The sequence below is a fragment of the Flagellimonas pelagia genome (assembly GCF_003584135.1).
Classification (GTDB): Bacteria; Bacteroidota; Bacteroidia; order Flavobacteriales; family Flavobacteriaceae; genus Flagellimonas; species Flagellimonas pelagia.
In genome coordinates, this window is record NZ_QXFI01000036.1 from 230,687 (window position 1) to 346,029 (window position 115,343).

At 43.5% G+C, this 115,343-nt stretch carries 112 protein-coding genes and 1 riboswitch (2 of these 113 running past the window's edge); of the genes, 54 read left to right on the forward strand and 58 right to left on the reverse strand.

Annotated elements, in window-relative coordinates; translation table 11 throughout:
* The 4 genes from D2V05_RS18035 to D2V05_RS18050 all read left to right on the forward strand — a co-directional run.
* A protein-coding gene (locus tag D2V05_RS18035; protein ID WP_119648900.1) for a gluconate:H+ symporter crosses the window boundary here: on the forward strand, positions 1–911 show its 3' portion. The gene continues 403 nt to the left of window position 1, outside the view; the window shows 911 of its 1,314 coding nt (coding positions 404–1,314); its start codon lies off the left edge, out of view; it ends in the stop codon at positions 909–911.
* 8 nt (positions 912–919) lie between these two features.
* On the forward strand, positions 920–1,387 hold the full coding sequence (locus tag D2V05_RS18040) for a RidA family protein (RefSeq protein ID WP_119648901.1): 468 nt from the start codon (positions 920–922) through the stop codon (positions 1,385–1,387).
* An 11-nt stretch (positions 1,388–1,398) separates the two neighbouring features.
* On the forward strand, positions 1,399–2,463 hold the full coding sequence (locus D2V05_RS18045) for a dipeptidase (protein WP_119648902.1): 1,065 nt from the start codon (positions 1,399–1,401) through the stop codon (positions 2,461–2,463).
* A 145-nt stretch (positions 2,464–2,608) separates the two neighbouring features.
* Entirely contained in the window at positions 2,609–3,205 is a 597-nt protein-coding gene (locus tag D2V05_RS18050; RefSeq protein ID WP_119648903.1) for a TetR/AcrR family transcriptional regulator, read from the forward strand.
* A gap of 7 nt (positions 3,206–3,212) precedes the next feature.
* Here D2V05_RS18050 and D2V05_RS18055 read toward each other — a convergent pair whose 3' ends face one another.
* Positions 3,213–4,586 (reverse strand): PorP/SprF family type IX secretion system membrane protein, encoded by a 1,374-nt coding sequence (locus tag D2V05_RS18055; protein WP_183114861.1) that lies wholly within the window; start codon positions 4,584–4,586, stop codon positions 3,213–3,215.
* Between the two features lie 112 nt (positions 4,587–4,698).
* On the opposite strand from D2V05_RS18055, the gene D2V05_RS18060 reads away from it, so the two are divergent.
* Positions 4,699–5,220 carry a SixA phosphatase family protein gene (locus D2V05_RS18060; RefSeq protein WP_119648905.1) on the forward strand — a complete coding sequence of 174 codons (522 nt, stop codon included), beginning with the start codon at positions 4,699–4,701 and terminating at the stop codon, positions 5,218–5,220.
* Positions 5,221–5,222: 2 nt separating this feature from the next.
* Here D2V05_RS18060 and D2V05_RS18065 read toward each other — a convergent pair whose 3' ends face one another.
* Positions 5,223–5,978 carry a DUF6503 family protein gene (locus D2V05_RS18065; RefSeq protein WP_235855493.1) on the reverse strand — a complete coding sequence of 252 codons (756 nt, stop codon included), beginning with the start codon at positions 5,976–5,978 and terminating at the stop codon, positions 5,223–5,225.
* A 62-nt stretch (positions 5,979–6,040) separates the two neighbouring features.
* Here D2V05_RS18065 and smpB point away from each other — a divergent pair, with 62 nt between their 5' ends.
* Positions 6,041–6,502: an SsrA-binding protein SmpB gene (gene smpB / locus D2V05_RS18070; protein WP_119641348.1), complete on the forward strand. Its 462-nt coding sequence runs from the start codon at positions 6,041–6,043 to the stop codon at positions 6,500–6,502.
* Here smpB and D2V05_RS18075 read toward each other — a convergent pair.
* On the reverse strand, positions 6,499–7,140 hold the full coding sequence (locus D2V05_RS18075; protein WP_119648906.1) for a protein-L-isoaspartate(D-aspartate) O-methyltransferase: 642 nt from the start codon (positions 7,138–7,140) through the stop codon (positions 6,499–6,501). The two genes, smpB and D2V05_RS18075, sit on opposite strands and share 4 nt — an antisense overlap.
* 114 nt (positions 7,141–7,254) lie before the next feature.
* On the opposite strand from D2V05_RS18075, the gene D2V05_RS18080 reads away from it, so the two are divergent.
* The 9 genes from D2V05_RS18080 (at position 7,255) to D2V05_RS18120 (ending at position 15,185) form a co-directional block, all read left to right on the forward strand.
* Positions 7,255–8,220, forward strand: a complete 966-nt coding sequence (locus D2V05_RS18080) for a Gfo/Idh/MocA family protein (RefSeq protein WP_119649391.1) — start codon at positions 7,255–7,257, stop codon at positions 8,218–8,220.
* A 53-nt stretch (positions 8,221–8,273) separates the two neighbouring features.
* Positions 8,274–9,161 carry a 3-hydroxybutyryl-CoA dehydrogenase gene (locus D2V05_RS18085; RefSeq protein WP_119648907.1) on the forward strand — a complete coding sequence of 296 codons (888 nt, stop codon included), beginning with the start codon at positions 8,274–8,276 and terminating at the stop codon, positions 9,159–9,161.
* Positions 9,162–9,367: 206 nt separating this feature from the next.
* Positions 9,368–10,603, forward strand: coding sequence for a DUF1015 domain-containing protein (locus D2V05_RS18090; protein WP_119648908.1), 1,236 nt, complete (start codon positions 9,368–9,370; stop codon positions 10,601–10,603).
* Positions 10,604–10,621: 18 nt separating this feature from the next.
* Positions 10,622–10,903, forward strand: coding sequence for a hypothetical protein (locus D2V05_RS18095; protein ID WP_119648909.1), 282 nt, complete (start codon positions 10,622–10,624; stop codon positions 10,901–10,903).
* A 12-nt stretch (positions 10,904–10,915) separates the two neighbouring features.
* Positions 10,916–11,575 carry a YggS family pyridoxal phosphate-dependent enzyme gene (locus D2V05_RS18100; protein WP_119648910.1) on the forward strand — a complete coding sequence of 220 codons (660 nt, stop codon included), beginning with the start codon at positions 10,916–10,918 and terminating at the stop codon, positions 11,573–11,575.
* Positions 11,576–11,592: 17 nt separating this feature from the next.
* Positions 11,593–12,933 (forward strand): exonuclease domain-containing protein, encoded by a 1,341-nt coding sequence (locus D2V05_RS18105; protein ID WP_119648911.1) that lies wholly within the window; start codon positions 11,593–11,595, stop codon positions 12,931–12,933.
* Complete coding sequence (locus D2V05_RS18110; protein ID WP_119648912.1) at positions 12,930–13,778, forward strand: ion transporter; 849 nt, start codon at positions 12,930–12,932, stop codon at positions 13,776–13,778. The genes D2V05_RS18105 and D2V05_RS18110 overlap by 4 nt, the downstream gene beginning before the upstream one ends.
* Positions 13,775–14,704, forward strand: coding sequence for a tRNA (adenosine(37)-N6)-dimethylallyltransferase MiaA (gene miaA, locus D2V05_RS18115; RefSeq protein ID WP_119648913.1), 930 nt, complete (start codon positions 13,775–13,777; stop codon positions 14,702–14,704). The genes D2V05_RS18110 and miaA overlap by 4 nt, the downstream gene beginning before the upstream one ends.
* Positions 14,691–15,185: a gluconokinase gene (locus D2V05_RS18120; RefSeq protein WP_119648914.1), complete on the forward strand. Its 495-nt coding sequence runs from the start codon at positions 14,691–14,693 to the stop codon at positions 15,183–15,185. The genes miaA and D2V05_RS18120 overlap by 14 nt, the downstream gene beginning before the upstream one ends.
* Positions 15,186–15,271: 86 nt before the next feature.
* Here the strand turns inward: D2V05_RS18120 and D2V05_RS18125 are convergent, their stop codons facing one another.
* The 13 genes from D2V05_RS18125 to D2V05_RS18185 all read right to left on the reverse strand — a co-directional run bounded on the left by D2V05_RS18125 (position 15,272) and on the right by D2V05_RS18185 (position 27,895).
* Positions 15,272–15,985 carry a response regulator transcription factor gene (locus tag D2V05_RS18125; RefSeq protein WP_119648915.1) on the reverse strand — a complete coding sequence of 238 codons (714 nt, stop codon included), beginning with the start codon at positions 15,983–15,985 and terminating at the stop codon, positions 15,272–15,274.
* A gap of 8 nt (positions 15,986–15,993) precedes the next feature.
* Positions 15,994–17,574 (reverse strand): sensor histidine kinase, encoded by a 1,581-nt coding sequence (locus D2V05_RS18130; protein ID WP_119648916.1) that lies wholly within the window; start codon positions 17,572–17,574, stop codon positions 15,994–15,996.
* 64 nt (positions 17,575–17,638) lie between these two features.
* Positions 17,639–18,235 carry a dephospho-CoA kinase gene (gene coaE, locus D2V05_RS18135; RefSeq protein WP_119648917.1) on the reverse strand — a complete coding sequence of 199 codons (597 nt, stop codon included), beginning with the start codon at positions 18,233–18,235 and terminating at the stop codon, positions 17,639–17,641.
* Positions 18,232–19,185, reverse strand: a complete 954-nt coding sequence (locus tag D2V05_RS18140; protein ID WP_119648918.1) for a CdaR family protein — start codon at positions 19,183–19,185, stop codon at positions 18,232–18,234. The genes coaE and D2V05_RS18140 overlap by 4 nt, the downstream gene beginning before the upstream one ends.
* A 2-nt stretch (positions 19,186–19,187) precedes the next feature.
* Complete coding sequence (locus D2V05_RS18145; protein ID WP_119648919.1) at positions 19,188–20,195, reverse strand: glycosyltransferase family 2 protein; 1,008 nt, start codon at positions 20,193–20,195, stop codon at positions 19,188–19,190.
* Positions 20,196–20,250: 55 nt separating this feature from the next.
* Positions 20,251–21,063, reverse strand: a complete 813-nt coding sequence (locus tag D2V05_RS18150) for an enoyl-ACP reductase FabI (protein ID WP_119648920.1) — start codon at positions 21,061–21,063, stop codon at positions 20,251–20,253.
* 334 nt (positions 21,064–21,397) lie between these two features.
* Positions 21,398–23,050: a DNA repair protein RecN gene (gene recN, locus D2V05_RS18155; protein ID WP_119648921.1), complete on the reverse strand. Its 1,653-nt coding sequence runs from the start codon at positions 23,048–23,050 to the stop codon at positions 21,398–21,400.
* Positions 23,051–23,096: 46 nt separating this feature from the next.
* Entirely contained in the window at positions 23,097–23,987 is an 891-nt protein-coding gene (gene porD / locus D2V05_RS18160; protein WP_119648922.1) for a type IX secretion system protein PorD, read from the reverse strand.
* Positions 23,980–25,185, reverse strand: coding sequence for a bifunctional phosphopantothenoylcysteine decarboxylase/phosphopantothenate--cysteine ligase CoaBC (coaBC, locus tag D2V05_RS18165; protein ID WP_119648923.1), 1,206 nt, complete (start codon positions 25,183–25,185; stop codon positions 23,980–23,982). Before coaBC ends, porD begins: the two co-directional genes overlap by 8 nt.
* Before the next feature lie 3 nt (positions 25,186–25,188).
* Positions 25,189–25,515, reverse strand: a complete 327-nt coding sequence (locus D2V05_RS18170; RefSeq protein ID WP_119648924.1) for a DNA-directed RNA polymerase subunit omega — start codon at positions 25,513–25,515, stop codon at positions 25,189–25,191.
* Positions 25,516–25,535: 20 nt separating this feature from the next.
* Entirely contained in the window at positions 25,536–26,363 is an 828-nt protein-coding gene (locus D2V05_RS18175) for an outer membrane protein assembly factor BamD (protein WP_119648925.1), read from the reverse strand.
* A gap of 108 nt (positions 26,364–26,471) precedes the next feature.
* Positions 26,472–27,362 carry a 4-hydroxy-tetrahydrodipicolinate synthase gene (dapA, locus tag D2V05_RS18180; protein ID WP_119649393.1) on the reverse strand — a complete coding sequence of 297 codons (891 nt, stop codon included), beginning with the start codon at positions 27,360–27,362 and terminating at the stop codon, positions 26,472–26,474.
* Entirely contained in the window at positions 27,362–27,895 is a 534-nt protein-coding gene (locus D2V05_RS18185) for a DUF6913 domain-containing protein (protein ID WP_119649395.1), read from the reverse strand. Before D2V05_RS18185 ends, dapA begins: the two co-directional genes overlap by 1 nt.
* 112 nt (positions 27,896–28,007) lie before the next feature.
* On the opposite strand from D2V05_RS18185, the gene D2V05_RS18190 reads away from it, so the two are divergent.
* Both D2V05_RS18190 and D2V05_RS18195 read left to right on the forward strand, forming a co-directional pair.
* Positions 28,008–28,727 (forward strand): 5'-nucleotidase C-terminal domain-containing protein, encoded by a 720-nt coding sequence (locus D2V05_RS18190; protein ID WP_235855495.1) that lies wholly within the window; start codon positions 28,008–28,010, stop codon positions 28,725–28,727.
* A complete protein-coding gene (locus D2V05_RS18195) occupies positions 28,724–29,635 on the forward strand; it encodes a metallophosphatase (RefSeq protein WP_119648927.1) in 912 nt (303 codons plus the stop codon). Before D2V05_RS18190 ends, D2V05_RS18195 begins: the two co-directional genes overlap by 4 nt.
* A 3-nt stretch (positions 29,636–29,638) precedes the next feature.
* Here the strand turns inward: D2V05_RS18195 and D2V05_RS18200 are convergent, their stop codons facing one another.
* From D2V05_RS18200 to D2V05_RS18215, 5 genes are read right to left on the reverse strand one after another with little or no spacing between them, the layout of a single operon-like run.
* A complete protein-coding gene (locus D2V05_RS18200) occupies positions 29,639–29,932 on the reverse strand; it encodes a hypothetical protein (RefSeq protein WP_119648928.1) in 294 nt (97 codons plus the stop codon).
* Positions 29,929–31,932 carry an NAD-dependent DNA ligase LigA gene (gene ligA / locus D2V05_RS18205; protein ID WP_119648929.1) on the reverse strand — a complete coding sequence of 668 codons (2,004 nt, stop codon included), beginning with the start codon at positions 31,930–31,932 and terminating at the stop codon, positions 29,929–29,931. Before ligA ends, D2V05_RS18200 begins: the two co-directional genes overlap by 4 nt.
* Positions 31,933–31,935: 3 nt before the next feature.
* Positions 31,936–32,517 (reverse strand): LOG family protein, encoded by a 582-nt coding sequence (locus tag D2V05_RS19845; RefSeq protein WP_235855496.1) that lies wholly within the window; start codon positions 32,515–32,517, stop codon positions 31,936–31,938.
* Positions 32,518–33,453: a peptide chain release factor N(5)-glutamine methyltransferase gene (gene prmC, locus D2V05_RS19850; RefSeq protein ID WP_235855497.1), complete on the reverse strand. Its 936-nt coding sequence runs from the start codon at positions 33,451–33,453 to the stop codon at positions 32,518–32,520.
* A complete protein-coding gene (locus tag D2V05_RS18215) occupies positions 33,453–33,938 on the reverse strand; it encodes a GNAT family N-acetyltransferase (protein WP_119648930.1) in 486 nt (161 codons plus the stop codon). Before D2V05_RS18215 ends, prmC begins: the two co-directional genes overlap by 1 nt.
* A 29-nt stretch (positions 33,939–33,967) precedes the next feature.
* Between D2V05_RS18215 and ribD the strand changes: the two genes are divergently transcribed.
* Genes ribD through D2V05_RS18235 form a run of 4 tightly spaced genes read left to right on the forward strand, consistent with a single transcriptional unit; the run spans position 33,968 to position 37,090 of the window.
* Positions 33,968–35,020, forward strand: a complete 1,053-nt coding sequence (gene ribD, locus D2V05_RS18220; RefSeq protein WP_119648932.1) for a bifunctional diaminohydroxyphosphoribosylaminopyrimidine deaminase/5-amino-6-(5-phosphoribosylamino)uracil reductase RibD — start codon at positions 33,968–33,970, stop codon at positions 35,018–35,020.
* A complete protein-coding gene (locus D2V05_RS18225; RefSeq protein WP_119648934.1) occupies positions 35,013–35,615 on the forward strand; it encodes an HAD family hydrolase in 603 nt (200 codons plus the stop codon). The genes ribD and D2V05_RS18225 overlap by 8 nt, the downstream gene beginning before the upstream one ends.
* The gene (locus D2V05_RS18230) at positions 35,616–36,479 is read left to right on the forward strand and encodes an EamA family transporter (protein ID WP_119648936.1); all 864 of its coding nucleotides are present in this window, start codon (positions 35,616–35,618) and stop codon (positions 36,477–36,479) included.
* A complete protein-coding gene (locus D2V05_RS18235) occupies positions 36,479–37,090 on the forward strand; it encodes an IMPACT family protein (RefSeq protein ID WP_119648938.1) in 612 nt (203 codons plus the stop codon). The genes D2V05_RS18230 and D2V05_RS18235 overlap by 1 nt, the downstream gene beginning before the upstream one ends.
* Here the strand turns inward: D2V05_RS18235 and D2V05_RS18240 are convergent.
* Positions 37,087–37,485, reverse strand: a complete 399-nt coding sequence (locus D2V05_RS18240) for an acyl-CoA thioesterase (protein ID WP_119648940.1) — start codon at positions 37,483–37,485, stop codon at positions 37,087–37,089. The two genes, D2V05_RS18235 and D2V05_RS18240, sit on opposite strands and share 4 nt — an antisense overlap.
* A 201-nt stretch (positions 37,486–37,686) precedes the next feature.
* Between D2V05_RS18240 and dnaA the strand changes: the two genes are divergently transcribed.
* From dnaA to D2V05_RS18255, 3 genes are read left to right on the forward strand one after another with little or no spacing between them, the layout of a single operon-like run.
* A complete protein-coding gene (gene dnaA / locus D2V05_RS18245; protein WP_119648943.1) occupies positions 37,687–39,111 on the forward strand; it encodes a chromosomal replication initiator protein DnaA in 1,425 nt (474 codons plus the stop codon).
* A gap of 20 nt (positions 39,112–39,131) precedes the next feature.
* Positions 39,132–39,584: a low molecular weight protein-tyrosine-phosphatase gene (locus D2V05_RS18250; RefSeq protein WP_119648945.1), complete on the forward strand. Its 453-nt coding sequence runs from the start codon at positions 39,132–39,134 to the stop codon at positions 39,582–39,584.
* Positions 39,585–39,588: 4 nt separating this feature from the next.
* Entirely contained in the window at positions 39,589–40,317 is a 729-nt protein-coding gene (locus D2V05_RS18255; RefSeq protein ID WP_119648947.1) for an SAM-dependent methyltransferase, read from the forward strand.
* A 51-nt stretch (positions 40,318–40,368) separates the two neighbouring features.
* On the opposite strand, the gene D2V05_RS18260 is transcribed toward D2V05_RS18255, so the two are convergent.
* From D2V05_RS18260 to dapF, 4 genes are all read right to left on the reverse strand, one after another.
* Positions 40,369–41,013, reverse strand: coding sequence for a lysozyme family protein (locus tag D2V05_RS18260; RefSeq protein WP_119649397.1), 645 nt, complete (start codon positions 41,011–41,013; stop codon positions 40,369–40,371).
* A 158-nt stretch (positions 41,014–41,171) separates the two neighbouring features.
* On the reverse strand, positions 41,172–42,215 hold the full coding sequence (gene mltG / locus D2V05_RS18265; protein ID WP_119648949.1) for an endolytic transglycosylase MltG: 1,044 nt from the start codon (positions 42,213–42,215) through the stop codon (positions 41,172–41,174).
* On the reverse strand, positions 42,205–42,738 hold the full coding sequence (locus D2V05_RS18270; RefSeq protein ID WP_119648951.1) for a GNAT family N-acetyltransferase: 534 nt from the start codon (positions 42,736–42,738) through the stop codon (positions 42,205–42,207). Before D2V05_RS18270 ends, mltG begins: the two co-directional genes overlap by 11 nt.
* Complete coding sequence (dapF, locus tag D2V05_RS18275) at positions 42,732–43,508, reverse strand: diaminopimelate epimerase (protein ID WP_119648954.1); 777 nt, start codon at positions 43,506–43,508, stop codon at positions 42,732–42,734. Before dapF ends, D2V05_RS18270 begins: the two co-directional genes overlap by 7 nt.
* Positions 43,509–43,642: 134 nt before the next feature.
* Between dapF and D2V05_RS18280 the strand changes: the two genes are divergently transcribed.
* The 8 genes from D2V05_RS18280 (at position 43,643) to D2V05_RS18315 (ending at position 54,903) form a co-directional block, all read left to right on the forward strand.
* A complete protein-coding gene (locus tag D2V05_RS18280) occupies positions 43,643–45,040 on the forward strand; it encodes a trypsin-like peptidase domain-containing protein (RefSeq protein WP_119648957.1) in 1,398 nt (465 codons plus the stop codon).
* Between the two features lie 128 nt (positions 45,041–45,168).
* Positions 45,169–46,617: a glyceraldehyde-3-phosphate dehydrogenase gene (locus tag D2V05_RS18285; RefSeq protein ID WP_119648959.1), complete on the forward strand. Its 1,449-nt coding sequence runs from the start codon at positions 45,169–45,171 to the stop codon at positions 46,615–46,617.
* Between the two features lie 115 nt (positions 46,618–46,732).
* Positions 46,733–47,344, forward strand: coding sequence for a tRNA (guanine-N1)-methyltransferase (locus D2V05_RS18290; RefSeq protein ID WP_119648962.1), 612 nt, complete (start codon positions 46,733–46,735; stop codon positions 47,342–47,344).
* A gap of 93 nt (positions 47,345–47,437) precedes the next feature.
* On the forward strand, positions 47,438–48,112 hold the full coding sequence (gene trmD, locus D2V05_RS18295; protein ID WP_119649399.1) for a tRNA (guanosine(37)-N1)-methyltransferase TrmD: 675 nt from the start codon (positions 47,438–47,440) through the stop codon (positions 48,110–48,112).
* Positions 48,113–48,238: 126 nt separating this feature from the next.
* Positions 48,239–48,589, forward strand: coding sequence for a 50S ribosomal protein L19 (rplS, locus tag D2V05_RS18300; RefSeq protein WP_119641308.1), 351 nt, complete (start codon positions 48,239–48,241; stop codon positions 48,587–48,589).
* Positions 48,590–49,221: 632 nt separating this feature from the next.
* On the forward strand, positions 49,222–51,447 hold the full coding sequence (locus tag D2V05_RS18305; RefSeq protein WP_119648964.1) for an NADP-dependent isocitrate dehydrogenase: 2,226 nt from the start codon (positions 49,222–49,224) through the stop codon (positions 51,445–51,447).
* 158 nt (positions 51,448–51,605) lie between these two features.
* Complete coding sequence (locus D2V05_RS18310) at positions 51,606–54,005, forward strand: TonB-dependent receptor (protein WP_119648966.1); 2,400 nt, start codon at positions 51,606–51,608, stop codon at positions 54,003–54,005.
* Positions 54,006–54,009: 4 nt separating this feature from the next.
* Positions 54,010–54,903, forward strand: coding sequence for a DUF4249 family protein (locus D2V05_RS18315; RefSeq protein WP_119648968.1), 894 nt, complete (start codon positions 54,010–54,012; stop codon positions 54,901–54,903).
* 1 nt (position 54,904) lies between these two features.
* On the opposite strand, the gene D2V05_RS18320 is transcribed toward D2V05_RS18315, so the two are convergent.
* Positions 54,905–56,227, reverse strand: a complete 1,323-nt coding sequence (locus D2V05_RS18320) for a GntP family permease (RefSeq protein WP_119648970.1) — start codon at positions 56,225–56,227, stop codon at positions 54,905–54,907.
* A gap of 56 nt (positions 56,228–56,283) precedes the next feature.
* On the opposite strand from D2V05_RS18320, the gene D2V05_RS18325 reads away from it, so the two are divergent.
* Positions 56,284–56,520, forward strand: a complete 237-nt coding sequence (locus D2V05_RS18325) for a DUF6095 family protein (protein ID WP_119648972.1) — start codon at positions 56,284–56,286, stop codon at positions 56,518–56,520.
* Here the strand turns inward: D2V05_RS18325 and D2V05_RS18330 are convergent.
* Positions 56,517–57,221, reverse strand: coding sequence for a DUF4294 domain-containing protein (locus tag D2V05_RS18330; protein ID WP_119649401.1), 705 nt, complete (start codon positions 57,219–57,221; stop codon positions 56,517–56,519). The genes D2V05_RS18325 and D2V05_RS18330 overlap by 4 nt on opposite strands.
* A gap of 102 nt (positions 57,222–57,323) precedes the next feature.
* Here D2V05_RS18330 and D2V05_RS18335 point away from each other — a divergent pair, with 102 nt between their 5' ends.
* Both D2V05_RS18335 and D2V05_RS18340 read left to right on the forward strand, forming a co-directional pair.
* Complete coding sequence (locus tag D2V05_RS18335; RefSeq protein ID WP_119648974.1) at positions 57,324–58,412, forward strand: M42 family metallopeptidase; 1,089 nt, start codon at positions 57,324–57,326, stop codon at positions 58,410–58,412.
* Between the two features lie 282 nt (positions 58,413–58,694).
* Complete coding sequence (locus D2V05_RS18340) at positions 58,695–59,243, forward strand: NUDIX hydrolase (RefSeq protein WP_119648976.1); 549 nt, start codon at positions 58,695–58,697, stop codon at positions 59,241–59,243.
* Here the strand turns inward: D2V05_RS18340 and hisS are convergent.
* The 12 genes from hisS to rpsF form a co-directional block, all read right to left on the reverse strand.
* A complete protein-coding gene (gene hisS, locus D2V05_RS18345) occupies positions 59,227–60,615 on the reverse strand; it encodes a histidine--tRNA ligase (protein ID WP_119648978.1) in 1,389 nt (462 codons plus the stop codon). The genes D2V05_RS18340 and hisS overlap by 17 nt on opposite strands.
* A 165-nt stretch (positions 60,616–60,780) precedes the next feature.
* The gene (locus tag D2V05_RS18350) at positions 60,781–61,251 is read right to left on the reverse strand and encodes a DUF6495 family protein (RefSeq protein WP_119648980.1); all 471 of its coding nucleotides are present in this window, start codon (positions 61,249–61,251) and stop codon (positions 60,781–60,783) included.
* Positions 61,252–61,314: 63 nt separating this feature from the next.
* Positions 61,315–64,494 carry a T9SS type A sorting domain-containing protein gene (locus D2V05_RS18355; protein ID WP_183114862.1) on the reverse strand — a complete coding sequence of 1,060 codons (3,180 nt, stop codon included), beginning with the start codon at positions 64,492–64,494 and terminating at the stop codon, positions 61,315–61,317.
* Positions 64,495–64,796: 302 nt separating this feature from the next.
* On the reverse strand, positions 64,797–66,905 hold the full coding sequence (locus tag D2V05_RS18360) for a fibronectin type III domain-containing protein (RefSeq protein ID WP_119648984.1): 2,109 nt from the start codon (positions 66,903–66,905) through the stop codon (positions 64,797–64,799).
* Positions 66,889–71,697: a hypothetical protein gene (locus D2V05_RS18365; RefSeq protein ID WP_147378310.1), complete on the reverse strand. Its 4,809-nt coding sequence runs from the start codon at positions 71,695–71,697 to the stop codon at positions 66,889–66,891. Before D2V05_RS18365 ends, D2V05_RS18360 begins: the two co-directional genes overlap by 17 nt.
* Before the next feature lie 405 nt (positions 71,698–72,102).
* On the reverse strand, positions 72,103–72,408 hold the full coding sequence (locus D2V05_RS18370; RefSeq protein ID WP_119648988.1) for a hypothetical protein: 306 nt from the start codon (positions 72,406–72,408) through the stop codon (positions 72,103–72,105).
* 73 nt (positions 72,409–72,481) lie between these two features.
* Positions 72,482–72,811: a hypothetical protein gene (locus D2V05_RS18375; RefSeq protein ID WP_119648990.1), complete on the reverse strand. Its 330-nt coding sequence runs from the start codon at positions 72,809–72,811 to the stop codon at positions 72,482–72,484.
* Between the two features lies 1 nt (position 72,812).
* Positions 72,813–76,214, reverse strand: coding sequence for a fibronectin type III domain-containing protein (locus tag D2V05_RS18380; RefSeq protein WP_119648992.1), 3,402 nt, complete (start codon positions 76,212–76,214; stop codon positions 72,813–72,815).
* Between the two features lie 114 nt (positions 76,215–76,328).
* The gene (locus D2V05_RS18385) at positions 76,329–78,536 is read right to left on the reverse strand and encodes a TonB-dependent receptor (RefSeq protein ID WP_147378311.1); all 2,208 of its coding nucleotides are present in this window, start codon (positions 78,534–78,536) and stop codon (positions 76,329–76,331) included.
* A 222-nt stretch (positions 78,537–78,758) separates the two neighbouring features.
* Positions 78,759–79,211 carry a 50S ribosomal protein L9 gene (gene rplI / locus D2V05_RS18390; RefSeq protein ID WP_119648995.1) on the reverse strand — a complete coding sequence of 151 codons (453 nt, stop codon included), beginning with the start codon at positions 79,209–79,211 and terminating at the stop codon, positions 78,759–78,761.
* A 13-nt stretch (positions 79,212–79,224) separates the two neighbouring features.
* A complete protein-coding gene (gene rpsR, locus D2V05_RS18395) occupies positions 79,225–79,521 on the reverse strand; it encodes a 30S ribosomal protein S18 (RefSeq protein WP_072882551.1) in 297 nt (98 codons plus the stop codon).
* 3 nt (positions 79,522–79,524) lie between these two features.
* Positions 79,525–79,863 (reverse strand): 30S ribosomal protein S6, encoded by a 339-nt coding sequence (rpsF, locus tag D2V05_RS18400; protein WP_119641296.1) that lies wholly within the window; start codon positions 79,861–79,863, stop codon positions 79,525–79,527.
* Between the two features lie 236 nt (positions 79,864–80,099).
* On the opposite strand from rpsF, the gene D2V05_RS18405 reads away from it, so the two are divergent.
* Positions 80,100–80,792 carry a LytR/AlgR family response regulator transcription factor gene (locus tag D2V05_RS18405; RefSeq protein ID WP_119648997.1) on the forward strand — a complete coding sequence of 231 codons (693 nt, stop codon included), beginning with the start codon at positions 80,100–80,102 and terminating at the stop codon, positions 80,790–80,792.
* On the opposite strand, the gene priA is transcribed toward D2V05_RS18405, so the two are convergent.
* Genes priA through nadC form a run of 3 tightly spaced genes read right to left on the reverse strand, consistent with a single transcriptional unit; the run spans position 80,793 to position 85,162 of the window.
* The gene (gene priA, locus D2V05_RS18410; protein ID WP_119648999.1) at positions 80,793–83,249 is read right to left on the reverse strand and encodes a replication restart helicase PriA; all 2,457 of its coding nucleotides are present in this window, start codon (positions 83,247–83,249) and stop codon (positions 80,793–80,795) included. It abuts the gene before it with no gap.
* Positions 83,250–83,281: 32 nt separating this feature from the next.
* Positions 83,282–84,304 (reverse strand): YihY/virulence factor BrkB family protein, encoded by a 1,023-nt coding sequence (locus tag D2V05_RS18415; RefSeq protein WP_119649001.1) that lies wholly within the window; start codon positions 84,302–84,304, stop codon positions 83,282–83,284.
* A complete protein-coding gene (nadC, locus tag D2V05_RS18420; protein ID WP_119649003.1) occupies positions 84,305–85,162 on the reverse strand; it encodes a carboxylating nicotinate-nucleotide diphosphorylase in 858 nt (285 codons plus the stop codon).
* 93 nt (positions 85,163–85,255) lie between these two features.
* Between nadC and rlmH the strand changes: the two genes are divergently transcribed.
* Positions 85,256–85,729: a 23S rRNA (pseudouridine(1915)-N(3))-methyltransferase RlmH gene (gene rlmH, locus D2V05_RS18425; protein ID WP_119649403.1), complete on the forward strand. Its 474-nt coding sequence runs from the start codon at positions 85,256–85,258 to the stop codon at positions 85,727–85,729.
* A gap of 105 nt (positions 85,730–85,834) precedes the next feature.
* Here rlmH and serA read toward each other — a convergent pair whose 3' ends face one another.
* Both serA and D2V05_RS18435 read right to left on the reverse strand, forming a co-directional pair.
* Positions 85,835–87,727: a phosphoglycerate dehydrogenase gene (gene serA / locus D2V05_RS18430; protein WP_119649004.1), complete on the reverse strand. Its 1,893-nt coding sequence runs from the start codon at positions 87,725–87,727 to the stop codon at positions 85,835–85,837.
* 158 nt (positions 87,728–87,885) lie between these two features.
* On the reverse strand, positions 87,886–88,338 hold the full coding sequence (locus D2V05_RS18435; protein ID WP_119649006.1) for a methyltransferase family protein: 453 nt from the start codon (positions 88,336–88,338) through the stop codon (positions 87,886–87,888).
* A gap of 59 nt (positions 88,339–88,397) precedes the next feature.
* Between D2V05_RS18435 and D2V05_RS18440 the strand changes: the two genes are divergently transcribed.
* The 4 genes from D2V05_RS18440 (at position 88,398) to D2V05_RS18455 (ending at position 93,530) form a co-directional block, all read left to right on the forward strand.
* A complete protein-coding gene (locus tag D2V05_RS18440; protein WP_119649008.1) occupies positions 88,398–88,979 on the forward strand; it encodes a non-canonical purine NTP diphosphatase in 582 nt (193 codons plus the stop codon).
* 140 nt (positions 88,980–89,119) lie between these two features.
* Positions 89,120–90,895: a DEAD/DEAH box helicase gene (locus D2V05_RS18445; protein ID WP_119649010.1), complete on the forward strand. Its 1,776-nt coding sequence runs from the start codon at positions 89,120–89,122 to the stop codon at positions 90,893–90,895.
* 75 nt (positions 90,896–90,970) lie between these two features.
* Positions 90,971–91,750, forward strand: a complete 780-nt coding sequence (locus D2V05_RS18450; RefSeq protein WP_119649012.1) for a carboxypeptidase-like regulatory domain-containing protein — start codon at positions 90,971–90,973, stop codon at positions 91,748–91,750.
* 94 nt (positions 91,751–91,844) lie between these two features.
* Positions 91,845–93,530 carry an alpha-amylase family glycosyl hydrolase gene (locus tag D2V05_RS18455; protein WP_119649013.1) on the forward strand — a complete coding sequence of 562 codons (1,686 nt, stop codon included), beginning with the start codon at positions 91,845–91,847 and terminating at the stop codon, positions 93,528–93,530.
* Between the two features lie 2 nt (positions 93,531–93,532).
* Here D2V05_RS18455 and D2V05_RS18460 read toward each other — a convergent pair whose 3' ends face one another.
* From D2V05_RS18460 to D2V05_RS18470, 3 genes are read right to left on the reverse strand one after another with little or no spacing between them, the layout of a single operon-like run.
* On the reverse strand, positions 93,533–93,871 hold the full coding sequence (locus tag D2V05_RS18460; protein WP_119649015.1) for a hypothetical protein: 339 nt from the start codon (positions 93,869–93,871) through the stop codon (positions 93,533–93,535).
* 24 nt (positions 93,872–93,895) lie between these two features.
* Positions 93,896–94,420 carry an SRPBCC family protein gene (locus tag D2V05_RS18465; RefSeq protein WP_119649017.1) on the reverse strand — a complete coding sequence of 175 codons (525 nt, stop codon included), beginning with the start codon at positions 94,418–94,420 and terminating at the stop codon, positions 93,896–93,898.
* 42 nt (positions 94,421–94,462) lie between these two features.
* Positions 94,463–95,116, reverse strand: coding sequence for a TrmH family RNA methyltransferase (locus D2V05_RS18470; protein WP_119649019.1), 654 nt, complete (start codon positions 95,114–95,116; stop codon positions 94,463–94,465).
* Between the two features lie 145 nt (positions 95,117–95,261).
* Here D2V05_RS18470 and D2V05_RS18475 point away from each other — a divergent pair, with 145 nt between their 5' ends.
* The 4 genes from D2V05_RS18475 to D2V05_RS18490 all read left to right on the forward strand — a co-directional run bounded on the left by D2V05_RS18475 (position 95,262) and on the right by D2V05_RS18490 (position 98,794).
* Entirely contained in the window at positions 95,262–95,873 is a 612-nt protein-coding gene (locus D2V05_RS18475) for a hypothetical protein (RefSeq protein ID WP_119649021.1), read from the forward strand.
* 188 nt (positions 95,874–96,061) lie between these two features.
* Positions 96,062–96,484 carry an EthD family reductase gene (locus D2V05_RS18480; RefSeq protein ID WP_119649023.1) on the forward strand — a complete coding sequence of 141 codons (423 nt, stop codon included), beginning with the start codon at positions 96,062–96,064 and terminating at the stop codon, positions 96,482–96,484.
* Positions 96,485–96,569: 85 nt separating this feature from the next.
* Entirely contained in the window at positions 96,570–98,072 is a 1,503-nt protein-coding gene (locus tag D2V05_RS18485) for a S10 family peptidase (RefSeq protein ID WP_119649026.1), read from the forward strand.
* Positions 98,073–98,095: 23 nt separating this feature from the next.
* Positions 98,096–98,794 (forward strand): SIR2 family NAD-dependent protein deacylase, encoded by a 699-nt coding sequence (locus tag D2V05_RS18490; RefSeq protein WP_119649404.1) that lies wholly within the window; start codon positions 98,096–98,098, stop codon positions 98,792–98,794.
* Here D2V05_RS18490 and D2V05_RS18495 read toward each other — a convergent pair.
* Positions 98,778–99,230: a heme-binding domain-containing protein gene (locus D2V05_RS18495; RefSeq protein ID WP_119649028.1), complete on the reverse strand. Its 453-nt coding sequence runs from the start codon at positions 99,228–99,230 to the stop codon at positions 98,778–98,780. The two genes, D2V05_RS18490 and D2V05_RS18495, sit on opposite strands and share 17 nt — an antisense overlap.
* 31 nt (positions 99,231–99,261) lie before the next feature.
* Between D2V05_RS18495 and D2V05_RS18500 the strand changes: the two genes are divergently transcribed.
* Both D2V05_RS18500 and purB read left to right on the forward strand, forming a co-directional pair.
* The gene (locus tag D2V05_RS18500) at positions 99,262–99,834 is read left to right on the forward strand and encodes a hypothetical protein (protein WP_147378312.1); all 573 of its coding nucleotides are present in this window, start codon (positions 99,262–99,264) and stop codon (positions 99,832–99,834) included.
* A gap of 46 nt (positions 99,835–99,880) precedes the next feature.
* The gene (purB, locus tag D2V05_RS18505; RefSeq protein WP_119649032.1) at positions 99,881–101,224 is read left to right on the forward strand and encodes an adenylosuccinate lyase; all 1,344 of its coding nucleotides are present in this window, start codon (positions 99,881–99,883) and stop codon (positions 101,222–101,224) included.
* A 225-nt stretch (positions 101,225–101,449) separates the two neighbouring features.
* On the opposite strand, the gene D2V05_RS18510 is transcribed toward purB, so the two are convergent.
* The 5 genes from D2V05_RS18510 to D2V05_RS18530 all read right to left on the reverse strand — a co-directional run bounded on the left by D2V05_RS18510 (position 101,450) and on the right by D2V05_RS18530 (position 104,528).
* Positions 101,450–102,265 carry a mechanosensitive ion channel family protein gene (locus D2V05_RS18510; RefSeq protein WP_119649034.1) on the reverse strand — a complete coding sequence of 272 codons (816 nt, stop codon included), beginning with the start codon at positions 102,263–102,265 and terminating at the stop codon, positions 101,450–101,452.
* Between the two features lie 142 nt (positions 102,266–102,407).
* Positions 102,408–102,947 (reverse strand): DUF4252 domain-containing protein, encoded by a 540-nt coding sequence (locus D2V05_RS18515; RefSeq protein WP_119649036.1) that lies wholly within the window; start codon positions 102,945–102,947, stop codon positions 102,408–102,410.
* A gap of 113 nt (positions 102,948–103,060) precedes the next feature.
* Positions 103,061–103,600, reverse strand: a complete 540-nt coding sequence (locus D2V05_RS18520) for a DUF4252 domain-containing protein (RefSeq protein WP_119649038.1) — start codon at positions 103,598–103,600, stop codon at positions 103,061–103,063.
* Between the two features lie 12 nt (positions 103,601–103,612).
* Entirely contained in the window at positions 103,613–104,032 is a 420-nt protein-coding gene (locus D2V05_RS18525; protein ID WP_119649040.1) for a hypothetical protein, read from the reverse strand.
* Positions 104,019–104,528: an RNA polymerase sigma factor gene (locus D2V05_RS18530; protein ID WP_119649042.1), complete on the reverse strand. Its 510-nt coding sequence runs from the start codon at positions 104,526–104,528 to the stop codon at positions 104,019–104,021. Before D2V05_RS18530 ends, D2V05_RS18525 begins: the two co-directional genes overlap by 14 nt.
* 213 nt (positions 104,529–104,741) lie before the next feature.
* Here D2V05_RS18530 and D2V05_RS18535 point away from each other — a divergent pair, with 213 nt between their 5' ends.
* On the forward strand, positions 104,742–106,214 hold the full coding sequence (locus D2V05_RS18535) for a S41 family peptidase (protein ID WP_119649044.1): 1,473 nt from the start codon (positions 104,742–104,744) through the stop codon (positions 106,212–106,214).
* A 30-nt stretch (positions 106,215–106,244) separates the two neighbouring features.
* On the opposite strand, the gene D2V05_RS18540 is transcribed toward D2V05_RS18535, so the two are convergent.
* Positions 106,245–108,107: a TonB-dependent receptor plug domain-containing protein gene (locus D2V05_RS18540; protein ID WP_119649045.1), complete on the reverse strand. Its 1,863-nt coding sequence runs from the start codon at positions 108,105–108,107 to the stop codon at positions 106,245–106,247.
* Positions 108,108–108,176: 69 nt separating this feature from the next.
* Positions 108,177–108,400: riboswitch (cobalamin riboswitch) on the reverse strand.
* A gap of 55 nt (positions 108,401–108,455) precedes the next feature.
* On the opposite strand from D2V05_RS18540, the gene D2V05_RS18545 reads away from it, so the two are divergent.
* The 5 genes from D2V05_RS18545 (at position 108,456) to D2V05_RS18565 (ending at position 113,261) form a co-directional block, all read left to right on the forward strand.
* Positions 108,456–109,613 (forward strand): ABC transporter substrate-binding protein, encoded by a 1,158-nt coding sequence (locus tag D2V05_RS18545; RefSeq protein WP_235855498.1) that lies wholly within the window; start codon positions 108,456–108,458, stop codon positions 109,611–109,613.
* A complete protein-coding gene (locus D2V05_RS18550) occupies positions 109,614–110,645 on the forward strand; it encodes a FecCD family ABC transporter permease (RefSeq protein WP_119649047.1) in 1,032 nt (343 codons plus the stop codon).
* Positions 110,645–111,424 carry an ABC transporter ATP-binding protein gene (locus D2V05_RS18555; RefSeq protein WP_119649049.1) on the forward strand — a complete coding sequence of 260 codons (780 nt, stop codon included), beginning with the start codon at positions 110,645–110,647 and terminating at the stop codon, positions 111,422–111,424. The genes D2V05_RS18550 and D2V05_RS18555 overlap by 1 nt, the downstream gene beginning before the upstream one ends.
* Positions 111,425–111,550: 126 nt before the next feature.
* The gene (locus D2V05_RS18560; RefSeq protein ID WP_119649051.1) at positions 111,551–112,888 is read left to right on the forward strand and encodes a DNA recombination protein RmuC; all 1,338 of its coding nucleotides are present in this window, start codon (positions 111,551–111,553) and stop codon (positions 112,886–112,888) included.
* A gap of 7 nt (positions 112,889–112,895) precedes the next feature.
* Positions 112,896–113,261 carry a 6-phosphogluconate dehydrogenase gene (locus D2V05_RS18565; RefSeq protein WP_119649053.1) on the forward strand — a complete coding sequence of 122 codons (366 nt, stop codon included), beginning with the start codon at positions 112,896–112,898 and terminating at the stop codon, positions 113,259–113,261.
* A 47-nt stretch (positions 113,262–113,308) separates the two neighbouring features.
* On the opposite strand, the gene D2V05_RS18570 is transcribed toward D2V05_RS18565, so the two are convergent.
* Complete coding sequence (locus tag D2V05_RS18570; RefSeq protein ID WP_119649055.1) at positions 113,309–113,698, reverse strand: endonuclease domain-containing protein; 390 nt, start codon at positions 113,696–113,698, stop codon at positions 113,309–113,311.
* A 48-nt stretch (positions 113,699–113,746) separates the two neighbouring features.
* Between D2V05_RS18570 and D2V05_RS18575 the strand changes: the two genes are divergently transcribed.
* Positions 113,747–114,292, forward strand: a complete 546-nt coding sequence (locus D2V05_RS18575; protein ID WP_119649057.1) for an acyl-CoA thioesterase — start codon at positions 113,747–113,749, stop codon at positions 114,290–114,292.
* On the opposite strand, the gene pgl is transcribed toward D2V05_RS18575, so the two are convergent.
* Positions 114,273–114,998: a 6-phosphogluconolactonase gene (pgl, locus tag D2V05_RS18580; protein ID WP_119649059.1), complete on the reverse strand. Its 726-nt coding sequence runs from the start codon at positions 114,996–114,998 to the stop codon at positions 114,273–114,275. The genes D2V05_RS18575 and pgl overlap by 20 nt on opposite strands.
* A gap of 87 nt (positions 114,999–115,085) precedes the next feature.
* On the reverse strand, positions 115,086–115,343 hold the 3' end of the coding sequence (zwf, locus tag D2V05_RS18585; protein ID WP_119649061.1) for a glucose-6-phosphate dehydrogenase. The gene runs 1,275 nt beyond the window's last position; the window shows 258 of its 1,533 coding nt (coding positions 1,276–1,533); the start codon falls outside the window, past its right edge; the stop codon is at positions 115,086–115,088.

Here is a 115,343-nt window from a genome sequence, read left to right on the forward strand (position 1 = left end):
CATTGCTCTATGTTGGTTTACCGATGCTTACTTCGCTTTCTGTAACGCATGGTTACCTTCCACCCCACCCCGCACCCACCGCCATTGCGGCCATGTTCAATGCGGATATCGGCAAAACCTTGTTATACGGTCTTTGTATTGCCATTCCTGCCATCATTGTGGCTGGACCTTTGTTTGCGCGTACTATCAAAAAGGTGGAGGCAAAACCACTCAAGGAGTTTTACAACCCTAATAGCGTTCCCGAGGAGGAACTACCATCCACCTTCATCAGTATTTTTACGGCCCTATCGCCTATTCTTCTAATTGGAATCGCTATAGCGGCGGAACATTTTATGAAGGAAAGTTTGCTTCGCAGCATCCTCACCTTCATTGGCAATCCTGTTATCGCTTTATTGATTTCAGTGCTTTTGGCCATTTACACCTTGGGAATTGCCAAGGGGAAGGAAATGTCCAAAATCATGGATTCCCTTACTTCTTCCGTTTCCAGCATTACCATGATCCTCTTGATTATAGCCGGTGCAGGAGCTTTGAAAGAAGTATTGATCGATAGCCATGTGAGCGATTATATTGCCGACAGTTTGAAAGGTTCTAGCATATCTCCGTTAATCTTGGCCTGGCTTATCGCCACTGCTATTCGGGTTAGCGTGGGTTCGGCTACCGTAGCCGGATTGACAGCCGCAGGGATTGTTTTACCCTTGGCCTCCAGTACTGGAGTGAGCCCAGAATTGATGGTTTTGGCCATCGGTTCCGGAAGTTTGATGCTCTCCCATGTCAACGATACCGGATTTTGGATGTTCAAGGAATACTTCAACCTTTCGGTAAAGGAAACCCTGTCTACTTGGACGGTCATGGAAACCCTTGTGGGCATCATGGGCCTCATTGGGGTTTTGGTTTTAAATACAATCATTTAATTAGATATATGCAAAGTTTGCCTACCAAACGATTAGAGGAATTGAATATTCAACTTCCTCCCGCTCCACCACCTGCAGGAGTGTACAAACCAATATTGGTTGTGGATAATTTTTTATACGTATCGGGCCAAGGGCCCATTAACATGGATGGCTCCAAGATGGTTGGCCGCGCCGGGGATGACCTGGACAAGGATCAAGCAAAATTGGCCGCCCGTCAAGTGGGTTTGACCATGTTATCTACCATTTCCACCCATTTTGGCAGCTTGGATAAAATCAAAAGAGTGGTTAAGGTGTTGGGTATGGTAAACTGTACCCCTGATTTTGGCAATCAGCCCTATGTCATCAATGGTTTTAGCGAATTGATGGCCGATGTCTTTGGGGAAGATAACGGTATCGGGGTTCGTAGTGCAGTAGGCATGATGCTCCCCGGTAACATTGCCGTGGAAATCGAGGCCATGTTCGAACTTCATCCTTAAGGCCCCCTATCATGTTCATTTTTGATGCCCATTTGGACCTTTCCATGAACGCTATGGAGTGGAATCGGGACTTAACCCTTTCAGTACCGGAAATAAGGGAACGTGAAGCAGGAAAAACCGACAAACCTGACCGTGGTAAAAACATGGTTTCTCTCCCGGCCATGCGAAAGGGCAACATCGGCCTCTGCGTGGCTACCCAGATTGCACGCTATGTAAAAAAAGGAAACACCTTGCCGGGTTGGCATTCCCAACATCAGGCTTGGGCACAGACCCAAGGACAATTGGCGTGGTACAAATCCATGGAAAAGGCCGGTGAAATGGTTCAGATTCGAAATTTGAACGACATGGAAAAACACTTGGCCTTATGGCAAACTGACCAACCCAACAAACCAATCGGTTTTATTTTAAGTCTGGAGGGCGCTGACTCCATTGTGGATATGGACTATTTGGAACAAGCCTATGAAAGTGGTTTGAGGGCCATCGGTCCTGCACATTATGGACCTGGTGTTTATGCCTATGGAACAGATTCTGTGGGCGGAATTGGAACCAAAGGAAAGGAACTTTTGAAAAAAATTGAGGAACTCAACCTGATTCTGGACGCCACCCATCTGTGCGACATGAGCTTTTGGGAAGCCATGAAAGTCTATAGCGGTCCTGTTTGGGCCAGTCATAACAATTGCCGGAAGTTTGTGGATCACAACAGGCAGTTTTCAGATGAGCAAATCAAGGAATTGATCCAAAGAAAAGCTGTTATAGGGGTAGTATTGGATGCTTGGATGATGGTTCCCAATTGGGTCCGTGGCAAATCCACACCACAGGACATGGGCGTTACCTTGGAAATCATGGTAGACAATATTGATCATATCTGTCAATTGGCCGGAAATACAGACCATGTGGGTATTGGTACCGACTTGGATGGTGGCTATGGATTGGAACAAAGCCCTGCGGACATGGACACCATAGCCGATCTTCAAAAAGTTCCGGATCTACTTAAAACTCGGGGATATAGTCCATCTGACATTGAAAAGATTATGAACCTAAATTTCATCAACTTTTTAAAAAGGGTTTGGGTGTAAACGTGGTCCAGTTCAGTGTCAAATCAAAACCAGGCTAGCGGCTTTAAGGGTAAACTCTGTTAAAAAAAAGGCATTTATTGGCTTACATACCAAACAGTATCTGTTTTTTTATATCTTAGTTTCACCCTAAACCAACCTTTTCCTCATGACCAAGAAAGCAGAGCGAACCACCGCTTACATCATTGAAACCGTTGCCCCTATTTTCAACAAGCACGGTTATGTGGGGACCAGTATGAGCGATTTGACCGAGGCCACTGGCCTTACCAAAGGCGCCATCTATGGTAATTTTGAGAATAAGGAGGCTCTTGCCCTTTCTGCCTTTGAGTACAATCGGAATCTCTTGTTGTCTGCCATCGATGCTAAATTGAGTGAAGATGACGGTGCTATGGACAAACTGTTCACCTTAATTCAATTTTATAAGCAATATGATGTGTTTACCCTGCCCATGGGTGGATGCCCCATCCTGAATGTGGGGGTGGATGCACAGGGGAACAATACCCTATTGTCCGCAGCTGTAAAGGAAACCATTAAAGATATTGAAGGGAAAATCGCCCTAGTTTTGGAGAATGGGGCCAAAAGTGATGAATTGCATTTATCCGTGCCACCACTGCAATTTGCAAAACAATTGTTCACCATGATACAAGGAGCCATTGCCATGAGTACCATAACCCGTGATCGGAAATATTTGATCAACACACTGACCTACTTGGAACATTTGGTAAAAAAGGAAATCAAAAAATAAAGGTCGATTAATTCCGCTTCACCCTGAAAATCCAAGTCTTTTCGGGGTATTTTCCATAAAACTTACTGTCCCTTGCCTTTCTGGCCTCGTCCATGGAATTGTACCGCTCCAAATACACATAGTTATATTTGTTGACCTTTCGGTAAAAGGATTTTGGCTCCAATCCCTTCTGGCGTAAGGTTTTCATGAAGTTATCGAAATACTTCTGTGTACCATAAACATTGGCAATCAAGTAAAAACCAGGTTCCAATCCTTCCTCATTTTCCACCTCTTCATACTTTTCATTGGGTCGAAGCTCCACTTTTTGGGATTGTAAGGTAGCAATACTGTCCTTTTCACCTTGGGCCTTTAATTGTAATGCCAATTGTTGTGCCTGGGCAATGGAATCTCGCTCCTTTTGAAGGGCCAATTTTCTCTCGCGTTCCTGCTCCTCTTGCCTTCGGGCCTCTTCATTCATCTGGTCTTCTGTAACCATTTTCTCTTCATCTTCCGGCTCCGGCTCCCTGACCCGTTTTTCTGTTTTTCCAAAGTTATAGGACGCGATCAGTTCCAGTGTCGGGTCTTTGGCGTCCAATTCGGCATCCGTACCAAATTCCACAAGCCCTCCAATAGAAAAAGACTTGGCAAAAGTAGCCCCGAGTCCTCCAGTGACCCCATAAAAACTATTGTAGCCTCCTTGCACCCAAAATTTTGGCGTAGAAAGCAGTCCATTGACCCCAAATTGGGTGTCCAAATAGGGTATTGATTTAACATACACTATGGGCCTAAAAAAGCTTTCACCCCAATCCTGGAAAATAGCCAATGGGAAATCGTTGCTCAAGGTTCCAGTAATTGTTTTGAAATTATTGGCAGTTGCACTTTCACTATCCGAAAGATTAAATCCGAAGGCATTTTCAAAGGCCAGACCAACCCCAAATCGATTTACCATCAAGCGCAGGGCAGGCGAGAATTTTACTCGAAACCCCTCAAAACTTTCCAGAGTCGCTTGGTCCAACCCTTCATTGGTCCCGTACTGTTCGTCTGCGACCGTTTGTTGAAATGCAAAAACATTGATGCCCGCCAACAGTTTTACATCCTCATTAATAGGGAAGGCATAAACAAAATTAGCATTGCCGCCTGTATTCAGAAAGGTTCCTGTATTGTGCTGTAAAAAACCAATACTCGCAGTTGACTTTGGTCCCAAGCTATGGGTATAATTGGCAAAAAGGGTGGATGGATCCCCATCAATGGTCTGCCATTGCCAGCGTGACCAAACGGAAAGGGAGTTGGGTAGGTTCCAATCATAAGCATAGGTGGCGTTCCAAAGACTTGCGTTGAATTGCGTTAAGGAGTGTTGCCTAAAGTCGGTAGGTAAAGCAGGCTCTTGGGCAGATAACCCCATCCAAATCAGTGCGCATGATAAAAAGACCAAGTACCTATGCATACGAGAAAATAAAAATTAAACGTTACTTTTAGATCAGCTAAAAATAACACGGGAACTTTAGATCTGTACTATGCGAACCATCAAACCGTTGATTGCCATTGCAATTTTAATCATTGGAAGTATCAGCTGCAAAAAAGATACGAAAAATGTAGAACCTGTAATCTCCACTTTCTATTTTATCCGTCATGCGGAAAAAGACAGGACAGATCCTGACAATCCCGATCCAGAGCTCAATCAAAATGGTTTAGACCGCGCCATAAGATGGGCCGAAGTATTCGATGCCATCCCCATGGATGCCATCTATTCCACCAATTACGAACGCACCTCGATGACGGCTGCCCCAACTTCGGTAAAACAAAATGTAGATGTGCAGTACTACGACCCCAAATCCGTAGATGTGGAGGAATTCAAACTAGTGAATGAAGGAAAAAATGTACTCGTGGTCGGGCACAGCAACACCATCCCTGATTTTGTGAACAAAATGATCGGTTTTGACAAATATGGGCAAATGGACGATGACGACAATAGCAGCCTTTTTATTGTTCGTATCATTGATGGAGTACCCACCGATTTCCGATTAAAAATGGATTGACCCTACTCTACCTGAATATCGATCAGTTCTATTTTGGATAACAACTCCAGTTCCCCTTTATCAAACAGTTGTCCAATTTCCAAGATATCCGAACCTTCGGATTTGGGCTTATAATTCTCGTAATCCACAAAACGGATACCGTTCACATACCGTTCGTTATAGGCTTTTCGGAAACGCTGTCCGCCTCCATTCACATGAAAGTCATAGGCTAGGTAATCGACCTTAAAGCTTTCTATATCAAACCAATACAGGTAGGTGTCATCAAAATCATCACCTCCGCCCTGTTGGTCAAAAGTTACTTTGATCTTATAATATTCCTTGCCACCAATGGTTTCTTTACCCAATAATTCCTTGTTCACGGCACCGTCGTTCAAACCATAGGGCAATCGGGCAAAATAGTGCACTGAATTTACCGAGTTGGCATATCGAACAGCCATGCTATCAGGAACGGTGACCAAAGAATCGTTCACATACCTTTCAAAATCATTGCCGTTTTTTACATCGCGAATGATTACAGAATCCAAATCAGAAACACGGTCCAAAACAATTTTTCCGTTTTCATTCTTGGAGTAATACGTTTTATCCCGAAACGCAAAGCCTGTGCTATGGGTTTTGTAAAGCTGCCCTCCACTCACTTCAATGGACTTGTCCACAATCTCTTGGGCAGTTAAAGGTTTTGGTGCATTCTCTTTGCACGAAACAAATAGGATAAGAAAAGTAGCCGTAAAAAGATATTTCATGGTTTTGGTTTTGTTCATAATCGTAAAATCTAGCGTAACATTACAATTTTCTTGACTAAGAGTTTATACTTTTGCACACGATGCAGCAAAATATCAACATAAAAAACAAAAGGGCCCGGTTTGATTACGAGATCCTCGACACCTACACGGCTGGCATCGTGTTGGGTGGAACGGAAATCAAATCGATTCGTTTGGGCAAGGCCAACCTGTCCCAAAGTTTTTGCGAATTTAACGATAAGGGAGAACTTTTTGTGGTGAACATGCAGGTAGATGAATACAGCCACGGAAGTTACTACAACCACAAACCCAAAGCCGAACGCAAATTGTTGCTCAACAAAAGGGAGTTGAAAAAACTTCGCAAAGAGGTGACCACTTCAGGACTTACCATCATTCCTTTGAACCTTTTCATCAACGATAGGGGTTTGGCAAAGGTGAACATTGGTCTGGCAAAGGGTAAAAAACTGTACGACAAAAGGGACACCATTAAAGATCGCGATACCAAACGGAATCTGGACCGCGTGAAAAAAAGTTTCAACAACTAGTTTTTGTCCTCCAATAACGGGACGAACCTAAAGGCACCCAATTCTCGTTTTTCAAATTCCTTTTCGGATTTACGCACGAACAAGGTCATCACCTGTTCATCTTCCCCAACGGGAATCACCAATCTACCTCCAACCTTTAGTTGGGACATCAAGGCTTTTGGGACCTCTGGGGCTCCGGCAGTGACAATGATACCATCGAACGGGGCATCTTCGGGCAATCCTTTATAGCCATCCCCAAATGTCATTTTTTTAGGTCGATAGCCCATTTTGGTGAAAAACAGCTTGGTCTTCTTGAAAAGTTCCTGTTGCCTTTCAATAGTATAGACCCTAGCCTTCAAATGAAGCAAAATAGCGGTTTGATAGCCGCTTCCCGTTCCAATTTCAAGGATTTTATCGTTGGGTTTCACCTGAAGGAGTTCGGTCTGGAAAGCGACGGTATAAGGCTGGGAAATGGTTTGATCTGCACCAATGGGGAAGGCCTTGTCCTGGTAGGCATGGTCCTCAAAACCACTGTCCAAGAACAAATGTCTTGGAATAGTCTTTATGGCCTCTAAAACTTTCTTGTCCGTTATCCCCTTGGCCTCAACAATTTCGGCCAATTTATTGCGCATTCCCCTATGCTTGAGCGTATCCTTCATGTTCGTTGGTCTGGTCTACGAATTTAACAAGTTCTCCAAAAAATACCTTTAGTTACTTTCTAATTTTTGAGGCAAAGTGCCATCATATCCGTATTTTTGACAAAATTGGATACTATGCTTAAAGTTGGTGTTCTGGGTGCAGGACATTTGGGAAAAATTCACCTTAGACTCTTAAACCAATCAGAAAAATATGAGCTTGTGGGGTTCTACGATCCCGATGAGATCAATGCAAAAAAGGTGGCGGCCGAATTCGGATATACCTATTTTGAAAACATCAATACCTTGATCGATGCCGTAGATGTGGTCGATATTGTGACCCCTACCCTTTCCCATTACGAATGTGCCAAAAAATCCATTCTGAATGGAAAACACATCTTTATAGAAAAACCCATCACCAATACGTTGGAAGAAGCCGAAGAGCTTTTAGATCTCTCTAAAAAACATGGGGTAAAAGGCCAAGTTGGACATGTGGAGCGCTTTAATCCGGCATTTTTGGCGGTGAAGGACAAGATTGAGAACCCCATGTTCATCGAGACCCACCGCTTGGCGGAATTCAACCCAAGGGGTACCGATGTTCCAGTGGTGCTCGACCTTATGATCCATGATATTGATGTGATCCTGAGCGTTGTTCCTTCTGAAGTAAAACAGATCAATGCCAGTGGGGTATCCGTAATCAGTAATTCCCCGGACATTGCCAATGCTAGAATCGAGTTTGAAAACGGTTGCGTGGCCAACCTCACCTCTAGCCGTATTTCCTTGAAAAACATGCGTAAATCGCGTTTCTTCCAGAAGGACGCCTATATTTCCGTTGATTTTTTGGAGAAAAAGGTGGAAGTAGTAAAAATGAAAGATGCACCTGAAAAACCAGGGGATTTTGATATGATCCTTCAAAATGCGGAAGGCGTGAAAAAACAGATCTATTTTGAAAATCCCGAAATTGACGTCAACAATGCCATTCTGGATGAGCTTGAAACCTTTGCCGATGCCATCAACAACGATAGAACCCCGGTTGTCACCCTACAACAAGGCACCAATGCGTTGCGAGTGGCCCTACAGATTATCGAATCTTTTAAAAAATAACTCTTAGTTCGTTCGAGCCTCGTCTCGAACGACAAAAACATAATAGCATTTCCATGAAAAAAATAGCGGTAATAGGTGCAGGGACCATGGGCAACGGTATTGCCCACGTTTTTGCGCAAAGTGGCTTCAATGTTAACCTTATCGATATTTCGCAGGCATCCTTGGAACGTGGATTGGCAACCATTGCCAAAAACTTGGATCGCATGGTGGCTAAGGAATCCATCAAAGAGTCTGACAAAACAGCCATATTGGCCAATATTTCAACCTTTACCCACATCATGGACGGCGTTTCGGAAGCAGACCTTGTGGTAGAGGCCGCCACCGAAAATCTGGACATCAAACTCAAGATTTTCAAGGATTTGGATGAAATGTGCCAGCCACAGACCCTATTGGCCAGCAACACTTCCTCCATTTCCATCACGCAGATTGCCTCCGTGACCCAACGTCCGGACAAGGTCATCGGTATGCACTTCATGAACCCGGTTCCCATCATGAAATTGGTGGAGATCATCCGTGGTTACAGCACTTCGGACGAAGTGACCAAAACCATCATGGAACTTTCGGAAAAATTGGGCAAAACCCCAACCGAGGTGAACGATTACCCTGGTTTTGTGGCCAATCGCATCTTGATGCCGATGATCAACGAAGCCATTGAAACGCTATACAACAGAGTGGCCGGCGTAGCTGAAATCGACACCGTGATGAAACTCGGCATGGCCCACCCCATGGGACCGTTACAATTGGCCGATTTTATCGGTTTAGATATTTGCCTTTCCATTTTGAATGTGATGTACGATGGTTTCAAAAATCCTAAATATGCCCCTTGCCCCTTGCTGGTGAACATGGTAATGGCCGGTAAATTGGGTGTGAAATCAGGGGAAGGTTTTTACGATTATTCCGAATCCAAGAAAGCGGAAAAGGTTTCGGCACAGTTTAAATAAACATCTAACAATTTAAATCTCTTGCATTTAAAAACTTCCATATTGAGTTTGGCCGTCATTCCGACAGAGCAATGCGACGAGGAATCTCAAGCCGAATAAATTGAAATGAGATTTCTCACTTTGTTCGAAATGACATGGGATTCTTATATGTTGAAAAATAACAGCACCAAATTGTTGGATGATTACCTAAACCAAATGAAAATTTCATGGCCATCGTAAAACCTTTCAAGGCCATACGCCCTACCAAGGACAAGGCCTTCTTTGTGGCATCCCGATCATATGAGGAATACGGTCCGGAGGAGTTGCAGGCGGTGCTGCAGTTCAATCCGTTTTCGTTTCTCCATATCATCAATCCCGGGTTTAAGTTTGAAAAGCATATCACGGGAAAAGAACGTTTTCACTTGGTCCGGAACCGTTATCTTGAATTTTTGGAGGAAAATGTCTTCCTGAAGGATAAAGAACCGAGTTTTTACCTTTACCAGATTGAAAAAGGTGACTTTAAAAGTCTTGGTTTTTTCTGTGCCTGTAGCGTGGAGGATTATCGGAACGATGTCATCAAAAAGCATGAGGATACCCTTCATCATCGGGAAGAATTGTTTGCGGATTATCTCTATTCCGTAGGATTTAATGCCGAACCTGTCTTGATGACGTATCCTGATAATCCCACTGTGGATGAAATCTTTCAGAAAAAAATCCAACGGGAACCCGAGTACGATTTTACCACCACGGACAAAGTCAACCACAAACTCTGGAAAATTTCTTACCCCGAAGGGATTGAAAAACTCCAAAACGCTTTTAATGGACTGGATGCCCTTTATATTGCGGACGGTCACCACCGTAGTGCCTCAAGCCATTTGCTGGCGGAACAACTTCAAAATGAAAATCCTAAACATACCGGAACCGAGCCATATAATTATTTCATGGCATATTTGATTCCTGAATCGCAGATCAAAATTTACGAGTTCAACCGTATGGTGAAGGATTTGAACGGGTTAAGCAAGGAAGAATTCTTAATCAGACTGGATGAGCATTTCAGGATAGAAAAACGGGAGGATGGACTGTACAAACCTTCCAAAAAGCATGAATTTAGTATGTATTTGGAAGGCGAGTTCTATTTACTTCATCTACGGATGACCAATTACAAATTCACAGATGCCCTGAGTCAATTGGACACACAAATCCTGTTCAAGACCATATTGGAGCCTATTTTGAATATTACGGATTTACGGAACGACAAGCGGATTGCCTATGGTTATGGAAAACACAACCTCATGCAAATGAAGGATCGTGTGGACCGTGGTGAATTTGTTGTCGGGTTCAGTTTGTCCCCCACAACGGTGGATGAAATCAAGGCGATTGCCAATGCAGGATTGACTATGCCTCCAAAAAGTACCTATATTGAGCCAAAATTGCGTAGCGGATTAACTATTTACGAATTGTAAGTTTTCAATCTATCTGACATGAAAAAGGAACTAATTCTTGGTATATTTTTTACAATTACCGGAGCTTTACTGTACTGGGGAACCATTGTGGATTTTAAGAAAAGAAAAGAGGAATGGCAAATTGACAATGCACCTTGGCATTTGCGACAACACGATAGTGGACAAATTTGGAAGTTGAGGATTCCTGCTATAGCATTTTTATTTGTCGGGCTTCAATTTTTGTACAATGAATTGGCCCTTATTCAAGGATGGAAAACTACCGGTGAACTCTTTAGCATGTTTGCAAATTGGGTTTATTAAATTTGAATTATAATGAGTATTGTCAATAATATTAAAAGTATCCTAGCCGAAATTCCAGAGGGGGTCGTTTTGGTTGCTGTTTCCAAAACCAAGCCCAAAGAAGCTCTTTTGGAAGCATACGAAGCGGGCCAACGGGTGTTCGGGGAGAACAAAGTCCAAGAAATGGTGGGGAAATGGGAACTCCTGCCCAAGGACATCGAATGGCACATGATCGGACACTTGCAGCGTAACAAAGTGAAATACATGGCCGAATTTGTGTCGTTGATCCATGGTGTGGATAGTCTTAAGCTTTTAATCGAAATTGATAAGCAGGCGCAGAAATACGGACGCGTGATTCCCTGTCTGCTGCAAATGCATATTGCCGAGGAGGACACCAAATTTGGGTTGGATGAGCAGGAATTGAATGAACTCATCGCCTCAGATGAATTTCAAACAATGGAAAATATAAAAGTTGTGGGGCTCATGGGCATGGCCACTTTCACTTCGGATGAGGTCCAAATTAGAAAGGAGTTTGCGCATCTCAAGTCCATTTTTGAAAATTTAAAACAAAAACTGCCCGGAATTTCCATTCTTTCCATGGGTATGAGCGGGGATTATCAACTCGCCATTGAAGAAGGCAGCACCATGGTGCGCATTGGAAGTAGTATATTTGGGTCTAGGAACTATTCGTAAAACAACCAAAGGATTTCATGTACGCCATACTGGATATTGAAAGCACGGGAGGAAAATACAATGAAGAAGGCATCATGGAAATTGCCATCCACCGTTTTGATGGCCATCAGGTAGTGGATCAATTTATCTGCTTGATCAATCCTGAGCGGGAAATCCAGCCTTTTGTGGCCAAACTAACGGGTATCAACAATAAAATGTTGCGCTCCGCCCCCAAGTTCCACGAAGTGGCCAAACGTATTGTGGAAATCACCGAAGGGACCGTTATTGTGGCGCACAACGCCCAATTTGATTACAGGATCCTAAGGACCGAATTCAGGCGATTGGGCTACGATTACCAAAGAAAAACACTTTGCACGGTCGATCTTTCCAAGCAATTGATCCCGGATGCGGAATCGCACAGTTTGGGCAAGCTGGCCCGATCTTTGGGAATTCCCATGAGCGATAGACATCGCGCCAACGGGGATGCCTTGGCTACGTTGAAATTGTTCAAATTGTTGCTGAACAAGGACACGGATAAAAAAATCATGACCGAGGTCATACGGGAAGAAACTCATGGGGAACTTTCACCCAACCAATTGGACATGGTGTTCAAACTTCCTTCGGAAACAGGTGTCTACTACATGCACGACAAGGACGGGGACATCATTTTCCTGGGTAAGACCAAGGACATCAAAAGTCGTGTGAACCAACATTTTACCAATATTGGCAAGTTGGCACGAAAGCTTCAAAAAGAGACCAAAAAGGTTTCTTATGAACCCACTGGAAGTGAGTTGATAGCCATTCTAAAGGCCTATTTGGAGCAAAAGAAAAATAATCCCAAGTACAACCAAGTCACCAAAAAGAAATTATTCTCGCACACTGTGGACTTTAGCCAGAACGGTACGGAGCACATCATTTTGGAGGTGGAGAGTAGCAGAATGATCAAAAATAAAGCCATTACTTTTAATGGAATCACTGCTGCCCGGAGTTTTTTAGGCAAAATCCAGACGGAGTTTGGACTATGTCCCTGCTCCCTGGATCTGGATGCTATTTGCATGCAACAGGACGATGCGGAAACCAATGTGGCCGATTGCAATGACAAAGTACTCACCGCTTATGAAAAGTACAGCATTCAAGGCAAAGATATTGCTCTTTTGGATCGAGGCAGGGTCACTGGGGAACGAAGTTTTATTCTGATCAAAAACGGTAAGCTTCAAGGATTTGGATATGTAGAACTCAACCATCAAATCAATAATATTCATATCTTGGAATCCATCATGACACCGATGCCGAGCGATGACAATACCACATTCATCATAGAATCCTATCTAAGAAAAAACAATAGATTAAAGACTATACCCCTAACCACTTCAATTTGACAAACCAAAAAGAACAGTCCAGATGGAAAAGCAAACTTCATGAAGTGATTTATGAAGCGGACACCCCTGCAGGCAAACTTTTTGACATCCTTCTCTTTGTGCTGATCGTTTTCAGCGTGATATTGGTCATGATGGAAAGTATCAAGGGATTTGATGACCAATATTATGACACGCTCTTAACCCTGGAATGGATCGTGACCATTCTATTCTCCCTGGAATACATCGCACGGTTGATCAGTATCAAAAAACCTTGGAGATATGCCCTAAGCTTTTATGGTATCATCGATTTTCTTTCTACCATACCACTATATCTTTCTTATATTTTTGCTGGCTCACAAGTATTGTTGGCGGTAAGGGCATTTCGATTGCTTAGGATTTTCAGGATTTTAAAATTGGTCAAATTCATTGGAGAAGCTTCGCAACTTCAGGCAGCATTAAAGGCCAGTCGAACCAAAATTGCCGTTTTTATCTATGTGGTGCTCATCCTTTCCGTTATCTTCGGAACCCTAATGTACATGGTGGAAGGTGAGGAATCTGGCTTTACAAGCATCCCCAGAAGCATCTATTGGACCATCGTGACCCTAACCACCGTCGGCTATGGGGACATTGCACCACAAACCAATTTGGGACAGTTTTTGGCTACCGTGATCATGATCTTGGGTTATGGTATCATCGCGGTACCGACCGGTATTGTTACTGCGGAATTTACTAGGAGCAAGAAAGATGGAGTAAAGAACGATGAAGGACATATGGTACATGTAAACACCCAAGCCTGTCCCAATTGTTCTGCGGAAGGCCATAGGGATGATGCCACCCACTGTTATAATTGCGGACATCCATTATGAGCTCAAAAGTCTTATTAACGGTTGTTGGGCCCACAGCCATTGGAAAAACCGCTTTGGGTATTTTGCTGGCCCAACATTATAAAACCGAAATTGTCTCCGCGGATTCGCGCCAGTTCTTCAAGGAAATGGAAATCGGGACCGCTGTGCCATCAAAAGAAGAACTTCAGGCCGTTCCCCATCATTTTATTCAACACAAAAGCATATTCGACCCTTACTCCGTTGGCGATTTCGAAAAAGAAGCTATTTCATTTTTGGAGGAACTTTTTAAAAACCAAGACATTGTCGTTATGGTAGGCGGCAGTGGGCTATATGTGGATGCAGTGGTCTCCGGTTTGGATGAATTCCCCGAGGTTGACCCGATAATCCGTGAAAACCTCAACCAACGTCTAGAGGAAGAGGGACTGGAATCCCTTCAAAACGAACTTAAAATCCATGACCCAGAATATTACAAAATTGTAGATCTGGAGAATCCCCATAGGCTCATTAGGGCACTTGAGGTCTCCATTGCCGCAAAAAAACCTTATTCCTCGTTTCTTGACCAACAGAAGCCCAAAAGATCGTTCAAGACCCTTTACATTGGCTTGGATGCCCCTCGGGAAGTGATTTATTCCCGAATAAATGCCCGTGTGGACCTGATGATGGAATACGGTCTATTGGAAGAAGCCAAAAAATTACATGCCCACAAACATCTGAATGCATTGCAAACGGTTGGCTACAAAGAACTTTTTGAATATCTTGACGGCCATTGTCCACTGGAACATGCCATTTCTGAAATCAAAAAGAACACCAGACGGTTTGCAAAACGCCAGCTGACCTGGTTGCGGAAGAATGAAAGCATTTTGTGGATACCCTATAATCTTGAACCTGATAAAATGATTGAACTGATCAACAACCGACTTAAATCCATGGACCATGCCCAACGGTAAGAATGTATTGGTCGTCATGGGGGTGAGTGGTTGCGGTAAAACCGAAATAGGAAAATTACTAGCCAAGGAACTGGGACGTCCTTTTTTTGATGGAGACAATTTCCATCCCAAGGAAAACATCAAAAAAATGAGTTCCGGCCAACCTTTGGACGATGAAGACCGAAGGGAATGGCTTATCAAACTGAACCAACTCGCCTTGGAACACCGACATACTGGTGCCATCATTGCTTGCTCGGCCCTCAAAAAGAATTATAGAAGCCTTTTGCGCGCAGGTATGGGCAACTGTATGGCCTTTGTATATTTAGAAGGGTCCTTTGATTTGATCCAATCGAGATTACAACAAAGAAAGGGGCATTTTATGCCGCCCAACTTGTTGCAATCCCAGTTCGACACCTTGGAGCCCCCCACAAAGGAAATCAAAGTTTCCGTGGAGGACAAGCCTGTTAAAATCGTGAAAGAGGTTCTAAAACAACTGAAATAACGGCCATTCCTAACGGAATTATTTCACTGAAGAACATAAAAAAGCCCCCTAAAGGTGGCTTTTTATTTTTATGATTCATGATATGATCATTGGTTTTCTGCCTTGACCACTAATCGGAATCCTTCCCCGTGAATGTTAAGGATTTCCACGGAATCGTCTCTTTTCAGATACTTTCTCAATTTGGCAATATACACATCCATACTTCTGGAAGTGAAGTAATTATCATCCCTCCAGATTTTGGTCAGCGCCAATTCCCTTGGCATCAAATCATTTTCGTGCAACGCCAACAAACGCAAAAGTTCATTCTCTTTTGGAGAAAGTTTTATAGGTTCCTCGTCATTGAACTTAAGGAAGCGTAGCTTGGAGTTCAAATGAAAATGACCGATTTGGAACTCAAACTGCTTGCTATCGGCCAAGGAACCGGTTGCCTTTCTTTGTAGGATGGCCTTCAATTTCATCAACAGCACTTCGGAATCAAAAGGTTTGTTGAGATAATCATCGGCACCTGCCTTATATCCTTTCAATACATCTTCTTTCATGGTCTTGGCGGTAAGGAAAATAATCGGAACGTTCTCGTTCTTCTCTCGGATTTCCTTTGCAAGGGTAAACCCATCCTTATAGGGCATCATGACATCCAAGATGCAGACATCGAAGTTGTCCTTCTTGAACTTTTCAAATCCTTCCATTCCGTTTTTGGCCAAAACCACATCAAAATCGTTCATGGCCAAATAATCCTTGAGCACAATCCCAAAATTGGGGTCGTCCTCCACCAGTAGTATCTTCTTTTTTTCTGTTTCCATAGTTTGTTTTAAATTAAAGGGAGCTTTATGAAGAAGGTACTTCCTTTACCTTTTTCGCTTTCCGCATAAACCTCTCCTTGATGATCATCAATAATTCGTTTTACGTAGGCCAATCCCAATCCGTGGCCCTTTACATTATGAACGTCTCCGGTATGTTCCCGGTAAAATTTTTCAAATACTTTTTTCAATACCGCCTTACTCATGCCGGCTCCTTGGTCCTGAATCTTTATAATGATGTTATTTTTCACCACTTCGGTGAACACGTCTATTTTTGGGGGTTCAGGTGAATATTTTATAGCATTGTCCAAAATGTTCACCACCACATTGGTCATGTGCATGTCATTTGCCAAAATTTCTGACCTTTCGGCATCCAAATGGGCATTCACATACCCCCCCCTGTCCTGTACGATCAACTCCACATGCGCAATGGCATCACTGATAATGTCATGCATGTCTACCCTATCCTTTCTGATATCCAATTGGTTTTTCTCCAGTTTCGATATCCTTAAAACATTTTCCACTTGGGCATGCATGCGTTTGTTCTCGTCCCGAATCATTCCCAGATACCTTAATACTTTTTCCTTATCCTCAATGGACTTCGGATTACGTATGGCCTCTACCGCCAGATTGATTGTGGCAATAGGCGTCTTGAACTCATGGGTCATGTTGTTGATAAAATCCGATTTGATTTCCGAAATCTGCTTTTGTCTTATCAACTGATAGATGGCACTGGAATAGGCCAACATGATGATCAAAATGAACATCAAGGACAAAAAGGCCATACCCATGATCGACCTGAATATGTATTTTTTCATGGTCGGGAAGGTCAACAACAATGAAAAATTGGTCTGGCCCTCACTATCCTTGAAGATTGGGGCTCTATACATTTTAGTACCCGTGAACTTGAACTTGTTAGACCTGATCTTGGTGGGATAGCCTTGGCTATATACTCCATATTCATAGTCAATATCAATGTTCCTGTTCTGGAGTTCCTGGCTCAACAACAGCTCCAATTCCTGTTTGGATACCCGCTTATGGATCGGAGTGGTTTTAGCATATTCCCTGAGCACATCTTCCATGGCGGCCCGTTCCACACTGTTCAGGTTTCCTATTTTCTTGTATTTCTGTAATGGAGTTAAACCATAGGTTTTTCCATCAAGACCGGTTTCTTTTTTGTATACGGCCTTGGTCCGCTTACTCGTATACTTTTTTAGCGTTGTGGTATCTTCCCCGTCCGTGTTATCAAAGATCGTTGATGTTATGTTGTAGTCTTCCTCAAATATTCCATGAGAATAAAAAAGAATCTCATCGGAGTTCAAATCCTGATCCACAAACAGAATTTGTCTATACTGACTACTTGTTGGCGGCCCAATGGAATCTAACTGAGAAGCAATAAGGTCGGACACCTCCTTCATCTCCATCATCTCCACCCTATTGGCCACCTTATCCAAAATGTCCGTGACCGTCCTTGAAAATTGTTCTTCTTTGTCGTTTATGGATGTCCTGATCCAGTAAACCTGAACGAAAATTATCCCGATCAGGGATAAGCTCATGAGAATGACTAGAAGAACGAATAGCTTCTTGTTCATTGCGTCAAAATTAAAAATTTAACATTTAGGCCTTTTACCGTTTAACCTAACCTTAACAAAAATGTTAAAATTTGGCGGCAAGGGCCAACAGTTTGGCGTGAAGTTGTTTAACCTTGTTCTTGGTAGTTTTCAAATCGATGTTCTCTATACGAAAATGGGCCAAACCCGCCTTTTCATCATCTGTCATTTGATTTCGCATGCGGTCCAAAACCGCTTCCCTATCCACACCATCCCTCTCCATTACACGATGGGCACGCGCCTCCATCGGGGCAGTCACCAAGATGGTTTGATCATATTTGTCCTGGGCATTGTTTTCAAAGATCAGTGCTGTCTCCTGGATTACGTATGGAGTAGAGTGACCAGCCGCCCATTCCAAAAAATGTTCCCTTACCGTAGGATGCACAATGGCATTCAGCTTTTGTAGCAATGCAGCATCCTTGAAAACTTTATCGGCAATAAACTTTCGGTTCAAATTCCCTTCATCGTCATAAATCTCTTCTCCAAAAAGCTTAATAAGACCATCTCTGACCTTCGGAGAAGTTACCATCAATACCTTGGCCTCGTGATCGGAATCATACACGGGCACCCCGAGTTTCCTGAACATTTTGGCCACTGTGCTTTTCCCGCTGCCAATACCTCCTGTGAGCCCCACGATCATCATTGCTGTTCCAAAACAAAGTTCACACTGTTTTCCTGCAACCGAACATCATACACATTTTCAGGACGTTTTGAAATGACCAAAAAAAGAGTGTTGTTGGATCCTTTGGATTTTGCATAATCGGCCTCAACATTAAAATCGGAAGCCGAAATATTCTTTAGACGGTCGATACTGGCCTTGCAGAGTACCGTTATGGAACTTGGGAATGTCTTCACTTGATATCCGTCCGGAATATTGAGCACCTGTACTGGGACATCGAACACCTTTTCTGAAAACTTGGCCACCTTTCCTGAGACCGATACCCTGGCATCGGAAAACACGCTATTCTCCAACCCTTTTGGAAAAACCAGCGATGCCTCCCTTTCAAAGCTATCCGAAACGTTGACCAAGCGAATAGGAGCTGTCATGATTTCCTTGATGGTATCTATTTCACTGCCGGGTCCCTTCACCGTCACCGAGTCCGGAACCATAATCACCTTTCCGTCCAAAATGTAGTTCTGTTCCAATTGCAGGTCCATATTCGGCACAATCGGTATTTTCTTGCTTGCTACTTGATAGAGATCCAATACCAATTGGTTTTGGTCCACGTCCAACAATGAAATGTTTTGGGACAGTTGCTGGTCTATCTGCCTTTTTAAATTGTCTTCCGATAGCACATACCTTCCATTCTGATAGTTGGCTTGGGATACATTGATGTCAATCCGTTTTTTAAAAAAATTGTAGTACAAAAATTGGAATCCACTGGTTCTGAGCTTCACTTCCAAGTGCTCGTCAGAGTTCTTGCCCAATAACAAGGTATCAGGTAAATTCCTGTAGTTCAGTACAAAATCGGACCTTGACTCGTAGGTTTCGGAAAGATTGCTGATGAACCAAGCTAAAAAAGAGCACAGCAAGAAGAGTGAAAATATTTTCACCTTTTTCTGGTTGAGACCTTGCAATACTTTTTTGAACACTTTTACCTTTTCTTGAAAAACAGTTTGGGAAACAGCTCTTCCGGATCCTTGTTACTAAAATTAAGCAACATTGTGGACTTGAAAAAACCAATTCCATATCCCATGAATTGGATGATAGTCGCATAAAGTGCCCATAACGCCACTTTTATGTTTCCTTCCCGAAGTAAAGCGTCCAAAAACAGTACCAGAAAATATATCCCGTACAGAACAATTGGGATTACAAATCCGAAAATGGACATCATCAAAGCAACTACCAGCCCTATCATAAAGAGGGTCGGGAACCAATAGGTCAACCTTGCGGTGCCCGGATGCCATTTGTTCAAGATGGGGCGTACCATCCCAAATTTGTTCACTTGGATGTAAAACTTGTTCCAGTCTATCCGCCGTTTGTGGTACACATAGGCCTTTGCGAACAATCTGGTCTCGAAACCGGCCTTCCAAATGCGAAAGGTAAGGTCGGGGTCTTCCCCTGGGTGGATTCTTCCATAACCACCCACTTTTTGAAAAGCTTCCTTGGAAATCCCCATATTGAAACTACGGGGTTGGAACTTGCCTACTGATTTTTTCCCACCACGTATCCCACCTGTAGTGAAAAAGGATGTCATCACATAGTTGATGGCCTTCTGTACTAATGTGAAGGAAGCATCTGCCGCATCAGGACCGCCAAAACAATGCACATAGTTCGCTTTCAGTTCTTTATCGACTTCAGAAAGGTATTGTTTTGGTAGGATGCAGTCGGAATCCAAAATGATGAAATAGTTGCCTTTGGCATTCTGCATCCCGAAATTTCGGGAATCACCGGGGCCGGAATTCTCCTTGAAATAATAGGATATCTGCAGTCCTCCTTTAAAGGTCTCAACTATGTCCTCAGAGCTCTCCGAAGAGCCATCCTCAACGATCACCACCTCAAAATCCTTTTCAAAATCCTGTTGTGCAAGACTTTGCAACAATTCCCGAACCTCTTCGGGCCTGTTGTACACCGGAACCACTATGGAAAAGAATACATCCATATGAAATAGAAAAGCCATCCCTAAAAAGGATGGCTTCCCAGACTATCTTTATTGTTTACTTTGAAAATTCATCGATTACCTCTTGGCTCACCCCAGTGTTGGAGAACCCACCATCGTGGAACAGGTTCTGCATGGTCACTTTTTTGGTCAGGTCCGAGAAAAGTGAAACTGTGTAATTGGCACAGTCATCAGCCGTGGCGTTGCCCAATGGCGACATTTTTTCGGCATAGTTGATGAACCCATCAAATCCCTTTACGCCTTGCCCGGCAGTGGTTGGGGTCGGTGATTGGGAGATGGTGTTCACCCGTACTTTTTTCTCCTTTCCGAAGAAATACCCAAAACTCCTGGCCACAGACTCCAAATACGCCTTGTTATCGGCCATATCATTGTAATCAGGAAAGGTCCTTTGTGCTGCCATATAAGTAAGGGCTACAATACTGCCCCATTCGCTCATGGCATCAGATTTATAAAGCGTCTGCATCACTTTATGGAAGGAAAGTGCAGACACATCCCAACCTTTTGCAGTAAAATCGTAATTCTCATCGGTGTAGGCCCTACCCTTTCTCACGTTTACGGACATTCCAATGGAATGAAGGACAAAGTCCAACTTCCCGCCTAAAATCTCCATGGATTGCTCCACTAGGTTCTTCAAATCTTCTTCGTTGGTGGCATCGGCAGGAATGATCTCTGAATTGGTCTTACTTGCCAAATCCTTGATCTGCCCCATACGCATGGCTATCGGAGCATTGGTCAGTACAAACGTACCACCTTCTTCATGAACGCGTTCTGCTGTTTTCCATGCGATGGAATTTTCATCCAAAGCCCCAAAAATGATTCCTTTTTTACCTTTTAAGAGATTGTATGCCATATTTTCTATCAATTGTTGATTGCAGGACAAAGATATTTAAACTATTTCGAATGTTAATCATCCCTAGCAGTATAGATTCAGAAGATATTGACCTGGTCTGCAGTCGGGTCATTCTGAGCGCAGCGAAGAATCTCTTTCCTACTTACCGACACGAATTGCACAAATTGGTTCGAATGTCACTATAAATTTGTATATCAATAAGTTATACCTAATTCCATAGAACAATTTATAAAGTAGCTGTTAGTCATTCTGAGCGCAGCGAAGAATCCAAAAACTCTCAATCAACGTTTTGTGTTTCATTTAGAAATGACCGCAACGCACGGAAGGTGAAGTATTACTGTAAAAGCTCACGGGCGTGGGCCAAAGCGGATTCAGAAAGGGATTTGCCGCCCAACATCTCCGCCAATTCCCTAATACGTTCTTCTGAACTGAGTTGTTTGATATGGGTGCTGGTTCCTGAAGCACTTTCTTCCTTGTAAACCTTGTATTGGTATTGTCCTTTGGAAGCCACTTGGGGCAAATGCGTAATGGAAAACACTTGCATGGTACTGCTCATTTGCTGCATGATTTCCCCCATTCGGTTCGATATCTCACCAGAAACCCCGGTATCGATCTCATCGAACATCATAGTGGGCAAGTTTTCGTATTGCGCCAATATAGATTTGATAATCAACATAATACGCGATAACTCTCCTCCTGACGCTACTTTTTTGAGTTCTCCATAGCTGGAACCCTTATTGGCGGCAAATAGAAATAGCAGATCATCCTTTCCATTGATTTTAAAGGAGTTGGATGGATTTACTTCAATCTTAAAACTAGCTGAAGGCATCCCCAATATAGCTAGATTTTCTTCCAACATTCCTTTCAATTTTGGAATGACCGCCTTGCGGGCCTTGTGGATTGTATTGGCACAAGCATCGACCTTGGTGGTCATTTGGGCAACCTCTTTTTTCTTTTGTTGGATTTTGGACTCGATGTTGGCCACGGCCTCAACCTTGACCGCAAGTTCCTCTCGTATAGCAATCAAATCCGCTACAGAGTCAGTATGATGTTTTTTCTGAAGGTCATACAATTGTTGTAGTTGCCCGTTTACCACTTCCAAGCGTTCCGGATTCGCTTCAACAGAATCCTTCATCTGCTCAATCTCGGAGGCTACATCATCCATTTCAATGAGTACCGACTGAATCCGATCACTCAAAGCCTTGTATGCGGGACCATATTCCGAAAGACTTTGAAAAGCACGTTTCAAGTCGCCGAGCCTACCCAGAAGGCCCAATTGTTCATCATTCATCAATTGATACCCAGCGGACAATTGCTCCATGATCTGCTCCACATTGCTCAATTGCTCGTATTCTGCCTCCAATGCTTCCTGCATGCCTTCCTTCAACTTGGCAGCTTCCAGTTCCTCCAATAAAAAACTGTTGTAATCATGTTCTTTATCGGCGTTGGACTGAAAAGTCTCCAACTCCTGAAGTTCTTTGGAGGCCTTCCGTAATTGGGATAACTGCTGCTGATACGCTTCAAGGTTTTCAGCATTATTGGCCAAGGCATCCACCACCTTCATCTGAAAATCGTTTTCGGTAAGCCTAAGGGTCTGGTGTTGCGAATGCACATCCACTAACTGCTCCCCCAATTCCTTCAATACATCCAAAGTTACAGGGGAATCGTTTACAAAAGCCCTGGATTTGCCGCTGGGCAGGATTTCCCTGCGTAGAATGGTCCTGTCCTCATAGTCCAGGTCGTTATCGATAAAGAACTGCTGTAACTGATATTTTGAAATGTCGAATTCCGCCTCGATCACGCATTTTTGTTCCTCATTTTTGAGGGATGAGAGATCGGCTCGTTTCCCCAAAACCAAGGAAAGACCACCTAAAAGGATGGATTTCCCCGCTCCAGTTTCACCTGTAATAGTAGTAAAACCGTTGGTGAATGCAACGCTCACATCATCAATCAGTGCATAATTTTGAATGGAAAGATTTGCCAGCAATTCTGAAGATTTTACCGTAAAGATAAATCTCTTTTGTAGAAATGCACTAGTAATTTATCTCATTCCACGTTGTGGAATAAAATGGGGCCACCTTGTTCAGGGTTTCCTTGAGTTTGACGATGTCTATCTTTGGACCATCGGAGAAGATATTCTGTATTTCCTCGGATTTGGCATCGAAAAAAGTCTGGATCAAGAAGGCATTGGGCCTACGCTTGATCAAGGTCTCGAACAAACGGAGACTCCCTGCAATGATCTGCTTCCCTGTGCTATTGTTGTCAGCCAGTAAATCCAACCCTTTTCGATGATAATTATACATAGCCACACGATATTCCCGAAACGAATTGCTCAAGAGGTTATCAATCAATTCAAATCGGCTACGCGTCCCAGTCTCTTGGCTCCAACCACTGTAGTTGGAACTTTGGGCTTGGGTAACAATACTCTGTGCCGTTCGGTAAAAATCGTTGCCACCTTCCAGAGAAAACGTATCCGCATCCAACCCCAAGATTACATACACATAATAGGAAACCACTGCAACCAAGTTGGAATCGAATGAATTGGGGTTGTATACCAAAGGTTGAAACTCTTGGTATTGAAAATTGAAGGCGTCATCCTTATAATTGAAAACAGGACTTTCGTAAGTGGTGTTGAAAACAGGACGTGTGGACTGTATTTGGATGTTGGCCTCAAACCGGTCGGATTCATACTGGGTCACTGTGATGAACATCCGCGCATTCACCTTTTCATTCTCCCGATAGACCCGATTGGTCCACTTATTCTTGTTGACAAAGTCATTTAACGAACGCTCCAAAGTCCTAAAAATCTGCTGATTGGTCTGCCCTACCTGATCAGAGTTCACGGTAATGGTACAATTCAGTTCCTGGGCGGGAACCACCGTTGTAATTGCAAGAAAAAAAATGAAAATCAGTACGTTACGCATGGATTCTGGAGATAATTTCTTCCCAAATATCCGAGGCCACTTCGGGCTTCGTCTTCAAACCAAACGTTTTAATCTCTAAATTCTTATCAATGAAGGTGATTTTATTGGTAGTACCGCCAAAACCTGCCCCATCATCTTTCAGTGAATTGAGTACAATGGCATCCAAATGCTTCCGTTCGAGCTTGTCTTTGGCGTTTTCCAGCTCGTTTTGGGTCTCCAAGGCAAATCCCACCAAAAACTGGTGTTTCTTGTGTTCTCCCAAGGATAAAAGGATGTCGGGATTGCGTTCCAGTTCTAAATGCATATCCCCTTCCTTCTTCTTGATTTTTTCACTGGCCACGTGCTTAGGCCGGTAATCTGCCACAGCTGCCGCACAAATGGCAACGTCCATATCTGGATATACCTTATGACAGGCTTCATACATTTCTTGGGCAGATGTCACCCGAACCAATTGAATGCCAGAATGTGTTATGGATAGATGGGTCGGGCCAGAAACCAATACAACTTCCGCTCCTATATCAGCCGCTTTTTGGGCCAATTCAAAACCCATGGCTCCTGTGGATTTGTTCCCTAAAAACCGAACAGGATCAATGGCTTCATGTGTTGGTCCTGCCGTAATGAGTACTTTTTTTCCACTTAAAGGAAGTCCTTCGGCCAAATGTTTTTCAATAAACTGAACGATATTTTCAGGCTCGGCCATACGCCCTTCCCCATGCAAGCCACTGGCAAGTTCCCCTGATTCAGCAGGAATCATCACATTACCGTACGATTGCAGTTTTTCAATGGAATTTTTGGTAGATGGGTGTTTGTACATGTCCAAATCCATTGCCGGGGCAAAGTAGACCGGGCATTTGGCAGACAAATAGGTGGCCAATAACAGATTATCACACACCCCGTTTGCCATTTTGGAGAGGGTGTTGGCAGTAGCGGGAGCGACCAGCATGATATCCGCCCAAAGCCCCAATTCCACATGATTGTTCCATGAAAGGGAGCCGTCCTCCTCGTTTACAAAATCCAACAAAACAGGATTTTTGGAGAGGGTGGACAATGTTAGGGGAGATACAAAAGAGCTGGCGCTCTGGGTCATCACTACTTTGACCTGAGCGCCAGCTTTTATCAATAACCTTACAAGAAATGTGGTCTTGTACGCGGCAATTCCCCCGGAAATACCCAAAAGGATTTTTTTACCGCCAAGCATCTCTTAGACGTCTTTCTCTGTGTTTCTGTAATAGATTTTGTCTTCCAACCACTCTTGTACAGCCAAGGCGTGTGGTTTTGGCAATTTTTCGTAGAACTTGGAAACCTCGATCTGTTCCTTGTTCTCAAAAACTTCTTCCAAACTGTCGCTGTAAGTAGCGAACTCTTCCAACTTCTCCAACAATTCCTTCTTGATCTCGGAATTGATCTGAATGGCACGTTTGGCCGTAATGGAGATGGCTTCGTAGATGTTCCCCGTCTTGGCATCAAATTCGTTCCTGTTCAAGGTAACCGTGGAAACCGGGGCTTTTGTATTTTTCAAATCTTGCATATGCAACTGTTTAAAAACTTTTATTTGGAAATGGTGTATGCGCTCAATTCATCTTGAATTTTCTCGGCAAGTTTATCGGCATCATCCTTAAACTTTGACTCGGGAAAATATTTCATCAAATTGTTGTAGGAACCCATGGCATCTTGCAAACGTTCCTGCTTTTTATCGAAGGTACTGTAAAAGGCCAAGTTGGCCGCCGCCTCAATGCGGTAATACAAGGCCTCTTCCCTATAGATGGAACCGGGATTATCTGACACGAAATTGTCGAAGGCCTTAATGGCCGAAACCAATCTAGGTAAATCCCAAGCTCCAATTTTATTGTACTGTTTGGCAATCTCCAACTGTTTTTTCTCCTTCTTCGTGGTCAATTCCTTGGCCATGGTATTGGCTTCGTCAAAATACTCTGATTCCGGGTAATTATTGATGAAGGTCTGGAGTTTGGCCAAGGCCTTATCCGTATCCGTTTGGTCCAAAGAATAACGAGGGGAAAGCATGTAATAGCTCTTCGCGCCAAAAAAAGTAGCTTCTTGGATCTTGTCGCTCCTTGGGTAGGATTTCACAAAACGTTCAAACTGATAGCCAGATAGGTAGTAGTCCTCTGTCTTGAAATAAGAATCGGCAAAGAAGAACATCACCCGCTCACCTTGGGGCTTGCCCACATATTTTGGCGCAATCTGTTCGAACAAACGAACTGCTCTTTTATAATCGCCTTCATTGTACAACTTCTCGGCCATATCGTACTTGGGTCCAACATCGGTGTTCTTGAGCACCTTTTGGTACTCGCTACAGGATGCAAGGAGAATGGCTGCGAAGCAAAGAAGGAGTATTGACCTCATTTTCAAAAACATTTTGCAAAATTAGTGATAATGAACGGATTTAAAAAAAGAATTTACCGCCCCCAAATGTAACGGGCAAAATGTGGTTTCCACAAGGTTTTGGGCAACTTTTAACGAATTTTAAACATGTGCAGTATCCAAAGACTTCAAGAATGAACCGATTTTGTTCTTCAACGGAGTGCTCGCTTCTACCAAAGGCAAGCGAACTCTGGGGCCGGCCAAGCCCAAATTTTCAAAAACACTTTTGATTCCCGCAGGGTTCCCTTCCTCAAAAATAAGGTTCATGATCGGTGACAGGCCATGATGTATCTTGTAGGCTTCTTCGGAATCTCCTTCAAGCCCTAAATGGATCATCTTGGAGATTTGGGAAGGCAGTCCTTGCCCCAAAACAGAGATGACCCCTGCCCCACCAGCCAAAACGGTCGGCAATGCAGTGATGTCATCACCAGAGATGACCATAAAATGCTCCGGTTTGTTCTTGATGATCTTATCGATTTGAACCATATCCCCACAAGCCTCTTTGATGGCCACAATATTGGGAACCTCTTTGGCCAGTCTTAAGGTCGTTTCGGCCAACATGTTGCTTCCTGTCCTTGAGGGCACATTATATAAAATAATGGGTTTTGGCGATGCTTCTGCCAGAGCCTTGAAGTGACGGAAGATACCCTCCTGGGTCGGCTTGTTGTAATAGGGAGATACAGAAAGTACCGCTTCGAACTCGCTTAGGTCCGTGGTCTTCAATTCATCCACAAGGGCCATGGTGTTGTTACCACCAATACCCAACACGAGCGGTAACCGGCCTGCATTGGCACGTATCACTACCTCTACCACCAATTGTTTTTCGGTCTTGGACAAAGTTGCAGATTCTGCCGTAGTGCCCAGCACCACCAAATAATCCACACCACCTTGAACACAATGCTCCACAATGCGTTCCAGTGCAACCACATCTACAGAAAGGTCGTCCTTGAAAGGGGTGACCAAAGCAACTCCCGTACCTAACAATTGTTCCATCATATTTCGTTTAATACCTTCAAATATTTTTTCAATTCACTCTTGAAGAGTTTAAAATCCTTCAAGGGTGTGTTCAGGATCAAATCGTTTACCTTGGAATCCTGGGAACCCAGTCCTACTTTTAGCCTTGCCGGCGTCTTCACGGACAGTAGCTTCATCATCAGATTGTCCTCATCATAATAATTGATAAGCATATCGTACTCCCTGCCCAAAAATTCCAGAGCATATCCATTTTCAATCTGGCCCTTCCATCCTAGGTCCCTGTCGGAGAACATTTGGATGGCATACGGGGAGTTTTTGTCGTACTCCCGTTTGTAGCCAATGATTTTTATGGCATTCGGACGTAAAGAAAACTCCTCTATCAATTCATAAAAGGCCTCCGCATTGGCGAAATGATCCACGTCGACAATACAGCCCATGCTTGTAATCCCTTTTTCACGGGCCAAGGGCAAAGAAGGCTTTTCCATTTCCTCCTTTAAATATTTAAGCCCCGATTTAACCTTAAATTTGTCTTGGAGTCCCTTTATAAACATATTTTTGTGCATTTTTACAAAGGTAATTAATCTACCAAGACGACTTAACAAAGATACGTACGTGAATGATTTAAAATTCAAACAATTTGTTACAATTGTAACTTTTTGTTTTTTGGCGGCCTGCAAAAATGATACGGGCAAACTCAGTGAAATTCATGGGGAGCAACTGCCGATAAATGCCTCGATCGAGGAAACCGATTCTATTTCCAGCTTTGTTGAACCCTATCGCAACCGGATAAACCAAGTGTTGGATAGCACATTGGCCTATGCCCCAAAATCCTTGTTGTTGGATGATGGAAAACGCAATACTTCCATGGGGAATTTAATGGCCGATATTGTTTTCTCCGAAACGGCGCCCATTTTTAAATCAAGGACAGGAAAGGACCTGGATTTTGTAGTATTGAATTATGGGGGGGTTCGTTCCATTATTTCCGCAGGGAATGTTACCGCACGCAACGCTTATGAGGTCATGCCGTTCGAGAACTATATTGAAGTGGTGGAACTCAATGGTTCCGCCGTAAGAAAATTGATCAATTTTCTGGCCAAGGCCTCTCGTAGGCATCCCATTTCGGGCATCCAGATCATAACGGACAAAGATCAGTCCCTAGAATCCGTGAACATTCAGGGCAAGCCTTTTGATGAAAATCGAAATTATTACGTGGCCACTTCCGATTATTTGGTGCAGGGCGGAGCCAGTATCGGTTTTTTTGATGATATAGTTTCCGTGACCGATACGGATTACCTGCTTCGCAATGCCATCATCGATTATTTTAAGAAAGTGGACACCGTACAAGCTGTGGTCGACGACCGCTTTATACAATTGGATAAATGAAAAGAAGGGACTTTATCACCAACTCAGCAGCCGCTTCTGCCTTAATAGGCATGGGAGGATTCAGTTTGAATTCCTGCTCCAATCTGGGCAAAAAACATATAACCATTTTGCATACCAACGATGTGCACAGCCATATTGACCCATTTCCAAAAAACCATTCCAGTTATCCAGATATGGGAGGCGTGGCCCGAAGGGCAACATTGGTACAGCAAATCCGAAATGAAAACCCGAACACGCTCCTTTTTGATGCTGGAGATATTTTTCAGGGCACCCCCTACTTCAATTTTTATGGAGGTGAATTGGAATTCAAATTGATGAGCAAGTTGAAATATGACGCCTCTACCATTGGCAATCATGATTTTGACAATGGAATAGATGGCCTTTTGGCGCAAATGCCCTATGCCACTTTTGAAATGATCTCTGCCAATTACGATTTTTCCAACACGGTAATGGACGGCTATGTAAAGCCGTACAAGACCTATATGGTCGATGGTGTGAAGATTGGTGTATATGGACTTGGTATTGAACTGGACGGATTGGTGACCAAGAAATTGTACAAAGAGACCCAGTATCTCAATCCGTATGAGATTGCTTTGGACATGGAACGAAAATTAAAGGAAGATGAACAATGTGACCTGGTCATCTGTCTTTCCCATTTGGGTTATGATTATGAAAATCCTGAAAGACCTATGGACACCCAATTGGCACAACGTACCTACCACACCAACTTGATCATTGGGGGCCACACCCATACCTTTTTGGACAAGCCGGATGTGCGTACCAACAAGAACGGGGATTCCGTACTCGTAAACCAGGTAGGTTGCTACGGGATTAACTTGGGCCGTATAGACTTTTATTTTGATGCGGATAAAAAGACATCCGCCCAAGGTGTAAGCATCACGGTGTAAGAATTACAGATTGGCCTCAACCAAAACCTGAAGTTCCTCAGCCAAATCATAGGATGGGAATGATTTCGAGGCTTGCCCATACCAGTAACTGGCATTCCACCTATCCCCTTCTTTTCTATGCAAATAAGCGTGGATCCAACTCCCCATGGGAGAATGAATATCCTGTGCAATATCATGGGAGGATTCCCAATCCCCTTTGGCATCGTACCATAACGCCTGTAGCGGCAAGGACCAATTCTCAGGTGGTAATTGTCCGTTAAGGGATTCTTGAAACTCTTCATAGTTTTTTGGTATCATGCCTCCAGTTTTTGCAAAAATTCCTGTTCTGAAATAATGGGCACACCCAAACTCTCCGCTTTGGTCTTTTTACTCGGGCCCATATTATCACCAGCTACCACAAAACTTGTCTTGGACGAAATGGACGAAGCCACTTTTCCTCCGTTATCCTCGATCAGTTTCTTAAGCTCGTCCCTACTCAAGGTCTCAAAAACCCCAGACACCACAAAGGTTTGCCCCTTCAGCTTGTCCGTTTGGTTTTCCAACTGTTCTTCGGACAACGAAAACTGTAATCCGTAGGATTTTAATCTGTTGACGATCTCCAAATTGGTGGGTTCTGAGAAAAATGCGATCACACTCTCGGCAATTCGATCCCCGATTTCGTCCACAGCAACCAATTCCTCTTTGGATGCCGCCATCAACGCATCGATATTTTTATAGGCCTTGGCCAATTTTTTGGCAACCGTTTCCCCTACATATCGAATTCCCAATGCAAACAATACCCGTTCAAATGGGATGGCTTTGGATGCCTCCACCCCATTGACCAAATTCTCCGCTGATTTCTCCGCCATTCGTTCCAAAGGAACCACTTGCTCCTTGGTCAAGGTATATAGGTCTGCATAATTGGCGATGAGTCCCTCCTTAAAAAGTAATTCTACCGTTTCGCTTCCCATACCTTCAATATCCATGGCCTTCCGTGAAATAAAATGCTGGATGCGACCCGTAATCTGCGTTGGACAACTTGTATCGTTTGGACAGAAATGCTGGGCTTCCCCCTCTTTTCGAATCAATTCGGTGCCACATTCGGGACAATGCGTGATGTATTCCGTAGGTTTGGAATCCGCAGGTCGTTTGGTGAAATCGACCCCAACGATTTTTGGGATGATTTCCCCTCCTTTTTCCACAAAAACCGTATCCCCTTCACGGACATCCAGTTTTGCGATTTGGTCCGCATTGTGTAAGGAAGCCCGTTTCACCGTAGTCCCTGCCAGTAGAACCGGTTCCAGATTGGCAACGGGTGTTATGGCTCCCGTACGGCCCACTTGGTAGGTAATCTTATCCAAAATGGTAGTAGCCTGTTCCGCCTTAAATTTATACGCCATCGCCCATCTTGGAGATTTAGCGGTATAGCCAAGCTCTTCTTGTTGCTGTATGCTGTTGACCTTTACCACCACACCATCGGTCTCAAAGGGCATGCTATGCCTATGCGAATCCCAATAATCCGCAAACTGCATCACCTCTTCGGTGGATTTGCAGAGTTTGGCTACCGTTGGCACTTTAAAACCCCATGTCCTGGCTTTTTCCAACATTTCAAACTGGGATGAAATGCCCAGATTGTTCCCCACAATACTATATAAAAGACATTCCAGAGGTCGTTGCGCCACCAATGCACTATCCTGAAGCTTTAAACTACCTGATGCCGTGTTCCTTGGGTTCATGTAAGGGTCTTCCCCTGCCTCGATACGCTCTTGGTTCATTTTGGCGAATCCCTCGAGGGTTAAAATAATCTCGCCCCTAATGTCGAATTTGGGTGGATAGTCACCCTTCAATTGTAAAGGAACCGATCGTATGGTCTTGATGTTCGTGGTCACATCATCCCCTTGAAAACCATCGCCACGGGTAACGGCACGAACCAATTTTCCGTCCTCATAGGTAAGACTGATAGAAGCTCCATCGTATTTCAACTCACAGGTAAACTCCACGGGCACATCACCCAATATCCGTTGAATGCGCTTTTCCCAATCTTCCAGATCTTCTTTGGAATAGGAATTTTCCAAGGAGTACATCCGATGCTCGTGGGCCACGGTCTCAAAATTCTTGGTGACCATACCCCCGACCCGCAACGTTGGCGAAGTGGGATCATAAAATTCAGGATGTTCCTCTTCCAATTTTTGAAGCTCTTTGAGCTTCATATCAAACTCGTAATCGGTTATGGATGGTTGATCCAGAACATAGTATTTGTAATTGTGTTCCTGAAGTTCATCCCGTAGGGATGCTATCTTTTCTTTGATACTGGCCATGTATTATGTCTGTTCTTTTTTTATCCATTTTGGTGTATGTATGGGTTGATAGGACCTCATTTGATCCAAAAGTCCGGTATAGGAGTCATCCACCAAGAGCATGTTGCGGTTTTCTGGCCTGAGCAGTCCTTTTGACACCATAGTGTCCAAAAAGGCCAGCAATTCATCAAAAAAACCATTCACGTTCAAAATTCCCATAGGCTGTTGGTGCAGTCCAAGTTGACTCCAGGTAACCACTTCGAACAATTCTTCCAAAGTGCCAAATCCACCTGGCAAGGCAATGATACCATCCGAAAGTTCGTGCATTTTCATTTTTCGCTCATGCATATTGTCCACTATGATCAACTCCGTGATCCCTTCGTGAAAAATCTCCTTGGATTTCAGAAAATCGGGAATTACCCCAATAACCTTACCGTCAAAATCCAATGCCCCATTGGCCACCTGACCCATGAGTCCAACTTTGGCTCCGCCATATACCAAGGTCAAGTTTTGTTGCGCCAAGTTTTTGCCCAATTCATAGGCCATGGAAACAATATGACTGTCATTACCCTCGCTACTACCACAAAAAACCGAGATACTCTTCATTCAAATACGTTTACCTTTTAACATCCTATCGTTGCCGAAAATGTCCTTGCGCAGTTCAATTTCCGAAAAATTATGGGCTTTCAAAACACTCTTGGTCTCTTCACCCAAATATTGGTTGATTTCGAAATACAGACTTCCCTTCTTTAACAAATGTCTTTTGGAAAATTGGACGATGGCCCTATAGAAGACCAACGCATCATCATCTGGGACGAAAAGGGCCAGATTTGGTTCGTATTCCTTTACGTTTTTATTCATTTTCGATTTTTCCAAATCCCTGACATAGGGCGGGTTGGAAACGATGATGTCAAATTGTTGTTCAAGATCAAGTCCGGGATCCAAAATACTTTGATGAAGGAATTCAATGTCAACCTGATTGGTTTTTGCATTTTCTTGGGCCACTTTTAAGGCTTCTTCGGATACATCCAAAGCATACACTTTCGCATTTGGAAGTTGTTTGGCCAAGGCAATGGCAATACAGCCGCTTCCGGTTCCGATATCCAAGATGGTTAAGGGTGAAGGGCGAAGGTTCGAGTTCTCCCCTTTTTCGTCATCTGATTTCCTATCTCTGACATCTGATATCAGTTCTCTGATTTCTGACCTCTTATTATTCGCATCCTCCAAAACCCATTGCACCAGTTCCTCAGTTTCAGGTCTTGGAATCAACACATTTTCGTTCACCTTGAGTTCCAAATCCATAAAATGGGCAACACCTAAAATATATTGAAGAGGTCTCTCCTTTTTTAATTGGGCCAGGGCCTCGAACAGCGGTTGCTCCTCCTCCTTGGTCAAAACGATGTTGGGTTTAATGGCCAGAATGAACCGTTCCATTTTCAGGTAATGCTCAATACAGCTATAAAAGAAGGAATCGATTTCTTCCTTTGGATAGATCTTTCCCAAATCATTGTGGAATATGTTTTTGATATCCCGTAGCAGCATCACAGCTCTTTAAGCATCCACACAGGGCAGGAATAATGCCCTGTGTTTCCCAAAGGGGCATCGATATAATCGAAACCGTTCTTCTTGTAGAGTTTTTGGGCCGCTTCCATATAGGGCATGGTTTCTAAATAACACTGTTCAAAACCAAATTCCTTGGCTTTCTCCAAACAAATGGAGATCATCTTTGCCCCTATCCCCTTGCCTCTGGCTTCTTCCAAAAAATACATCTTTTGGAGTTCACATACATTGCCGTCATAATTTTGAAGTTGGCCCACTCCCGCACATCCAATAATCCTGCCTTCATGCTCCACAACAAAATACGCTGCCCGTGGCACATCGTAAGTCGTATACATGTCGTCCAAAGCCTTATCCGCATAAGCGGTACCCACTTTGGGCACCCCCATATCCTCAAAAACCTTGCGTATTACTTTGGCCACTTGTTCATTGTCTTCGGACCTAATTTCCCGAATCGTTGCATTTCCCATAATGCCGTTTAATATGCTATTTTTGCTGGGTGAATATACACCAAAAATATATCCTTCGTTGTATAGAACTGGCCAAAAAGGGACTTGGGACCACAGCTCCGAATCCCATGGTGGGGTGTGTCATTGTACATGATGAAGAAATCATCGCCGAAGGATTTACCAGTCCATACGGCGGACCACATGCCGAGGTGAATGCCATCAACTCCGTGAAGGACAAAAGCTTGTTGAGAGATGCCACGCTCTACGTAACCTTGGAGCCTTGTTCCCATTACGGAAAAACGCCCCCTTGTGCCGATTTGATTGCAAGCCATCAAATTCCAAATGTATATATAGGTATTCAAGATCCCAATGATAAGGTAGCCGGAATGGGCATCAAAAAACTGGAAGATGCCGGCTGTAAGGTCACCGTTGGCATTCTTGAAGCCGAATGTAGGGAACACCACAAACGATTTTTGACGTATCAGGAAAAGAAAAGACCCTACATCATATTAAAATGGGCCGAAACCCAAGATGGCTTTATGGCCCCTGACAAAACACAAAGAAATTCCAACCCGGAACCTTATTGGATCACCAATGCATATTCCAGGCAGCTGGTGCATCAATGGCGCAGTGAGGAACAAGCGATTTTGGTTGGAACGAATACGGTTTTGGAAGATAATCCCGAACTGAACACTAGGGATTGGGCAGGAAAAAATCCTATCAGAGTAATCATAGATAAAGACTTAAGAATCGGCACCGATTTTCATGTTTTGGACAAATTCATAAAGACTATGGTATTGACCCAGGAAAAGGATACATCAAAATATATAGATGGAATCGATTACGAAACAATGGATTATTCCAGACCCATCGCTTCCCAAATCTGTAACAGCTTACACAAACATTCCATTACCAGTATCATTGTAGAAGGTGGTGCCAAGACCCTTCAATCTTTTTTGGATGAGGGACTTTGGGATGAAGCAAGGGTATTTGTTGGTCCCCCTCGTTTTGCAAGCGGTATTCCTGCTCCAAAATTCAAAGGAACCTTGAAAAGCACCCAAAACATATTGTCAGACCTATTATCCATCTACACCCATGATTAAGAACATTATCCTTGATTTTGGCGATGTGCTCATCAACCTTGATAAACCTGCCACGGCCCGAGCCATGTTGCCCTATGGGTTTTCTGGTATCACTCCTCCATTGGACCAATTGTTCAAGGATTATGAAAAGGGCTTGTTGGCATCTTCCGAGTTTTTGGATGAGGTTTCTTTCCATTTTCCAGATGCCAACCGAGAATATTTGATTCAAGCCTGGAATGCCATCCTTTTGGATTTTCCCGAAGAACGTTTACAGTTCTTGGAGCGTCTTTCCTCGGGAAATCAGTATAAACTTTTCCTGTTGAGCAATACCAATGACTTACATATGGAAAGTGTACGGCAACAAATTGGCATGGAACGCTACAACCGTTTCAAAAACTCCTTTGATGTTTTTTACCTGTCGTACGAAATGGGCATGCGAAAACCGGATGAAGAGATTTTTCAATTTGTATTGGACCAAAACCATTTGATGGCCGAAGAAACCTTCTTTGTGGACGATGTTAGTGAAAACACGGATGCAGCAGCCCGTTTGGGCATCCATGTGTGGAACCTGCATGTAGGCCAAGAAGATATCACCCAACTTAAATCACGCTTATAAATGTTAGATCTGGCCCTGAGTATCCTGAGTTCCACTTGGATTTTTGTGGTTTTCAAATTGTATGATGTATATAAGGTACAGACGTTGGTCGCCATCATCATTAACTATATCACGGCCTGTTTGACAGGATTTTTTCTTTATCAAGGACCCGTTGCCATGGGTGAAATCATGAGCACCTCCTGGGTTTGGGGACCCTTTGCCATGGGTATCCTTTTTATCACCATTTTTAACCTGATGGCAAAAACAGCACAAACTTCCGGGGTGTCCGTAGCATCCGTGGCCACTAAAATGTCGTTGGTCATTCCCGTCATCATAGGGCTCATTTTTTATGGAGAGCATCTGACCTTCCTTCAAGCGATAGGTATACTGTTGGCGTTGGCGGCAGTTTATTTTGCCTCATTAAAGGAAAAGGGCATCACCATCAACCGAAAAGATTTGATTTTGCCCTTATTGGTGTTTTTGGGCTCTGGGGCCATCGATGCCAGTATCAAATATTTTGAGGAAAAACACCTGACCGACCAAGAAATACCTATTTTCTCCTCCATGGTGTTCGGTTGTGCGGCTCTATCGGGTCTTATATATATAGGTGTAGGGTCCAAAAAACAAACCCTAAAAATCAATTTTAAAAATGTGATGGGTGGTATTGCCTTAGGGATTCCGAATTATTTTTCGATATATTTTCTCATAAGGGCCTTGCGCAACAATACTTGGAGCAGTGCCGCGGTATTCACGTTGAACAATGTGGCCATCGTTATGCTTTCTACCCTTTTGGGCATTTTGCTGTTCAAGGAGCGGTTGAGCATCAAAAATTGGGGCGGGGTGGTATTGGCCATTATCAGTATTGTATTGGTAGCTTTGTTCTGATGGAAAACCCCGATGTATACAAAACTGTTGAACAGACTTCACCGGAAATCCTGTACAAGGACAAAAAGAGTAAGTTCTATGCCTCAGTACATCCCATACGCTCGGAGGAAGAAGTGAAACCTATTGTGGAAGAGCTTCGGAAAAGATACCATACCGCCAACCATGTGTGCTACGCTTGGCAACTCGGGGTTCAAAACCCTTCTTATCGTGCAAATGATGATGGGGAACCCAACAATTCAGCAGGCATGCCCATTTATGGGCAGATCCAATCTTATGATGTAACCAATGTATTGATTACCGTTACCCGAATTTTCGGCGGCACCAAATTAGGTGTCGGCGGGTTGATACAAGCCTACCGTACGGCCGCCCAAATGGCATTGGACAGTGCAGAAATTGTGGAAAAGACCGTAGAAGCCCAATTCAGGCTTCGGTTTGGGTATCCAGAAATGGACAAGGTGATGCGTGCCATCAAACAAAAAAACTTGAACATCGTCTCCCAAAAAATGGATATGGACTGCGAATTGATCATTTCTGTCAGGATGAGTGAAGTCGAAACCACCCAGCAACTTTTCGATGAAATGCACGATATTGAAATTGAGACATTGGGTTAATCTTCCAATCGCTCCAAAATATAGTCCGGGCATTTGATAGGTCTACCTGTTTTTTTATCCATAAAGGCCAAAACGGTATAGGCCGTGGCCAAAAGATAACCCTCCTCGTTGAACACTTTATAATCAAACTCGATCTTCACCAAGGGCTTGGATTTCAGTTGGGTCTCCACTGTAAGTAGATCGTCATACAGGGCAGATTTTTTATAATCAATATGTAAGGAAATTACTGGTAGCATAATCCCACCGTCCTCCATACTTTTATAGGTGACTCCCAAGGCTCGTAACCACTCCACCCTACCCATTTCCAGATATTGGGCATAATTGCCGTGATAAACCACTCCCATTTGGTCAGTTTCTGCGTATCTGACCCGAAAAGAATATGAATTTAGGCCCATTTTTAAATGAAAAATTATATATTTAGAGGCTTGCTTTTTGCGGGGGTAACATGCGAAAAAAAAACAAGACATTCAATGACAAATTGATTTTTTTTTTAAAAGAATTGTTCACATATTTGTCGCATCCAATAAGCATCTTGCTACCCCTTAGATGTTTAATCTTAAGTATTAAAGCTAACCATTAAAACAAGGAAAAACTTCATGAGTGTTACTGCTAATTCCGTATGGAACAACTGTTTGGCTTTTATCCAGGATAATATCCAACCGCAGGCATTCAAAACATGGTTTGAACCTATCAAACCCATTAAGTTGACCGATAAGGCACTCAGCATTCAGGTGCCCAGTAAGTTTTTTTATGAGTGGTTGGAGGAGCATTATGTGAAGCTTTTGAAGGTAGCCTTGACCCGTGAATTGGGAGCCAATGCAAAGTTGATCTACATCATCAAGATGGAGAACAAATATGGAAACAAGGAACCCTTTACGGAGCAGATTCCAAGTGCTAACCGTACCTCCGTTGGACCTCAAGAATTGGATGTGCCCATCACTTCCAAAAGCCCTGAGCTGAAAAACCCTTTTGTGATTCCTGGGATCAGGAACATCAAAATAGAGTCCCAGCTCAATCCAAATTACAATTTTGACAATTTCTTGGAAGGAGATTCCAACCGTTTGGCAAGATCGGCAGGGATGGCCGTGGCCAACAAGCCGGGAGGCACCTCTTTCAACCCCCTATTGGTCTTTGGTGGTGTTGGATTAGGGAAGACCCACTTGGCCCATGCCATCGGTGTGGAAATCAAGGACAAATACCCAGAAAAAACGGTGCTCTATATCTCTGCGGAGAAATTCACCCAACAATATATTGAGTCGGTAAAGAAGAACACCCGGAACGATTTTATCCACTTTTACCAGTTGATAGACATACTGATCATTGACGATGTACAGTTCCTATCCGGTAAATCGGGAACCCAGGATGTGTTCTTCCATATTTTTAACCATTTGCACCAAAACGGCAAACAGGTCATCTTGACTTCGGACAAGGCCCCTGTGGACATGCAGGATATTGAACAACGTCTTTTGTCCCGATTCAAATGGGGACTTTCAGCTGAATTGCAGAGTCCTGATTACGAAACCCGCGTCTCCATCCTTAAAAACAAACTGTACAGGGACGGTGTTGAAATGCCCGATGATATCATCGATCATGTGGCCAGGAACATTAAGACCAATATCCGTGAATTGGAAGGTGCCATCATTTCCTTGATCGCACAATCCTCTTTCAACAAAAGGGAAGTAACCTTGGAACTCGCCCAACAAGTGGTAGAGAAGTTCGTCAAGAATACCAAGCGCGAGGTTTCCATAGATTACATCCAAAAAGTGGTTTCGGATTACTTTGAAATGGATGTGGCCACCCTTCAATCCAAAACCAGAAAAAGGCATATTGTACAGGCTAGGCAATTGGCCATGTTCTTTGCCAAAAAATTCACGAAAGCCTCCTTGGCCAGTATCGGTTCCCAAATTGGAAAACGTGATCATGCCACAGTATTGCACGCCTGCAAAACGGTGGACAACTTGGCCGAAACCGATAAACAGTTCCGCAAATACATCGACGACCTGAACAAAAAGTTCAGTTAGGAACCAATCCCCCCTTTTTTATGAAAACCAAAGTCTTGATGGTCTGCTTGGGAAACATATGCAGATCACCCTTGGCCGAAGGCATTTTACAATCCAAGGTTGATCCGGATACCGTTTTTGTCGATTCCGCTGGTACCGCAGGTTACCATGTGGGCAATCCTCCTGATTCCCGATCCATTGCCATGGCCAAAAAATATGGGTTGGATATCAGTCGTCAAAAATGTCGACGCTTTTCGGAAATAGACTTTTTGGAATTCGATTACATTTATGTAATGGACCGAAGCAACTTTTCCAATGTGGCCAGTTTGGCAACTACCGAACAGGAAGTCAGTAAAATAAAGCTTTTGTTGGATGAAGTTGATCTGGGTATACAAGAAGTCCCGGACCCCTATTATGGTGGCGAAGATGGGTTTGAAAAAGTCTATCAAATGATCGATAAGGCTTGTGAGGCCATCGCAAAAAAACTAAATTGAACCTATGGAAGAGGTAAAACCAGGTCTGATAGTCGGCAAAGTGTACTTGATTCCCACCACATTAGGGGACAATGCTCCTTTGGAGGTTTTACCCATTTCCGTTAAGGGAACCATAGAGCGGATTGACCATTATATTGTTGAAAATGAGAAGACTGCAAGACGTTTTATCAAAAGGGTAAGCCCCAGTAAACCTCAGCCTAATCTTAAACTACAGCCCCTGAACAAATACACCAATCCTGCGGAAATACCTTCATACTTGGATCCGTGCATCCATGGTTTCGATATTGGAGTGCTTTCCGAAGCAGGGTGTCCCGGGATTGCCGATCCCGGCTCTGAAGTGGTAAGGGTGGCCCATGAAAAAAGAATTCAAGTGGTTCCCTTGGTCGGTCCTTCCTCCATATTGATGGCCATGATGTCCAGTGGAATGAACGGGCAGAACTTTGCTTTCAATGGCTACCTCCCTATCGATCTTGCGGAGCGTAAAAATATGGTCAAGCAACTTGAAAAACTCTCTAAGGAAAAAGGGCAGACACAAATATTCATGGAAACCCCGTACCGTAACAATAAATTATTGAAAGACCTCCTCAAAATATTGCATAAGACCACCCGACTGTGCATAGCATGTGACATTACACTCCCTACGGAATTTGTACAGACCAAAAGCGTGCATGAGTGGGGAGAGATCGAACTGGACCTCGATAAAAGGCCTACTATTTATATCCTACAAGCATAAAAAAAGGCCCGAAACTTTTGTTCGGGCCTTTTACTTTTTTGGGACGTTCAATTAAACCTTGGCATTTTTCTTCTGCTCAATGTTCGAAATATCGTAACCCGAAAACTTTTTCATGTAATACGAGATACTACTTCCGTAAGCGTCCGTTACATCCTCTTTGCCATAAGAGCGCAAGTATTTCTTTACGTTTCCGGCCCCGGCCAAATGCGCCGCTGCCAAAATACCTGATTCGGTAACTTCTATCCCTCCTATCCTTTTTCCCGTAAATCGTTTGATATCCCTACGCAATATCCACTTGTTACGGGCAATATTGGTTGCAAAAGCTTTTTCTTGAAGCTCAGGGCTATCCAAAAAGGTATCCATGTTGTAGATACCCATAAGGTTAAGGGTACTACTTCCAAATTGATACTTTCCTAAATATCCCAATGTATTTACAACGTGATATCTCCCTTGGGATTCCTTAAAGGCCAGTGCCTCTTTAAAGCCATTGTAGGCCTTACCCAAAAAAGGAGGGGTTACTTCATCAACATCCAGACTCGCAATGGAATCCAGTGGTGCAAAGATTTCAGACCCGTTCTCTACCTTCAACGAATCGGGAACCGTAAAATCCCCTTTTTTCATTATGGTATATGAACCAAAACTGGTCAAAACTACGATCATGGCAAGATGTAGAGCAAAACCTATCCATCTTTTCATATAGTTCCTATTTAAGATTTCCAGACCATGGTCCAGAAATAAAATTTCGGCCGGCAAATATAGGGGGAGACTTTTTTTTAACAGTTATAAAGCTCATAAGATTTTCTTAAATAAGCCTTAAAATCCGTTAAAGCGCTGAAAATTAACGTCAATGAGTGTTATCTGAGCACTTTTTGTTCATTCAGCCATCGGGTGTACTGTACTTTATTTCGGTTGTGTTGCTCCAAGGTCTTGGCAAACATATGGTATCCGAAGTTGGAAACATCGGCTACAAAATAGAGGTAATCGTGTTTTTCGGGATTCAAAACCGCATCAATGGAAGAGATGTCAGGCATGGTGATAGGACCAGGTGGAATACCTACATATTTATAGGTATTGTAAGGGGAATCCATTTCCAAATCACGATATAAGACCCGTTTGATAATGGTATCGTAATTGCCTGTTTCCTTTTTAATGGCATAAATAACGGTAGGGTCCGCCTGAAGGAACATTCCTTTTTTAATACGATTGAGGTAAACGCCCGCCACACGGGGACGCTCATCCGGTTTAACGGTTTCCTTTTGTACAATGGCCGCCAAGGCAATCACCTGATTTGGGGTGAGGCCCAATTTTTTGGCCTTGGTCAATCGTTCCTCGTTCCAGAAGCGTTCATACTCCTTCAACATGCGGTCCCTAAAACTCTCGGCACTGGTGTTCCAGAAAAATTCATAGGTATTGGGCAAGTACATGCCCAATTTGGAATCCTCATCAAAATGGGAAGCATTCAAAAAACCCGGATCGTTGAAAGCCTGCAACAACGATACACTGTCAGCCTCAATTTGGCCAGAAATTCTTCCCGCCATGGCCGCTAGGGACTCTTGATTGTTGAAAGTCACTTGAACGGGAATATTGTTACTACGCAGGTTATTGATGATCTCGTTGTTGTTCATCCCTCTTTTCAGGGCGTATTTTCCAGGTTTGATATTGGCAATATACCCTTTACGTTGTGCTACGGCCTCAAAAGTTGATAGGTCTTTGAGCAAGGGTTGCAAGGATGCCTTCACATCGGTAAACGTAGCATCTGTAGGGATATAGACAAAAGCTTCCTCATTATTGAACTGGGTATTAGGGCTAAAAATGGCACTGTAAATTTGATATGCGATGAACCCACAGATCAATAACCCTAAAATGGCGGTGGCCCAAAGTACTCGTTTAAGATTCATCCAAATTTATCTTTTGAAACATGATTTCATTTTTGAACCCAGAACTGGTCCTGATCCATTCTTTTTTGACGCCGATTCTTTCAAATCCCATTTTTTCGAATAGGTGGATACTGGATTGGTTATCCTCTAAAATATTGGCATAAAGTTGGTGAAGGTCCAATACGGAAAAGGCATAGTTGCAAAGCAACGAAAGTGCCTCTGCCCCCACTCCCTTGTTTCGATCTTCTGGATTTGCAATCACGATACCGATACCTGCCCTTCGGTTTTTGGGGTCGAAATCGAACAGATCTATCAACCCAATACATTCCCCGTCCGCATCACAGATGCACAAACGCAGTTGTTTTACTTCATAGATATCCCTGTGGGCATTTTCCAAATAGAGTTGCAACACCTTTTTGGAATACGGTTTCAGGGTTCCGCTGATTTCCCAAATGGAGGTATCGTTTTCCAGTTGGTATAGAAAATCCAAATCGGACGGTTCCAAAGCCCGTAATACCAAATTGTCCCCTTTTAGCTTCAACATTCAATTTCTCCTTTATACACTTGTATGGCAGGGCCTTTCAAAAAAATGTTGGAATATCCCCCATTGTGTTGTTCAAAACTGATGGTCAAATCACCGCCCAAGGTATGGATATGAACTTGGTTTGCCTTGGTCTTTCCAGCGGTATACATGGCGAGGGCTACGGCGGTAACCCCAGTTCCGCAAGAGAACGTTTCCCCTTCCACCCCTCTTTCATATGTTCGCACTTGAAAGGTATCGGCATCCTGTTGCTCCACAAAGTTGATATTGCTCCCCGCTTGCCCGTAAAGTCCGTAGCGCAGTTTCTTTCCTTCTTTCTGCACATCAAAATGACCCAAGTCGTTCACCAATTGTACATGGTGGGGCGAGCCTGTATCCAAAAAACTATAGGCCGATTTTTCATGGACTTCATCTACATCCACCATTTTTAGGTTCACGATATCACCTTCAACCTCGGCATAATGCAATCCATCCACGGCATTGAAGGTGGTTTCCTTTTCCACAATACCCAAATAATGGGCAAAGGCCACCAAACACCTTCCCCCGTTTCCGCACATACTGCCCTCTTCTCCATCGGCATTGTAATACACCATTCTAAAATCGGTCGCATCGTCTTTTTCCAAAAGGATGAGCCCATCTGCACCAATGCCAAAACGGCGGTCACAAAGCTGTGCCACCAACTTGGTATCGTCTTTGGGAAACTTGCCCTCACGATTGTCCAAGATCACAAAATCGTTGCCGGTTCCTTGGTATTTAAAAAACTGTAGTTTCATCATTTGCTACAAAGGAACAAATTTAGGGCATTTTTTAAGGATTTTTTTGGAGTTAAAACAGCGTTAAACAAACAAATCAAAAAATGTATTTCCTTTAATTTTGTTAGAGCTAAATGTTAAATAATTATCGAATTATGAAGAGAATAGCCAGTTTGTTCCTAGTGTCCCTTTTTGCAGGGGCCATTACCTTAGGGGCGTACAAAATGTTTTTCGAAAAAGAAAATTACAAATGGGTGGCCACTACCCAGGAAAGCCCGATAATCAATACAAGCAACATACCGACCTCGCCGAAAGTGGCCGGAATCAATGAAGTGGATTTTACCCTGGCAGCCGAAAAAACCGTGAATTCCGTAGTACACGTGAAAAACCTGACCATGAGCAAGGGACCTACCAGTCTCTCCGACTTTTTCTATGGGTTTGAACGCCAACAGGTGCCCCAAGTGGGAACCGGATCGGGAGTAATCATCTCCCCTGATGGCTATATCGTGACCAATAACCATGTCATAGCAAACGCCAGTCAATTACAGGTTACCTTGAACAATAATAAGGAGTATGAGGCAAAAGTAATCGGCGCCGATGCGGATTACGATATTGCACTGCTCAAAATAGATACCGAGGAATCGCTGCCCTATTTGGCCTTTGGCGATTCCGACAACGCCAAGATTGGCGAATGGGTATTGGCCGTAGGCAACCCTTTTAATTTGACATCGACCGTAACTGCAGGTATTGTTAGTGCCAAAGCGCGTTCACTTTCCCCTCAGCGTTCCCAATCCTTCATTCAAACCGATGCTGCGGTGAATCCGGGCAACAGTGGAGGCGCCCTTGTGAACACCAATGGAGATCTTATCGGAATCAATACAGCCATTACCTCCCAAACCGGTTCTTATGTTGGTTACGCTTTTGCGGTTCCCAGCAATATTGCCAAGAAAGTGGTGGAGGACATTATGGAATTTGGTAACGTACAAAAAGGGCTTTTGGGCATTAAAGGAGGAGACCTTAACCCAGAGGCAGCCACTGAAATGGGCATTGATGACCTTGAAGGCGTCTACATTTCCGAAGTTACCGACGAGTCTGGTGCCGCAAATGCCGGGTTATTAAAAGGTGATATCATCAAGCAGGTGGATAACATTTCCATTCACAAGTTCTCCGAGCTATCAGGATATCTTTCCTCTAAAAGACCAGGTGATGTAGTTCAGGTCATGGTGGAACGGGATGGAAAAAATATTACTAAAAATGTCACCCTTACCAAACAGTCCAGCATCTTATTACCCACTACTGGATTTACCGTAAAAAATCTATCCAAAGAGGACATAAAGAAATTTGGGGTATCCAAAGGGGTGAAAATAACCGACGTACCCGAAGCCTACGGTAGATATGGTCTTGAAAACAAGATCATCGTTGAAGTGGATGGCAATGAAGTGAACAACATTGAGGATGCCAAAAAGTATTTCGGAGAAATCTCCAGATATGGAAGGACCAGCTTTACCATGATCAATGAAAATGGTGAAAAAGAGCATATGATCCTGCAATAAAAACGTGTGGAAAAAACACTCAAAGGCACCTTTTACAGGTGCTTTTTTTATGTTCAATTTCTTTTACGAAAACGATTGAAATATCTAATTTAGCCGAAATTTCAACCTGATCAGCGTAGTAACAATCCATGAGCGACATTAAAAATTACGAGAAAGAACTTGCCTTTCAGGCAGATAGAAGAAAAGCCACCACAGAATTCATCAAAATCATCAGCGACCTATGGTATGACAAGGCCATAGAGGTAGTGCTTTTCAAAAACCAAATCATTGATAAAAACGTCAGCGACATCATCAACCTTCATGAATATGCGGGGGAGTTCGTGCAGAAACCTATTTCCATTTTTGATTCGGTGGAAATATTGAGGGCCATCAACGACATCAACCTACCTCCCGCAAAACTGGACATTGGCAAATTGACCTACGAATACCACTCCGATGAAAACAACGACCTGAATGTAAAGGCCTTTGTTATTGATAAATTGAAGGATGCACAGACCTCCAAGGCCATTAAACCCAAAGATGTGGTCCTGTATGGGTTTGGAAGGATTGGAAGACTTGTGGCCAGGGAACTAATGGCCAAAACCGGTAGGGGTAGTCAACTTCGATTGCGAGCTGTTGTGGTACGAGGCGAATTGACCCCGGAAATGCTGGAAAAAAGAGCCGCGTTGCTCAAGACCGACTCCGTACACGGACAATTTACGGGTACGGTGGATGTGGATGCCAAAAATCAGGCCCTGATCATAAACGGGACCACGGTCAAATTCATCAGTGCTAACAAACCTGAGGACATCGATTATACCAAACACGGTATATACAATGCCTTGATCATAGACAATACCGGAGCTTTCCGAGACCAAAAATCCCTTGAGCGCCATCTGGAAGCCAATGGGGCAGGAAAAGTTTTGCTCACCGCACCCGGCAAAGAGGTTCCAAACATAGTACACGGTGTAAACCACAAAAACTTTGACCCCGACAAAGTCAAAATTTATTCCGCAGCATCATGCACCACAAATGCCATCACTCCTATTTTAAAGGTCATCGAGGATTCATTGGGCATTAAAAAAGGGCACTTGGAAACCATCCACGCCTACACCAACGACCAGAATTTGGTGGACAACATGCACAGCAAATATCGACGTGGCCGTGCCGCCGCCCTGAACATGGTCATTACCGAAACAGGTGCAGGAGAAGCGGTTGCCAAGGCCTTGCCTTCCCTAAAGGGAAAACTGACCTCGAATGCCATCAGGGTTCCCGTGCCCAACGGTTCCTTGGCCATTCTTCATCTGGAGGTCAAGAACAAAACATCCAATGAAGGCATCAATACCATTTTAAAAAAATATGCCTTGGAAGGCGATCTTGTGGAACAGATAAAGTATTCGTTGAGCAATGAATTGGTTTCCTCGGACATTGTAGGAACTTCTGCCCCCTCTATTTATGACAGCAAGGCCACCATCGTTTCTGCAGATGGAAAAAGCGTGGTCCTATATATATGGTACGATAACGAATATGGATATTCACACCAAGTTGTACGGCTTGCGAAATATATCGCCAAAGTTAGGCGTTATACGTATTATTAAAGATCGGGTAGCCCGAAAAGAACCTTTCACGAATCAGGTTTTTCTTTTGATTTTTGGTTTATTGGTGTACTTTCGCCTTACCCTTAATCTAAATTTTACGAGAATCTATTTGACCATGAAGCATTTACAAGTTTTATTAGCCCTAGCCCTACTTATCCCAATTTTAAGCCTAAAAGCCCAAGAAGACGACACGTCCGAGTCATCCGATACCACCTTGAAGGGACAGTTTGAGGAGTTGGAACGAAAGTCCACCAATTACAAATCTACCAATGGGGTGGCCTACGAGGTCATCAAATTATCGAGTCTCAACGAAATCAAAAGGAATATTTTTGATACCATCAGTACGGCCAACAAAACCATCAAGGACCTTTCCGGGACCATCACGGCCAACAATGCGGAGATCGAGGACCTGAACAATAAACTTCAGGATGCCACCAACAAGCTCAATAACGTTACTGAGGAAAAGGACAGCATTTCCTTTTTCGGGGCCTTGATCAGCAAGGGAGCCTATAACCTCATCCTATGGTCCATCATCTTTGGACTTTTATTGTTGCTACTATTCTTCATTTATCGATTCAGGAACAGTAATTTTTTGACACAGCAGGCCAAATCTGCCTTGGCTGAACTGGAAGAGGAATATGAAACCCATCGCAGACGCGCCTTGGAACGCGAGCAAAAGATAAGCCGCCAATTACAGGACGAATTGAACAAGCAGAAAAAATCATAATCCATGGCTTCCTTCGGGAAGCCTTTTTTATGGTCCGATGTTGTTGCAGCTTTCCTTACTTTTGGGGCGAAATAAAATTCAGGAACCATGTCCATGCGGATTGACATCATCACAGTGCTCCCCGAACTTTTGAAAAGTCCTTTTGAAGCTTCGATATTGAAGCGGGCCATTGAAAAGGATTTGGTCGAAATCCATATGCACAATTTAAGGGATTACGCCACCGGAAACTATCGCCAGATTGATGATTACCAGTTTGGAGGTGGGGCCGGTATGGTAATGATGGTGGAACCCATCGATAAATGCATCTCCCAATTACAAGCTGAACGGGAATACGATGAAATCATCTACATGACCCCAGATGGCACTACCCTGAACCAAAGGACAGCAAACGAACTTTCCCTGAAAGGCAACATGATCATCCTATGTGGACATTACAAAGGTGTGGACCAAAGGGTCAGGGATATGTTCGTGACACGTGAAATTTCGATTGGTGACTATGTGCTTTCGGGAGGTGAACTGGCCGCTGCCATCCTTTGCGATGCGGTAATCCGCCTCATTCCCGGTGTTTTGAACGATGAGACATCTGCCCTCACGGATTCATTCCAGGACAATCTTCTGGCTCCCCCAGTGTATACCAGACCTGCGGAATATAAGGGAAGGGAGGTTCCCAAAATCCTATTGAGCGGAAACCTGCCCGAAATTGAAAAGTGGCGGGAACAACAGGCCTTGGAACGTACCCAAAAAAGAAGGCCCGACCTCTTGGAATAGAAATTCCTTTCAAAAAATACAAAACACCTTGCTATTTCTAAATATTGCATTACTTTTGCAATCTCAAAATCAACCTCTGACGAAATACGTGAAAGTTGGTTCTGGTAAACGCTAAAAAAACAAACAATGGAATCCTTAATAAAATTTGTTGAAGACGAATTTGTTCCAAAAAAAGAATTTCCAAAATTTTCATCAGGTGACACCATCACCGTGTATTATGAAATCAAGGAAGGTGAAAAAACACGTACCCAGTTCTTCAAAGGAGTTGTGATCCAACGAAGGGGAAGCGGTGCCACCGAAACCTTCACCATTCGTAAAATGTCCGGTACCGTTGGGGTAGAAAGGATTTTCCCTATCAACATGCCAGCTTTGCAACGAATCGAAGTAAACAAAAGAGGCAAAGTACGTAGATCCAGAATCTTCTACTTTAGAGGTCTTACCGGTAAAAAGGCCCGTATTAAAGAAGTTAGGGGCTAATCCACTAGTTCCGAAATTGTAAAAAGCACCCAAAAATGGGTGCTTTTTTTATGAACAATTGTTAATAACCTTGGTTCATACTTTGTTGATTTTAAATCCATTACAAAATTTGTTTTTTTCATTCTTTGTCCTACTTTAGTCAAAGAAATATGAAAGTGATACCATCACGGACATGTTTCAAATTTTAAAGTTGACGTTCTTTAAAAGCTGGTATTTCCCTTTTAATTGGTAACACTACTGATCACAAAAGGAATTTCAAATTGGAACAGGATTTCGGTCAGGTTCAAGGAGAAATAGTAAATTTTATGTGCGAACGGGAAGGCAATTTCTCGTTTTGATAAAGTTTAGGAAAACATCAGTAAACTTTGTAACACGGAGCCCGATCGCAAGATGGGTTAACCGGGCAAAGAAAACGTTGAAGGGACATAAGATGCAATCTCAGGATTGCGGTTTTGTAGCAACACAGAACAAATCTTTTGCTCCCATCCTGAAAGCCATATCTGTGTGAAAACAAAGATATGGCTTTTGTTTTTTTGTTATAATCCGCGCCTATCGCCTATATTTAGCCATTCCATAGGTACCGCACCGTACATAAATTGTATATTTGCACCGCTCAAACATAACACATATAAATGGCTAAAATTTTTTACACCAAAACAGACGAGGCTCCCGCCTTGGCCACTCTATCTTTCCTACCCATTGTTAAATCCTTTACCGAAACTGCCAATATTGCCATAGAGACCAAAGACATCTCATTGGCCGCAAGGATTGCCGCCGTGTTTCCGGAATACCTAAAGGACGACCAAAAGGTTTCCGATGATCTGGCCATTTTGGGAGAACTTGCCAAAGCCCCCGAAGCCAACATCATAAAATTGCCCAATATCAGTGCTTCCATCCCACAGTTGAAGGAAGCCATTGAAGAGCTACAGAAAAAAGGGTATAATCTTCCCGATTACCCAGATGATGCCAAATCCGATGAGGAAAAAGCCATAAAGGCCAAATACGACAAGGTGAAAGGTAGTGCCGTAAATCCTGTGTTAAGGGAAGGCAATTCGGATCGTAGGGCGCCAAAGGCCGTAAAAAATTATGCCAAGGCACATCCCCATTCCATGGGAGCATGGTCATCCGATTCAAAGACCCATGTCGCCACCATGAGCCATGGCGACTTCAAATCCAACGAAAAATCGCTTACCACGACTGAAGCCTGTGATATCCGTATCGACTTGGTGGACAACAAGGGTGATGTTACGGTTTTGAAAGACAAGATTGCCCTTCAAAAAGGAGAGATCATTGACGCCACGGTGATGAGCAAAAAGGCGTTGGTGGAATTCTTCACCAAGGAAATCGAAGACGCACGTAAAAACCATTTGTTGCTTTCGCTACACTTCAAAGCGACCATGATGAAGGTTTCCGACCCTATCATCTTCGGACATGCGTTGAAAGTATATTTCGCAGAGCTTTTTAAAAATTACGGAGACACTTTCGAAAAATTGGGCATCAACGCCAATAATGGCCTTGAAACCCTTTTGGATAAGATAGGACAACTGCCAGAGGACCAGCATAACGAAATCAAAGCTGCCATTGCCAAGAGCATTGAAAACGGCCCTGACTTGGCCATGGTGAATTCCGATAAAGGCATTACCAACCTACATGTCCCTAGCGATGTGATCATTGATGCCTCCATGCCGGCCATGATCCGTAATTCAGGAAAAATGTGGGACAAAAACGGGGAGCTTCAAGATACCAAAGCCATCATCCCTGATAGCAGCTATGCTGGGGTTTATCAGGCCACCATTGACTTTTGTAAAGTAAATGGTGCGTTTGACCCCACGACCATGGGTACTGTTCCCAATGTGGGCCTAATGGCGCAAAAAGCAGAAGAGTACGGTTCCCACGACAAGACCTTTGAAATTTCAACGGCAGGCACCGTGAAAGTGGTGAACATGGCCACTGGCGAAACCTTGATCCAACACCATGTGGAAGAAGGAGATATTTGGAGAATGTGCCAAGTAAAGGATGCGCCTGTGCAAGACTGGGTGAAATTGGCGGTTTCCCGTGCAAGGGCCACCGATACCCCGGCCGTATTTTGGTTGGACGATGAAAGGGCCCACGATGTGGAACTGATCAAAAAAGTAAACGTTTACCTGAAGGATTACGATACCAACGGATTGGACATCCGAATCCTTTCACCCACAGAGGCTACCAAATTCACCCTAAAACGCATGAAAGAAGGCAAGGATACCATTTCGGTTTCCGGAAATGTGTTGAGGGACTACTTGACCGACCTTTTCCCTATTTTGGAAGTAGGTACCAGTGCCAAAATGCTTTCCATTGTTCCCTTGATGAACGGCGGTGGATTGTTTGAAACAGGTGCGGGCGGTTCTGCGCCTAAACACGTGGAGCAGTTCTTGGAAGAAGGTCACTTGCGTTGGGATTCCCTTGGGGAGTTCTTGGCTTTGGCCGTTTCTCTAGAGTTCTTCAGTGAAAAGAACAACAACAAAAAAGCCCAGGTTTTGGCCGATGCATTAGATAAGGCCACGGAAGAGTTCTTGAACAACGACAAATCCCCTTCCAGAAAAGTCAATGAAATAGATACTAGGGGAAGCCATTTTTATTTGACACTCTATTGGGCCGAGCAATTGGCAACCCAGAACGACGATGCGGAACTAAAAGCCATATTCACTAAGGTGCATAAGGAGTTGTCCGCCAACGAAGCCAAAATTGCCCAAGAATTGATTGATGCCCAAGGGTTGCCTGTTAATATTGGAGGGTATTATCTTCCGGATGCTGATATGGCCTCAAAAGCGATGCGTCCCAGCGCAACATTGAACAAAATCCTGGATTCGATAGCCAAATAGGCTACAGGAATATAGATTTACTACTGATGAATGGGTGCAACTTCCTTTTATAGGATTGCACCCATTTTTTGTTCCCATATTCTGTTAAAAAAGATGGAAGCTTCCGAATTGATTTTCTCTTACGCACCTGAATTTGTACTTTTAGAAAAACCAATCAAATGCCCAGACACCATCTTGCATTTTTGCTGGCCCTGTTTGGGCATTTTTTTGTGCTTCAGGCCCAACAAAAATTCACCTTGAGCGGCACCGTTTCAGAGGCCGTGAGCAATGAGAGTTTAATAGGGGTGACCATTGCCGTACAGGAACTGAAAACAGGTACAACAACGAACGAATATGGGTTCTACTCCATCACCCTGCCCAAAGGAGAATATCGTATCACCGTATCTTATTTAGGGTTTCAAGAAATTTCCAAAACCATCAGTCTAGCTCGTGACCTTAAAAAAGATTTCAACCTTGTTGAAAAAGCTGAGGAATTGGAGGAAGTGGTAGTAACCGATGATGTGGAGCGGCTCGATATTCGAAAACCCCAAATGAGCGTGAACACCCTTGCCGCGCAGACCATTAAACAAATCCCTGTGGTGCTTGGAGAAGCAGATGTGATCAAATCACTGTTACTGCTCCCCGGGGTCACCAGTGCAGGCGAAGCTTCTTCAGGGTTTAACGTAAGGGGTGGTGCCGCGGACCAGAACCTTATTTTATTGGATGAGGCCACCGTGTTCAACTCTTCCCATTTATTTGGATTCTTTTCGGTCTTCAACCCTGATGCCATCAAAGATGTAAAATTGTTCAAGGGAGGTATTCCGGCGCGGTATGGTGGACGGGTATCCTCCGTGTTGGAAATATTTCAAAAGGAAGGGAATAGCAAGGACTTTAAAGTAAGCGGCGGTATCGGTGCCGTGGCCAGTAGATTGCTTTTGGAGGGGCCCATTCAAAAGGACAGAACCGCCTTTTTGGTTGGCGGCCGGGCTTCGTATGCCCACCTCTTCCTCCCCTTGTTCGATGTGAACAACAAGGCCTATTTCTATGACCTGAACACCAAAATCAACCACAAGATCAACGAAAACAACAGCATTTTTCTTTCCGGATATTTTGGTCGAGATCTTTTTAGCATCAACGAAAAATTCATCAATACCTACGGGAACGCGGTGGGAAACTTCAGGTGGAACCATTTGTTTTCCGATAGACTGTTTTCCAATCTTTCCTTGATCTATTCGGATTACTATTATGGCCTAGAGCTTGATTTTGTGGGATTTGAATGGGATTCTGGCATCCAAAACTTTAACCTCAAGTACGACTTGAAGCATTATCTCAGTGATAAGTTGCAACTCAATTACGGCATCAACAATACCTATTACGTTTTCAATCCGGGGAAGATTAAGCCCAACAGTCCCGACTCAGGCATTGTTGAGGAGCAACTCACAAAAAAATATTCTAACGAAAACGCCGTCTATATCGATGTGGAGCATACCATCTCCGAGAATTTGAGCATCGAATACGGTCTCAGGGTAAGCCAGTTCAACCGACTGGGACAGGACGAATTCTACGTATATCAAAACGATAATCCCGTGGAATTTGACCCCTTCACCTTGGTGTATCGCGAAGCGGAACCCATTGATACCATACATCCAGGAAAAGGAGGAACCCTTAAAAAGTTTTTGAACCTGGAGCCCCGGGTGGCCGTCTCCTACAGTTTCAACGACAAAAATTCGGTAAAGGCAAGCTATACGCGGTTGGCGCAATACCTCCATCTACTGTCCAACACGAGCTCCCCTACTCCCTTGGATGTTTGGACACCCAGCGGCCCTTTTGTGGAACCCCAACTACTGGACCAATATGCAATGGGATATTTTAGGAACATAAAAAATGGGGACTTTACTTTTGAAACCGAAGCCTTTTACAAAGAGATCCAAAACAGGATCGATTATATAGACGGTGCCAACCTGATTGCCAACAACGCCATAGAACAGATCATCCTGAATGGCGAGGCACGGGCCTATGGGCTTGAATTCCTGATTAGGAAAAATGCGGGCAGATTGAAAGGCTGGTTGGCCTATACCCTCTCCCGATCGGAGCAAAGAACCCCGGGAAGGGACCTAGACTTCGATACTGGGCGCTCCAACTTGGAAACCGGCATCAATTTAGGAGAATGGTACAGTACACCCTACGATAAGACCCATGATCTTGCCCTTTATGGCAGTTATGATTTGAATGAAAAATGGAATTTCAATGCCAATTTTATCTTTCAAACGGGGCAACCCACCAATTATCCCATAGGTCAGTTTGAGTTTGAAGGAGTTACCGTTCCTTATTACGGAGAGAGAAACAAAGAACGATTGCCAAACTATCATAGGCTGGACATCTCGGCCATATTGACCCCAAAGCGTAATACAAGGAAAAAAGTACAGTCGCAATGGGTTTTCAGCATCTATAATGTTTATAACAGAAAGAATGCAGCTTCCATCAATTTTAGGGAAAATGAGGATACGGGCAGGAACGAGGCGCTGCGCACCTCCATTTTTGGTATTATCCCATCCATAACCTACAACTTTAAATTTTAGCGTTATGAAAAAAGAAATCATCTATCTATTGGCGTTAATCTTATGTGTTTCCTGTGAGGATGTCATCGATGTTGAGCTGCCGGAAACGGAACCCAAACTGATCGTTGAAGGACTTTTACGGGTCGATAAAAGCGAAGAGTTCATCAATGTGGAAATCAAAATGAAGGAGACCAGTAGCTATTTTGATGAAAACCAACCCGTGCAAGTGGAAAGTGCTGTCATTACTTATGGTAGACCCCTGAACGATGGCCTTTTTGAAACCTTGGCCTTCTCTTCCTTGGCGGAAAAGGAACCAGGAACGGGCATCTATATTCCAGACCCCGATTATTCCTCCGATCAGCGTATCAGGACATCAGCAGCTCAACCGGGCATTGTTTTTATTTTGGAAATTACCTACCAAGGAAAATACTATTATGCGCAGACCGAATATGCCCCCACCGTACCTTTGGACAATTTGGAACAAGGCGATGGTACCCTTTTTGAGGATGATGACACCGAAATGATCGTCACCTTTACTGATGACCCGGAAGAGGACAACTTTTATGTATTCGATTTTGATTTTGGGGAATTTTTGACGGTGGAAGATCAATTTTTTCAAGGACAACAATTTTCTTTCTCATATTTCTATAACGACAACCTGAATCCAGGTCAGGAAGTTACCGTAAGCATTTTGGGGGCCACCGAGGAGTTTTACAATTACATGGACCTAGTTCTGGAACAGACTACAGATACCGGAGGTATTTTTCAGACTCCCATTGCTACGGTACGAGGCAATGTATTTGATGTTACGGGTTTGGACAACATCAATATTTATGACAATGTGGAAAGGCCCAATGATTATGCCCTGGGCTATTTTGCCGTGGTACAGGAATATTCCCAGACCATCACCATTCAATAGGCTATAGAATCACATATAGAAGTAAGACCATTAGAATACCAACAATCCCCTGCATCAAGGTTCCCATGGTATGTCCGCGAAGTGCGGTCTTTACATTCATATTTGAAAATTGGGATACTACCCAAAAATAACTATCGTTGATGTGGGAAACCGTCATGGCCCCGGCCCCAACGGCCAAAACGGCCAATGCCTTATCCGTAATGCCCAACAATCCAAATGTTTCCAAGAGAGGGGCAATGATGGCCGATGTGGTTATGATGGCCACGGTAGAAGATCCTTGGGCCGTCTTCAAGATGGCGGCAATGGCAAAAGCGATCAACAACCCTCCCATGCCAGTGCTGGATTCCAAGTTAATGAGGGATGCGATGTCAATGGTCCTCAATATGGCGCCAAAAGCACCACCGGCCCCCGTGATCAATACAATCGACCCCGCTTGCTTGAATGCCTCGGCTACCCAACCTTCCTTCTCCTTGGACGGTACTTTCCTACCCAAAGAAAAAGCAAAAAACACCCCGATCAACAAGGCAATTACAGGACTTCCGAAAAAGTCCAAAATCTTGAATACCCAACCATTACCCAATGGGTAAGTAGGGTAATTGACAACGGATTTTAATGCAATCAATATGATGGGAGCCAATAATGGCATGAAAGCTTGTATAGGTTTGATGCCATAGTTGGTTTCTTTGGTTTTTTCTTTAACTGCCAAGACCTCATCATCTTCTTTTAAGGATTTACCGATATACCTCGCCCAAAAATAACCCGCCAGGGAAACCGGAATCGACACTAATAATCCCAAGAGCAAGACCAGTCCCAAATCGGCCTCCAAAATGGCCGCAGCGGCCAAGGGACCAGGGGTTGGAGGTACAAAAACATGTGCCGAATACAGCCCAGTGGCTAAAGCGATGGCAAAAACCAAGGCAGGTATCCCCGTTTTTTTACTGATGGCCTTGTTCAATGAGGAAAGGATGATGAACCCCGAGTCGCAGAAAACGGGGATGGAAATGACATATCCGGCAAGGTTAATGGCCAGTGGTGATCGTTTTAACCCTATCCATTTTAAAATACTATTGGCCAATACCTGTGTGCTACCCGTTTTCTCGAGATAAATCCCAATAACGGTTCCAAAGGCAATCACCAAACCGATTCCTGAAAGTGTCTTGCCAAAACCGTCCCCAATGGTAGTCATGATATCTTGGGGGGAAAGTCCCAACAAAAAACCCGATACCACAGCCGCAATGGTGAGCGAGAATATCGGGTGCATCTTAAACTTTACAGTGGCCAAAATGATAAAGAGGACAACCGCTGCCAGAACTAGTATTTCCATGGTTAATTTTTGTGCATTACCCTCTAAATATAAGTTAATATTCCTACTTTGGTCCCATGAGGCGCACGGACAAGGAACTTTTGGTCAAAGGGATAAAATCATTTGGTTTTACGGTATTGGCCATGTTCATGGGGCCTTTTTTAATCTACGAGGCCTTTAAAAACGAAGATCATTTCCTTTATATCCCTGTCCTGATATTGGGCATTTTATGTGCCGGATTGGCCATTTATCTGGGCTTCCGTTCCGTAAGTATTATGATGGATGCCATTTTTGGCAAAAAGACCAAAAACTAGTTTTGGGGGGCGGGGGGTTTATTTTTCCACTTATTGGTCAACTGGGCATAATCGTAGTCCAAAACGGATTTTTGTCGCACCAATTGATTCGCCGAAAAGGCACGTTGCAGGATGTCCTCAATCAAATAATCCTCATGTACCTGCTCTGGTAAAAACTCCTCTTTTAAACTGATTTTAAACATACTGGCGGTGGTATTGTACCAAAAGGCGCGCCACCCGCTCCGCAATTCCTTCACCAAGTCAAATGCCGTCTCCCCTGTTTGTCTATGAATCAATTTCACCAAAATCTGTCCTTCGGTACGGGTTAATTTTTTAAGTTCTCCCGAAAACTCCTCCTCTATGTACTTCTGGACCTTTTTGGTGTATTTTTTTTGATGGCGTTTCTTAGTGATATGTTGCAAACTATCGTTCAGTTCCACCAAACGCTCAGCGGCCATTTTTGCATACGGGTATACTTTCAGGGTCTTTCTGCGAAGGATCAAATACCGAAGACGTTCATTCTTGTCGGCAAATTCCAACTTGCCAAAAATGTAGACTTCATCCAGTTCAATGGAACTCAATAAAATGGAATCCCCTTCGAACCGAACGTAGTAATCCTCCACGGTATCCTTCGGAAACAAAATAGAATCCCTTTCGGTCTCTTGCGAAAATCCAAGGGACCAAATCATAAGGAAGACACCTAAAATAGCACTACGAAACATGCGGTTCATTTGTCAAAAGTCCTGCCAAAATTACATATAAAGGTATGATTTGGCTATTAAATAAAAGTGAATATTCTTATGTTTGTGTACTAAATCAGACGTATGGCATCAGCAAAGATCATCAATAAAAAGTCCCTAGAATTTCTAGAAAAATACTTGAACAACCCATCACCTACCGGTTATGAATGGGAGGGTCAAAAAATTTGGATGGACTACCTAAAACCCTATGTGGACGAATTTATCACGGATACCTACGGTACCGCGGTAGCCGTCATCAATCCAAAGGCAAAATACAAAGTTGTAATCGAGGGACATTCAGATGAAATTTCCTGGTACGTCAATTATATCACTGACAATGGACTGCTTTACGTTATCCGCAACGGAGGGAGCGACCATCAGATAGCACCATCCAAATGGGTAGACATCCATACCAAAAATGGGGTGGTGAAAGGGGTTTTCGGATGGCCGGCCATCCATACCCGTGACCGTGCCAAGGAGGAGCCGCCAAAATTGGAGAACATCTTTATCGACATCGGTGCCAAAGACAAGGCGGAAGTAGAAAAAATGGGCGTACATGTAGGCTGTGTAATCACTTACCCTGATCAGTTTCATATCTTGAACAAGGACAAGTTTGTTTGTCGTGCCTTGGACAACCGTGTTGGCGGATTCATGATTGCCGAAGTGGCCCGATTACTACACGAGAACAAGCAAAAACTGCCTTTTGGGCTCTATGTGACCAATTCTGTACAAGAAGAAATTGGACTTCGCGGGGCCGAGATGATTACGCAGACCATCAAACCAAACGTTGCCATTGTGACAGATGTTTGCCACGACACAACCACGCCCATGATCGACAAAAAGAAAGAAGGCGAGACCATGATAGGTTCTGGACCCGTGGTTTCCTATGCTCCTGCAGTGCAGAACAAGTTAAGGGAACGCATCATTGAAACGGCCGAAACCAAAAAAATACCGTTCCAACGATTGGCCGCATCCCGATTTACGGGTACGGACACCGACGCCTTTGCCTACAGTAATGGTGGGGTGGCCTCAGCTTTGATTTCCCTTCCCTTGCGCTATATGCATACCACGGTGGAAACGGTACACAAGGACGACGTGGAAAATGTGATTCGCCTAATCTATGAAACTTTGTTGACCATAAAAGAGGGAGAAACGTTCAGCTATTTTGATTAACTGATGTTATTTGAAGCGAAGAATCTTAGATTAGATTAGATTCTTCAGTCGCAAAGCTCCTTCAGAATGACATTTTTGCGCTGTTTTATAACGTGAATTGTCAGTTCGAGTGAAATGCTGAAAGTATTTTGTATCGAGAACAATTTTCCTCTACTCGGAATCTAATTCTCGATACAATTTATCTTTTTTTCATTCTGAAAAATCACTCGAATTGACATGTTGGCCTGTTCATTTAAAACATTTTACCTCCCCTCCGTATGACAATTTCTTATCTTTAGGGGTATGGATGAATATGTAGACATTTTGGACGAACAGGGCAACCCAACGGGACAGTCCTGTTTAAAATCCGAAGCGCATCGAAAAGGGCTACTCCATCCCACCATCCATGTATGGCTGTATACCAAGGATGGTCGGGTACTGATCCAACAACGGGGAAAACACAAAGACACCCACCCTTTGTTGTGGGACGTTTCAGTAGCTGGGCATGTGGCTGCTGGTGAAAACATTTCCTTGGCTGCGGTACGCGAAGTGGAAGAGGAAGTGGGACTGCACATTACCCAAAAGGATTTGGAACCCATTGGCACCTTTAAAGCAGTCCATAAAATATCTGAAGATTTCATCGATGCCGAACTCCACCATATTTTCCTATGCGAGTTGAAGATTCCGCTTGGTGCTTTGATCAAACAGGACAGCGAGGTGGATGATTTGGCGTTGATTCCCCTTTTCAAGTTTGCCGAGGAAACTTGGGGGCTGGCCAATGTAGCCAAATATGTGCCCCATGGCCCAACCTATTACAAAAACATCGTAAAGGAAATTAAAAATCGAATTTGACAGCTTCGGCAAATTGTGGGGCAGCATCCAAGTCGTACGATTTTTGGTCGCCCGTTTTCATATTCTTGACCACGAATTTTCCTTCTGCTAGTTCCTGCTCTCCCAATAGAATCACATAGGGGACATTTCTTTTATCGGCATATTTGAACTGTTTTTGCACTTTGGCATCAGACGGGTATAAATCCGCACGAAGGCCAGCTTTTCTTAAGGTTGATACCAACTTCAAGGAAGCCAATCCCTCACCTTTACCGAAATTGAGGCATAGTACATCCAACGAAGTATCCAAACTGTCGGGAAACAGGTTTAACTCTTCCAAAACAAGGTAGATACGGTCCAAACCGAAAGAAATACCCACGCCACTTACATTTGGCAGGCCAAAAATGCCGGTTAGGTCGTCATAACGGCCACCACCACCTATGGAACCCATGCTCACGCCTTCAGGGGCGGCAACTTCAAAAATGGCACCAGTATAGTAGTTTAGACCTCTCGCAAGCGTCACGTCCAATTGTAAATGAGCGGATTGCAGTCCAATCGTACTTGCAGTTGAAATAATTTCCTCCAATTCGTAAACACCCCTCATACCCACTTCTGAATTGGCAAGCAAGGTTTTGAGTTGCTCCAATTGTTCCGAGGCAGTTCCTGTCATTTCAAACAACGGTTGGGCCTTGGCAATGGCCCCTTCGGAAATACCCTTTTCCATCATTTCGACCTTCACCTTCTCCTCTCCTATCTTGTCCAATTTATCCAGCGCCACGGTAAAATCGACCAATAAGCGCTTGGCCCCGATCACTTCGGCAATGCCTGAAAGAATTTTTCTGTTATTGATCTTTATGGTACAGCCTTTCAATCCCAAATCGGTGAACACGGCGTCATACAACTGCACAAATTCCACTTCCTGCAACAAGGAATCGGCACCAACCACATCGGCATCGCATTGGTAAAACTCACGGAAACGGCCTTTTTGTGGCCGATCGGCACGCCAAACGGGTTGGATTTGGTAGCGTTTGAATGGAAAATCAATTTCGTTTTGGTGCATCACCACGTACCGGGCAAAGGGCACGGTAAGGTCATAGCGCAAGGCTTTTTCAGAAATTTTTTGGGTAAGCGATGCTGAATTTTTGGAGCTGTAGGTCACATCATCCACCTTGGAAATAAAATCCCCAGAATTCAAGATCTTAAAGATCAAGCGGTCCCCTTCATCCCCATACTTGCCCATGAGCGTCTCCGAATTTTCAAAGGAAGGTGTCTCGATAGGCTGAAAACCATAGGTTTCAAAATGCTTTTTTATAATCTGGATGATATAGGTACGCTTGGACACCTCAGCGGGTGAAAAATCACGGGTTCCCTTGGGAATGGATGGTTTCTGTGCCATGTAATCTTAAATTCTCGTGCAAATATACGGTTTTGGGTAAAGGATCAAGGGCATGGGGATGAAAGGTTAAGGGATTCTTCAGTCGCTTCGCTCCATTGGAATGACATTTTTATATGCTAATGAATAGCATCCTTTCCCAAAAACCATTTACCCTAAACCCCTGAATCATTCCATAATCTGATCGAACCACTTATACAAATCTCCTTTGGTGATTACAGCCCCTTGTTTGACCAATTCGAACTTGTCCACGTTTTTATCTTCCCCATAGGCTTTGGACGCGGTGAGGTATTCCACAAAATCCGATTGAAAATTACGCTTGAACCAATCAAAACCTACTTTGGTACGAAGGTCGATTTCAGGATTCATCACTTTTACGGAAAGTAGCTTCATTTCCTTTTCTGTCAAATGAAACAAGTGCATATGCCGTTCCGATATGTTTTCCAGATATTCCACTTTGGAAAGTACACCTTCCCAAATCAAATCGCTGAACACATCGATTTCCTCCTCGGCCACTTCAGGCTTTTCAGTCTTGAGCGTTTTCCACTCTTCGGCGGTTATGGATTGTGTTGCCAAAAAATTGATGAACTCCTGGTGCAGTTCCTCCAATTGTTCTTTAGAAAGTCTTTTGTATTTCATGGTGCAAAAATAAAAAAGGGCGTGGATAACCACGCCCATCAAAACATCTCTTTTGAATTGTGGCTATTTTAGGATCACTTTCTGTAGAGAATATCCAAATTGTGTTTCCATCACTACTACATAGAGACCTGATGGCAATCCGGAAATATCCATGGGGATTTGGTAAGAATCCGATCCAAAAACCTGTTCGTGGCGTATTAGAGTATTGTTTGCCAAACCAAACACCTGTAACCCAACGGAACTGGGTTCCCTGAGTACAATATCTACCATGAATTTGCCATTTGTGGGATTGGGATATAATACAAAATGTTCTATGTGGTCATCTTTGGATTCTTGTTGGTCTTTAGGAATTGTGCCATCACTTTCCAAAATCACAATTGTTTTGGTCTCTGTTGACAAACAATCATCTCGATACACTTTTATTCCTACTTCATACTCGCCAGGTTGTTGAAATGCGATTTCCAACTGGTCCGCATCTTTGCTCAATACAATAGCCTCTTCAGGGATTACCCACTCCACTTGATCTGGAACGGGATAGCTCAAATCAACCGCCAAAACAGATTCATCAACAAAAGCCCTGCTGGTAATGGCGAAGTCTGCATTTGACTGTCCGGGCAACCCAATGGTTATTGAAGATGTATACTCGCACTGGTTCATATCAGTAATAAGAATATCATAGGTTCCCGATTCCAAATCGTTAAAAATTGGTTCCGATTGAAAACTGACTCCCCTATCAATGGAATACAGATAAGGAGCTGAACCTCCATTGGCCATAATTTGGGCACTTCCCTTCTTTCCTGTAAAACAAGTTGTTGGATAGGGTATTACTTGAACTTCCAAGGCACTATCCGGCTCAGTAATCTCAATCAAGCTTGATATTTGTGGTACAACCGAGGCATCCTTTAAGAAAAGAATATAAGTGCCGCTGGAAAGATCAGATATGGTTTTTTGATTTGAAGCTGAAAAACTTACATCGCCTTGCTTGACCCAGTGATACGTAAAAGGTGGGATGCCTGTTACCATGGCGGTAATGGTTCCAGTATTATCTCCCTTGCAGTTTACCGGGGTTGCTATCATATCGACAATAGCCAATGGGTCTGGCTCCGTAATGATTATAGGTTGTTCCAAAGTTGCATTACAACCGTTGGCATCGGTTACCATAACTTGATAAGAACCAACTTCAAGGCCCACCAAATTTGTTTCAGTAGATTCCTCTGAGGGCTGGAATGGCTCATCATTTTTAGACCATTCAAAAATGTAAGGTGAAGTGCCGTGCTCAAGTGAAATACTGGATGTCCCGTCGCTCTCCCCATTTAAGGAAATATTGGATTGGGAAACTTTGGAAACCGTAAAGAATGCTTCTGGTTCCGCAATAGTAATACCGACACCTTCATTGGATATTTGGCAATTTTCGTCTGAAACAAAATACACATAATTCCCCGCAGGAAGATCTGTTCGCAAAGGGCCTTCAATTGGGGCATCCAACCAGGTCACCGAATAAGGACCACCTGTACCTCCTGAAATTTCCAGTCCAATGGAACCGGTTGCCTCTCCCTTACAGATGACATTGGTTTTGTTTTCCACAACGGTAAGAAGTGGGTTTGCATAATTGAATTCATAGAAAGCCTCCAGACTTTCATCCCCCGTGTCTGTTACGGTTACAGAATATAGGCCCTGACCCACGTTGATGGATTGTGTTTGTTCTCCAGTTGACCACAAGTAGGCATATGAATTAGTACCACCAACTCCCTGTGCTTTGAGAATACCCATATCCCCTTCACAGGTAATTCCCATGGTTTCCGTGAACTCTATAGTCAAAGGATCCAGTTCTATAATTATTACCGCATACTCTTCAGAAAAACAGCCCTGAACGTTATCCTCAATGGTCAAAGTATAGGTTCCGGATTCCAATCCGCTCGGGTTCATGGGATTTTGCGGCTGAAAATCCAATCCATCCTTTTTCCAATGTAACGTATAGTCTCCACTACCATCAATAATATTTCCGATTAAAATGGAGCCTGTTGGCAGGTAATTGGGAGATGTTCCAGGTTGAAAAACTTGGTAGGAGTCCAACTTAGGGCTTGAATAGGTGGCATCCACCAAAAATTCGAGTACTTCAGATCCACAATTATGGGCATCGGTAATGAACACAGAATATGCTCCTTCCTGTAAATTCACCAAATGGGTATTGGTAGACCCTTGAGGTAACGGAAATGAGTTGCCGTTCTTTTTCCAATCATAGGCATAGGGCGGTGTTCCCCCTGAAGGGGTTATAGTAATTTCGCCATCGGAAACACCTTCGCAGGTGACATTATGTATCACTGGATTTACAATGGTAACTGCTGAGGGCTCTATAATTGTTATATCCACAAAATCGCTTTCAACAACACTAAAGGCATTTTCCTGAATAGGACCCACCATCCACTTTACCCCATAATTTCCCGCTTTTAAAGCGGTTCCTTTAAATATGTAAGTTTTCCCGTTAAAATCAATAGTTTTCAAATCCTTGTTTGAATCCTCTTGATCTTGTGCATATTGATTAGGTCCTGTTTTTTTATAAACAATAATTTGCATTTTTTCATCATCACCTAATTCTTGATCAAATGTAATCTTGAAACCGCCATCTTGCCCGCCATTACACGTAGGGCTGATGGGTGCTGGATTCGGGTTGACCAAAGGATCCAAAACAGGGATACATGGACTGACATCTACAGTAAAAGGACCAATGAGTCTATGTTGTGGGGAGGAAAGAGAATTTAAAATGCCTGAATCGTTCATGCCTTGCTTAAATCTATTTGATTGCCCCGAACCTTGAGCAGTTAATCTAAATCTAAGCATTATACTACCTAAGCTTTTCAAATCCTCTTGTATCGATTCATCCAATTCCTCTGCTGTTATTTTTAGTGGGAAAAGGCTTTTAATTTGATCATCTTCTATGGGTTTCCACTCATCATCCACATTTTCTTGATTCACCAAATACTCCCATTGGCCTCCCTCTATTTGAAATCCATCCCTCTCAAATATATAATCGCAATATCCTATAGGGATTTCGCTATCTGGTTCGTAAGGCAACAACCAACTTTTAGCGTAACAATTCAAAGCTGAGTACGTTCCTAGCAGTTCCACATTGTTTTTATTCCCATATTCTACAGTTTTCCCAAGAGATACAGACCTATCCTGAAGATCGATTCTGGCATCACAATAAGGAACCATTTGATTCAAGAATTCATCTGTATAGCTCATTACATTTTCATTACAATAATTAGTAGAGTTTGCCGGATTTACAGCCACAAAACTATATGAGCGATATCTATAATAGGTTAAATCCAAATTTTCCTCACTAGTAATATATGTTTCCCCTATATAATTACCTTGCCCATTATTTAAAGCTACATAAGCAGAACTACCTGCGGTTGTCGTGTTCCCATCTACTTGATGGTAGTATGAATAGTACGCACTAATTGTGTACACCGCATTCTGCTGGGAAAAAACCAATCCTGTGAAAAATAGATAACCTAGGAAAATGAGAATTCTTTTTGTCATATTCAGTAGTTTACATCAATTTCATTCCATGCACTAGTAGCACCATTTTTAAAAATGGCTTTCATGCCGTAGCTATATCGGGTATTGGGTATTAGATTTTGATCCAAAAATTGGTCAATTTCTGATGGAAGAGTTTTAAACAGGGTAAACGATCCTTCCTCAGTCTTTTTAAAAAGTTGGAATTCCAGAACACCAGGTTGTTTGTGCTTCCAACTCAACCGAATGCTTTTTTGCTCTCGATCTACTTGGGCATACAATGCCTTTATCTGGGGTTGCTGTAATTTTTTTGGTGTAATTATCGACAATGCCGGGGAAGGGTTGCTCTCCAGTCCATTTTGACCTGTTGAAACCAAAGTGTATTGATACTTTGTATTGGGTTGGGTATTTACATCCTTAAACTCATTTAAGGAAACATCGGTAGTTTCGAAAATGCTTTCCCATGATTTTTGCCCAGTATTGGCAATCTTCCTATAGATAACTTGTTTGGTCAATCCAGCAGAAGAGCTTGGTGTCCATACTAGGTGTATGGTATCCCCCAATTGCTCATATTCCTTAAAAACTGGACTGGTGGGCGGAATTTTACTGGGCAGAGATAACCTCAAAGTATCAGAGGGCAAGGATTCATTATATCTTAAATCCGAGGCCATTATCCTATAAAACACAAACCGGTTAAACGTTTTCAGATTTACCGAATCCTGAAACTCTGTGCCTTTCCATTCCTTTTTAGTGAGCCTGGTGAATTCCTGCTTAGGCGAATTGGACCTTAAAACGGTATATCCTTTAAGATCCTGTTCACTGTTCGGATTCCAATTGAGATGTACCACCCCAGTAGTATCAATGGTTCCTGTAAGTCCTGTCGGCTTCTCCGGTGGAATAGAATCCACTGGTTGGATCATGACTGGTGAGGAATCTTGATAATCCCCCGCTCTCCCAAATGCCCTGATCTTAAAATAATTGATGGGTTTTAAATCGTTATACTCAAAACTTTTAGTCGTTTTTTCAAGAGGTTCGCTCAATTCAGTGAACGGACCGATGGCCCTATCGGAACGAAGTACTTCAAAACCTGTCAACTTCCAACTTTCATCATCTGGGAAGGTCCAACGGATAATCGCTTTTTTGTCAGAAATAATCTCACTTTCGGTAATTTCAGGACCGACCAACAACTCTTTAAAAGCCTTTACTGAAACAGTATCGGAAACCGGCCCAATCCTATTGAACAAATTCTTCCCCCTTATACGATACCAATATTTTTCACCATATTCAGGAATACTGTCCGTAAAAGAAATCCCCGATACCTTGGTTACCGCTAATTTGGTAATAGGGGCATTGTTAACTCTCTTGAAATTTATACCATCAGTTGATCGTTCTAAATCATAACTGGCATAATATTCCAAAAGGGCATCATATTCCCAAATCAGTACAAAGGCATTGTTATAGTAGTATGCCGCAAAATCATAGGGTTTGGGTAAAGCTCCAAGCACTGTTGGATCTACAAGTGCTATGGTACTGCCATTAGAAAACCCTTCCGGTTCTTGAGCGAGTCTTAAGTTATACAGATATTTTTCGTTCTTTTTGACCTTTGTATCCCTAAAACCCATACCTGCATATTGGGCCACTTCAAAATCTTGATCTACGGCAAACATGGAAAAGGCAAAGCGCTGATCTAATTCCGAGCTTTCGTTGACCACCCTCATCAAATGGTCCTTTCCGTCTCTATTCACTGTGAAACTATCCCCATAAATGGCTTGTGCTGCCACTGCTGCCATATCGTTGCTTTGCACTAGGGTTTCCCATTCCAATAATGGTATTGGCTTGATGGGTTCCCCTGTCAATACTTCCACTTCCGAATCTAAAATTGGGACACCGTCCCTTTCCAGGGTATGCCGTTCAACGATGTATCCATTTTCAATTCCTGATTTCCACAATATTTTATCGGAAACACCCCATCTCAGTGAAACCCCATCTTCATCCACCCAATGCCTCAATATCAACTTTGAGGGCCGTTCTTGTTGTGAAATACTATCCTGCCCACGACCCGGTAGAAAAACCAAGAGCACCAACAGTGAAACCAGTTGTTTTGAAATGGAACAGTGTCTAAAATGTATTTTCATACTGAATCACTTCGCTGTTTCCAGAGGTTTTACCGGGGAGAACATATTTGAATCTCACCTTATATTTTTCTCTCTTGATAAAAGGAAAAGTGCCCCAAATGATATAATCATATTTTATGTATTTGGCTTGATTCCAGATATAGGGCATGGTATAACGTTTGCTGATCTTCAAACGAAGGTTACTGTAATCGGAATAATAGGCTATTGGCATTGTCCATAGATATGGGAAATGTCTTCTGAGGTAATCCGGAGAAACATGGTCTTGGGTGTAAGCAACATAGGTATTACTTGCCTTGATGGGACCTACCGGCGGAACTCCCCACATATTCACGTCCCTATTGACCCTTATATTGCCATCCAATGGATATTCCTGATACAATAGGGTGTATATCTCCTCCTTGAAATAGTTGTCGGTGGGGAGGGATTCTGCATTGATGATCGGCTTATCATCTGTGAATTGGCTTCCTATCAAATCGTTAATGCCAAAAGGCTCGTAATCCTCCAACACCAAATTAATCCTGGCAACATTGGGGATACCGGCATCACTTCCAGAACCACCATCCAAAGTAGTAGTAGAATTTTTTATTCTTAAAGACTTCATCTTCTGTTTGAATGTATTGAACTGACTGGTGGTAAACTGAAAGTCCAATCGGCTTACAAATGCCCCGTTCTTGGCACTAGCTACAATGGTATTGGTAGAGATTTCCAAATCATCAGACACTTCGTTGAACTCTGCTTGGGTCATGACCAATGATTCATCCACATCATTGGGCTTTAACGTGACCAGTGCATAGGTGTATGTTGTTTGGTTTTCCAAATCTGGAATTGTGAATTCCAATCTTTTTTTGGAAGCATCATAAGTGAAATTCGCTTTTATCCTTTCTCCAGATCCTGTTAAAAAATAAAGTTCGTCACTATATCCGTTCCCGAATAAGTATTCCTGCCCAGAATGCAATTGCACATATCCACTATTACTCTCTTTAGGGAACATATAGGCTTGATCGATCACTGGGTACATATATTCAATATTGTTTCTAGGAATATGGGTTGGTGCCTTTCCCGTGGTAAAAACAATTTCCTTTTCCTCAAATACCGGATTTCCTTCTTCCCTTACGGTAATCCAGCCATTATTGATCTTCTGTTGAAAGCCGATTTTCACTTTTACCTCAATTTCTTTTTCTGGTGGGAGGATTTCGAAGGATTTGAAAATCAGCAAATCCTGTTCTGGACTGAACTCGTAATCACCTTCAATGGAATCGCCATCAGTGGTCACAGCAAATTCATCCAAATGCACCCTGTAGGTTTTCCAGCCTTCCTCATCCTGAATGCTGAGTTCACTTTCCATTGGGGCATTGAATGCAACCTGCACGGCATCAAAAACATCCACATCGGTATAGCCGTCACCAGGCAAAATATCAGATATAATGGCAATATCCTGAATACCGGACTTGCCTACAATCTCGCATTCGTCCCCTATGGTTACCTTTAACCGGGTCCTAATGCGTACCAGTCCCAAAACCCTAACATCCACTCCCGCATAGCCCCTTATATACCATGGATTGGGCAATTGTGCCTGTGCCAGAACCGCCAATCCGGCTTCCAATATTTTCACCCGTTTTCGCATCCCGAAGAGCTTGATCTGTGCTCCGATCTCTCCTTGCAGATAGGCATATAATTGCCCTGTTGCATACCAACCATCCATGCCCAATTGATCGGAACTTCCCAAACAATGTGCCTCCCCAAAATCCCGCATCATAAGGTCAAAACCTACCCCCGCACTTACACTGGCATAGACAATGCCCCAATCAAAGTCCTTTCCTATTTCAAATTTTGCCCCAAAGGCATAACCTGCGCCTTCGGCCAATTCTTGATTAAAATTCCTGCCAAAAAGGAGTTCATCCCCTTTCAAGTTTAAAATATCAATAACATTTTGGGGTGGAAGCGCAGGATCTGGCAAAATGGTACCGGTCATGAAATACATGTTGATCCGTGCCTTAAAAGCTCCTATGGGAATATCCCTCAACCCAAATCGCTTTGTGGGTGTACCCACATAGATGTACCAATCATCCGGGGCATTATAAAATTCCAGATACCCCAACCTGTTCTTTTCTCCCTCACCTTTTATGATCCCTGCATTCAGGAAAACATCGAACATGCCCCAATAGATCCGATTGGTAAAGTCAAAATCTATGGCTACCTGGGCCGCGAACAACTCCTCACCCGTTAAAATTTGGGGAAATACATTATCCGCAAAATATTTAATCCCTTCCTTGTCAATGGAAAGCTCATTGAAATTGTTCAGGCCAAGCTCCTTATCCAGTACCTGCTGTTGCATGTCATCCACCGAACCAAAGGGATCTCGGGTCTTTCCACCTCCTTGGATCAGTGCGGCCGCTCCATAAAAACCCAATCGACTTATACCCCCTCCGTTGGCATTGGAGTTAAAACTCATTTCTATGGCCGTCAATCCTGTAAAGGATGCTCCTTTTTTTATCTCAAATGCGGCGAGTGCCTTAAATCCAAGACCTTTATTATCGTCAGGCACATACTTTATTCCTGACATAGAATCTCCTCCATCATCCATTCCGGCCCTACGCATGTGATGGTACACTCCTCCCCCCAGATCATATATGGTGAAATTGGGATTTTCTGAACTGGTAGGCCTTCCATGGGCATCAACATACCAATATCTGTAGCCCTCGGTAGCTCCAAAAATACCTTTTGCTCCTATCTGTATACCCAAACTCTCCGAATACAGGCTCAGGTTTCCTGAGAAGCCTTTTCCGTATATAGGATTTTCCCTGAAAAACTCCAACTGACCATTAAATTCGAACCCCTTCCTTTTTACATCAATCTGTACGGTACTTACCTCTGTTGATTTATAGTGCCATTTCAAATAATCCCCTTCCTCCAATGTACCGATGATATGCAGTCCAACATCACCATGAATCCCTGATTCATCGAGGTTAATGTAACTGTTCAATGACAATTTGGCTTCATCATTCCCAATAGTGGTCAAGGAAACATCATATATTCCTAATTGAAAACCAGCCAATTCAGGAGCAGCAATGGAATCCAGATAACCTGCATATGCAATGGACAGATAAGGGGCTTGTTTTGTCTGTATATGAAGGTCTTGGAATTTAAGCCCTGAAAATCTCAATATCCCTTCATCATCAGAACCGGATAATTGATTTTCTTGCTTCTGATTAAAGGACATGATACCCGACAAATTGGCCTCGGGGTAAAAGTGCCCGTCCTCCACCTCCAATTTTATATAGGATTCTTGAAAAAGCCTTGCCTTTGAATTAAATATATTGAAATCCACATCTTCCTCTACATTCACCTGAACATAGTAGTTTTGGTCGGAAGTAATGATGCCGCTATAGCCCAACTTACCACCAGAGGATTTCGAATCGCTTATGGGTAACACTATTTCACCTTTGAAACCTGCTTTCATGAACCGGTTGACCTTTAGGTCAATTCCCAGGGAATCCAAAGAAAATTGCCATTTGTTTGCGTCCCCTTCGTCCAGTCCCATGATGTTTGTGGCAAAAAAATCACCAGATACACCAAAATTGTCCAGCAACAGGTTATGGGCGCCAATAACCACCCGCTCCGCAGATGCTCTCTTTTTAAACTCTGGAGGCAGGAAGATTTGGACATTTTCGGCAAAAAAACCACGCCACAGGGTTTCATTACCAGGAACCAAAAGATTCTGTGCCGTATAAAGTGCCGGAAAAACTACATTTTGTGAATTGGCCGTATCGCTGAGGTCCAAAACCGCATTTTCCAATTTAAATCCCCACTTTGGCAATGCTTTTAACTCAAAGGGAGGCAAATCTAGCTGGATCAGTAAGTCGTTAATATTTGAGGTTTTTATGGAAAATCCAGCTCCTACGTAGCTGTCATTTCCTATTGCTTTTTCTCCGCTTCCTGATTCGGTCTTGTCCGGGAATTTTACCTCTCCACTATCATTAATCGGTACAGCCACTGTTTTGGCTATGCGTACATCGGCACTGATGGAAATTTCCTTTACCCTGCCTTCGCAATTTATGGTGATATAAGTTTGGTCATCTGCGATTCCATTTTGACCATATCCCCCTAAAAAGGTAAGGAGCCACTGGCCCCCTCCCATCCCCACTGGCACATTGTTCAAAAGGTTGAGCCGGGCATCTTCATAAATTCCACCGCTTTTGGAAATGGGAACATTACTGGCACTGAACATGAGTTCCGTATTGAGCTCCGCGAGTACCACCTTGGCAAAAAGATCCACCAATGTATAATCCGGGTGATACTCCATCCGGAAAATACCCAACGTAATGGATGAATTGGCAGTAATGTCCTGTTTTAATCCTACGGGTAGTTCAACCGGTTGCTGCCCTCCGATTATCTGTATAAACCGCTGTTCCTGTTCAATGATATCAAAAACCTTTTTGGCAGCATCCAAAACTTTTTGGGTGTCCTCATCGGCCTCCATTTGTTTGGCCACATATTCGGGAGTAAACTCCGCCAAATTGTCCAAAGGAGTATAGAACATGCCCTCTTCGTTACCTTCCAGTTCGGGAAAAGCCCTAAATTTTGTTACACCTTCTGGTTTTTCAAAGGTCTTTTTTTGCCACCGTTCTAACAAAGGGGAAAGGTCTTGACCTTGCTGCACGACTGAATACTTATACTCTCTATTAGAAATCTTGGCCTGTTTCCCTTTGCTGATCGAGTCAGTTGGTCCAGAAATGGCCAACATGGGTATGCACCATAATATAAATGGAAAAAGGAGATGATTAGTCTTCATATAGTATTGCCATTACCGCTTTGGATTTATGACTCCTTAGGCTTTTTGTCCTTGGGGACAAGCGGATAGGCGTAAGTAACATATTACAGGAACAACTATAGGGTTTGAATTGATGGATACGCCATATGACTTGACGGATGGGATTGCTTTATAGAAAGAACGGGGCATTGTGAGAAAGGAATCAATAGCCTTGGCACAGCAAATCCACTCCAGTAGCTGAGATCAAACCTAACTGTACGCAAACGCTTACTTTTTGCCAATCCATGCACAACCCCCCATCCGCATCGGCACCAGCCTAGAGACTCACACAAGCGGGGTCGACCTTGATTGTCCCATGGAATGAAGCTAAGTTTCAGTATTGACAATAGTAAAAGGATACTATTTATTTTAATAGTTTCATTTAGTTTAATATTCAATTACTGGAGAATCTTCCGCTCCCATTGAATTAATAAGCATTAGGGTTAACCATTTATACGCTTCTTCATCAGAGTTCTCGTCTAATGGGAGGTTTGCCGTATTGTGTACAAATGACAGTGGCTTTCCTGCCTCTAATTCCCTATTGATAATTAACCTAATGACTTTCTCCCATCTTTGATAATCATTTCTTTCTGCCAATGATTTCCTTAGATTTATAATGGCTTCTTTATAAAAGCTATCCCTAAAAAATTCTCCAAGGATACTTTTTAATTTAAATTCAGCTTCTTCTTTCATTTTTATTCATATGCGATAAGCACTAACCATTAGATATCAGTTAGGACTTGACTTGTTAAGGTCTTTTTGAGAATCAACCCTCATTTGGCTTAAAAACATCCTTATAATCCAATATTAAATCATCATCCGACCCAGAAACATTGATGAGCATTAAACTAAGCCATCTATAAGCTTCCTCATCACTATTTTCATATAAAGGCAAATTGGCTGTGTTATGAATCAAATCTAAAGCTTGCCCATCTTTTAACTCCTTGTTAAGTACTATCCTTACAATTTCAGACCAATTGTCTTTATAAGATTGATTTTGATTTAAATCTTTTCTGACATTTTTTACTCCTTCTGAATAAAATTCATCAATAAAACAATGGAGCATACTTTTTAAATAATCAATAGTGTTGTTCATGTTATGGGTATGAAGGATAAGCAGTTAGTAATATATATCCTGTGGGATTGGTTGGGTCGGCCTTAAACACTAGTTTAACTTTGGTTGATTTTACAGCAAAAGATGTTGGCTCACTCAAAGTACCGGTATTCGTGTAGCCTGTCCCCACTTGACTTCCAAAATCATATTCTAATTCAAAATTAGTTGTTTGTCCTGAATTAAAGTGGGCCTCAATATCAGCTTTCTTGGAATTAAAAGCTTGACTAACTGCATCTTCATGCAACAAATCACCATCAAATTTCAATGCTGACCTTGATTGTCCCATACTTGGATGAGTTCCTAAAACCCTTTGTTCCATTTCTGCCATGGTTAATTGCGCTCCATGCCTAGCTTTGGAATGTCCGCCCAATAATTCTTCAACATCAAGCAAAATTTTATCAGTTCGGCCATTGGTAAAATACTCTAAAGCCTCTTTGCTGTTCCTCAACACTTCATCAGCGCCAAGATTATCTAATAATCTCCAACTATCAAGCAGTTCGGGATTCTTCCCAACAGCCTCCGCAAAGGCTTTGTTATTCAAATCTTGGTTAAGCAGCCTTAAGGCATCATCATCTAAATTAAGTTTATTTAATTGGTTTATAAAAGCTTCGGCCTCCTTACTCGATAATTTCAGAATTTGATAAGAGCCATCGGCAAGCTTTATTACCCTTCCCACATTTTTCACCGTGGTGGCATATACCAAGGGTATGGTGGAGGCAAAAGAAATGGCTGCACTGGTACCGTCGCCCTCAATGGTATACCATATTCCATTTGCAAAATCAAATAATTCCCCGGCAGCTGGCACCATTCCCGCCATATCCAGCACCAAATGCCCCGCCGCAGAGGAGAACACCTGCCCAAACAAATAATCAAGGGCGGCCGCAGTGTCCACATTGTACCCAGGTACCGCAATGGGCTCCCATCTTCCATTGCCATTATTGTACTGATAGTGTATTATCCAACCGCTTTCTTGGTCGGCAATGGAGTACACATGAGCCACACTGCCATCCGAGGCAATGACCTTTCGTAAAAAACCTCCATGGCCAAATGGGTTATAAATCCCTATGAAATACTCGGTAAAGCCATCATAATCCAAAGGGGGAATACAGGTGGTATAATTCTGTTCCCCAATGAACAAAACCTCCCATTGTATTCCCTTGTCCCAATCCATTGAGAGGTTTCCCGTACCAAATGGGTTTATATTATCGGGTTGGTATTGTCCCCCAAAGAGTAAAAAGATACAGTCGCTGCCCCCAATGGTCCTTACCTGTATGTTACTGGTATTTGGCAGTTCCCCGAACGCATAGGGCTCATCACCTTTGGAGGTTTTATAGCCCGTGAACTCATTTCCCCTTCTATACCCATTGTATATACCCGCATTAGGGCCATCTTCAATAGTAAAACCAATCAGCGAGCCATAGGCCGTTATGGGATTATCGGTAACGGTATAAAATTTTGGGAGTGCGTGGGTAGGCAATACCACTGGAACTCCAGCTGGCGATACATAGACAACAACCTCTGTTCCCGTTCCTTCTTTAAATGTATAACCTTCGGCATCGCCAAAGACAATTTCTTCCCCCCTATAACTCTCCGCTTTTTCAATGCTTGCCTCAAGGTCATTGAATGCCTGCAATTGATTGGCAGTATCATAGCCATCAGGATTGGGGCCGCCCTGCGTTGCCTCTTCGATGAGATTTTGGCTAGAGGCATTATAGGCATTATAGTTTGCAGCCAATTCGTCCTTAACATTCTGGGGAATGGACTCATCAGCAAGCAGTTCCTCCACATAACTTCCCTGCTGTTGGTTTTCGGCCTGTAACTGCTCTATCTGTTCCGGGGTTCCGTTGAAATTTTCCAATAAATCCCTAATGGAAACAATAAGCTCCCCAACAGCCTCGCCCAACTCTCCTACCGTCTGCACCACACCGCCCGTATCCAAAATATTGCCCATGGTGGGGTCGAACTCTGTGACCACAGTCCCATGGGCCAGCTGCCTGTCCGTATTCACCAATATATTGGTGAAGCTTACCGCCACTTTTATATTGCCCAAGTACGGTAAGCGCACTTGGCCCGTGCCCGTAAAATAGCCGTTGCCGCCATTCACCCCGCTCACGATCACCTGAAAATCACCCGCCATAAAGCTTTCGCCCACACTCAGGTCGGGCAAGGGGTCTTGGTTGGTGATCTCCACACTGGGCGACACCCCGCACTGGTACAGGTCTTCCTCTTCGGTCTGCAGGTTGGTGGTGAACTGTCGTATGGGGCTCCACCCACTTTCGGCAATGGTACAGGCCTTTTGCACCTGGTATTCGTAGGTGGTCCCGGTCTTGAGGTCCCACAGGGTGGTCCAGTTGGCCGTGGTGCGGTTCAAGAACCACTCGTTCCCCTCCCCCTTGGTCCGGTAGCGTACCGTGAACTCGGGCACATCCATACTGGGGTCGTCCCACAACACATTGGCCTGGTTGGCCCCCTTTACCTCATGCCGAATGCCATTGGGCAGGTAGCAACCTTCCGAATAGCCAAAAGAGAATACCTGGCTATACCCTTGGTCCAGGAACATCCCGATGTCCTCAGCACCCTGTTTGGCCTTGGCCTGTACCCGCCAGGCATATCTTTTGTTGGGCAGCAACATGGGGTCGCTTGGCCCGTAGAGGTAGCTCGTGGCACCGGTGGTCACCGTGAACATGGGCGTGGAGGCCAAAAAGACCGCTTGCGGGTCCAAGGCGTTGTCCCAAATTTCCACCAAGCTCAGTTCGTATTCCACTTGGCTCACATTGGTATGCCTGGGCGTCCATTGGAAGATGATGTTCTGCGGGTTGCGCTCCACCATGTCGCTGCCGTTCTCCGGCAATACCAACAGGGGCGGACTGTTCTGGAAGACGCCCATGGTGGCACAGGCGGTATTGGAGAGCCTTTTGCCCGTGAGCACATCGTAGACCTCAAAACAGACCTGGTATGCCCCATCGGGAATGGCGCTGCCGTATACATTGGGTGGTATGCCCACAATGTTCCCGAATTCGAAATACGGGGCCAATCCCGTGTGGTCCAATACCAAGGGAAGTCCACCTTCTAGGAACAGAGGGGCGGCACCGATCACATTTTCCCTACTCTTGAAACTGATGCCGTTCCCCTCGAAGGACACTTGCAGGCGCACCTGTCTGTTGGCAATCTGAAGGTCGTTGAGCACCATCTGTACCCTGAGGGGACCGTTCAGGGTACCAGTATTGGCAAAATCAGCCAAATATATGGGTGTAGGCGGATTGTACTGGGCCAGAACCTGAACAGGATAGGTCTGGGAATACACATGCCCTATCATGAAAATCATGGTAAACAGGACGACCGTAAAAAGCCATTTCCCCATGGTTCTGTGTTCGGGTGTTCTCATAAGTAGGTATTTAGGGGGCAGGCTTGGGGCCAACGCTGCCTTTGTTTATGGTTTTATCATTTTATCCAACGCTTCACAATGCGACCCTGAAACAAGTTCAGGGTGACGTTTTGCCTACCAGCCTTCATTTTGCATAAAATCCGTTACTGCTCTTCTGATGTAATCTGTCAAGCCAATCTCTTCGATATCTTCTCGAAATCTTTCATATGCAATGGGCATCAAGGTTTGGCCAAACTCCGAAAGACTGCTTCCCATTTTTTCCCGCTCAACTTCCGGCACATTTCCTTTTTCCTGCACATCTTTCATAATGGATTTCAATTCGCTGTAAAAGACCTCTTCGTATCGCTTTTTAAAATCTTTGAAATGATAAAGTTCATTAAGCAAATTGATAGCAATTTCCTTGTAATCACTTTTGCCATGATGTTCCCGTAGGGTTGTCAAAAGCATGTTAAGTTCTTCCTTTTTAACTTGAGGCAAATCACCTGATTGTTGGAGCAAGTTTTCCAGTTGCTGGTCCAATTCGGAAGGGGTGCCGCTGTATATAACATCCCGGTATCTAAAAGTGTACAGTGTTTCTATTGGAACATTCCCAGAATTGGCAATGCCCCTCTTTCCTTTGTTATTTGCACTGCCAAAGGAGTAGGTGTAACCAAAAGTTGCGGTAAAATCCGTGTTATCTATGATTGGAGTATTCCTGAAAAGGGATAGCACATTTAAACTGAACACATGCTTTTCCAACCAAGTATAATTGCCTCCCAACCGCAAGTTGTAGTATTGGTTTTGCTGTTCCCCATTGGCAAACGATGTATTATAGGATGCGGAGAAACTGGTCCTCAACTTTTTATCGAACAACTGTTTTGTCAGACCCAAAGTAGGCCCAAGAGTAAGGCCCGTATCCGTTTCGCCCGATTTGGAATACGAAGAATTCGCGGCCAAGATAATGGTAAGTGCCTTTTTGGGATACCCCCAGGAATGGGAAACCGTTCCATTGTAAAATTCGCTCGCTCCATTCTCCATGGTCTTGCCATCTTGCTGGTTGTTGGAATTTTGATAAACCAAGTTGATGTTGGCCCTGTATTGCCGGGTATCGGTCTGTTTTAGGGCATAATTGAGTCCCAAGCTTGCGTTTTTTGAAATCTGCCTGTAGTTCAAAGTATCCACATTGTCGAACTCCCCTACTTGGTTGATATAATCAAACTGATCCCGAATGTTGGTATAAGATTGAAAATTGGAAAAGGAACTGTTGATGCCGAGCTTTTCGTTGGGTGTATAACTAAGGTTGATGGAACTCACCAACCGCTTCATGTCGGAGGATTTGGCCTTGTCGAGGTTGTCTCGCTGAAGACCTACGTTCACCCCAATGTTCAAGGTATTGTTGAAGATGGTCTGTGAAGCGTTTAAGGCTATATTTTCAAGGTCATTATTGAAGTAATAGGCTCCAAATGTCCTGTAATTTGGATCTATACGTTCATACTTGGCTCCCATTGAACCATTGCCTGCCCTATAATCAAAAGACGTATTGAAAGCCTTGAAATAGTGGGTGGTGACATTCTCATTTAGAAATAGCGAGAATGGTCCTTTTTTACTTCTAGGGTCTTTGACCCTCACATCTTCGGTAATACCCGAAACAGCATATTCAACCTTGATGTCCGCTTTTTCCAACACCTTAAAATTGGTTTCAAGCGAAGCAACCACATTGTCTTTTGGCGATAATCCCAGCTCAAAGGGAAAAGGTTGCTTTAAAGAGTTTTCATCATCAGTCGCCTTAAAAAAAATCATCCCCAAGTTGACCTTTTCAAAAGCATAGGAAGCCTTTAGGCCGTACCCATTTCTATAGTAAGCCACAATATTTTCGGGTTGATCGGGGTCAAACTCGGTTGCTCTCAACAACCTTCCGTACATGGCACTAAACTTAAAAGGGCCATTGGGTGATATATCAACACCCACTCCAGTAAATTGATGACCGTTTAGGGTGTAAGGTGAGAATCTCATGGCCACATCCCCAATATGTGCCGTGATCCATTTATAGGATGGGCTCAAGCTCAATCGATTCAGCTTAAAAGGGCTGGAAAAATCAAAGTTTTGGTTGCTGTATGCAAAGGATAAGGGAATGTTGTACAGTTCAGCAATGCTGAAATTTAGGTTCCCAGCCAAATAATAGGTAAAAGCTTGGCGATTGGCCGTTCCGTCATAAAAAACACCATTGGCCGATAGGCCCCCACTGTAGTTGAAAAGCTTTGCTTTGCCCAATCGGTCCAAATCAATACTTTGTGACAGGCCAAAGAAACCGCACATAAAGAATGGAAATAGTAGCCTGTACAATTTAGGTTGGTTAATTTTCCAATGATACAATATCGATCCACTTAAAATGAATCCGTTTGATGTATCACCAACCTGAGTTTATGTCTGCCCATTATGAATTGATTTTGTTGAAAAAAATAAAAGCTGGACATTGTCCAGCTTAAAAATTAAATTCGAATATGGCATAAAAAAAGGGCTATGCGAACATAGCCCTCTTTATTTCCAAATACTTATTACAGTATATTACTTCGCTTCAGCAACAACCTCAAAAGGAAATTCTACTACAACTTCCCTGTGAAGTCTGATGACCGCTTCGTAAGGCCCCACTCGTTTGATCGCTCCACCTTTAATGTTGATGAACTTTCGCTCGATTTGGTGTCCTTCTTTGTCCAAAGCCTCTGCCAAATCAATGTTGGTCACAGATCCGAACAATTTATCGCCCGCACCAGCCTTGGCAGCGATACGGATTTCCAATTGTTTTAGGGCTTCGGCAATCTTGTTGGCCTCATCAACGATTTTCTTCTCTTTGTGGGCTCTTTGCTTAAGGTTCTCGGCCAAAACTTTTTTGGCTGATGGAGTGGCCAATGTAGCCAAACCTTGTGGGATTAGGAAGTTTCTGCCGTAACCGTTCTTTACGGAAACGATATCATCCTTAAATCCCAAATCCTGTACATCTTCTCTTAGAATAAGTTCCATTCTTCGGTATTTTTTATTTCAACATATCGCCAACGTACGGCATTAACGCAATGTGACGGGCACGCTTAACGGCCTGGGCCACTTTTCTCTGGTATTTCAAGGAAGTACCGGTAAGTCTGCGAGGAAGCAATTTTCCTTGCTCGTTCACCAACTTCATCAAGAAATCAGGATCTTTGTAATCGATGTACTTGATACCTGATTTTTTGAACCTACAATACTTCTTTTGCTTGTTGGTCTCAATGTTCAACGGGGTCAAATATCTGATTTCCCCGTCTTTTTTTGCTTTTGCTTGTTGCTCAATAGATGCCATAACCTATGCCTTTGCTTTTAATTTGGTTCTACGTTTTTCTGCCCAAGCAATTGCATGCTTGTCCAACTTAACGGTCAAAAAACGCATAACGCGCTCATCTCTCCTGAATTCCACCTCGTAAGGACCGATGGCCTCACCAGGGGCTGTGAATTCGAACAAGTGGTAAAAGCCACTTTTCTTGTGCTGAATGGGATAGGCCAATTTCTTAAGTCCCCAATCTTCCTTGGAGACCATTTTGGCACCATTGTTAATCAAAAAATCCTCAAATTTCTTGACTGTTTCCTCTATCTGTGTTTCAGACAGAACGGGATTCAAAATGAAAACAGTTTCGTAATGGTTCATTATTATATATTTTAAAGGAGCGCAAAAGTAGTAATATTTCTTTCGCCTTGCAAGAAAAGCTAAAAAACTTCGTTTAAAGTACAAGAGTTATCAACAATGAAAAAACCGATAAACCTAAATAACGTATATGGCAATATACACAACAAAATAAACCATGTTTACATCTTTTGTTGCTCTTAACCGTCATTTTTGTGTAATTTGCCGATGATTTAAAACCCTACAAATCACCCCATTCTATGAAATTAAAAAGTATAATTGTAGACGATTCTTCCATGCAGCGGATGGCCGTTGCTAAATTGGTCAACAATCATCCACATCTTGCTTTGGTTGCTGAATACAGCAACGCCATTGAAGCCAAAAATGGCCTGAAAAACCACGAAATCGACCTTATTTTCCTCGATGTAGAAATGCCTATCATTAGTGGTTTTGACCTTTTAGAGGCCCTAGAGAACCCACCACAGGTTATTTTGATCACAGGAAAACCTGATTATGCACTTAAAGCTTTTGACTACGACGTAACCGATTACCTCCACAAACCCATCACCTTGGCCCGTTTTGAAGCCTCTGTAAAAAGAGCCGTTGCCAAATTTGAGCAAATGAACAGGGTGGATGAGGATGAAGAGCACATCTTTGTAAAAAGCAACCTTAAAAAACGTAAGGTTATTTTAAACGACATTAAATGGATCGAAGCGTTGGGAGATTACATCAAATTGGTGACCGATGAGGCCAATATTGTAATCCTCTCCACCATGAAGTCTTTCGAAAAGCAGTTGCCTGCCGAAAAATTCCTTCGTATCCACAAGTCTTATATTGTGAATCTGGAGAAGATAGAAAAGTTCAACAGTAAAAATGTTGAGGTTGGGGGAAGACAGATTCCATTGAGCCGAAACAAAAAAACCGAGCTGGCTGAAGCACTTGCCAACGTATAATTATATGTGGTCCACATTGTAGACCAGTCTTACACTTTTATACTTGGAAATAGCATTAAAAGATCGTTCGATCCTTTTAATGCTATTTTTTGTTTGTGCCAGTGGGTACTCACGAGGTATCTTGATGAGGACGTTCTTTAAATAATCCCTACGGATGCGGGCCACTGGTGGATATTCAGGACCCAGTACCGGAATCTTGAGCACATTTCGCAACGAACTGGCCAACCAATCCGAAGCCTCGTTCAATTTATTGAAATCCCTATCCTTTAAAGTAATCTTGATGATACGCACCAAAGGTGGGTATTTAAACTGTTCCCTTTCATACAGCTGCTCGGTGAACATTTTTTCGTAATCATTGGTAGTGACCTGTTGCAAGATCTGATGATAAGGATTATAACTCTGGATCAACACCTTGCCGCGTTTTTGGGTACGCCCTGCCCTACCCGCCACTTGGGTGAGCATTTGAAAACTACGCTCATGGGCACGGTAATCCGGAAAATTGAGCATGGTGTCCGCATTCATGATGCCCACCAAACTTACATTCCTAAAGTCGAGACCTTTTGTTACCATCTGGGTACCTACCAAAATGTCCATTTCTTGGTTTTCGAAGGCCGAAATGATCTTTTCATAGGCATATTTGCCCCTAGTGGTATCCAAATCCATACGACCCACTACTGCTTTGGGGAAAAGTTGCCCCAATTCTTCCTGGATCTGTTCCGTACCGAACCCTTTCTTGTCCAAAGTGGCATTGCCACAGGCCAGACAAGCTTGTTGTAGTGCCATATGGTATCCACAGTAATGACAGCGCAACTGATTCCGGTGCTGATGATACGTAAGGCTCACATCGCAATTGGGACACTGGGCCACGTGGCCACAAGTGGTACACTCCACTACAGGGGCAAACCCCCTTCGGTTTTGGAAAAGAATCACCTGCTCCCCTTCTTCCAAGGCCTCCGCAATCGCATTGATCAAAATTTCGGAAAAATGCCCTTTCATCCGTTTCTTTCGGGTGGCTTCTTTGATATCCACCAAATTGATGTCGGGCATCAATACGTTTCCGAATCGATAAGGAATGGCGGCATACCCGTATTTTCCCGATTTAGCATTGTACATGCTCTCTATGCTCGGGGTGGCAGACCCCAAAACGGTATCGGAACTGTGGAGCGAAGCCAAAACAATGGCCGCATCTCGGGCATGATAACGCGGAGCTGGGTCAAACTGTTTGAAAGAACTCTCATGCTCTTCGTCCACCACTACCAAACCAAGGTTTGAATAGGGTAAAAACAACGAGGATCGGGCACCGATGACAATCTGGGCCTTTTCGGCATTGTGCAATACATTGTTCCACACCTCCACCCTTTCATGAATGCTGTATTTGGAATGATATACAGAAACCTTGTTCCCAAAATAATGCTGTAGCCTATTGATCAGTTGGGAAGTCAGCGCGATTTCGGGCAGTAGATATAACGCCTGTTGGCCTCTATCCAAGCATTGTTGAATCAATTTTACATAAACTTCGGTCTTTCCTGATGAAGTGACACCATGCAACAATACTGGTTTCTTGTCTTCAAAGGAGTCTTGAATGGCATCCAATGCCTTGGACTGATATTCGTTCAATGAGATATTTCGGGATTCCTCGGAAGTATCCTCAAAATCCACTCGGTCCTTTCTGATGTGGTATTCCTCCAGTACCCCCTTGTCAATTAAAGCTTTGATCACCGCCTTGGAGCTGCCACTTTCCTTTTCCAAGTCATCTACCGGTATCGGTTTTTTGTTTTTGGCCTGAATCTGGAAAAGGGTCAGTACTACCTGACTTTGCTTGGGTGCACGGGAGAGCTCATTCAGCAATTCCTCTAATTTTGCATCATCACAATAGGTGTCCGAAAGCTTTACATAACGCACCATTTTGGGTTTGTACTGCTCATACAGTTCTTCCTTCTGAAGCACTACTCCTTTCTGTACCAGTCTATTAACAAGGGATAGTACATTCTTCTTGTCCACAATGTCGCTGATTTCACCTATTTGCAAATGCGATTGGTGTTGAAGGGCCTCAAAGACCAAAAACTCATCATCCTGAAGGTCCATTTCATCCACTTGGACCTCTTTGTTCAACAAGACCAAAGTTTCACTTTCCAACATGAAGGCACTGGGTAGGGCACTTCGGATCACTTCTCCCAAAGTACACATATAGTACTCGGCTATCCATTCCCAATGTTTTAGTTGAAATTCATTGACCAAGGGGATTTCATCCAAAATCTGGTAAATTTCCTTGGGTTCGTAGGCAATGGGGGCTTCACTGTGCACCCTGTAAGCAAGCGCGGTATATATTTTGGATTTGCCGAAAGGTACTGCAATCCTCATCCCTTTTTTTATAAAATCAGCTTCTTGTGGTGTGATCTTATAGGTAAAAAGTCTTTCCAAGGGAATGGGCAGTACAACATCCAAAAAAAAGTCCATACACTATCCTAGTTATGCCAAGCTTTCATTTTTTAATCTTCACCGAGTTCCTGAGGCTGCTCTTCCAGTTTTTTAGCTTTCTCTTCTTGCTTTCTTCGATGACTTCGCCCTAAAGAATTCAAGGTGGCGTTCAATTCAAATCCCAAGAGTAGAATATTGGAGTTCAACCAAATATAGACCATCAAAATCAATAGCCCTCCCAAGGCGCCATACAGTTCATTGTAGCGGGCAAATTTTTCCACATAGATTCCGAAAAGATAGGAGGTCAACAAAAAAAGTAAGGTGGTCATCAAGGCACCAGCAGAAAAAAACCGTGCTTTTCGACCTTCCGCTGTACCGAAATAATACAGAATGGCAGTAGTAAGGTAGGAAAGACATAGGAAAAACAAAATCTTGGCCACCTGTATGCCGACGGTGTCACCCTTGGCCACATCATACCCCAATTTTTTACCTAAATACTCACTGGTGTATTCCACAATATAGAATTCAAAATAGACAAAGGCCACAGCGCCAATAATCAAAAGAATGGAGAGAATGAGTCCCACCATTAAGGCATAGGCATATTGACGAAAAAAATTACGGGTCAGCTCCACATGATACGAATTCTCGAACCCTCCAAATATGGCATTCACGCCGTTTGCCACTAAAAAGATGGACAAAATGAAAGCGGAAGACAAAAGACCTCCTTGCTTTTGATCTTTAATCTGCTGGTAAATATCCCCGAAATATTCACTGGTTGCCGAAGGAAGAAAAGATTCCAAAAAGTCTAGAAATTGGTGATCAAAATTTGCATTGCCCACACTCACGTACGGAATGATGAAGGGAATCAGGGTCACTAGAAAAATCAAAAGTGGGAATAAAGCCAAAAAGATACTGAAGGCAATGGAACTGGCCCGTGTGGAAACCGCCCCCCGAACGATGCCCAAAAGGTACATTTCGATAAGATCGTAAAAAGAGAGTCCTTCAAAAGCCTTGAGCTTGATTTTTTTCAATAGACGAACCGCCCAATTGAGAATTGGTATTTTTTCCAACTGCTCTTCAATTGCTTCGGACATCTACACGGCTTTTAAACTTAGATCCATATTATAAACGGAATGCGTCAAAGCTCCTGACGAAATATAATTCACTCCACATTCGGCATAGGTTCTAATGGTCTCCTCATTGATCCCACCTGACGATTCGGTCTGGCATTGGTCACCAATTCTCTTGACGGCTTCACGGGTTTCCTCGTAATCAAAATTGTCCAGCAGAATTCGATGTACCCCTGATGACTTCAAAATCTCATCTACTTCATCAAGATTCCTGGCCTCTACAATAATCTTTAAGTCTTTCCCATTTTCCTGAAGGTACTCCTGTGTTTTTTGGATGGCCTTGGTAATCCCGCCTGCAAAATCGATATGGTTGTCTTTCAACATGATCATGTCGTACAAGGCAAATCGATGGTTTTCCCCTCCCCCGATCTTCACGGCCCACTTTTCCAAAGCCCGGATACCGGGCGTGGTTTTTCGGGTATCCAAAATCTTGGTGTCGGTGCCATCCAAAAGGGAAACAAAATCATGAGTCTTGGTGGCAATAGCGCTCATCCGTTGCATGGCATTAAGTACCAATCTTTCCGCTTTTAGGATGCTTTGGGAACTACCTTCCACATAAAAGACCACATCGCCATATTTAACAGGACTGCCATCTTGCAGCAACACTTCCATTTTTAAATTGGGGTCGATGTATTGGAACACCATTCGGGCAAAATCTACCCCTGCAATGATGCCCTCGTCCTTCACCAATAGTTTTGCCTTACCGGTCGCCGTGGCCGGAATACAGGCCAATGAGCTATGATCGCCATCGCCCACATCTTCACGGACGGCGTTGGCAATAATCAAATAAAGTTCTTTTTGAAATTGTTCTTCGGATATCATTTCCTTGGGGTTTCAACGAAAATAGTAAAAACATTGCTCCTTGGCCACGCCAATTACATGCTTATTGTTTTGCCCGAATCATTATTTTTGGGCATGCAGATAACTTTGATCGCCATAGGGAAAACGGATAGGGCTGAGTTGGAAGAACTTATATCGATATATGCCAAACGACTCCAACATTATATCAAGTTTGAATTCCGAATCATTCCCGACATCAAAAACAGTAAAAATCTTTCCGAAGCCCAACAAAAAGAGAAAGAAGGTGAACTGATCTTGGCCCAATTGCAACCTACTGACACCCTCATATTACTAGATGAAAAGGGCAAACAATACACTTCCATGGACTTTGCCGATTTCCTTCAGAAGAAAATGAACAGCGGAATCAAAAACTTGGTTTTAGTGATTGGAGGCCCTTATGGTTTCAGTGAAGCAGTCTATGCCGAATGTTCGGGAAAAATCAGTTTGTCCAAAATGACCTTTTCGCACCAAATGGTCCGCCTGTTCTTGGTGGAACAAATCTACCGCGGGTTCACCATTTTACGGAACGAACCGTATCACCATCAGTAATTCACAAATTCAAGAACAAGTATCAAGTTTCAAAAGACAAAATCAGGGGGCAACAGTCAAAATGTCTTTGTTCCTGCATCCTAAAGCGAAGCGGTCCTGAATCGATTAATAAAGCACCCTAAACTTGATGGTGTTTTCCACGTTCTTCAATTCCTTCACCACCTCTTTGTCGTACTCACGATCCAAATCCGTGATCACATAACCCACCTCTGGGTCGGTGGAAAGGTACTGACCGGTAATATTGAGGCCATATTTGGCCAACACCTCATTGATCTTGGCCATGATGCCCGGTACATTCTTATGGATGTGCAAAAAGCGATGCGCCTTGTTCTGTTTGGGCAATCGAATATTGGGAAAATTTACGGAATCCACAGTGGTTCCCGAATTGATATAATCCATGATCTTGTTGGGCACGAACTCAGCAATGTCGCGTTGCGCTTCCTCTGTACTACCACCAATATGTGGGGTCAAGATTACGTTGGGCAAACCTTGCAACGGTGTTTCGAATGCTCCATTGCTTGCCGGCTCCACAGGAAAAACGTCCACGGCGGCACCGCCTAATTTTCCGCTCTTCAATGCTACGGCAAGGGCATCGATATCCACCACAAATCCTCGGGATAGGTTGATGAGCATAGCTCCGTCCTTCATTTGGTTGATCTCTCGTTCCCCAATAAAGTTTTTGTTGGCCTTATTGTCGTCCACGTGTAGGGTCACTACATCGGAAACGGACAACAGATCTTCCAAGCTGTTGCATTTTACGGCATTCCCCAAAGCCAATTGGTCGGCCACATCGTAATAATACACCCGCATACCAATGGCCTCAGCCAAAACGGACATCTGTTTTCCTATATTGCCATAGCCCACAATACCTAAATTCTTGCCTCTAACCTCCCTAGAGTTGGTAGCGGTTTTGTTCCACTCCCCATTGTGGATTTCACTACTGCGGGTAAAAATGTTCCGCATGAGCATGATAATGTGCCCCACGGCAAGCTCCACCACAGAACGGGTGTTACTGTACGGCGCGTTGAAAACCACCACTCCCTTTTTTCTACTGTAATCAAGGTCAATCTGTGTGGTACCGATACAGAAGGCACCGATGACCATCAACTTATTGGCAGCATCAAGTACCTTTTTGGTCACCTGGGTCTTAGATCGGATGCCCAACACATGTACGCCTTTCAAGCGTTCTATAAGTTCGTCCTCGGAGAGGCTATGCTTTACCAATTCCACGGAAAAACCTTCCTCGGATAGGTTCTGGAAAGCAGCGGGGTGGACATTTTCAAGTAAAAGGATCTTGATTCTATTCTTTGGGTATGACAGGTTTCTTGGCAAATCGTTCACAAATAAAAATTCATCTAGGTTAGGTGCCACGTGATCGGCATTGCTTGCCGCTTTTTCACGGTGCACGTTTTCAGTATAGGCAAAAAACTTATGGGCGATACCAGCCTCGCGCATCACATAATCGCTATAGCCGTCGCCGATGACCTGGACCTCTCCATCGAGATCCAATTTCTTCAAACATTCAATTTTTCCGTTGTGGGCCGCCAATACATTGGTTTCATCAAAACCGATGATATTTCCTTCTTCATCAAACTTGAAGGTATTGGCATATACCCTATCGGACGGGATGTTGTATTCTTCAACAATAGGATCGATAAACTCCTTGAACCCACAGGAAATCACATAGATATCTTCAGAATATTCATGAAAAAATTCCTTGTTGGATGCTATGGAACGGGAAATTTTTTGACGAAGCTCGGCCACCAGGTTTTGAAGGTCCGCCTTATTGGCATTCAATAAACGGATCCTACGCTCCAAGGACTCAGTAAAGGAAATGTCGCCATCGATGCCCAAATTGGTAATCTTTTGGATTTCCTTCACGATCTCTTCCCTTTTGGGGTTTCCCTGCAAGGTCATTTCAGCCAAGACATCCAAGGCCTCTACCCTGGTCAAGGTACTATCAAAATCGAAAACATATTTTCGTCCCGCTTCCACCATGAATCACTTCAAAAAAAATTAAAGTGTAAAATTACATATTAATTCATTCCTTGTAATCGCATCTTTTTAAAAACCTTACAGAATTGTGGATAAATCAAAAAACGCTTTCAATTTGTTTTAAATAGCACCCGAAATCAGATTTTCTACAAGTTTTCAAATTAGAACCAGCGCCTTGTCAATTTGCAAAAAATACGGTATTCCTTTCCGAATTTTTCTTCCAAAACCTCCTCTTCATACTTAATCTGAAAGCGGTTTATATAAGACACAAAACCTGCGGCCAAAAGGGTATTGAACGCATTTCCCAATTTCAATCCAAATGCCAGTAAAATAAGGAGTAACCCCAAATACATAGGGTTGCGGGTGTAGTTGAAGACACCTCTGGTTATCAGCTTGGAAGTCTTTTGCGGATGTAAGGGGTCAGTGGTTGTACTGGCGACGATAAACTGCGCCACGGCCACAATCCCGATAAGAAACCCAAGACCAAATAGAAACCACGCCAACTCGTTCCTGCCAAAAAAATCAAAGTCACCAACGGGTAAAAATTTGGCCAGGACGTACATCAAAGCTCCAAAAATCAACATCACCAAGGCAGGTGGAATCCGTAGTCTCATACAAATGGGTTGATGGGCGAAATTACTACTTTTGAACCTCAATTGAATCCTTTTCTATTTTGAAACTTGTTTTTGCCACCCATAACGACCATAAGTTAAAGGAAGTACGGCAACTCCTTCCCGACTCCATCGAGCTCTTGTCCTTACATGATATCGGCTGTTTTGATGAAATTCCCGAAACTGGCGCCACTTTAGAAGAAAATGCGAAAATCAAAGCCGATTTTGTGACCCAAACCTATGGTTTCAATTGCTTTTCGGATGACACCGGGCTGTTGATCGATGCTTTGGACGGCAGACCCGGCGTATTCTCGGCCCGCTACGCAGGAGAAGGCAAAAATACCCAGGACAATATGATCAAGGTCTTAAAAGAACTGGAAGGTAAAACCGATCGAAACGCCCATTTTAAAACCGTTATCCATTTAAATTGGAACGGCGAACCCTATGTTTTCGAAGGGATTGTGGAGGGTGAAATTACCCATACTCAATATGGGGAAGGCGGTTTCGGATACGACCCCATCTTCAAGCCGTTGGGGTACGAACGCACTTTTGGGGAACTTCCGTCCGAAACCAAAAATGTCATTAGCCACAGGGGCAAGGCTGTACAGAAATTGGTGACCTTCTTAAAAAACTTGCCTTCATAGATCCCACTGATCAGAATTAATGTACCTTTGCCGCTTTATTAACGCCGCCGGTATGGGCAAGGTGTTGCGATGGGCCACTGGGATATACTAAAATCGCTCTATGCAACACAACATATTTGCGATCAAAGGTATATACCATTATGACAAAATTTGAAACCTTGGGGTTGGACCAACCCCTATTGGATGCTATTTCCGACCTAGGATTTGAAACCCCATCAGAAGTACAAGAAAAAGCCATTCCCATTTTATTGGAGCAAGACACCGATTTGGTGGCCTTGGCACAAACAGGAACAGGAAAGACCGCAGCTTTCGGTTTTCCAATGATCCAAAAAATCAATGTAGAGAGCAGGACCACACAGGGATTGATTCTTTCCCCTACCCGTGAGCTCTGTCTTCAGATCACCAACGAACTCAAACTTTACTCCAAATACATAAAGGGATTGAACGTAGTGGCCATTTATGGCGGTGCGAGCATTACCGAACAGGCCAGTCAGATCAGAAGAGGGGCACAGATCGTTGTAGCCACCCCAGGCCGTATGAAGGATATGATCGGTCGTGGTATGGTCGATATTTCCAAAATTGATTACTGCGTACTCGACGAGGCAGATGAAATGTTGAACATGGGCTTTTATGAGGATATCAAGGATATTTTGTCCAACACTCCAGAAGAAAAGCTTACTTGGCTTTTTTCGGCCACTATGCCGAAAGAAGTGGCTTCCATTGCCAAAAAGTTTATGGTTCAACCGGTTGAGATTACCGTTGGGACCAAGAATGCCGGAGCGGCCACTGTCCAACATGAATATTACACCGTAGGTGGTCGGGACCGTTACTCTGCCCTTAAACGCTTGGCCGATGCCAACCCCGGGATTTTTTCCGTAGTGTTCTGCCGTACCAAGCGCGACACCCAAAAAGTAGCCGAGAAATTGATCGAGGACGGTTATAATGCCGGTGCTTTGCACGGTGACCTGAGCCAAAACCAGAGGGATTTGGTGATGAACGCCTTCAGGAAAAAACAGGTACAGATGTTGGTGGCCACCGATGTGGCGGCCCGTGGTATCGATGTGGATGACGTGACCCACGTGATCAACTACCAATTGCCCGACGAGATCGAAACCTATACCCATCGAAGCGGCAGAACCGGAAGGGCCGGAAAATCTGGGATTTCCATGGTCATTGTTACCCGTTCTGAGGTGAGGAAAATACGTGCCATAGAAAGCAAAATCAAACAGGAGTTCATCCAGAAGCAGATTCCTTCGGGTATCGAAATCTGTGAAATCCAATTGTATCACTTGGCCAGCAAGATCAAGGAAACCAAGGTCAACAAAGAAATCGACAACTACCTACCGGCCATTTATGACGTATTGGAAGGTATTGATCGCGACGAGTTGATCAAAAAAATGGTGTCCGTAGAGTTTACCCAGTTCTACAATTACTACAGCAAGACCAAGGACTTGAACACCACTGAAGGTGGTAGGGAAAGTCGAGGTGGTGAAGATTTCTCCAGGGAAGATCTTCCATCCGAAGGATCGGTACGCTATTTCATCAACATTGGGGAGCGCGATGGTTATGATTGGATGTCGTTGAAGGATTTTCTTCGGGATACCCTCAACTTGGAAAAGGAGGACATCTACAATGTGGATACGAAGGACAGCTTTTCTTTTTTCAATACGGATGCGCAACTGACCGAATTCATCATCCAAACCTTTACGGACTTTAAGGTTGATGGAAGGTTCATCAACGTTGAAGTATCCACCAAGCCCGGTGGCGGAGGCGGAGGTAAAAAACGTAGTGGCAGAAAAGGTGGCGGCTTTAAAGGAGGTGGCGGCCGCAAAGGCGACAGGAACAAGTCCTTCAAAAGTGGCAAAAAGGGAAATTTCAGTAAAAAAGGCGGTAAAAAGAGACCTGGTTTTTATTAGTTAATTCTATATTAAATGATATCCGGGTCCTGTTTATTTTTCTTTGTTTAGTACATTTATACCTACAAAGATTGCATGAGAAGAATTCTACTTACACTTTTCTCCTTGGTTTCTCTTCTGGGCTTTTCCCAAAATGAGGATGAAAATCAGGAAGTTAAAGAGATAACGGCCACGGTAGTGAATGCGCAGACCGATTTTCCTTTGGAAAGTGTGCACGTCATCAACCTAAACTTGGTAAAAGGGACCATTACGGACCAAAATGGAAAGTTTACCATTCCAGCGGCCGTGAACGATACGCTTTACCTCTCCTATCTCGGTTTCAAGACCCAAAAAATCAGGGTTACCAATGACATGTTCAAGTTTGGGGACACCAAAATTGCTTTGACCGAACTGGCATATGCACTGGAAGAAGTCATCGTTAGACCCTATCAACTCACGGGATATCTGGAAATAGATGTAAAGAACCTGCCTATCAACAATTCCCAACAGTATAGTATTTCGGGATTGCCGACCAGTTATGAGGCGGGCAGTAAAAACCCCAGTGCCGTGACTAAGGTTTTGGGAGCCATCCTCAATCCGGCCGACCTTTTACGGAACCTGTTCGGAAAGAAACCGCGGCAGATGCGCAAACTCAGACAGATCAAGGAAGACGATAACATCCGTGATTTGCTCGCTTCCAAATTCGACAGGGAAACCCTCATGGAGCTGCTTCAATTGGAAAAAGTGGACATTGAGGACATCCTGAACAACTGCAATTATTCAAAGTCGTTTATCAGCACGGCGAACGACCTGCAGATCTTGGATGCCATTTCCAGTTGTTACGAGGAATATAAAGTGTTGAACAGAAAACAGTAAATCATGGTTTAGGGTATTGGGACAGGTCTGCACTGCTATAAATAAATTTTCGAATTCCATATTCATTTTATAGCTTTAGACAAAATCCCAATTCATGAAAAAACTACTTGTCGTCATGTCGATTCTTCCCCTTTTTATAGGCTGCAAGGAAGTTGAAAAACAACCGCAGACCACAGCACAGGTAGTTCAGGAAAAACTGGAGAAAAAAGAAGTCCCTTTTGTTTGGGAAGGTGCCAACGTATACTTCCTGCTTACCGACCGTTTTAACAATGGCAACCCTGAAAATGATGTGAATTTTGACCGCACTAAGGAAACCGGGGTATTGAGAGGCTTTGAAGGCGGTGATATGCAGGGCGTCATCCAAAAAATTGAAGAAGGCTATTTTACCGATTTGGGCATCAATGCCATTTGGCTCACACCCATTGTGGAGCAAATTCACGGTTCCACAGATGAGGGAACAGGCAATACTTATGGGTACCATGGTTATTGGACCAAGGATTGGACGGCCATAGACCCCAACTTCGGCACCAAAAAAGATTTGGAAAAGCTGGTAAAAACTGCCCATGCCAAGGGCATACGTATCCTTTTGGATGTGGTGTTGAACCATACCGGACCCGTGACCGATAAGGACCCTGTTTGGCCCGACGATTGGGTACGGACAGGTCCCCCTTGCGAATTCACCACTTATGAAAACACCACCGAGTGTACCTTGGTGGCCAACTTACCTGATATCCTTACCGAATCCGATGAACCCGTGGAGCTGCCCGATGCGCTCTTGGCCAAATGGAAGGACGAAGGGAGATTGAGCAAGGAACTGGATGAACTGAACCTCTTTTTTGAGCGTACAGGCTATCCCAGGGCTCCCCGTTATTATATCATCAAATGGTTGACGGATTACATCAACGATTATGGGGTGGACGGCTTTCGGGTGGATACCGTGAAACACGTAAACGAAAACGCATGGCAAGACCTACACAAGGAAGCTGTCTACGCGTTTGAAATGTGGAAGAAAAAACATCAGGATAGGATATTGGACGAGAATCCCTTCTACATGGTGGGGGAAGTCTACAACTATGGGATTTCCGGAGGGCGCGACTATGATTTTGGGGACAAAAAAGTGGATTTCTTCAGTTATGGCTTTAAAAGTCTTATCAATTTTGAATTGAAGACCGATGCCAACAACGACTATGAAACCATTTTTTCCAAATACAGCAACCTCTTAAACACCAAGTTGAAGGGCAAGAGCGTGCTCAACTACCTTTCTTCACACGATGACGGGGGACCTTTTGACCGAGAAAGAAAACAACCCTATCGGGCTGCCAACGTACTATTATTGACTCCTGGTGCCTCGCAGATCTATTACGGGGATGAAACCTCAAGACCTTTGATCGTTGAGGGTGCACAAGGTGATGCCAACCTACGTTCTTTCATGAACTGGAAGGATTTGGACTCTGTTCCCAACATTCAGAAAATACACAAACACTGGCAAAAACTGGGTCAGTTCCGCAGGAACCATCCCGCCATAGGTGCCGGCAAGCACAAACGCTTGGCAAAATCACCCTATGTGTTCTCCCGAACCTACGTGGAAGGCGAATATAAGGACAAAGTCGTGGTTGGACTGGATTTGCCCAAGGGCAAAAAATCGCTTTGGGTAAAAGGGTTCTTCGGTGATGGCACCAAGTTATACGATACCTATTCCGAAACCGAGGTCATGGTTTCCAACGGCAAGGTTGTATTGGAAAATGATTTCGACACCGCATTGTTGGAACTGGTGGAATAATTTCAGTTCTCTTTTGCTATAATCTTTTTCAATTTAGGCAATACAGCGAATAATATAACTGTTTGAATCAGAACATTCAATGGGAATAGTCCATTCACAACAAAATCTTCAAACTGTAAATTGTTAACAGAAAAAGGAAATCCCTTATAAAAAAATGAGGTGGGCATCCCTATTAAAAAACCAATAATTGAGTTGGTTCTATTTTGACTAGAAGATAACGCTTCATCCCCCATACTGAAGAACATAGCAAAGAAAGCAAGAATAAATTCAAGTATAAATAGAAAAACAAAAGTTACTATTATTTGGGATGTTCTTTTTTCCCAAAATTTCGGATTACTCATATATCCCACAATTGAAAGCTAAGGTTATTTTTCCAAGGCCTCTTTTAGATTGGCAAGTCCTTCCTCAAAATCCTTGCCCACCGCCTTGTCCATGTTCATGAACAACATCATGATGCTCATGGGGAATTTGTTTTTTCCCGAAAACCCCCAGACTACCTTGGTGGAATCCTTATCCACCTCTTCTGTAACCAAATAACAGTCAGAAGTGGACTCCCATGGTTTTAAAAAGCGAAGCTCGGACTCTACCCGTTCCCCTTCCACAATTTTGGTGATTTCCTGTTCCCCTTCCCCTACCTGCTTGTTGCCTTTCCAATGGTTGGTGGCACCGACTTCACCATCGGTTCCCGTAAAGGTTTGCACCATATTAGGGTCCTTTTTGGCCCATGGACTCCAAACATCTTGATTTTTCAGGGATTTGAGATACGTGAAAACTTCCGCTTTCGGTTTGGCAATTATGACCGAACGAGAAACATCATAGGTTTTTGGGGCCACAGCCGCCAAGATGAGGACGAGCACCACAATGCCCAAGAGAATATACAGGAATAACATAACGCTAATGGATTGGTTTACAACTAAAAATACAAAAAAAACCTAGTCGGCATAATATCTTTTGATGATGCCTTTTACGTGTTGGATGGATTTTTGGGTCCAGTCCATCCGCTTTTCAAGAATCTCAGTTTCGGTCAGTCGCCAATCCAAGTGGGAGACCCTCACTTTATGCGCCGCATCCTGTATAATGATGGCCGCCGCCACGGAGACGTTAAGGCTCTCTGAAAAACCTACCATGGGAATTTTGAGGTAGCCATCGGCTTGCTGCATCACAGCTTCACTCAACCCCTCTTTTTCAGTACCAAAAAATAGGGCCGACTTCTTTTCTGGGAAAAAATCGGGCATAAGGGTAGAATTATCATGGGGTGTGGTAGCGATGATCTGATAGCCTTGTTGCTTTAAGGAGGTGATACAATCCGAAGTATTTCGGTATTGGTGCACATCCACCCATTTTTCGGCGCCCATGGCAATGTTCTTGTCCAGCTTTTTGGCAAAACGGTCTTCCACCACATGTACTTCCTGTACCCCGAACACATCACAACTGCGGATGATGGCACTGGTATTATGCATTTGGAACACATCTTCAATGGCAACGGTAATGTGCTTGGTACGGAGCTGCAACACTTCTAAAAAACGCTGTTTGCGCTCCTCAGTAAGATAGCCCTCCAAATAGTCCAACAAGTCCAAATCTACCATGGGGCACAAGATAGAAAAATTTGAAGAGGCATATTCAAACTACTTAAAATGGAAAAAGAAACCAATTTTATGGTAATTTGGAGGAAGCATGTAAATGCTTTATCAATAGAAAAATAATTTTAGCATTAATATATAACCCACAGTAATGTTATTGAAAATCGCCAAATATTTCTCAGTAATCTTCCTTTTATCGAGTTGTGGAAATCATAATAAAGAACTTAAAAAATATGGGTGGTTTAAGTTGAATAAAAATGATAGTTTAAATGTTTTATTACAAATATCAGATTTTGATAATTATGGAAAATTTCTATACCGACTTAAAGATATCACCTGTCATGATAGCATTCCAATAATTGTTCTCGAAACGAAAAAGAAAATTCGTCATATCTACCCAATTGAATATTGTGAAGTACCAATGTTTGATCCTAAAACTAGAAACACATTTTACATTGACGAGGATAGCATTTATAAAAATGAACGACAAGTTCAATCTGTCAACTTAACTTCATTGTTGAAGGAGAACTATGAAAATATGGGAACAAAAGCTGATTTTGCAGATAGTCCTGATAAGGTTTTATTCATATTTGAAATATCTAAAAACAAAGGAATGAATGGAATTCAAAAACATTTAGAACTAATTACAAAATCATATGACTCTTTAGAAACAAAAAACGATTTGAAAATTCTTTTTTGGAGAAAAATTGATATTGTACCTGAATTTGAAAATGGAGAATTACGTTTTAAAAATGTGGAATAAAATGATAATGACGTCATTCTCGGAACTAAATAACAGTAGATTCCCCAGAGCCTGAAGCCTCCGATTCAAGAATCATTGTAATTAAATTAAAACAACCTCCCTCCTTGCCGCAATCACACCGCATAGGAAGTACTGAAAATCATATATTTACCTTTACAAACTAGACAAACACCACTAAATCCACGCACATGAAATCCAAGTTCGCATTTATCCTTCCGCTCTTCCTCCTAGTGACCCTACTAAGCTGTAAAACGGGCCAACTTCCCTCAACCCTTTCCAAAGGCATGTACAAAGTGACCATTTTGTACCCAAATGGTGAGGGCAAAACCTTCGATATGGATTATTACGAACAAAAACACATGCCCATGGTGGCCAATTTTATCGGGGATAACCTAAAATTTTATGAGATTGACAAGGTCATCTCCGGCAGAACCCCCAACGATCAACCACCCCATTTGGCCGTAGGCTATTTTTATGTGAGTAACATTCCAGAATACAACCAAGCCATAGGGGCAAACATCGATGCCATTGTGAGCGACTTTAAAAATTACACAAACATTCAACCCGTGGTACAGATCAGCGAGATCCGACAAGTAGTCTATCAGAAATAAACAGCTCTATTGGTCTTGCTTGGCAGCAATTTGGCAATGGCCGTCAGCAATCCTTTTCCTATCTTTAGTCGTACAAACCAGCACCATGAAACAAACACTTCTGCTCTCCATTTGCTTTCTGATTTCAATGGGCATTGGCGCCCAAGCAACCCAAACCGATTCCCTTTCGGTGCCAGAACCAAAATCCTTTATCAGTTACCACCAAATCACCAATGGTGGCAAATTGATCAAGTATACGGCCATTGCTTCCGAAACCTATCTGAAAAACGAAAAAGGGGAACCTGTGGCCTCCATCTGGTCCACAGCCTATGTGCAACAAGGTGTGGAGGATACCACCAAACGGCCAGTGGCCTTTGTATTCAATGGTGGACCCGGGTCGGCTTCCGTGTGGTTGCAAATGGGCATGTTCGGTCCGCAATTGGTAAAAACAGACTCTGATGCCACTAAAGATGATGGGGCCGCCCCCTACTCCCTGGTTCCCAACACCCATGGCATCTTAGATTTGACCGACTTGGTCTTTATCGACCCCGTAGGTACCGGCTATAGCAAAGTCATCGGGAAGGGCAAGGAAGAAGATTTTTGGGGACTCACCCAAGATGCAAACTCCGTGGCACAGTTCATACGGCAATGGGTCACCGAAAACAAGCGTTGGATGTCCCCCAAATACATCATCGGCGAAAGTTTTGGCACCACTAGGGCCGCTGGAGTGGCGAATGCCTTGGAAGGCGATGGGCAGGACATGGCCTTGAACGGTCTGATCCTGATTTCCCAAGCATTGGATTACGCGGGTTCTACTTCCGAACATGATAACATCACCTCCTATCTGACCTATTTGCCCAGTATGGCCGCCACGGCGTGGTACCATAAAAAAGCCGGTCAGGGCAAATCCCTCGAGGCCTTTGTCGAAGAATGTCGAAATTTCACGTACAATACCTATGCCCCGGCCCTGTACAAAGGCTCCTTGTTGACCGATACTGAAAAGAATAAAATCGCGGAGCAGCTTAGTCAGTTTACGGGGTTGGACAAAGCTTATATTTTAAAATCGAACCTGAGGGTGTTGGTACCCCGATTCCAAAAGCAACTCCTTGCGGATAAAGGCCTTGCCGTGGGCCGCTTGGACGGCCGCTTTATGGGTGACGAAGTGGACAAGCTTTCAGATGGACCCCACTTGGGCGATCCGGCGAGTTACCAAATCGGTTCGGCCTATACCGCTGGGCTTAACCATTATTACGCCTCCACGTTGAAGGTAGACATGGACAGGCCTTATTTGACGGGGAATGACGCCATTTACGGCAAATGGGACTGGAAACCTGTGCCCGAGGGACACGGTTGGGAACCTTCCTATGTGAACGTGACGCGAAAGTTAAGTGAGACCATGCGAAGAAACACGGGAATGAAAGTGATGGTCGCCTGTGGCTATTACGACCTCATCTGTCCTTTTTTTGATGCTGAATACACTTTTTCCAGAAATGGTATCGAACGGGAAAAAGTTCAACTATTCTATTACGAAGCAGGTCATATGATGTACACCCATGAACCTGATTTGGTGAAATTGGCCCATGATATTCGGGTATTTCTAACAAATTGACGTCCAAAAAACTTCAAAGTAAAATGTCAAAACCAAAAATAGTAGTCCTTACCGGAGCCGGAATGAGTGCCGAAAGTGGGTTAAAAACCTTTCGCGATGCCAATGGTCTATGGGAAGGGCACGACGTGATGGAAGTGGCCTCTCCCCAAGGTTTTGCACGAAACCCGGAATTGGTCTTGGAGTTCTATAATCAAAGACGACGACAACTGTTGGAGGTCAGCCCCAATGAAGGCCATTTGGCCTTGGCAAAACTGGAGCAACAGTTTGATGTGAGCATCGTGACCCAAAACGTGGACAACCTGCACGAACAGGCAGGCAGTTCCCATGTGGTGCATCTGCACGGCGAACTCTTTAAAGTACGGAGCATTTGGGACGAAAACCATGTGTTGGAATGGAAAAAGGACCTGGTTTTAGGTGATCTGGACCCCAATGGCCACCAACTACGCCCTCATATCGTTTGGTTCGGGGAAATGGTCCCCATGTTGGAAACGGCAGCGGAAATCACCCAGAAGGCCGATGTTTTGATCATCATTGGTACCTCCATGCAGGTATATCCAGCGGCCAGTCTGATCCATTATGTGGACCACCAAACCCCTATCTATTTTGTAGATCCCAAACCTACGGTTCGGATATCGGATTTCGGGAAGCTTACCATCATCCAAAAAACAGCGGTCGAAGGGGTTCCTCCACTTGTGGAAGCGCTTTTCAATACTTGGCCCTAGTCGCATCGGCCCAAGAAACCAAGGCACTCACTTGGGCTTCGGTCAATCGAGCATCGCCGTGGGTCCAAGTGTATTCTTTTAAAGGCATGCCCCCGTGTTTGACCTCATCGACCAATTCTTCCAATTTGTGGTCCTTCTTTTTATCGGCATAGTTTTCCCAATCGGAAAAATTGAGATGTCTCTTACCATCATTGACATGGCCTGCCATCCAATAGGAAACCGGAGCGATATTGTTGTACCATGGGTATTCGGTATTGGCACTGTGACAATCATAACAAGCCGATTGCAAAATTTCCTTCACCTCGGCACTGGGTTGGGTATCAGCCTCAAAAGCGGCCACATAATCACCTTCGGCCTGGTTCTTTTCTGGTCTGTAAAATTGCATCCCAATAAAAATGATCAACAAGGCAATTGCTATTTTTTTTACTATTTTCATCACTCAAGGATTTCCGTAAATATACGTTTTTGTGACAGAAAAAGAACTGCATATCTCGATGACTTCCGGCAGGCTTTCCAAGGCCCAAGTGGATGTCCTTGTTGACCAAATGTCACCATTTCCTGAGCTTGCCGAGCAACTCTTCAATGAAGTATTGTTGGAGGATAAAGAAGGGACTTTCAATGCCAGTTGGACCTTTGATAACCTGATGCGCAAAAAGCTGGACTATCTTTTACCTTTTTTTGGGACTTTTGTGGGTAGTCTTTCCTGCTTAAAGACAGAATCCTGTATCCGCCCATTGGCCCATGTGTGTGAAATGGTCTGTGTTGCCTATTTCAAAAAGAAAGACCTTGCCTTTGTAAAGAATATCACCGATGAACAGTTGGAGCAAATGATGACCTGCTGTTTCGATTGGCTCATCAGCCCGATGAACATGGCGCCCAAGGTCTTTTCCATGACCAGCCTATATTATTTGGGGATGAAATTTTCGTGGGTGCACCCCGAATTGAAGCAAGTATTGCTGGACACCTGTCCTACGGGAACGACCGGCTATCAAAATCGGGCCAAAAAAACACTGGATAAGTTAGCCCGATTGGGGGTCTAAACCCTATAGTTTAAGTATCTTTGATGCTTTCAAAATTTTCGTGACCATGTCGTTGACCCAACTAAATGCCATTTCGCCCATTGACGGTAGATATCGAAGCAAGACCGAGGCCCTTCAGCACTATTTTTCCGAGGAGGCCTTAATCAAATATCGCGTTCAGGTAGAGATCGAATATTTTATCGCCCTTTGCGAGATTCCCTTGCCCCAATTGGCGGACTTCAATACGGCACTGTTCCCTGAGCTTCAAAAAATCTATAAGGATTTTTCCACTGAGGATGCGCAGTCCATAAAGGAAATTGAAAAGACCACCAATCACGATGTGAAGGCCGTGGAATATTTCATCAAGCAAAAGTTTGATGCATTGGGGCTACAAAAGCACAAGGAGTTCATCCACTTTGGATTGACTTCCCAAGATATCAACAACACCGCCATTCCACTTTCCATCAAGGAAGCCATGAATGAGGTATATGTTCCCGCTTATTTTGAGGTATTTGAAAAATTGAAGGAATTGGCCAAGGAATGGAAAAACATCCCCATGCTGGCCAGAACCCATGGTCAACCGGCCTCCCCCACCCGTTTGGGCAAGGAAATTGAGGTATTCGTGGAACGTTTCAAGGAGCAGTTCAATTTATTGAACGACATCCCCAGTGCTGCCAAGTTTGGGGGTGCCACCGGAAATTACAATGCCCACAAAGTTGCCTATCCAAACAACGACTGGAAGGCATTTGGACAAAAATTTGTGCAGGAAAAATTGGGATTGTACCACTCCTTCCCGACTACCCAAATAGAGCATTACGACCACATGGCCGCCCTTTTCGATTGTCTGAAACGCATCAACACCATCTTGATCGATTTGGATCGTGATTTTTGGACCTATATCTCCATGGATTATTTTAAGCAAAAAATCAAAAAGGGGGAAGTAGGATCATCGGCCATGCCGCACAAGGTGAATCCTATTGATTTTGAGAACTCCGAAGGAAATTTGGGACTGGCCAATGCCATTTTTGAACACTTGTCCGCCAAACTGCCCATTTCCCGCTTGCAGCGCGACTTGACCGACAGTACCGTGCTCAGGAATGTGGGGGTTCCCTTTGCCCATACGCTGGTTGGTTTCCAATCCACGTTAAAAGGGTTGAACAAACTGGTTTTGAACCAAGACAAGTTTGAAAAGGATTTGGAGGACAACTGGGCCGTGGTGGCCGAGGCCATCCAGACGATTTTGCGCAGGGAAGGCTATCCGAACCCCTATGAAGCCCTAAAGGGCTTGACCCGCACCAACGAGAAGATTACCCAAAAGTCCATTGCGGATTTTATTGATACTCTGGAGGTTTCAGATGCCATCAAAGCTGAACTGAAACACATAACCCCAGCGAATTATACTGGGGTGTAATGAGTGTTTTTCGAAAAATCTTATTCACTTTTGGATTCTTTTTTCTCTTTAGTGGTTCACTTTTAAAAATACTTCACTGGGAATTTGGCCCCATTAATGGCGCTTTATTGATTGCTTTTGGATACCTTTTTCTTTTTGCAGGAATAGTTCTTTACATATGGCGGAAACCCAAAAACTAACCCTAGAGAATTATACCGGGTTTAGATTTAATTTTAAAAGTAAATTCTAAGCATTTTTGTGAATTTCCACTTGGTGCGGATATGGAATCTCGATACCAGCGGCATCCAAGGCCAACTTGCAATTTTCATATGTGGAAAAGTACACATCCCAATAATCTTCGGGCTTACAGAAAGGTCGTACGGCAAAATTTACGGAACTATCCGCCAATTCCATCACATTGACCGACGGCGCAGGATCTTGCAGCACTTTTGGGTTGGAAGTCAACACATTCAACAGCACTTCCTTGGTCTTTTTGATATCTTCCCCATAACCGACCCCGATTACGGTATCGACCCGCATTTTGCCCTCTGCCGTGTAGTTGATGATATTTCCATTGGCCATGGCACCATTGGGCACAATGGCGAGTTTATTCTGTGGGGTAATCAGTTTGGTAGTGAAAATTTCCACCTCCTTGACCACACCCAGCACGCCTTGGGCCTCTATCAAATCCCCTATCCGGTATGGCTTGAAAATCATCAATAGAACTCCTCCTGCGAAATTAGACAATGAACCCTGAAGGGCCAAACCTACTGCCAAACCGGCAGCAGCGATAACGGCGGCAAACGTGGTAACATCTACCCCCAATCGTGATATTACCACGATAATCAAGAATACCTTGAGTGCCCAAGAGAACAGGTTCAATAAAAAACGCTGTAGGGATTCATCATATTTACTTTTGGACATGACCTTTCGGGTACCCTTGACCACTCTTTTGATGACCCACATACCTACAAGGTAGATGAGGATGGCCGTAACAAGTTTAGGCCCAAATTCCTTGGCCAGATCAAGGCCATAATTGATCCATTCTTCTGCTTTTTCCATAGTGCTTGATTTATGTTAGTGTTCCTGTGATGAGACACTAAGTTACTAAACAAGGTCACCAAAACGACCTAAAAATCCAATTTTTAGAAAAAGAAAAGGGCGACAAATGTCGCCCCTTACCCAAAATTTATGATGATTGGTCTTAGCCTTTCAAGAATTCGCCGATCTCACCCAATCCTTCTCCTTTGTAATCGGATTTTTGGATGGCCTGCATCAATTGCATAATGTGGGCCGGATTCATGTTCTTGCCCAGTACACGTACCAATGCAAAGCCTTTATCGTTGCTGTCGCCATAAATGATGACCTCATCAATGGCATCTTCCTCACCCAAATATTTGATTACGCCTTTACCATACTTGGAGTTGATCTTCATGAGTTCCACAAATTTATCCCCTTTCAGGATTTCCTTTACTTTTTTCTTCTCCATTTCATATTCGGCCTCGTTATCGGCGTTCTTTTTAAAGGCCAACAAGTTGAACTTGCGTAGGGATTCCACAGCTTCCTTTTGGGCAGGTGTCAAATCCACCCCTTCCATTTTAAGGATACTGGCCGGAACGTCTATGGATAGGAAATTAGGGTTCTCGGAATTGTCCACATAATACTCCTGCAAACTCTGTTGCGAGGAGCAGGAAGCCAAAAGGACAGCTCCCATCACTGCGATACTTTTTAAAATACTTTTCATTTCTATGCTTTTTTGATTGATGTAAAAACAGCAAAATCAGCTGACAGTAATTAGTTGCGGATTATTGCATTTTGTTACAATATACAACTCATTACTGCCAGCCGATTGTGATCTTAGTTATCCTTGCCTGCTTTGTTCAGTTCTTCAGGCAGGTTCATCTTCTTGGTCAACGAATTGATCTTGTTCAAATCGATGTCGCCAGTAAGGGAGAGGATTACGGTCTCGAACTTATGTCCATTCGCTTCCACATCCTTTATTCCGGTAACAAACATCAATAGTTCGCTTACGTGGTCATCATCCCTACCTTGCTTGATATAGAACTTTACATTGGCATCCTTGTCCTTTATTCGCATCAACTCTTCTAGTTTGGAGGAACCCAAGTAACTGTTCACCGCGGATTTCATATCGGCACCGATGTTTTTGTTATCGGTGGTAAATACCTTCAAGCTCTTCAGGCTACTGGCAATGTCCATAAAATCCCTAGCTTCTGGATCATCCACCTCTACATCGATCTTTGCCAATAGGTTGAACATGCTCTTGTTCACTACCACGGAGGTTACTTCATCCATGTCCTCGAACTTGTCAAATAAGGATTGTGAAAATCCGGCAAGTGGTAGTACGGTCATCAATAGGATTAAAATATGCTTTCTCATCTTTTTCGTTTTTTAATTGTTGTTATAAATTTTCTCTCTTGCTGCTTCAAACTCTTTAAGGTAGGCCACTTTTTCTGTTCCCCGGCCAAAATTCTCCGCTAAGAGCTCAAATGCTTTTTTGGTTTCCTGGTAGGCATACTCTGCCTCTTTTCTTTCTTGGTATTGTTTACCAAAATAGATGCCAAAGGTCAAAACTACTGCCGCTGCAACGGATAGCCATTTGTAATAGTTTACTCTAGGTTTTAATGGAACCTGCTTGGTGTACCTTTCTTCCTTGGCGATGGAAAAGTAGTTGAACATGGGCCTGTACTGCTCCAAGTGCGGTGCCACGCTGTCCTGTGCGAAATACTCCCTGAGTTTTCTTTCTTCGTCCACAGTGCTAGTGGCCTCGAAATACTTTTCCAATATTTTTTCTATGTTAACCAATTCCATAGCTATGTTTTTTTGTTAATTCTTCCCTTACTGTTTTTCTTGCCCTGGACAGTGCCACACGCACTGCCGTAGGTTTCATGTCGAGCAGATCGCAGATCTCCTCAAACTCATATTGCTCCACATCGCGCAGCTGCAATACCATTTTTTGTTGTTCTGGCAGGTCTTCCATAATGCGCTCCATCCAGCCAATGCTGTCCTCGGCTTCCAATTGTCGTTGAAGCGACACATTTTCATCTGTGTAGTTGCTGTGCACCAATTTCAGGTTACCCGCTTGTTTGGACTTTAATCGGTCCAAACAAAAGTTTTTGGTCATGGTCATGGCAAAGGCCTCAACATTTTTGTACTCTCCCATCGACTCATTTTTCGACCAAAGCTTCAACAAAATTTCCTGTGTGGCATCTTCCGCTTCCTCCCTGGACACCAGCAGGCGCTTGGCCATTCGGTAAAGCTTGTCCTTAAAGGGCATCACCACGTTTAAAAATTCTGTCTGTTTCATTTGGTTGTCTTAGTTGTTTTCAGGCTTTCTTATCGCCCTACATTATCACGACGACACATATCGAAATTTGTTACAAAAAATTTGCAATCTCCTCAGATGTACCTATTTTGCAGAGCAAATGTATCCCGTTATACGGGGATTCCATGAAGTTTCTTCCAGTGCTTCTGGCGCTAAATGGAACGATAGTTGTGGGATTTTAATTAAAAATAGGCTATGAAAAAATTCTTTTTACTGTTTTTGGGATTGTCCATTGTACTGTCATCGTGTAGCAAGGATGACAATAATATTAAAAATGGGGAAACCCCAAACCCCGATTCCACCGATGTAACGGTACAAAACTTCATGTGGCAAGCCTTGAACCTATGGTATTTTTGGCAGGCCGATGTTAACGATTTGGCAGATGACAGGTTCTCGACCGACGCGCAATACACAGCATTTCTGCAAAACTACGACGACCCTGAAAGTTTTTATTATGATATTTTGCTCTACGGGGATGACCGTTTCAGCTTTTTGAACGAGAATTATTCCGAATTGGTCAGCAACCTTTCCGGTGTTTCCAAAAGCAATGGTCTTGAATTTGGTCTGGTAAAGCTTTCCAATAGTGATGACGTTTTTGGATATGTGCAATATATCGTAGCCAATTCCAATGCCTCCACAAAAGATATCAAACGAGGAGATCTTTTTACCAGGGTAGATGGGGTACAGTTGAATGTGAACAATTACTATGACCTATTGTTCGGAGATAACAGCACCTACACCTTGGGTATGGCACACATCGCCGATAATACTATTTATGATGATGCCAAAACCGTTCAATTGACCAAAATAGAAAACCAGGTGGAGGACCCCATTCTAATTGCGGAAACTTTGGATGTAGGCGGCACCAAAGTGGCCTATTTGATGTACAACAGGTTTCTTAGCAACTTCGATGAAGAACTGAATGATGCCTTTGCCCAATTTAAGGCAGACGGGGCCACGGAACTTGTGCTTGATATGCGTTATAATCCAGGCGGGTCGGTAAACACTTCCCGACTATTGGCCAGTATGATTTATGGAACCGATACAAGCAAACTATATATCAGACAACGTTGGAACGATAAGATACAGGCTCAGTTAAGTGACGATTATTTGACCGATTATTTTGCAAATACTACAGGGGTAAGTCCCATAAATACATTGAACCTGAGTAGGGTCTTCGTTTTGGCCACCTACGGATCCGCCTCAGCCAGTGAATTGGTCATGAATGGCCTGGCACCCTATGTCGATGTGATCCACATTGGGGAGACTACTAGAGGTAAAAATGAGTTTTCCATTACCTTGGTGGACGATGAAGAAAATGCATTCATATATTCCAGCGACAGGGAAGACAAAATCAATGCGGATAACAGCTGGGGGTTACAACCTTTGGTGGGGCGTAACGAAAACGCAGATGGTTTTTATGATTATACCAGTGGATTGGTACCGGATATAGCTTTGGATGAAGATTTGACCAATTTAGGGGTATTGGGAGATGTAAATGAACCCTTATTGGCCCGAGCATTGCAAGAAATTTCTGGTGTTGGTGCCAAAAAGGATTTTACTGTGCAGATGTCGGCCAAATCATTCACCTCTTCTAGATTACAAACTCCTATGAAGGATAATATGTATCTAGACAAACCATTGCCAACAACATTATCAATACAATAAAAAAAGCGGCCCTTGAGGCCGCTTTTCTTTTTAAAGATTCAGGTTCATCCCTATCCGGAAATTCCTTCCCCGTGTGGTATATCCGATGATTTCTGTAAACTCTTCGTTCAATAGGTTTTCCGCATTGATAATGACATTCAGTTTATTGGGAATCAATTCATGGCCAATGTACAAATTGACCAACGAAAAGGCATCCAAGGGCACATCAGTAAAAGTAGTGAAGTCGGTATCGAACCTTTTCCCCGTATATGCATAGGTCAGGGAAAAATCGGTGGCTTGCCCCAACTGGTAGCCAACGGAAAGATTGGCCTTGTGCCTAGGAATTCTAATTGCATTGTCCCCTTTTCTTTCGGTAAAGGTATAGTTGGTGTTTACGTTCAAGGATGTAATAGGTAGCCAAATAGCCTCTACCTCTACCCCATTGGCATTGATCTCATCCGCCAAATTAATGCTGGTATAATTTATATCATACCCGATGGTATTCTTCTCGTTACGATCAAAATACACCGTACTGAATCGAAATTTGTTGCTCAGTTTGACTTCTAAACCACCTTCAATAGTCCTATTTTCTTCAGGCTCCAAATCCGGATTGCCACCAAATGCCCCGAACAATTGGGTCAGGTTCGGAGTAATATAGGAAGTGGCATAGGACCCCAGTACTTTTACATATCCCTTTTGCGTTGGAAAAACAAAGGACGGGTTCACATTGTACACCAAATGATTCCCATATTCCGAATGGTGGTTCAAGCGACCACCGGCATTCAGGTTCAGTCCAAAATTGGAAATATAGACCACATTGGCATAGGGATCTACAATGGTGAATTCAGCATTTTCAGCAAAAACCGCTTCGTCCTTAATGTAGTTTACCCCTAAAATGGTATGCCACTGTTTTCCGAGGGTATATTTGTTGTAAAGATCCAAAACCCAGTTTTTCCCTTCCGTGGTGCTTTCTCCATAGGTGTCTTTGGAGTTGGTTTCATAATCGGTGTAAGCGGCATTCAAATGAATGGAGCCCTTTCCATAACCCAGCTTGGAGGAAAACCCTGCCCTTTTCTGCTCGTTTTTGCCCAAATTTGGGGCATCGGCATAAGAAGCGTCGTATTCATTGCTGAACTTCGTTTGGTTACCAAATACAGCAATCTCAAAATCCTTCGAAAACTGATATCCCAATCGCAGATTGGTACTGTAATGCGAGAAAATGTCCTCCTCGTTTTCCGGTGTAACCGCTGCGGACAGGCCACTTTTATATCGATTTGAAAAATCAACGGCATACTTGAACTTGTTCAATGTACCGCTCACATTTACCGCATTGCTGATGCTTCCCAAATCATAGTTTTGATCTTCAGCGGTTTGATTGGTCCCGATACTTGTTTGAAAAGTACCCGCGATTTTTTCCTTGGAGCTTTTTTTCGTGGTGATGTTGATTACCGCAGTGGCGGCATTGGTGCCGTAAAGCGTACTCGCTGCTCCTTTGATGATCTCAATGGATTCAATGTTCGAGGAAGAAAGCAATCTCAAGTCATATTCTTGCGAGAAAGAAGATGGGTCGGACACCCGGACCCCATTAATAATGATCAACACCTGTCTGCCCCGTCCACCACGGGCATACACACCCAGCACATCACCATCGCGACCGCGACTGCCCGTAATCTCGATACCGCTTTTGGTGTTGATGATTTCCGCAACCGTTTTACCTTGGTTGCGTTCTAACTCTTGGGCCGTGATCTTGATGACCGTTTTCCCGGAGTTTTCCCTTTTCAGTTCAAATTTTGAATCGCTTACCACCACTTCGTCGAGTTGGTGCACTTTTAGGGAATCTTGCTGTACGTTTTGCGCAATAAGTCCCTTGCCCGCCAATATGGCGGCCAATAACCAAAAATGATTTTTTTTCATTTCGTTTACGTGAATAAACGGGAGAATAGTATGGTTTCCATACGTAAACTTTTATCCCGAAAGTTTAACATTGTTTGTTTGAATTTGGCAGGTCTCCTGGCTTGTCTTATGTTGCCTGACCTTCCCATTCGTGGACCGAACAGTGGTTTTGAAGAAAACAACATCCCCAACGGGGTGCCAAAACAATTTTGGCATGGACTTACAGTTGCGGGAACAGCTCCGGATTTACACCGGATTCCCTTTTAATCATGTAAGGAACACTCCCTGCATGAACCTAAATTCAGCACGAAAGTAATCAATCTGTTTAATCTTTTTCTGCAAAAGTTAAATAATCTTACTTTTGGGATCATGGTAAACAAACATCATATCGCAGTACTTATGCTGACCGTTACGGCCACCATTTTCATGGGGTGCAGGGAAAATAAAAAGTCGGAAGAAACTGAAACGGAACAATCGGAGTCCAGTGTTGCATATGCACATGGCTTCCATATCCAAAAGTTTGATGATTATACTGTTTTGGAAGTGACCCAACCGTGGGTAGGCGCCAACACCCATTACAAGTATGCCTTGGTGCCAAAGGAAAAATTGGCTGCCATGAACTTCCCTAAAGATGAGTTTGATGCTGTTGTGGGCACACCTGTGGAGAAGATCGTGGTCACATCCACAACCCACATTGCTGCTATTGAAGCATTGGAGGAACTCAAAAGACTGGTCGGATTTCCCGACACCGATTATATTTCTTCGCCAGACGCCAGAAAACTTGTGGATGAAGGCCAAATCAAGGATTTAGGCATGAACGAGGTCATCAATACCGAAATGGTGCTGTTACTCCATCCCGATCTGATCATTGGGTTCAGCATCAACGAGGACAACAATTCGTACGACATCATCAAACGTGCCGGGATGCCCGTCATCTACAACGGGGATTGGGTGGAACAGACCCCGTTGGGCAAGGCGGAATGGATCAAGTTTTTTGCCCCATTTTTTCAGAAGGAAGCAGAAGCGGACAGTATTTTTAAAAAAATTGAAACCTCATATCTCGAAGCAAAGAAACTCGCCAAAAAATCCACCCAAAAACCAACAGTACTTACGGGCGGTTTGTACAAAGATGTATGGTATGTGGCGGGTGGGGAAAGTTGGATGGCCCAATTTATTGAAGATGCCAATTCCGATTATTTGTGGGCCGACACTCCTGAAACCGGAAGCATCGGACTAAGCCTGGAATCAGTTCTGGAAAAGGCCCAGAATGCCGATTTTTGGTTTAATCCTTCCTCTCATACTTCCTATGCCGAATTGGAGCAGGTAAATACCCATCACAAGGAATTTACAGCCTTTACAAATAAAAAAATCTATTCCAATGCTATGGACAAGGGTGCCAAGGGAGGCCTCCTTTTTTACGAAATGGCCCCACAAAGACCTGATATCGTGCTGAAAGACTTTATTGCCATTCTACATCCCGAATTACTTCCCGACCACGAACTTCGCTTTATCAAACCTCTGGAATAAATGCAGCGTCCAAGATCATATCGCATTTCCTTTATCCTTATTGGTTTGGCATTGTTGTGTTCTTGGGTGTTGAATATCGGTTCTGGATCGGTCCACATTCCTTTTGAGGATACAGTTTCCATACTGCTAAGAGGCAAGCCCCAAATAGAAGCATGGAGCTACATCGTTTGGAACTACCGATTACCAAAATCCTTTACTGCTATTTTAGTAGGAGGTGGATTGTCGTTGAGTGGCTTGTTGATGCAGACCTTGTTTCGAAACCCCTTGGCGGGACCTTTTGTATTGGGTATCAGCTCCGGGGCGAGTTTGGGGGCCGCCCTCTTGCTCATGGGTGTCACTATGATAACGGGAATGGCTTCATTTTCGTTCTTGGGTGATATTTCTTTGGCATTAGCGGCCAGCGTGGGGAGTTTTTTGGTACTATCCGTGGTGATGGTCGTAGCCCAGCGGGTTAAAGATACCATGGCTCTTTTGATCATTGGGTTGATGTTTGGCAGTATTACCTCTGCCATAGTCAGTGTACTGGCCTATTTTTCAAGTGCCGAAAGCTTGCAAAGGTTCATCTTTTGGTCTTTTGGGAGTGTAGGCAACCTCACCCCCAACCAGATTTTTCTGTTGACAGGCATTGTGATAATCGGCCTTTTGCTCAGTATGCTTTCCTTAAAGCCCTTGAACGCTTTTCTTCTGGGAGAGCATTATGCCCAAAGCCTTGGTGTTTCACTGAAAAAATCGCGATTGATCATTATTATTGCGACAGGCCTTTTAGCTGGAGGTATTACCGCTTTTGCCGGCCCAATCGCATTCGTGGGATTGGCAGTTCCGCATCTTACCCGACAAATCTTCGACACCATGGAACATAAAGTGTTGATTCCGGCCGTATTTCTTTATGGTGCTATTTTGATGCTTTTATGCGATACCTTGGCGCAATGGCCCAATTCGGCCAGCGTGTTGCCCATCAATGCCATAACCTCCTTGGTCGGGGCACCAGTGGTCATTTGGCTGTTGGTCAGAAAACGTAAAATGTTGTTCTGATGGAAAAAAGGATTCAAAAAAATCTTTCAGCACACAACCTTGCCATCGGTTATGGAAAAAACGTGGTGGTCGAGCATATTGATTTTTCCTTAGAGCTCGGCACCCTTTGCGCCATTGTGGGGGTGAACGGCATCGGTAAGTCAACCTTGTTGCGCACCTTGGGAAGGTTTCAACCTAAACTATCGGGAAACATCACACTAAATAATAAGGAATTGGATCAATATTCCCCTTTGGACCTGTCCAAAAAACTCAGTGTGGTATTGACCGAGCAACCTGCCTCCAAAAACCTGACGGTACTTGAACTCATCGCTTTGGGAAGACAACCCTATACCAATTGGTTGGGCACCTTGTCCCCTGAAGACGAAAAATATATCCAAATTGCTTTGAATGCCTTTTTGTTGAACGACCTCAAACACAGAAAGTGCCACGAACTGAGCGATGGCCAATTACAACGCGTACTGATTGCCCGGGCTATGGCACAGGATACACCCCTTATTTTATTGGATGAGCCCACCACTCATCTGGATCTGTACCACAAGGTGCAGATTTTGAAAATGTTGCAACAATTGGCGCACGACCAACAAAAAACCATTGTTTTCACCACCCATGAGATAGAGCTGGCCATTCAACTGTGCGACAACATCTTGATTTTGGATGGCAAGGAAAACCCCTTTGGAGATCCTTGTGAACTGATCGAGCAAAAGCACTTCGAAAAACTGTTTCCTTCGGAAATGGTCCAGTTTGATGCCAAGACCGGTTCGTTCAAGGTTTCAAAATAGAAATGATTGTCATTCCGCACTTGATGCGGAATCCAGATTCCCTCATTCATTTTGTGGATTTCTGCCTTTGATGAAATGACATTTTAATATTGTAATCTGTTATCTTTATCCATTAGAAACTATAGCATGAGCGCTGAATTAATCTATGTCATTGTTGGGGTCATCACTTTGGCCATCGGCCTTTTTGTGGGTATGTATATCCAAAAGCTGAAGACCAAATCCACCGAAAGTGTTTGGGAAGAGAGGGAACAGCAACTCAATAACACCATAAAATCCCTTAATGATAAACTCTTGCTCGGTGATGAGGAAAAAAAGGAGCTCCAACGGGAAAAGGAACAACAGGGCAACCAATTGGTCCGTTTTCAGGCCGAAATGGAACACTTGCAACGCATTAATGGGGAACAGAAAGAAGAGGTAGAAAAACTTCAGGAAAAATTTACCAAAGAGTTCGAGAATCTGGCCAATAAGATCTTGGATGAAAAAAGCACCAAGTTCACGGAACAGAACCAGAAAAACATCAAACTCATTTTAAGTCCCTTACAGGAAAAAATACAGCTTTTTGAAAAGAAGGTAGAGGAAAACCAGAAGGAGAACATCAGCATACATTCGGCATTACGGGAACAACTGTTGAACCTGCAGAGCCAAAATTTAAAAATAACCCAAGAAGCGGAGAACCTGACCAAAGCCTTGAAAGGTGACAGTAAAATGCAGGGGAATTGGGGAGAATTGGTCTTGGAACGCGTTTTGGAAAAGTCTGGTCTTGAGAAGGATAGAGAATACAGCATTCAGCAAAACTTCACTAGGGAAGATGGCAGTAGGGTCATGCCTGACGTAATCATCCACCTCCCCGATGGAAAGAAAATGGTGGTGGATTCCAAGGTATCGTTGACCGATTACGAACGATTTGTAAATGCCACGGGAGAGGACAAACCCAAATTCCTGAAAGACCATATCAATTCACTTCGTAGGCATGTGGAACAACTATCGGCCAAAAAATATGAGGACCTCTACGAAATGGAAAGTCCTGATTTTGTGTTGATGTTCGTGCCCATAGAACCTGCTTTTGCCATTGCCGTAAATGAGGACAACTCCCTCTACAACAAAGCGTTTGAGCAGAATATCGTCATCGTGACCCCCTCTACCCTATTGGCCACGTTGCGGACCATTGATACCATGTGGAGCAATGAGAAACAACAACGGAACGCCATGGAAATTGCAAGACAGGCCGGCGCACTATACGATAAGTTTGTTGGTTTTATGGGTGATTTGACCCAAGTGGGCAAAAAGATGGACGATGCCAAAGGGGAATATAAAAACGCCATGAACAAATTGTTCGATGGCCGTGGAAACATCATCACAAGTATCGAAAAGCTAAGAACCATGGGGGCCAAGGCCAAAAAAGTATTGCCGGAACCCATCTTGAAGCGCGCCGAAGACGACGATTTGGAAGAACTTAACCAGTAAACACACTATGAAAAAATTCCTTACCATCCTCATTGCCGTTATCGTATTCGGAGTGGGGGCCTATTTTGCTTTTATTTATTATGTGCCCTATAGCGAGGGGTACCGCTCCGGTGAACTCATCAAGTTCAGTCGTAAAGGGGTAGTGGTCAAAACCTGGGAAGGCCAAATCAGCCAAGGTTTATCGGGTACCAATGTGTTTTCCTTTTCGGTGGAGGACAAAGAAGAGGATATCGTACAAAAATTGAAGGAATATCAGGGCCAGTACATCAAAGTGACCTATAAAGAACGCTACGCCACCTTTTTTTGGTTGGGCGATACCAAGTATTTTATCACCGAAGTAGCCGTTGAAAAATCCCCGCTTTTTAGAAATTGAAGACACACCTCTAGCCCCTCTTTTTAGAGGGGAAAAGTGCTTCCCTCCTAATAAGGAGGGATTGAGGGAGGTGTAGCTTCAAACTTTTCAATGTAATCCTCAATCACCAATAGTACATTTTCCATGTCATGCAATACTTGATCATCTGAAAACCGAAGTACATGGATTCCCAGTTCATTCAATCGCTTTTCCTTAGCCACATCTTTCTCCCACACCTCCAAAATCCCATGGGAATACCCATCAACCTCAATGGCAAGTCGTAATTTGTTACAAAAGAAATCCACAATATATTCATCAATTGGCTTTTGTCGATGAAAATCATATCCATGCATCTGGTCACGCTTCAATCTTTGCCATAAAATCACTTCCGCTTTAGTGGCATTCTGCCTTAATTGCCTTGCAAGTTCCTTTAGCTTTGGGTTATATTTGATAACCATTCCAAATCTCCATTATTCCTTTTCTGAAGGGATTAAATTCCAAAAAGTATGAAAAAATTCAAATCGTCCAAAGAAAGTAGGGTCTCCATTACCGAACTGATGCTCCCCTCCCACTCCAATTTTGGAGGCAAGGTGCATGGAGGACACATCCTGAACCTTATGGATCAAATTGCATTTGCCTGCGCCTCCAAACATTCCCAAAGCTATTGTGTGACCGCTTCCGTGAACCGGGTGGACTTCCTCAATCCCATTGAGGTAGGGGAACTGGTTACCCTAAAGGCCTCCATCAACTATACAGGGAAGACATCTATGGTGGTCGGGGTGCGGGTAGAATCCGAAAACGTGACCACTGGAGTCGTAAAACACTGCAATTCTTCCTATTTCACCATGGTGGCCAAGGGAAAGGATGGTAAAAATAAGGTTGTTCCAGGTTTGATCTTAAAAACCAAACAGGACATACGGCGATTTGCTCGGAGTAAGGAACGTAAACAGTCCGCTTTTAATAGGGACAGCAAATATGAGTCGACCAATTTTAAGGTGAACGACTTTTTGGATTTTTTGGATGGCGAAAACGCTATGATGGATCTTGATTGAGTTTTGCTGCTGCTTCCTCGTCCAAGAACCAAATCAGCCTTCCTGATTTTGGGTTGACCAACGATGCTGGGTAAACATCCGAACCCTCGGTCTTTTCAATGACAGCCTCCACTTTTTCCGCTTTGGAAGCACCCGTCACCAAAAATGCCACTTCCTTGGCCGTATTGATGACTTTTCCATTGATGGATACCCTCTTTTGACCTGAATCCGGATGCGTAGCTACCACACAATGGTCCTCAGCGTTCCAAAGTTTGATCTCATGAGGAAAAATGGAAGCCGTGTGCCCATCATCACCTATACCCAAGATCACCAAATCGAATTGGGGAATGCCATCCACCCGGTCCAAATCGATTTCCAACAGATTGGCATAACGCATGGCCTCACCGTTAGGTTCTTTCTCTCCTAAAATACGGTTGATGTTTTCATTGGGGATATCAATCTTGGAAAACAAGTGCTCCACCGTCATTTTGTAATTGCTCTCATCATCCGAAGGTGGTACACAGCGTTCATCGCCCCAATAAAAATGCACTTTGCTCCAATCCACTTGATCGGCAAAGTTTTCGGCCAGCACATCGAACACGATCTTCGGGGTACTTCCTCCGGAAAGGGCTACATGAAACACATCCCGCCCTGCTGCTTGCTCTACAAAATAGGCTGAAAACTGTACCGCAACTTCATTTTTATCTTTATAAATTTTGATGTCCATCTACTTCTTACTTTTTGTTTTCAATAACCCAGTTGTTCATTGCTTATTGATAATTGTTTATTGCTAATTGTTCATTGAAAACTGAAATCAGCAAATCACACAATATCCGGGATCATCTGCCAAATTCTCCCCTGGGTTACGCCAAAATCCTTTTCCATCGAATAGATCATCCGCATTTTCAGGGCCCCAAACTCCAGCGGCATAACCGTACATCCGTACATCTTTTCCCTTCTGCCAATAATTCAAAATGGGGTCCACAAATTCCCAAGCTGCCTCTACCTCATCGGCACGGGCATACAAGGTGGCGTCACCCTGCATGGCATCCAATAAAAGGCGCTCGTAGGC

What these genes read in the sequence shown, in the direction of transcription:
- D2V05_RS18040 (WP_119648901.1), top strand. Translation starts at nt 920, where the DNA reads ATGCAAAGTTTGCCTACCAAACGATTAGAGGAATTGAATATTCAACTT.
- D2V05_RS18045 (WP_119648902.1), top strand. Translation starts at nt 1,399, where the DNA reads ATGTTCATTTTTGATGCCCATTTGGACCTTTCCATGAACGCTATGGAG.
- D2V05_RS18050 (WP_119648903.1), top strand. Translation starts at nt 2,609, where the DNA reads ATGACCAAGAAAGCAGAGCGAACCACCGCTTACATCATTGAAACCGTT.
- D2V05_RS18055 (WP_183114861.1), bottom strand. Translation starts at nt 4,586, where the DNA reads ATGGGGTTATCTGCCCAAGAGCCTGCTTTACCTACCGACTTTAGGCAA.
- D2V05_RS18060 (WP_119648905.1), top strand. Translation starts at nt 4,699, where the DNA reads ATGCGAACCATCAAACCGTTGATTGCCATTGCAATTTTAATCATTGGA.
- D2V05_RS18065 (WP_235855493.1), bottom strand. Translation starts at nt 5,978, where the DNA reads ATGAACAAAACCAAAACCATGAAATATCTTTTTACGGCTACTTTTCTT.
- smpB (WP_119641348.1), top strand. Translation starts at nt 6,041, where the DNA reads ATGCAGCAAAATATCAACATAAAAAACAAAAGGGCCCGGTTTGATTAC.
- D2V05_RS18075 (WP_119648906.1), bottom strand. Translation starts at nt 7,140, where the DNA reads ATGAAGGATACGCTCAAGCATAGGGGAATGCGCAATAAATTGGCCGAA.
- D2V05_RS18080 (WP_119649391.1), top strand. Translation starts at nt 7,255, where the DNA reads ATGCTTAAAGTTGGTGTTCTGGGTGCAGGACATTTGGGAAAAATTCAC.
- D2V05_RS18085 (WP_119648907.1), top strand. Translation starts at nt 8,274, where the DNA reads ATGAAAAAAATAGCGGTAATAGGTGCAGGGACCATGGGCAACGGTATT.
- D2V05_RS18090 (WP_119648908.1), top strand. Translation starts at nt 9,368, where the DNA reads ATGGCCATCGTAAAACCTTTCAAGGCCATACGCCCTACCAAGGACAAG.
- D2V05_RS18095 (WP_119648909.1), top strand. Translation starts at nt 10,622, where the DNA reads ATGAAAAAGGAACTAATTCTTGGTATATTTTTTACAATTACCGGAGCT.
- D2V05_RS18100 (WP_119648910.1), top strand. Translation starts at nt 10,916, where the DNA reads ATGAGTATTGTCAATAATATTAAAAGTATCCTAGCCGAAATTCCAGAG.
- D2V05_RS18105 (WP_119648911.1), top strand. Translation starts at nt 11,593, where the DNA reads ATGTACGCCATACTGGATATTGAAAGCACGGGAGGAAAATACAATGAA.
- miaA (WP_119648913.1), top strand. Translation starts at nt 13,775, where the DNA reads ATGAGCTCAAAAGTCTTATTAACGGTTGTTGGGCCCACAGCCATTGGA.
- D2V05_RS18120 (WP_119648914.1), top strand. Translation starts at nt 14,691, where the DNA reads ATGCCCAACGGTAAGAATGTATTGGTCGTCATGGGGGTGAGTGGTTGC.
- D2V05_RS18125 (WP_119648915.1), bottom strand. Translation starts at nt 15,985, where the DNA reads ATGGAAACAGAAAAAAAGAAGATACTACTGGTGGAGGACGACCCCAAT.
- D2V05_RS18130 (WP_119648916.1), bottom strand. Translation starts at nt 17,574, where the DNA reads ATGAACAAGAAGCTATTCGTTCTTCTAGTCATTCTCATGAGCTTATCC.
- coaE (WP_119648917.1), bottom strand. Translation starts at nt 18,235, where the DNA reads ATGATGATCGTGGGGCTCACAGGAGGTATTGGCAGCGGGAAAAGCACA.
- D2V05_RS18145 (WP_119648919.1), bottom strand. Translation starts at nt 20,195, where the DNA reads ATGGATGTATTCTTTTCCATAGTGGTTCCGGTGTACAACAGGCCCGAA.
- D2V05_RS18150 (WP_119648920.1), bottom strand. Translation starts at nt 21,063, where the DNA reads ATGGCATACAATCTCTTAAAAGGTAAAAAAGGAATCATTTTTGGGGCT.
- porD (WP_119648922.1), bottom strand. Translation starts at nt 23,987, where the DNA reads ATGCGTAACGTACTGATTTTCATTTTTTTTCTTGCAATTACAACGGTG.
- coaBC (WP_119648923.1), bottom strand. Translation starts at nt 25,185, where the DNA reads ATGCTTGGCGGTAAAAAAATCCTTTTGGGTATTTCCGGGGGAATTGCC.
- D2V05_RS18170 (WP_119648924.1), bottom strand. Translation starts at nt 25,515, where the DNA reads ATGCAAGATTTGAAAAATACAAAAGCCCCGGTTTCCACGGTTACCTTG.
- D2V05_RS18175 (WP_119648925.1), bottom strand. Translation starts at nt 26,363, where the DNA reads ATGTTTTTGAAAATGAGGTCAATACTCCTTCTTTGCTTCGCAGCCATT.
- dapA (WP_119649393.1), bottom strand. Translation starts at nt 27,362, where the DNA reads ATGGAACAATTGTTAGGTACGGGAGTTGCTTTGGTCACCCCTTTCAAG.
- D2V05_RS18185 (WP_119649395.1), bottom strand. Translation starts at nt 27,895, where the DNA reads ATGTTTATAAAGGGACTCCAAGACAAATTTAAGGTTAAATCGGGGCTT.
- D2V05_RS18195 (WP_119648927.1), top strand. Translation starts at nt 28,724, where the DNA reads ATGAAAAGAAGGGACTTTATCACCAACTCAGCAGCCGCTTCTGCCTTA.
- D2V05_RS18200 (WP_119648928.1), bottom strand. Translation starts at nt 29,932, where the DNA reads ATGATACCAAAAAACTATGAAGAGTTTCAAGAATCCCTTAACGGACAA.
- ligA (WP_119648929.1), bottom strand. Translation starts at nt 31,932, where the DNA reads ATGGCCAGTATCAAAGAAAAGATAGCATCCCTACGGGATGAACTTCAG.
- D2V05_RS19845 (WP_235855496.1), bottom strand. Translation starts at nt 32,517, where the DNA reads ATGAAGAGTATCTCGGTTTTTTGTGGTAGTAGCGAGGGTAATGACAGT.
- prmC (WP_235855497.1), bottom strand. Translation starts at nt 33,453, where the DNA reads ATGCTGCTACGGGATATCAAAAACATATTCCACAATGATTTGGGAAAG.
- D2V05_RS18215 (WP_119648930.1), bottom strand. Translation starts at nt 33,938, where the DNA reads ATGGGAAATGCAACGATTCGGGAAATTAGGTCCGAAGACAATGAACAA.
- D2V05_RS18225 (WP_119648934.1), top strand. Translation starts at nt 35,013, where the DNA reads ATGATTAAGAACATTATCCTTGATTTTGGCGATGTGCTCATCAACCTT.
- D2V05_RS18230 (WP_119648936.1), top strand. Translation starts at nt 35,616, where the DNA reads ATGTTAGATCTGGCCCTGAGTATCCTGAGTTCCACTTGGATTTTTGTG.
- D2V05_RS18235 (WP_119648938.1), top strand. Translation starts at nt 36,479, where the DNA reads ATGGAAAACCCCGATGTATACAAAACTGTTGAACAGACTTCACCGGAA.
- D2V05_RS18240 (WP_119648940.1), bottom strand. Translation starts at nt 37,485, where the DNA reads ATGGGCCTAAATTCATATTCTTTTCGGGTCAGATACGCAGAAACTGAC.
- dnaA (WP_119648943.1), top strand. Translation starts at nt 37,687, where the DNA reads ATGAGTGTTACTGCTAATTCCGTATGGAACAACTGTTTGGCTTTTATC.
- D2V05_RS18250 (WP_119648945.1), top strand. Translation starts at nt 39,132, where the DNA reads ATGAAAACCAAAGTCTTGATGGTCTGCTTGGGAAACATATGCAGATCA.
- D2V05_RS18255 (WP_119648947.1), top strand. Translation starts at nt 39,589, where the DNA reads ATGGAAGAGGTAAAACCAGGTCTGATAGTCGGCAAAGTGTACTTGATT.
- D2V05_RS18260 (WP_119649397.1), bottom strand. Translation starts at nt 41,013, where the DNA reads ATGAAAAGATGGATAGGTTTTGCTCTACATCTTGCCATGATCGTAGTT.
- mltG (WP_119648949.1), bottom strand. Translation starts at nt 42,215, where the DNA reads ATGAATCTTAAACGAGTACTTTGGGCCACCGCCATTTTAGGGTTATTG.
- D2V05_RS18270 (WP_119648951.1), bottom strand. Translation starts at nt 42,738, where the DNA reads ATGTTGAAGCTAAAAGGGGACAATTTGGTATTACGGGCTTTGGAACCG.
- dapF (WP_119648954.1), bottom strand. Translation starts at nt 43,508, where the DNA reads ATGAAACTACAGTTTTTTAAATACCAAGGAACCGGCAACGATTTTGTG.
- D2V05_RS18280 (WP_119648957.1), top strand. Translation starts at nt 43,643, where the DNA reads ATGAAGAGAATAGCCAGTTTGTTCCTAGTGTCCCTTTTTGCAGGGGCC.
- D2V05_RS18285 (WP_119648959.1), top strand. Translation starts at nt 45,169, where the DNA reads ATGAGCGACATTAAAAATTACGAGAAAGAACTTGCCTTTCAGGCAGAT.
- D2V05_RS18290 (WP_119648962.1), top strand. Translation starts at nt 46,733, where the DNA reads ATGAAGCATTTACAAGTTTTATTAGCCCTAGCCCTACTTATCCCAATT.
- trmD (WP_119649399.1), top strand. Translation starts at nt 47,438, where the DNA reads ATGCGGATTGACATCATCACAGTGCTCCCCGAACTTTTGAAAAGTCCT.
- rplS (WP_119641308.1), top strand. Translation starts at nt 48,239, where the DNA reads ATGGAATCCTTAATAAAATTTGTTGAAGACGAATTTGTTCCAAAAAAA.
- D2V05_RS18305 (WP_119648964.1), top strand. Translation starts at nt 49,222, where the DNA reads ATGGCTAAAATTTTTTACACCAAAACAGACGAGGCTCCCGCCTTGGCC.
- D2V05_RS18310 (WP_119648966.1), top strand. Translation starts at nt 51,606, where the DNA reads ATGCCCAGACACCATCTTGCATTTTTGCTGGCCCTGTTTGGGCATTTT.
- D2V05_RS18315 (WP_119648968.1), top strand. Translation starts at nt 54,010, where the DNA reads ATGAAAAAAGAAATCATCTATCTATTGGCGTTAATCTTATGTGTTTCC.
- D2V05_RS18320 (WP_119648970.1), bottom strand. Translation starts at nt 56,227, where the DNA reads ATGGAAATACTAGTTCTGGCAGCGGTTGTCCTCTTTATCATTTTGGCC.
- D2V05_RS18325 (WP_119648972.1), top strand. Translation starts at nt 56,284, where the DNA reads ATGAGGCGCACGGACAAGGAACTTTTGGTCAAAGGGATAAAATCATTT.
- D2V05_RS18330 (WP_119649401.1), bottom strand. Translation starts at nt 57,221, where the DNA reads ATGTTTCGTAGTGCTATTTTAGGTGTCTTCCTTATGATTTGGTCCCTT.
- D2V05_RS18335 (WP_119648974.1), top strand. Translation starts at nt 57,324, where the DNA reads ATGGCATCAGCAAAGATCATCAATAAAAAGTCCCTAGAATTTCTAGAA.
- D2V05_RS18340 (WP_119648976.1), top strand. Translation starts at nt 58,695, where the DNA reads ATGGATGAATATGTAGACATTTTGGACGAACAGGGCAACCCAACGGGA.
- hisS (WP_119648978.1), bottom strand. Translation starts at nt 60,615, where the DNA reads ATGGCACAGAAACCATCCATTCCCAAGGGAACCCGTGATTTTTCACCC.
- D2V05_RS18350 (WP_119648980.1), bottom strand. Translation starts at nt 61,251, where the DNA reads ATGAAATACAAAAGACTTTCTAAAGAACAATTGGAGGAACTGCACCAG.
- D2V05_RS18355 (WP_183114862.1), bottom strand. Translation starts at nt 64,494, where the DNA reads ATGAGCTATACAGATGAATTCTTGAATCAAATGGTTCCTTATTGTGAT.
- D2V05_RS18360 (WP_119648984.1), bottom strand. Translation starts at nt 66,905, where the DNA reads ATGAAAATACATTTTAGACACTGTTCCATTTCAAAACAACTGGTTTCA.
- D2V05_RS18365 (WP_147378310.1), bottom strand. Translation starts at nt 71,697, where the DNA reads ATGAAGACTAATCATCTCCTTTTTCCATTTATATTATGGTGCATACCC.
- D2V05_RS18370 (WP_119648988.1), bottom strand. Translation starts at nt 72,408, where the DNA reads ATGAAAGAAGAAGCTGAATTTAAATTAAAAAGTATCCTTGGAGAATTT.
- D2V05_RS18375 (WP_119648990.1), bottom strand. Translation starts at nt 72,811, where the DNA reads ATGAACAACACTATTGATTATTTAAAAAGTATGCTCCATTGTTTTATT.
- D2V05_RS18380 (WP_119648992.1), bottom strand. Translation starts at nt 76,214, where the DNA reads ATGAGAACACCCGAACACAGAACCATGGGGAAATGGCTTTTTACGGTC.
- rplI (WP_119648995.1), bottom strand. Translation starts at nt 79,211, where the DNA reads ATGGAACTTATTCTAAGAGAAGATGTACAGGATTTGGGATTTAAGGAT.
- rpsR (WP_072882551.1), bottom strand. Translation starts at nt 79,521, where the DNA reads ATGGCATCTATTGAGCAACAAGCAAAAGCAAAAAAAGACGGGGAAATC.
- rpsF (WP_119641296.1), bottom strand. Translation starts at nt 79,863, where the DNA reads ATGAACCATTACGAAACTGTTTTCATTTTGAATCCCGTTCTGTCTGAA.
- D2V05_RS18405 (WP_119648997.1), top strand. Translation starts at nt 80,100, where the DNA reads ATGAAATTAAAAAGTATAATTGTAGACGATTCTTCCATGCAGCGGATG.
- priA (WP_119648999.1), bottom strand. Translation starts at nt 83,249, where the DNA reads ATGGACTTTTTTTTGGATGTTGTACTGCCCATTCCCTTGGAAAGACTT.
- D2V05_RS18415 (WP_119649001.1), bottom strand. Translation starts at nt 84,304, where the DNA reads ATGTCCGAAGCAATTGAAGAGCAGTTGGAAAAAATACCAATTCTCAAT.
- nadC (WP_119649003.1), bottom strand. Translation starts at nt 85,162, where the DNA reads ATGATATCCGAAGAACAATTTCAAAAAGAACTTTATTTGATTATTGCC.
- rlmH (WP_119649403.1), top strand. Translation starts at nt 85,256, where the DNA reads ATGCAGATAACTTTGATCGCCATAGGGAAAACGGATAGGGCTGAGTTG.
- serA (WP_119649004.1), bottom strand. Translation starts at nt 87,727, where the DNA reads ATGGTGGAAGCGGGACGAAAATATGTTTTCGATTTTGATAGTACCTTG.
- D2V05_RS18435 (WP_119649006.1), bottom strand. Translation starts at nt 88,338, where the DNA reads ATGAGACTACGGATTCCACCTGCCTTGGTGATGTTGATTTTTGGAGCT.
- D2V05_RS18445 (WP_119649010.1), top strand. Translation starts at nt 89,120, where the DNA reads ATGACAAAATTTGAAACCTTGGGGTTGGACCAACCCCTATTGGATGCT.
- D2V05_RS18450 (WP_119649012.1), top strand. Translation starts at nt 90,971, where the DNA reads ATGAGAAGAATTCTACTTACACTTTTCTCCTTGGTTTCTCTTCTGGGC.
- D2V05_RS18455 (WP_119649013.1), top strand. Translation starts at nt 91,845, where the DNA reads ATGAAAAAACTACTTGTCGTCATGTCGATTCTTCCCCTTTTTATAGGC.
- D2V05_RS18460 (WP_119649015.1), bottom strand. Translation starts at nt 93,871, where the DNA reads ATGAGTAATCCGAAATTTTGGGAAAAAAGAACATCCCAAATAATAGTA.
- D2V05_RS18465 (WP_119649017.1), bottom strand. Translation starts at nt 94,420, where the DNA reads ATGTTATTCCTGTATATTCTCTTGGGCATTGTGGTGCTCGTCCTCATC.
- D2V05_RS18470 (WP_119649019.1), bottom strand. Translation starts at nt 95,116, where the DNA reads ATGGTAGATTTGGACTTGTTGGACTATTTGGAGGGCTATCTTACTGAG.
- D2V05_RS18475 (WP_119649021.1), top strand. Translation starts at nt 95,262, where the DNA reads ATGTTATTGAAAATCGCCAAATATTTCTCAGTAATCTTCCTTTTATCG.
- D2V05_RS18480 (WP_119649023.1), top strand. Translation starts at nt 96,062, where the DNA reads ATGAAATCCAAGTTCGCATTTATCCTTCCGCTCTTCCTCCTAGTGACC.
- D2V05_RS18485 (WP_119649026.1), top strand. Translation starts at nt 96,570, where the DNA reads ATGAAACAAACACTTCTGCTCTCCATTTGCTTTCTGATTTCAATGGGC.
- D2V05_RS18490 (WP_119649404.1), top strand. Translation starts at nt 98,096, where the DNA reads ATGTCAAAACCAAAAATAGTAGTCCTTACCGGAGCCGGAATGAGTGCC.
- D2V05_RS18495 (WP_119649028.1), bottom strand. Translation starts at nt 99,230, where the DNA reads ATGAAAATAGTAAAAAAAATAGCAATTGCCTTGTTGATCATTTTTATT.
- purB (WP_119649032.1), top strand. Translation starts at nt 99,881, where the DNA reads ATGTCGTTGACCCAACTAAATGCCATTTCGCCCATTGACGGTAGATAT.
- D2V05_RS18510 (WP_119649034.1), bottom strand. Translation starts at nt 102,265, where the DNA reads ATGGAAAAAGCAGAAGAATGGATCAATTATGGCCTTGATCTGGCCAAG.
- D2V05_RS18515 (WP_119649036.1), bottom strand. Translation starts at nt 102,947, where the DNA reads ATGAAAAGTATTTTAAAAAGTATCGCAGTGATGGGAGCTGTCCTTTTG.
- D2V05_RS18520 (WP_119649038.1), bottom strand. Translation starts at nt 103,600, where the DNA reads ATGAGAAAGCATATTTTAATCCTATTGATGACCGTACTACCACTTGCC.
- D2V05_RS18525 (WP_119649040.1), bottom strand. Translation starts at nt 104,032, where the DNA reads ATGGAATTGGTTAACATAGAAAAAATATTGGAAAAGTATTTCGAGGCC.
- D2V05_RS18530 (WP_119649042.1), bottom strand. Translation starts at nt 104,528, where the DNA reads ATGAAACAGACAGAATTTTTAAACGTGGTGATGCCCTTTAAGGACAAG.
- D2V05_RS18535 (WP_119649044.1), top strand. Translation starts at nt 104,742, where the DNA reads ATGAAAAAATTCTTTTTACTGTTTTTGGGATTGTCCATTGTACTGTCA.
- D2V05_RS18540 (WP_119649045.1), bottom strand. Translation starts at nt 108,107, where the DNA reads ATGAAAAAAAATCATTTTTGGTTATTGGCCGCCATATTGGCGGGCAAG.
- D2V05_RS18545 (WP_235855498.1), top strand. Translation starts at nt 108,456, where the DNA reads ATGGTAAACAAACATCATATCGCAGTACTTATGCTGACCGTTACGGCC.
- D2V05_RS18550 (WP_119649047.1), top strand. Translation starts at nt 109,614, where the DNA reads ATGCAGCGTCCAAGATCATATCGCATTTCCTTTATCCTTATTGGTTTG.
- D2V05_RS18555 (WP_119649049.1), top strand. Translation starts at nt 110,645, where the DNA reads ATGGAAAAAAGGATTCAAAAAAATCTTTCAGCACACAACCTTGCCATC.
- D2V05_RS18560 (WP_119649051.1), top strand. Translation starts at nt 111,551, where the DNA reads ATGAGCGCTGAATTAATCTATGTCATTGTTGGGGTCATCACTTTGGCC.
- D2V05_RS18565 (WP_119649053.1), top strand. Translation starts at nt 112,896, where the DNA reads ATGAAAAAATTCCTTACCATCCTCATTGCCGTTATCGTATTCGGAGTG.
- D2V05_RS18570 (WP_119649055.1), bottom strand. Translation starts at nt 113,698, where the DNA reads ATGGTTATCAAATATAACCCAAAGCTAAAGGAACTTGCAAGGCAATTA.
- D2V05_RS18575 (WP_119649057.1), top strand. Translation starts at nt 113,747, where the DNA reads ATGAAAAAATTCAAATCGTCCAAAGAAAGTAGGGTCTCCATTACCGAA.
- pgl (WP_119649059.1), bottom strand. Translation starts at nt 114,998, where the DNA reads ATGGACATCAAAATTTATAAAGATAAAAATGAAGTTGCGGTACAGTTT.